Source organism: Streptomyces sp. NPDC046349 (assembly GCF_055587885.1).
This window is the reverse complement of record NZ_JBVJFK010000002.1, coordinates 365664-479398: the sequence shown is the minus strand read 5'-3', so window position 1 is coordinate 479398 and position 113735 is coordinate 365664. Positions and strand designations below refer to the sequence as shown.

General features: G+C 71.9%; 99 protein-coding genes, 2 tRNA genes and 3 pseudogenes (1 of these 104 only partly in view). 38 read left to right on the top strand and 66 right to left on the bottom strand.

Annotation, left to right across the window (positions count from 1 at the left end; all coding sequences use genetic code 11):
• The 3 genes from ACZ6JS_RS05800 to ACZ6JS_RS05790 form a co-directional block, all read left to right on the top strand.
• Positions 1–1288, top strand: partial view of an FGGY family carbohydrate kinase gene (locus ACZ6JS_RS05800; protein WP_469296031.1) — the 3' portion only. The gene continues 161 nt to the left of window position 1, outside the view; 1288 of the gene's 1449 nt are visible here — the last part of the coding sequence; its start codon lies beyond the left edge, outside the window; it ends in the stop codon at positions 1286–1288.
• 138 nt (positions 1289–1426) lie between these two features.
• Positions 1427–3160: an ABC transporter ATP-binding protein gene (locus tag ACZ6JS_RS05795; RefSeq protein WP_469296028.1), complete on the top strand. Its 1734-nt coding sequence runs from the start codon at positions 1427–1429 to the stop codon at positions 3158–3160.
• Entirely contained in the window at positions 3157–5079 is a 1923-nt protein-coding gene (locus ACZ6JS_RS05790) for an ABC transporter ATP-binding protein (RefSeq protein ID WP_469296027.1), read from the top strand. Before ACZ6JS_RS05795 ends, ACZ6JS_RS05790 begins: the two co-directional genes overlap by 4 nt.
• A 79-nt stretch (positions 5080–5158) precedes the next feature.
• On the opposite strand, the gene ACZ6JS_RS05785 is transcribed toward ACZ6JS_RS05790, so the two are convergent.
• Complete coding sequence (locus ACZ6JS_RS05785; RefSeq protein ID WP_469296417.1) at positions 5159–6196, bottom strand: RNA polymerase sigma factor; 1038 nt, start codon at positions 6194–6196, stop codon at positions 5159–5161.
• A 286-nt stretch (positions 6197–6482) separates the two neighbouring features.
• On the opposite strand from ACZ6JS_RS05785, the gene ACZ6JS_RS05780 reads away from it, so the two are divergent.
• From ACZ6JS_RS05780 to ACZ6JS_RS05770, 3 genes are read left to right on the top strand one after another with little or no spacing between them, the layout of a single operon-like run.
• Positions 6483–6926 carry a hypothetical protein gene (locus ACZ6JS_RS05780; protein WP_469296026.1) on the top strand — a complete coding sequence of 148 codons (444 nt, stop codon included), beginning with the start codon at positions 6483–6485 and terminating at the stop codon, positions 6924–6926.
• Positions 6926–8287 carry a hypothetical protein gene (locus tag ACZ6JS_RS05775; protein WP_469296025.1) on the top strand — a complete coding sequence of 454 codons (1362 nt, stop codon included), beginning with the start codon at positions 6926–6928 and terminating at the stop codon, positions 8285–8287. Before ACZ6JS_RS05780 ends, ACZ6JS_RS05775 begins: the two co-directional genes overlap by 1 nt.
• 3 nt (positions 8288–8290) lie before the next feature.
• On the top strand, positions 8291–8755 hold the full coding sequence (locus ACZ6JS_RS05770; RefSeq protein ID WP_469296023.1) for a hypothetical protein: 465 nt from the start codon (positions 8291–8293) through the stop codon (positions 8753–8755).
• Positions 8756–8797: 42 nt separating this feature from the next.
• On the opposite strand, the gene ACZ6JS_RS05765 is transcribed toward ACZ6JS_RS05770, so the two are convergent.
• The 3 genes from ACZ6JS_RS05765 to ACZ6JS_RS05755 all read right to left on the bottom strand — a co-directional run bounded on the left by ACZ6JS_RS05765 (position 8798) and on the right by ACZ6JS_RS05755 (position 12096).
• A complete protein-coding gene (locus ACZ6JS_RS05765; RefSeq protein WP_469296022.1) occupies positions 8798–10891 on the bottom strand; it encodes a molybdopterin oxidoreductase family protein in 2094 nt (697 codons plus the stop codon).
• Positions 10892–10959: 68 nt separating this feature from the next.
• Positions 10960–11322: a hypothetical protein gene (locus ACZ6JS_RS05760; protein WP_469296021.1), complete on the bottom strand. Its 363-nt coding sequence runs from the start codon at positions 11320–11322 to the stop codon at positions 10960–10962.
• A gap of 159 nt (positions 11323–11481) precedes the next feature.
• Entirely contained in the window at positions 11482–12096 is a 615-nt protein-coding gene (locus tag ACZ6JS_RS05755; protein ID WP_469296415.1) for a SanA/YdcF family protein, read from the bottom strand.
• 327 nt (positions 12097–12423) lie between these two features.
• On the opposite strand from ACZ6JS_RS05755, the pseudogene ACZ6JS_RS05750 reads away from it, so the two are divergent.
• The 4 genes and pseudogenes from ACZ6JS_RS05750 (at position 12424) to dnaG (ending at position 17967) form a co-directional block, all read left to right on the top strand.
• Positions 12424–13298 (top strand): annotated as a pseudogene (locus ACZ6JS_RS05750) (sirohydrochlorin chelatase).
• A gap of 36 nt (positions 13299–13334) precedes the next feature.
• The gene (locus ACZ6JS_RS05745; RefSeq protein WP_469296020.1) at positions 13335–14660 is read left to right on the top strand and encodes a deoxyguanosinetriphosphate triphosphohydrolase; all 1326 of its coding nucleotides are present in this window, start codon (positions 13335–13337) and stop codon (positions 14658–14660) included.
• A gap of 93 nt (positions 14661–14753) precedes the next feature.
• A complete protein-coding gene (locus tag ACZ6JS_RS05740) occupies positions 14754–16028 on the top strand; it encodes an NAD(P)/FAD-dependent oxidoreductase (RefSeq protein ID WP_469296019.1) in 1275 nt (424 codons plus the stop codon).
• 34 nt (positions 16029–16062) lie between these two features.
• Positions 16063–17967: a DNA primase gene (gene dnaG, locus ACZ6JS_RS05735; protein ID WP_469296018.1), complete on the top strand. Its 1905-nt coding sequence runs from the start codon at positions 16063–16065 to the stop codon at positions 17965–17967.
• Here the strand turns inward: dnaG and ACZ6JS_RS05730 are convergent.
• The gene (locus ACZ6JS_RS05730) at positions 17964–18449 is read right to left on the bottom strand and encodes a gamma-glutamylcyclotransferase family protein (RefSeq protein WP_469296017.1); all 486 of its coding nucleotides are present in this window, start codon (positions 18447–18449) and stop codon (positions 17964–17966) included. The genes dnaG and ACZ6JS_RS05730 overlap by 4 nt on opposite strands.
• A gap of 513 nt (positions 18450–18962) precedes the next feature.
• Between ACZ6JS_RS05730 and ACZ6JS_RS05725 the strand changes: the two genes are divergently transcribed.
• Together ACZ6JS_RS05725 and ACZ6JS_RS05720 are read left to right on the top strand one after the other, a co-directional pair.
• Positions 18963–19505 (top strand): hypothetical protein, encoded by a 543-nt coding sequence (locus ACZ6JS_RS05725; protein ID WP_469296016.1) that lies wholly within the window; start codon positions 18963–18965, stop codon positions 19503–19505.
• Between the two features lie 129 nt (positions 19506–19634).
• On the top strand, positions 19635–20264 hold the full coding sequence (locus ACZ6JS_RS05720) for a class F sortase (protein ID WP_469296015.1): 630 nt from the start codon (positions 19635–19637) through the stop codon (positions 20262–20264).
• A 14-nt stretch (positions 20265–20278) separates the two neighbouring features.
• Here the strand turns inward: ACZ6JS_RS05720 and ACZ6JS_RS05715 are convergent, their stop codons facing one another.
• The 3 genes from ACZ6JS_RS05715 to ACZ6JS_RS05705 form a co-directional block, all read right to left on the bottom strand.
• Positions 20279–21055: a sulfite exporter TauE/SafE family protein gene (locus tag ACZ6JS_RS05715; RefSeq protein ID WP_469296013.1), complete on the bottom strand. Its 777-nt coding sequence runs from the start codon at positions 21053–21055 to the stop codon at positions 20279–20281.
• A gap of 36 nt (positions 21056–21091) precedes the next feature.
• Positions 21092–21373, bottom strand: a complete 282-nt coding sequence (locus ACZ6JS_RS05710; protein ID WP_469296012.1) for a hypothetical protein — start codon at positions 21371–21373, stop codon at positions 21092–21094.
• Positions 21374–21482: 109 nt separating this feature from the next.
• Positions 21483–22778: a ferredoxin reductase family protein gene (locus ACZ6JS_RS05705; RefSeq protein WP_469296010.1), complete on the bottom strand. Its 1296-nt coding sequence runs from the start codon at positions 22776–22778 to the stop codon at positions 21483–21485.
• A gap of 157 nt (positions 22779–22935) precedes the next feature.
• Here ACZ6JS_RS05705 and ACZ6JS_RS05700 point away from each other — a divergent pair, with 157 nt between their 5' ends.
• Genes ACZ6JS_RS05700 through nirD form a run of 3 tightly spaced genes read left to right on the top strand, consistent with a single transcriptional unit; the run spans position 22936 to position 27075 of the window.
• Positions 22936–24219: an NAD(P)/FAD-dependent oxidoreductase gene (locus tag ACZ6JS_RS05700; protein WP_469296009.1), complete on the top strand. Its 1284-nt coding sequence runs from the start codon at positions 22936–22938 to the stop codon at positions 24217–24219.
• Position 24220: 1 nt separating this feature from the next.
• Positions 24221–26746 (top strand): nitrite reductase large subunit NirB, encoded by a 2526-nt coding sequence (gene nirB, locus ACZ6JS_RS05695; RefSeq protein WP_469296007.1) that lies wholly within the window; start codon positions 24221–24223, stop codon positions 26744–26746.
• Entirely contained in the window at positions 26743–27075 is a 333-nt protein-coding gene (gene nirD, locus ACZ6JS_RS05690) for a nitrite reductase small subunit NirD (protein WP_469296005.1), read from the top strand. Before nirB ends, nirD begins: the two co-directional genes overlap by 4 nt.
• Positions 27076–27095: 20 nt before the next feature.
• On the opposite strand, the gene ACZ6JS_RS05685 is transcribed toward nirD, so the two are convergent.
• Positions 27096–27509 (bottom strand): VOC family protein, encoded by a 414-nt coding sequence (locus ACZ6JS_RS05685; RefSeq protein ID WP_469296003.1) that lies wholly within the window; start codon positions 27507–27509, stop codon positions 27096–27098.
• Positions 27510–27644: 135 nt separating this feature from the next.
• Entirely contained in the window at positions 27645–28100 is a 456-nt protein-coding gene (locus ACZ6JS_RS05680; protein ID WP_469296002.1) for a group III truncated hemoglobin, read from the bottom strand.
• A gap of 442 nt (positions 28101–28542) precedes the next feature.
• On the opposite strand from ACZ6JS_RS05680, the gene ACZ6JS_RS05675 reads away from it, so the two are divergent.
• Positions 28543–29703 (top strand): alkaline phosphatase PhoX, encoded by a 1161-nt coding sequence (locus tag ACZ6JS_RS05675; RefSeq protein WP_469296000.1) that lies wholly within the window; start codon positions 28543–28545, stop codon positions 29701–29703.
• 70 nt (positions 29704–29773) lie between these two features.
• On the opposite strand, the gene ACZ6JS_RS05670 is transcribed toward ACZ6JS_RS05675, so the two are convergent.
• The 3 genes from ACZ6JS_RS05670 to dusB all read right to left on the bottom strand — a co-directional run bounded on the left by ACZ6JS_RS05670 (position 29774) and on the right by dusB (position 35394).
• Positions 29774–30772: an ArsR/SmtB family transcription factor gene (locus ACZ6JS_RS05670; RefSeq protein WP_469295999.1), complete on the bottom strand. Its 999-nt coding sequence runs from the start codon at positions 30770–30772 to the stop codon at positions 29774–29776.
• Between the two features lie 388 nt (positions 30773–31160).
• The gene (ppdK, locus tag ACZ6JS_RS05665) at positions 31161–33869 is read right to left on the bottom strand and encodes a pyruvate, phosphate dikinase (protein ID WP_469295998.1); all 2709 of its coding nucleotides are present in this window, start codon (positions 33867–33869) and stop codon (positions 31161–31163) included.
• A gap of 364 nt (positions 33870–34233) precedes the next feature.
• On the bottom strand, positions 34234–35394 hold the full coding sequence (gene dusB / locus ACZ6JS_RS05660) for a tRNA dihydrouridine synthase DusB (RefSeq protein WP_469296414.1): 1161 nt from the start codon (positions 35392–35394) through the stop codon (positions 34234–34236).
• A 33-nt stretch (positions 35395–35427) separates the two neighbouring features.
• Here dusB and ACZ6JS_RS05655 point away from each other — a divergent pair, with 33 nt between their 5' ends.
• Complete coding sequence (locus ACZ6JS_RS05655; protein ID WP_469295997.1) at positions 35428–36876, top strand: MFS transporter; 1449 nt, start codon at positions 35428–35430, stop codon at positions 36874–36876.
• A gap of 36 nt (positions 36877–36912) precedes the next feature.
• On the opposite strand, the gene ACZ6JS_RS05650 is transcribed toward ACZ6JS_RS05655, so the two are convergent.
• Positions 36913–37368, bottom strand: coding sequence for a MarR family winged helix-turn-helix transcriptional regulator (locus tag ACZ6JS_RS05650; protein WP_469295995.1), 456 nt, complete (start codon positions 37366–37368; stop codon positions 36913–36915).
• Positions 37369–37459: 91 nt separating this feature from the next.
• Between ACZ6JS_RS05650 and ACZ6JS_RS05645 the strand changes: the two genes are divergently transcribed.
• The 3 genes from ACZ6JS_RS05645 to ACZ6JS_RS05635 are packed head-to-tail and all read left to right on the top strand — an operon-like array spanning position 37460 to position 39526.
• A complete protein-coding gene (locus ACZ6JS_RS05645) occupies positions 37460–37804 on the top strand; it encodes a DoxX family protein (protein ID WP_469295994.1) in 345 nt (114 codons plus the stop codon).
• Between the two features lie 54 nt (positions 37805–37858).
• Entirely contained in the window at positions 37859–38911 is a 1053-nt protein-coding gene (locus ACZ6JS_RS05640) for an aldo/keto reductase (RefSeq protein WP_469295992.1), read from the top strand.
• A 21-nt stretch (positions 38912–38932) separates the two neighbouring features.
• Complete coding sequence (locus ACZ6JS_RS05635; protein ID WP_469295991.1) at positions 38933–39526, top strand: TetR/AcrR family transcriptional regulator; 594 nt, start codon at positions 38933–38935, stop codon at positions 39524–39526.
• Between the two features lie 607 nt (positions 39527–40133).
• Here ACZ6JS_RS05635 and ACZ6JS_RS05630 read toward each other — a convergent pair.
• Positions 40134–41516 (bottom strand): glycine--tRNA ligase, encoded by a 1383-nt coding sequence (locus ACZ6JS_RS05630; protein WP_469295990.1) that lies wholly within the window; start codon positions 41514–41516, stop codon positions 40134–40136.
• A gap of 155 nt (positions 41517–41671) precedes the next feature.
• Here ACZ6JS_RS05630 and ACZ6JS_RS05625 point away from each other — a divergent pair, with 155 nt between their 5' ends.
• From ACZ6JS_RS05625 to ACZ6JS_RS05610, 4 genes are read left to right on the top strand one after another with little or no spacing between them, the layout of a single operon-like run.
• Positions 41672–42676 carry a metal ABC transporter substrate-binding protein gene (locus ACZ6JS_RS05625; protein ID WP_469295989.1) on the top strand — a complete coding sequence of 335 codons (1005 nt, stop codon included), beginning with the start codon at positions 41672–41674 and terminating at the stop codon, positions 42674–42676.
• Positions 42676–43494, top strand: coding sequence for a metal ABC transporter ATP-binding protein (locus ACZ6JS_RS05620; protein WP_469295987.1), 819 nt, complete (start codon positions 42676–42678; stop codon positions 43492–43494). Before ACZ6JS_RS05625 ends, ACZ6JS_RS05620 begins: the two co-directional genes overlap by 1 nt.
• On the top strand, positions 43494–44357 hold the full coding sequence (locus ACZ6JS_RS05615; protein WP_469295986.1) for a metal ABC transporter permease: 864 nt from the start codon (positions 43494–43496) through the stop codon (positions 44355–44357). Before ACZ6JS_RS05620 ends, ACZ6JS_RS05615 begins: the two co-directional genes overlap by 1 nt.
• A gap of 42 nt (positions 44358–44399) precedes the next feature.
• Positions 44400–44825 carry a Fur family transcriptional regulator gene (locus tag ACZ6JS_RS05610; RefSeq protein ID WP_469295984.1) on the top strand — a complete coding sequence of 142 codons (426 nt, stop codon included), beginning with the start codon at positions 44400–44402 and terminating at the stop codon, positions 44823–44825.
• A 165-nt stretch (positions 44826–44990) separates the two neighbouring features.
• Here the strand turns inward: ACZ6JS_RS05610 and ACZ6JS_RS05605 are convergent, their stop codons facing one another.
• The 5 genes from ACZ6JS_RS05605 to ACZ6JS_RS05585 form a co-directional block, all read right to left on the bottom strand.
• Complete coding sequence (locus tag ACZ6JS_RS05605) at positions 44991–45557, bottom strand: YcxB family protein (protein WP_469295982.1); 567 nt, start codon at positions 45555–45557, stop codon at positions 44991–44993.
• A gap of 24 nt (positions 45558–45581) precedes the next feature.
• Positions 45582–46409, bottom strand: coding sequence for an isoprenyl transferase (locus tag ACZ6JS_RS05600; protein ID WP_469295980.1), 828 nt, complete (start codon positions 46407–46409; stop codon positions 45582–45584).
• Between the two features lie 11 nt (positions 46410–46420).
• Positions 46421–47167, bottom strand: coding sequence for a DNA repair protein RecO (recO, locus tag ACZ6JS_RS05595; RefSeq protein ID WP_469295978.1), 747 nt, complete (start codon positions 47165–47167; stop codon positions 46421–46423).
• A gap of 199 nt (positions 47168–47366) precedes the next feature.
• Positions 47367–48908, bottom strand: a complete 1542-nt coding sequence (locus ACZ6JS_RS05590; protein ID WP_469295976.1) for a nucleobase:cation symporter-2 family protein — start codon at positions 48906–48908, stop codon at positions 47367–47369.
• A 540-nt stretch (positions 48909–49448) separates the two neighbouring features.
• Positions 49449–50144: a TerB family tellurite resistance protein gene (locus ACZ6JS_RS05585; protein WP_469295974.1), complete on the bottom strand. Its 696-nt coding sequence runs from the start codon at positions 50142–50144 to the stop codon at positions 49449–49451.
• A gap of 44 nt (positions 50145–50188) precedes the next feature.
• On the opposite strand from ACZ6JS_RS05585, the pseudogene ACZ6JS_RS05580 reads away from it, so the two are divergent.
• A pseudogene (locus tag ACZ6JS_RS05580) lies at positions 50189–50698 on the top strand (SDR family oxidoreductase); the annotation flags it as partial.
• Between the two features lie 257 nt (positions 50699–50955).
• Entirely contained in the window at positions 50956–51048 is a 93-nt protein-coding gene (locus ACZ6JS_RS05575) for an SDR family oxidoreductase (RefSeq protein ID WP_469295973.1), read from the top strand.
• A 77-nt stretch (positions 51049–51125) separates the two neighbouring features.
• On the opposite strand, the gene leuA is transcribed toward ACZ6JS_RS05575, so the two are convergent.
• Positions 51126–52889, bottom strand: a complete 1764-nt coding sequence (gene leuA, locus ACZ6JS_RS05570) for a 2-isopropylmalate synthase (RefSeq protein WP_469295971.1) — start codon at positions 52887–52889, stop codon at positions 51126–51128.
• A gap of 405 nt (positions 52890–53294) precedes the next feature.
• On the opposite strand from leuA, the gene ACZ6JS_RS05565 reads away from it, so the two are divergent.
• The 5 genes from ACZ6JS_RS05565 (at position 53295) to ACZ6JS_RS05545 (ending at position 56952) form a co-directional block, all read left to right on the top strand.
• A complete protein-coding gene (locus ACZ6JS_RS05565) occupies positions 53295–54368 on the top strand; it encodes a M4 family metallopeptidase (RefSeq protein WP_469295970.1) in 1074 nt (357 codons plus the stop codon).
• Between the two features lie 9 nt (positions 54369–54377).
• Positions 54378–54647 (top strand): protealysin inhibitor emfourin, encoded by a 270-nt coding sequence (locus tag ACZ6JS_RS05560; protein WP_030957654.1) that lies wholly within the window; start codon positions 54378–54380, stop codon positions 54645–54647.
• Positions 54648–54674: 27 nt separating this feature from the next.
• Entirely contained in the window at positions 54675–55505 is an 831-nt protein-coding gene (locus ACZ6JS_RS05555) for a GNAT family N-acetyltransferase (protein WP_469295968.1), read from the top strand.
• Positions 55502–56161 carry an SMI1/KNR4 family protein gene (locus ACZ6JS_RS05550; RefSeq protein ID WP_469295967.1) on the top strand — a complete coding sequence of 220 codons (660 nt, stop codon included), beginning with the start codon at positions 55502–55504 and terminating at the stop codon, positions 56159–56161. Before ACZ6JS_RS05555 ends, ACZ6JS_RS05550 begins: the two co-directional genes overlap by 4 nt.
• A gap of 104 nt (positions 56162–56265) precedes the next feature.
• Positions 56266–56952, top strand: a complete 687-nt coding sequence (locus ACZ6JS_RS05545) for a class I SAM-dependent methyltransferase (protein ID WP_469295966.1) — start codon at positions 56266–56268, stop codon at positions 56950–56952.
• A 34-nt stretch (positions 56953–56986) separates the two neighbouring features.
• Here ACZ6JS_RS05545 and era read toward each other — a convergent pair whose 3' ends face one another.
• The 14 genes from era to hrcA all read right to left on the bottom strand — a co-directional run bounded on the left by era (position 56987) and on the right by hrcA (position 69702).
• Positions 56987–57937 (bottom strand): GTPase Era, encoded by a 951-nt coding sequence (gene era, locus ACZ6JS_RS05540; RefSeq protein WP_168714643.1) that lies wholly within the window; start codon positions 57935–57937, stop codon positions 56987–56989.
• 385 nt (positions 57938–58322) lie between these two features.
• A complete protein-coding gene (locus ACZ6JS_RS05535) occupies positions 58323–58634 on the bottom strand; it encodes a hypothetical protein (protein ID WP_469295965.1) in 312 nt (103 codons plus the stop codon).
• A 523-nt stretch (positions 58635–59157) separates the two neighbouring features.
• Positions 59158–59514 (bottom strand): cytidine deaminase, encoded by a 357-nt coding sequence (locus tag ACZ6JS_RS05530; RefSeq protein ID WP_469295963.1) that lies wholly within the window; start codon positions 59512–59514, stop codon positions 59158–59160.
• A gap of 70 nt (positions 59515–59584) precedes the next feature.
• Positions 59585–59938 carry an MmcQ/YjbR family DNA-binding protein gene (locus ACZ6JS_RS05525; RefSeq protein ID WP_469295961.1) on the bottom strand — a complete coding sequence of 118 codons (354 nt, stop codon included), beginning with the start codon at positions 59936–59938 and terminating at the stop codon, positions 59585–59587.
• Positions 59935–61239 carry a hemolysin family protein gene (locus ACZ6JS_RS05520; RefSeq protein WP_469295959.1) on the bottom strand — a complete coding sequence of 435 codons (1305 nt, stop codon included), beginning with the start codon at positions 61237–61239 and terminating at the stop codon, positions 59935–59937. The genes ACZ6JS_RS05525 and ACZ6JS_RS05520 overlap by 4 nt, the downstream gene beginning before the upstream one ends.
• Positions 61236–61733 (bottom strand): rRNA maturation RNase YbeY, encoded by a 498-nt coding sequence (gene ybeY / locus ACZ6JS_RS05515; RefSeq protein ID WP_468896868.1) that lies wholly within the window; start codon positions 61731–61733, stop codon positions 61236–61238. The genes ACZ6JS_RS05520 and ybeY overlap by 4 nt, the downstream gene beginning before the upstream one ends.
• A 13-nt stretch (positions 61734–61746) precedes the next feature.
• A complete protein-coding gene (locus ACZ6JS_RS05510; protein WP_469295957.1) occupies positions 61747–62787 on the bottom strand; it encodes a PhoH family protein in 1041 nt (346 codons plus the stop codon).
• Positions 62788–62936: 149 nt separating this feature from the next.
• A complete protein-coding gene (locus ACZ6JS_RS05505; RefSeq protein ID WP_469295956.1) occupies positions 62937–64031 on the bottom strand; it encodes a carbohydrate kinase family protein in 1095 nt (364 codons plus the stop codon).
• 178 nt (positions 64032–64209) lie between these two features.
• On the bottom strand, positions 64210–65115 hold the full coding sequence (locus ACZ6JS_RS05500; RefSeq protein ID WP_469295954.1) for a ribonuclease Z: 906 nt from the start codon (positions 65113–65115) through the stop codon (positions 64210–64212).
• Positions 65116–65118: 3 nt separating this feature from the next.
• Positions 65119–65478, bottom strand: a complete 360-nt coding sequence (locus tag ACZ6JS_RS05495; protein WP_469295953.1) for a histidine triad nucleotide-binding protein — start codon at positions 65476–65478, stop codon at positions 65119–65121.
• Between the two features lie 79 nt (positions 65479–65557).
• Entirely contained in the window at positions 65558–66301 is a 744-nt protein-coding gene (locus tag ACZ6JS_RS05490) for a 16S rRNA (uracil(1498)-N(3))-methyltransferase (protein ID WP_469295952.1), read from the bottom strand.
• Positions 66298–67389, bottom strand: coding sequence for a nitronate monooxygenase (locus tag ACZ6JS_RS05485; RefSeq protein ID WP_469295950.1), 1092 nt, complete (start codon positions 67387–67389; stop codon positions 66298–66300). The genes ACZ6JS_RS05490 and ACZ6JS_RS05485 overlap by 4 nt, the downstream gene beginning before the upstream one ends.
• Before the next feature lie 156 nt (positions 67390–67545).
• The gene (gene dnaJ, locus ACZ6JS_RS05480) at positions 67546–68685 is read right to left on the bottom strand and encodes a molecular chaperone DnaJ (protein ID WP_030027782.1); all 1140 of its coding nucleotides are present in this window, start codon (positions 68683–68685) and stop codon (positions 67546–67548) included.
• Positions 68686–69702: a heat-inducible transcriptional repressor HrcA gene (gene hrcA / locus ACZ6JS_RS05475; protein WP_469295948.1), complete on the bottom strand. Its 1017-nt coding sequence runs from the start codon at positions 69700–69702 to the stop codon at positions 68686–68688.
• Between the two features lie 153 nt (positions 69703–69855).
• Here hrcA and ACZ6JS_RS05470 point away from each other — a divergent pair, with 153 nt between their 5' ends.
• Entirely contained in the window at positions 69856–70575 is a 720-nt protein-coding gene (locus tag ACZ6JS_RS05470) for an MBL fold metallo-hydrolase (protein ID WP_469295946.1), read from the top strand.
• Between the two features lie 34 nt (positions 70576–70609).
• Positions 70610–71419 carry a DUF3097 domain-containing protein gene (locus ACZ6JS_RS05465; RefSeq protein ID WP_469295945.1) on the top strand — a complete coding sequence of 270 codons (810 nt, stop codon included), beginning with the start codon at positions 70610–70612 and terminating at the stop codon, positions 71417–71419.
• A gap of 176 nt (positions 71420–71595) precedes the next feature.
• Here ACZ6JS_RS05465 and hemW read toward each other — a convergent pair whose 3' ends face one another.
• The 3 genes from hemW to lepA all read right to left on the bottom strand — a co-directional run bounded on the left by hemW (position 71596) and on the right by lepA (position 77014).
• Positions 71596–72828 carry a radical SAM family heme chaperone HemW gene (hemW, locus tag ACZ6JS_RS05460; protein WP_469295943.1) on the bottom strand — a complete coding sequence of 411 codons (1233 nt, stop codon included), beginning with the start codon at positions 72826–72828 and terminating at the stop codon, positions 71596–71598.
• 195 nt (positions 72829–73023) lie between these two features.
• The gene (locus ACZ6JS_RS05455; protein ID WP_469295941.1) at positions 73024–74916 is read right to left on the bottom strand and encodes an AMP-dependent synthetase/ligase; all 1893 of its coding nucleotides are present in this window, start codon (positions 74914–74916) and stop codon (positions 73024–73026) included.
• Between the two features lie 232 nt (positions 74917–75148).
• Entirely contained in the window at positions 75149–77014 is a 1866-nt protein-coding gene (lepA, locus tag ACZ6JS_RS05450) for a translation elongation factor 4 (RefSeq protein ID WP_469295939.1), read from the bottom strand.
• A gap of 256 nt (positions 77015–77270) precedes the next feature.
• On the opposite strand from lepA, the gene rpsT reads away from it, so the two are divergent.
• On the top strand, positions 77271–77531 hold the full coding sequence (gene rpsT / locus ACZ6JS_RS05445; RefSeq protein ID WP_030030523.1) for a 30S ribosomal protein S20: 261 nt from the start codon (positions 77271–77273) through the stop codon (positions 77529–77531).
• Positions 77532–77806: 275 nt separating this feature from the next.
• Here the strand turns inward: rpsT and holA are convergent, their stop codons facing one another.
• Complete coding sequence (gene holA / locus ACZ6JS_RS05440; protein WP_469295937.1) at positions 77807–78799, bottom strand: DNA polymerase III subunit delta; 993 nt, start codon at positions 78797–78799, stop codon at positions 77807–77809.
• Positions 78800–78875: 76 nt separating this feature from the next.
• Here holA and ACZ6JS_RS05435 point away from each other — a divergent pair, with 76 nt between their 5' ends.
• A complete protein-coding gene (locus tag ACZ6JS_RS05435; RefSeq protein WP_469295936.1) occupies positions 78876–79118 on the top strand; it encodes a hypothetical protein in 243 nt (80 codons plus the stop codon).
• Positions 79119–79131: 13 nt separating this feature from the next.
• On the opposite strand, the gene ACZ6JS_RS05430 is transcribed toward ACZ6JS_RS05435, so the two are convergent.
• The 14 genes and pseudogenes from ACZ6JS_RS05430 to ACZ6JS_RS05365 form a co-directional block, all read right to left on the bottom strand.
• Positions 79132–80013, bottom strand: coding sequence for a YceI family protein (locus ACZ6JS_RS05430; RefSeq protein WP_469295934.1), 882 nt, complete (start codon positions 80011–80013; stop codon positions 79132–79134).
• A 136-nt stretch (positions 80014–80149) separates the two neighbouring features.
• Positions 80150–82372 (bottom strand): annotated as a pseudogene (locus ACZ6JS_RS05425) (ComEC/Rec2 family competence protein); the annotation flags it as partial.
• Positions 82373–82518: 146 nt separating this feature from the next.
• On the bottom strand, positions 82519–83502 hold the full coding sequence (locus ACZ6JS_RS05420; RefSeq protein WP_469295932.1) for a ComEA family DNA-binding protein: 984 nt from the start codon (positions 83500–83502) through the stop codon (positions 82519–82521).
• 98 nt (positions 83503–83600) lie between these two features.
• On the bottom strand, positions 83601–84446 hold the full coding sequence (locus ACZ6JS_RS05415) for a DegV family protein (RefSeq protein ID WP_469295930.1): 846 nt from the start codon (positions 84444–84446) through the stop codon (positions 83601–83603).
• 262 nt (positions 84447–84708) lie between these two features.
• Positions 84709–85434 carry a hypothetical protein gene (locus ACZ6JS_RS05410; protein ID WP_469295929.1) on the bottom strand — a complete coding sequence of 242 codons (726 nt, stop codon included), beginning with the start codon at positions 85432–85434 and terminating at the stop codon, positions 84709–84711.
• A 134-nt stretch (positions 85435–85568) separates the two neighbouring features.
• Positions 85569–88433 carry a leucine--tRNA ligase gene (gene leuS, locus ACZ6JS_RS05405; RefSeq protein WP_469295927.1) on the bottom strand — a complete coding sequence of 955 codons (2865 nt, stop codon included), beginning with the start codon at positions 88431–88433 and terminating at the stop codon, positions 85569–85571.
• A 254-nt stretch (positions 88434–88687) separates the two neighbouring features.
• A tRNA-Ala gene (locus ACZ6JS_RS05400) sits at positions 88688–88760 on the bottom strand.
• Positions 88761–88891: 131 nt separating this feature from the next.
• Positions 88892–89065, bottom strand: a complete 174-nt coding sequence (locus ACZ6JS_RS05395) for a hypothetical protein (protein WP_157854762.1) — start codon at positions 89063–89065, stop codon at positions 88892–88894.
• Positions 89066–89268: 203 nt separating this feature from the next.
• Positions 89269–89341: transfer RNA gene (locus ACZ6JS_RS05390), tRNA-Ala, on the bottom strand.
• A gap of 124 nt (positions 89342–89465) precedes the next feature.
• Positions 89466–90131, bottom strand: coding sequence for a histidine phosphatase family protein (locus tag ACZ6JS_RS05385; protein ID WP_469296412.1), 666 nt, complete (start codon positions 90129–90131; stop codon positions 89466–89468).
• A complete protein-coding gene (gene rsfS / locus ACZ6JS_RS05380; protein ID WP_030027741.1) occupies positions 90128–90574 on the bottom strand; it encodes a ribosome silencing factor in 447 nt (148 codons plus the stop codon). The genes ACZ6JS_RS05385 and rsfS overlap by 4 nt, the downstream gene beginning before the upstream one ends.
• 120 nt (positions 90575–90694) lie before the next feature.
• The gene (locus tag ACZ6JS_RS05375) at positions 90695–92374 is read right to left on the bottom strand and encodes a LytR C-terminal domain-containing protein (RefSeq protein ID WP_469295925.1); all 1680 of its coding nucleotides are present in this window, start codon (positions 92372–92374) and stop codon (positions 90695–90697) included.
• A gap of 24 nt (positions 92375–92398) precedes the next feature.
• Complete coding sequence (nadD, locus tag ACZ6JS_RS05370; protein WP_030760999.1) at positions 92399–93016, bottom strand: nicotinate-nucleotide adenylyltransferase; 618 nt, start codon at positions 93014–93016, stop codon at positions 92399–92401.
• A 36-nt stretch (positions 93017–93052) separates the two neighbouring features.
• Positions 93053–93220, bottom strand: coding sequence for a hypothetical protein (locus ACZ6JS_RS05365; RefSeq protein ID WP_037661433.1), 168 nt, complete (start codon positions 93218–93220; stop codon positions 93053–93055).
• Between the two features lie 139 nt (positions 93221–93359).
• On the opposite strand from ACZ6JS_RS05365, the gene ACZ6JS_RS05360 reads away from it, so the two are divergent.
• Positions 93360–94454 (top strand): M48 family metallopeptidase, encoded by a 1095-nt coding sequence (locus ACZ6JS_RS05360; RefSeq protein WP_469295923.1) that lies wholly within the window; start codon positions 93360–93362, stop codon positions 94452–94454.
• Here ACZ6JS_RS05360 and ACZ6JS_RS05355 read toward each other — a convergent pair.
• The 7 genes from ACZ6JS_RS05355 to ACZ6JS_RS05325 all read right to left on the bottom strand — a co-directional run bounded on the left by ACZ6JS_RS05355 (position 94438) and on the right by ACZ6JS_RS05325 (position 100902).
• Positions 94438–95592, bottom strand: a complete 1155-nt coding sequence (locus tag ACZ6JS_RS05355; RefSeq protein WP_469295921.1) for an SCO2583 family membrane protein — start codon at positions 95590–95592, stop codon at positions 94438–94440. The two genes, ACZ6JS_RS05360 and ACZ6JS_RS05355, sit on opposite strands and share 17 nt — an antisense overlap.
• A 59-nt stretch (positions 95593–95651) precedes the next feature.
• Positions 95652–96218 carry an SCO2584 family spore wall biosynthesis protein gene (locus ACZ6JS_RS05350; protein WP_469295920.1) on the bottom strand — a complete coding sequence of 189 codons (567 nt, stop codon included), beginning with the start codon at positions 96216–96218 and terminating at the stop codon, positions 95652–95654.
• 77 nt (positions 96219–96295) lie between these two features.
• Positions 96296–97579 (bottom strand): glutamate-5-semialdehyde dehydrogenase, encoded by a 1284-nt coding sequence (locus ACZ6JS_RS05345; RefSeq protein WP_469295918.1) that lies wholly within the window; start codon positions 97577–97579, stop codon positions 96296–96298.
• Positions 97580–97757: 178 nt separating this feature from the next.
• The gene (locus ACZ6JS_RS05340) at positions 97758–98159 is read right to left on the bottom strand and encodes a hypothetical protein (RefSeq protein ID WP_469296410.1); all 402 of its coding nucleotides are present in this window, start codon (positions 98157–98159) and stop codon (positions 97758–97760) included.
• Positions 98160–98264: 105 nt separating this feature from the next.
• Positions 98265–99392 (bottom strand): glutamate 5-kinase, encoded by a 1128-nt coding sequence (gene proB / locus ACZ6JS_RS05335; protein WP_469295916.1) that lies wholly within the window; start codon positions 99390–99392, stop codon positions 98265–98267.
• 77 nt (positions 99393–99469) lie between these two features.
• Positions 99470–99910 carry a GtrA family protein gene (locus ACZ6JS_RS05330; protein ID WP_469295914.1) on the bottom strand — a complete coding sequence of 147 codons (441 nt, stop codon included), beginning with the start codon at positions 99908–99910 and terminating at the stop codon, positions 99470–99472.
• Complete coding sequence (locus ACZ6JS_RS05325; RefSeq protein WP_469295913.1) at positions 99907–100902, bottom strand: glycosyltransferase family 2 protein; 996 nt, start codon at positions 100900–100902, stop codon at positions 99907–99909. The genes ACZ6JS_RS05330 and ACZ6JS_RS05325 overlap by 4 nt, the downstream gene beginning before the upstream one ends.
• A 176-nt stretch (positions 100903–101078) precedes the next feature.
• On the opposite strand from ACZ6JS_RS05325, the gene ACZ6JS_RS05320 reads away from it, so the two are divergent.
• Both ACZ6JS_RS05320 and ACZ6JS_RS05315 read left to right on the top strand, forming a co-directional pair.
• On the top strand, positions 101079–103958 hold the full coding sequence (locus tag ACZ6JS_RS05320) for a bifunctional glycosyltransferase/CDP-glycerol:glycerophosphate glycerophosphotransferase (protein WP_469295912.1): 2880 nt from the start codon (positions 101079–101081) through the stop codon (positions 103956–103958).
• On the top strand, positions 103955–105103 hold the full coding sequence (locus ACZ6JS_RS05315; protein ID WP_469295910.1) for a glycosyltransferase: 1149 nt from the start codon (positions 103955–103957) through the stop codon (positions 105101–105103). The genes ACZ6JS_RS05320 and ACZ6JS_RS05315 overlap by 4 nt, the downstream gene beginning before the upstream one ends.
• Positions 105104–105194: 91 nt before the next feature.
• Here the strand turns inward: ACZ6JS_RS05315 and galE are convergent, their stop codons facing one another.
• The 6 genes from galE to ACZ6JS_RS05285 form a co-directional block, all read right to left on the bottom strand.
• Positions 105195–106208, bottom strand: a complete 1014-nt coding sequence (galE, locus tag ACZ6JS_RS05310; RefSeq protein ID WP_469295908.1) for a UDP-glucose 4-epimerase GalE — start codon at positions 106206–106208, stop codon at positions 105195–105197.
• Between the two features lie 59 nt (positions 106209–106267).
• The gene (locus ACZ6JS_RS05305; protein ID WP_469295906.1) at positions 106268–107884 is read right to left on the bottom strand and encodes a glycosyltransferase family 2 protein; all 1617 of its coding nucleotides are present in this window, start codon (positions 107882–107884) and stop codon (positions 106268–106270) included.
• Positions 107885–107954: 70 nt separating this feature from the next.
• Complete coding sequence (gene obgE / locus ACZ6JS_RS05300) at positions 107955–109400, bottom strand: GTPase ObgE (protein ID WP_469295905.1); 1446 nt, start codon at positions 109398–109400, stop codon at positions 107955–107957.
• A 178-nt stretch (positions 109401–109578) separates the two neighbouring features.
• Positions 109579–109833 (bottom strand): 50S ribosomal protein L27, encoded by a 255-nt coding sequence (gene rpmA, locus ACZ6JS_RS05295; protein WP_030027134.1) that lies wholly within the window; start codon positions 109831–109833, stop codon positions 109579–109581.
• Between the two features lie 13 nt (positions 109834–109846).
• A complete protein-coding gene (gene rplU / locus ACZ6JS_RS05290; protein ID WP_015033583.1) occupies positions 109847–110167 on the bottom strand; it encodes a 50S ribosomal protein L21 in 321 nt (106 codons plus the stop codon).
• A gap of 260 nt (positions 110168–110427) precedes the next feature.
• The coding region (locus ACZ6JS_RS05285; protein WP_469295903.1) for an Rne/Rng family ribonuclease at positions 110428–113735 on the bottom strand (3308 nt) is incomplete at its 5' end.

Below are 113735 nucleotides of genomic sequence, written 5' to 3'. Positions count from 1 at the left end.
GCTGCTCTCGCTCGGCGAGGCCGCCGGCGGCGGGATCCTGGAGGGGGTCCAGGCCATCGGCGTCTCCGCGCAGCAGCACGGCCTGCTGCCGCTCGACCCGCAGGGCGCGCTGGTGCGCCCGGCCCTCGTCGGCAACGACAAGCGCGGCCAGGTCGCGGCCGCCGACCTCACGGAGGCCCTCGGCGGGAGGCACGCCTGGGCCGAGGCGGTGGGCTCGGTCCCGCACTCCGCCCAGCCCGTTGCGAAGCTGGCCTGGCTGGCCCGCACCGAACCCGAGGCGGCCCGGCGGGTGGCCGTGCTGATGTCCCCGCACGACTGGCTGGTCTGGCAGCTGCTGGGCCGCCCGGCCCGCCGCACCACCGACCGCGGCGGGGCCTCCGGAACCGGCTACTGGTCGGCGGCCTCCGGAGCCTGGCGGCCCGACCTGGTCGAGCTGGCGCTCGGGCACCAGGCGCTGCTGCCCGAGGTGCTCGGCCCGGCCGACGCCGCCGGGACAACACCCGAGGGACTGCTGATTTCCGCCGGCACGGGCGAGACGATGGCCGCGGCCCTCGGCCTGGGGCTGGGCCCGGGCGACGCGGTGGTGTCGCTGGGCGCCTCCGGTTCGGTGATGGCGGTGCACCACGAGGCGCTCTCGGAGCCGGGCGGGCTGATCACCTCCCTGGCCGACGCCACCGGCATGCACCTTCCCGTGGTGAACACCTCGAACGCCGTACGGGCCCTGCGCGGCACCGCCGAGCTGCTCGGCACCGACCTGGAGGGGCTGTCCGAGCTCGCGCTGAAGTCGACGCCGGGCGCGCACGGCCTCGTACTCCTGCCGTACCTGGAGGGTGAGCGGACGCCCAACCTGCCGCACTCCGCCGGCACCCTCACCGGGCTGCGCCGGGACTCGATGAAGCCGGAGCACCTGGCCCGGGCGGCGTTCGAGGGCATGCTGTGCGGCCTGGTGGACGCCCTGGACGTGCTGCGCTCGCGCGGGGTCGAGATCCGCCGGGTGTTCCTGCTGGGCGCGGCCGCGGAGCTGCCCGCCGTGCAGGCCGCGGCCCCCGGGCTGTTCGGAACGCAGATCGTCGTGCCGGCGCCGGCGGACTACGCGGCGCTGGGCGCGGCCCGCCAGGCGGCGTGGGCCCTCGGCGTCGCGCGGGGCACGCTGGCCCCGCACACCCCGCCGGTCTGGCCGGCCCCCGCGGCGCAGGTCTTCGAGCCGGGCGAGGACTTCCCGGCGTGGCAGGGCGTGCGCCAGCAGTACGTCGCGACGCGGGAGCAGATCCACCCCGGGGCGTTCTGACCGGGCGCGGCGGGGGTCGTAGGACCCGCGCGGCGGGGCTGGTCCTTTTGACCGGCCTTTGCGAAATCCGGTGGGGTTCCGTGGGCCGATTGGCCGAAGATGGGTCGAACCCCCTCGATTGCCGACCGGAGCCTGCGCGTGCTCATACGACTTCTGCGGACCCACCTGGGTCCGTACCGGAAACCCATCGCGGCGCTGGTCCTGCTGCAACTGCTGCAGACCAGTGCCAGCCTCTACCTGCCCACCCTCAACGCCGACATCATCGACAACGGTGTCGTCAACGGCGACACCGGCTACATCCTGCGCTTCGGCGCGCTGATGCTCGGCGTCTCGCTCATCCAGCTCGTCTGCAACGTCGGGGCCGTCTACTACGGCGCCCGCACGGCCGCGGCCGTGGGCCGCGACGTCCGCGCCGCCGTCTTCGACCGCGTCCAGAGCTTCTCCGCGCGGGAGCTCGGCCAGTTCGGCGCACCGTCCCTGATCACCCGTACGACGAACGACGTCCAGCAGGTCCAGATGCTGGTGCTGATGACCTTCACCCTGATGGTGTCGGCGCCGATCATGTGCGTCGGCGGCATCGCCATGGCGCTCTCGCTGGACGTGAAGCTGTCGGGCGTCCTGCTGGCCGTGGTTCCCGTGCTCGGAATATCGGTCGGAGCCATCGTCTTCAGGACGCGGCCGCTGTTCCGCCAGATGCAGGAGCGCCTGGACACCGTGAACCGGGTGCTGCGCGAGCAGATCACCGGCAACCGGGTGATCCGCGCCTTCGTCCGCGACGACTACGAGAAGGACCGCTTCCGCGAGGCCAACGCGGACCTCACCGGTGTCTCGCTGGCCGCGGGCAAGCTGCTGGCCCTCATGTTCCCGACCGTGATCGTCGTCGTGAACATCTCCAGCGTCGCCGTCATCTGGTTCGGCGCGATGCGCGTCGACAGCGGCGGCATGGAGATCGGCCAGCTGACGGCCTTCCTCGCCTACCTCATGCAGATCGTCATGTCCGTGATGATGGCCACCTTCATGTTCATGATGGTGCCCCGCGCGGAGGTCTGCGCCGAACGCATCCAGGAGGTGCTGGACACCGAGTCCAGCGTGGTCCCGCCCCTCGACCCGGTGCGCGAACTCACCCGCAGCGGACTCCTGGAGCTGCGCGGCGCCGACTTCCGCTACCCGGGCGCCGAGGCCCCGGTCCTGCGCGGCGTGGACCTGGTGGCCCGCCCCGGCGAGACCACGGCGGTCATCGGCTCCACCGGCAGCGGCAAGTCCACGCTGCTGGGCCTGGTCCCGCGGCTGTTCGACGCGACCGGCGGCGAGGTGCTGGTCGACGGGGAGGACGTGCGCGGACTCGACCCCGAACTGCTGGCGAAGACGGTCGGCATGGTCCCGCAGAAGCCCTACCTGTTCTCCGGCACCATCGCCTCCAACCTGCGCTACGGGCGCCCGGACGCCACCGACGAGGAGCTGTGGCAGGCGCTGGAAGTGGCCCAGGCCAAGGAGTTCGTCCTGGCGATGGAGGGCGGCCTGGAGGCCCCCGTCACCCAGGGCGGCACCAACGTCTCCGGCGGCCAGCGCCAGCGTCTGGCCATCGCCCGCACGCTCGTGCAGCGCCCGGAGATCTACCTCTTCGACGACTCCTTCTCGGCCCTGGACTACGCGACGGACGCGGCGCTGCGCGCGGCGCTCGCCCGCGAGACCGAGGACGCGACCGTGGTCATCGTCGCCCAGCGGGTCGCCACCATCCGCGAGGCCGACCGGATCATCGTCCTGGACGAGGGGCAGGTCGTGGGCGAGGGGCGCCACCACGAGCTGATGGCCGGCAACGAGACCTACCGGGAGATCGTGCTCTCCCAGCTGACGGAGGCGGAGGCCGCATGAGCGGGCCCGGAGGACGCATGATGATGGGGCCGGCCCAGCGGTCCCTGGATTTCAGGGGATCGGGCAAGCGGCTGCTGGCCCAGCTCGCACAGGACCGGGCCAAGCTGTGGGGCATGGTCCTGGCCGTCGTCGGCAGTGTCGCCTGCGCGGTCGTCGGACCGAAGATCCTCGGTGAGGCGACCGACCTGGTCTTCGCGGGCATCGTCGGCCGGGAGATGCCGGCCGGTGTGACCAAGCAGCAGGCGCTGGACGGGATGCGCGCCCGGGGCGACGACGGCATGGCGGACATGCTGTCCGGCACCGACTTCACCCCGGGCCGGGGCATCGACTTCGGCGCGGTCGGGGTCGTGGCCGTCTGGGCTCTCGTGGTCTTCACCCTGGCGGGCCTGCTGATGCTGGTCGCGACCCGGCTGTCGAACCACGTCATGAACGGCACCCTGTACCGCATGCGCGAGGAGCTCCAGGCGAAGCTGTCGCGGCTGCCGCTGTCGTACTTCGACCAGCAGAAGCGCGGCGAGGTCCTGAGCCGGGCCACCAACGACATAGACAACATCGGCCAGACCCTCCAGCAGACGATGGGGCAGCTGCTGAACTCGCTGCTGACCATCGTCGGCGTGCTCGCGATGATGTTCTGGATCTCGCCGCTGCTGGCGCTGGTCGCGGTGGGGACCGTACCGGTCTCGGTCTACGTCGCCGCGAAGATCGGCAAGAAGTCGCAGCCGCAGTTCGTGGAGCAGTGGAGGACGACGGGCACGCTCAACGCCCACATCGAGGAGATGTACTCGGGGCACAACCTGGTCAAGGTCTTCGGCCGGCAGAAGGAGTCCGCTGCGGTCTTCGCCGAGCAGAACGAGGCGCTGTACCGGGCCTCGTTCAAGGCGCAGCTGGTCAGCGGCGTCATGCAACCGGTGATGTTCTTCATCTCGAACATCAACTACGTGCTGATCGCGGTGGTCGGCGGGCTGCGGGTGGCGTCCGGAACCCTGTCGATCGGTGACGTGCAGGCCTTCATCCAGTACTCGCGGCAGTTCTCGATGCCGCTGACGCAGGTCGCGTCGATGGCGAACCTCGTGCAGTCCGGTGTCGCCTCGGCGGAGCGGGTCTACGAGCTGCTGGACGCCCCGGAACAGGAGCGCGACGCCGACGTGCCGGAGCGTCCGCAGGAGCTGCGCGGCCGGGTCACCTTCGACAAGGTGGCCTTCCGCTACGAGCCGGACCGGCCGTTGATCGAGAACCTCTCGCTCTCGGTGGAGCCGGGCCACACGGTCGCGATCGTCGGCCCCACGGGCGCGGGCAAGACCACTCTGGTGAACCTGCTGATGCGGTTCTACGAGGTCACGGGCGGGGAGATCGCCCTGGACGGGGTGGACATCGCCAAAATGACCCGCGAGGAACTGCGCGGCGGCATCGGCATGGTGCTCCAGGACACCTGGCTGTTCGGCGGGAGCATCGCGGAGAACATCGCGTACGGCGCTTCACGCCCGGTCACGCGGGCCGAGATCGAGGCGGCGGCGCGGGCTGCGCACGCGGACCGGTTCATCCGGACGCTGCCGGACGGCTACGACACCGTGCTGGACGACGAGGGCTCCGGCGTGAGCGCGGGTGAGAAGCAGCTGATCACCATCGCCCGGGCGTTCCTGTCGGATCCGGTGATCCTGGTCCTCGACGAGGCGACGAGCTCGGTGGACACCCGTACCGAAGTGCTGATCCAGAAGGCGATGGCGCGGCTCGCACGCGGCCGCACGTCCTTCGTGATCGCGCACCGGCTCTCCACGATCCGCGACGCCGACCTGATCCTGGTGATGGAGAGGGGCTCGATCGTGGAGCAGGGCACGCACGAGGAGCTGCTGGCGTCGGGCGGTGCCTACGCCCGCCTGTACGCGGCGCAGTTCGCCCAGGCGGTCGCCGAGGTCGACTGACCGCGGTGCGGGCGGGGTGGGGGCGTCCTTCGGGGCGCCCCTTCCCGTTCCCGGTGCCTGGTGTTCCGGGGCGCCGCCCTCAGTCGAGGTATCCGCGCAGTTGGTCGGCGAAGGCATGGTCGCGCAGCTTGTTGAGGGTCTTGGACTCGATCTGGCGGATCCGTTCTCGCGTCACGCCGAAGATCCGGCCGATCTCCTCCAGGGTCCGCGGCCGTCCGTCGGCGAGCCCGTACCGCAACTGCACGACCTTGCGCTCGCGTTCGCCGAGCGTCGACAGGACCGCCTCGAGGTGCTCGCGCAGCAGGAAGAAGGCGGCCGACTCCACGGGGGAGGCGGCGTCGCCGTCCTCGATGAGGTCGCCGAGCGCGACGTCGTCCTCCTCGCCGACGGGGGCGTGCAGGGATACCGGCTCCTGGGCGAGGCGCAGCACTTCCAGGACCCGCTCGGGGGTCAGCTCCAGGTGGACGGCGACTTCTTCGGCGGTGGGCTCGTAGCCGCGCTCCTGCAGCATGCGGCGCTGTACGCGGACGACGCGGTTGATGAGCTCGACGACGTGTACGGGCACCCGGATGGTCCGGGCCTGGTCGGCGAGGGCCCGGGACATCGCCTGCCGGATCCACCAGGTGGCGTAGGTGGAGAACTTGTACCCGCGGGCGTAGTCGAACTTCTCGACGGCCCGGATCAGCCCGAGGTTCCCCTCCTGGACCAGGTCGAGCATGGTGAGCCCGCGGCCCACGTACCGCTTGGCAACGGAGACGACCAGCCGCAGGTTCGACTCGATGAGGCGGCGTTTGGCCATGCGTCCCATGACGACGAGCCGGTCGAGGTCGACGGCGAGCTGGGAGTCTAGGTCGGGGGTGGTGCCGAGCTTCTCCTCGGCGAACAGGCCGGCTTCGACGCGCCGCGCCAGGTCCACCTCCTCGGCGGCGGTGAGCAGCGGGATCCTGCCTATCTCGCGCAGGTACTGCCGGAACAGGTCGGCGGAGGGTCCCGCTCCGCCCCCGCTCCCGTCGCTGTCCCGGCTGCGCGGCACTGGCACCGGCTCGATCAGCTCCAGTACCTCGGGCTCTTCGTCCACGGCTTTGGCCTCCGAGGACTCGCTCGCGTTCACGGTCAGGGTCCGGGTCTGCACGGGGGCGACCTCCAGGGCTCCGAGGACGGGGGCACCGCATTCAGTGTGGGGTACGACACATCGCTGCCACGAGGGGCGTGCGAGCACTTTCTGAGTCCGGCGCGTGACCGATGGTTACCCCCTGCCGGGAACCCCGATGCGGATAGGACACATGTCCGAGCTGATCGGCTCCGTGCGTGAGCGCGAGACCCGCGCGGCCCTGGTACGCACGATTGACGCTCTGTCAAAAACTGCTTCGGCTGCGGGAATCGGGGTGTGCGAGGCTGGAGAGATGACGTTCGATTTCGAAGCGGAATGGACGCGGGCGAAGGGGGACGCGGCCATGCGTCTGGCCTCCGCCGGGCCGACGCCGTCGCCGACCCCGTCAGCGAGTCCCTCCGCGTCCCCCAGCCCTGCCGCAGGAGACCCCGACCTCGGTCTCGTCCACGGCCCCGTGCGCTCCAAGGCGTCCGGGATCCGCACGGCCAACGCCGAGGCCCGGGGCAAGTCCACCCTCGACGACGCCGAGGCCGTCGGCCGCAGCCACAGCGGGTGGGCGGCGGGGACGGCCAGCAACGACTGCGTGGCCGCCTGGCAGCGCAAACTCCGTGCTCTCGCCGACCTGGTCGACGACGCGGCCGACGCCCTGACCACGGGCACGAACGCCGTGAACGCCCAGGACCAGGCGATAGCCGATCGGCTGCGCGCGGCCGGCGGCGTGCTGGAGGACGCCTGATGGTTTCCGTACCCGAGTTGAAGCGGGCCGATCCGCAGAAGTGGCGCACCGCGGCCGACGACGCGGTGGCCGTGGCGAAACAGTGCGACGGCCTCGCCTCGTACGCGCGCCAGGACGTCGCCCGGACAGTCGACCGGTGCTGGGTCGGTGAGGCCGGACGCGCCGCCACGGAACGGTTCGTGAAGCACGCCGACGACTACGAGACGTCCGCGTTGGCCCTGCGCGCGCTGGCCAAGTCCTACGACGACCTGGCCGAGGCGATCACGGGGGCACAGCGGGACCTGAACAGCGCCCTTGACTACGCCCGCACCCGCGACCTCAAGGTCGACGACAGCGGCCGGGTCCAGCTGGCGAAGCCCGTCATGGTGCCGCAGGGCAGTACCGAGCACCTCGAGCCGGTCAACCACGCACAGGGAATCATCACCGAAGCCCTGCGGAAGGCCGGCCAGGCCGACGTGGACACGGCGCGCGCCCTGCGCACGATCGAGGGTCTGACCGCCGTATCCGACCCGAAGCTGGCCAAGGAGGCCCTGACGCCCGGGTCCCCGCTGGCGGTCGCCCTGGCCCTGGCGGGCGGTACGGACGGCCTCCACCCGATCAACGTCTCTCCGGCCCAGTTCGCCGCGGTGAACCGGGCCGCGGCCGAGACCGGCATCAGCCGCAAGCTGCTCCTGGCGATCCTGTGGCAGGAACAGCAGTGGTACCAGAACTTCAACCCCGGCCTGACCGGTCCGCTGGCCCAGGCGGGACGGATCTTCAACTGGACGCTGCAGCAGACCCTCAAGCCCGACAAGTCCCTCGGCATCACGCACATGAAGCCGGACACCGCGCGAGAGGTGATGGAGAGGAACCAGAGCGCGTTCACGCTCCCCGACGGCACCTACCTCGGGGACCTCGACGACGCCCGGCTCACCAAGTACATCGAGGAGAACCCCGACGAGAACATCCGCCTGAGCGCCTACCACCTCCGACGCCTGCAAGAAGAGCCCTACGGGGCGAAAACCGACAAACAGCTCTTCACCCTGTACGCGGCGGACACCCCAGGCGTGCGGGAGCTGAACGAGCAGTACGGCGACGAGTCGGGCAACCGGGCCAACGACATCAGGACGCGGGGCGAGAACTGGGACAGGCTGGAACCGCACCTGGACGACGCCATGGCCTGGCACGCACTCACCGATGAGCAGCGGGCCACCGCCGTGCGGCAGCTCGAGTCGCAGACCCCGGCCGGACACCACGTCTCCGTCGACCCGATCTACGATGAGGGCGGCGGGCCGCACACCGGAACGGGAACCGGTCCGGCCGAACCGGGGACTCCCTCCCCGAGCCCGGGGCCGGCGCCCACACCGCCGAGGAGCAACTGACCCATGCGCACACCGAAGTGTCTCCCCCTGCTGCTGGGAATGCTGCTGACGCTGAGCGCGTGCGGCCTGGTCGACAGCGACCGGGGACGCCCTCCACTGTCGCCGATGCCGGACAACGTGCCGACCGGTCCCGAGTACGCCTCGGTCGACGACGTGGTCACCGCCCTGGGGAAGGGGGGCTTCGACTGCAAGGTGACCCTGCGGAACGAGAACAAGTTCGGCTCCGACGCGGTCTGCGAGGTGCAGCACCGTGGAACGACGGTCTACAACGACATCTCCGTGCTGAGCACCGCCCGCTACAGCAGGGACGAGGTCGGCGACAGCATCGAGGTGGGGCGCCGGGCGTACGGGCACACCATCGTCGCCGCCGGCAACTGGTTCATCTGGGTCCGGCCGGGGGTCTACGCCTACGACATGGCCGCGGCACTGCCCGGAACGGTGGTCCTGGAACCGCTCCCGGCAAAGTAGGCGGGGGCGGGGGCGGGGGCGGGGGCGGGAGCACCGGACCGGTCAGGCCGGGCCGGGGGCCGGTTCGACGCGGACCGCGCAGACCTTGAACTCCGGCATCCGGGAGGTGGGGTCGAGCGCCGGGTTGGTGAGGGTGTTGGCGCGGCCCTCGCCGGGCCAGTGGAAGGGCATGAAGACCGTGTCCGCGCGGATGGCGTCGGTGATGCGTGCCGGTGCCACGGCGCGGCCGCGGCGGGAGGTGACGGCCAGCGGGCTGCCCTCGACCGCGCCTATGCGGGCGGCGAGGCGGGGGTGGAGTTCGACGAAGGGGCCGGGGGCGGCCTCGTTGAGCTCGTCCACCCGGCGGGTCTGGGCGCCGGACTGGTACTGGGCGACGACGCGGCCGGTGGTGAGCAGGAGCGGGTAGTCCGCGTCGGGGACCTCGGCGGCGTCGCGGTGGGCGACGGGCGCGAAGCGGGCCCGGCCGTCCTCGGTGGCGAAGCGGTCGAGGAAGAGCCGCTCGGTGCCGAAAGAGCCTTGGGGGCAGGGCCAGAAGACGCCCTGTTCGGACCGGATGCGGTCGTAGGTGATGCCCGAGTAGTCGGCCGGTCCGCCCGCCGAGGCGCGGCGCAGTTCGTCGAAAACCTCCTCGGGGGCGGTGGGGAAGCCCTTCTCGACGCCGAGGCGGGCAGCGAGCCCGTGCAGGACCTCCAGGTCGCTGCGCACCCCCGGGGGCGGGGTCAGGGCGCGGCGCCGCAGCAGGACGCGGCCCTCCAGGTTGGTGGTGGTGCCGGTCTCCTCCGCCCACTGGGTGACGGGGAGCACGACGTCGGCGAGGGCTGCCGTCTCGGAGAGGACGACGTCGGCCACGGCGAGGAAGTCCAGGGAGCGGATCCGGTCCTCGATGTGGGCGGCGCGCGGCGCCGAGACCACCGGGTTGGAGCCCATCAGGAGGAGCGACTTCACGTCGGAGCCGAGGGCGTCGAGGAGCTCGTAGGCGCTGCGGCCGGGTCCGGGGAGGCTGTCGGGATCGACGCCCCAGACCCCGGCGACGTGGGCGCGCGCGGCCGGATCGGTGAGCTTGCGGTAGCCGGGGAGCTGGTCGGCCTTCTGACCGTGCTCGCGGCCGCCCTGGCCGTTGCCCTGGCCGGTGAGGCAGCCGTAGCCGGAGAGGGGCCGGCCGGCCCGGCCGGTGGCCAGGCACAGGTTGATCCAGGCGCCGACGGTGTCGGTGCCCTTGGACTGCTGCTCCGGGCCGCGGGCGGTCAGGACCATCGCGGATTCGGGGGCGCAGAAGAGCCCGACCGCCTCCCGCAGGGCCGGGACGGGGACTCCGGTGATGCGTTCCACCAGCTCGGGCCAGTGGGCCATGGCGGCGGCCCGGGCCTCTTCCCAGCCGGTGGTGCGGGCGGCGATGAACTCCTCGTCGGTGCGGCCGTCGGCGACCACGAGGTGCAGCAGGCCGAGCGCGAGGGCGAGGTCGGTACCGGGGCGCGGTGCCAGGTGCAGGTCGGCCTGTTCGGCGGTGCGCGTGCGGCGCGGGTCGATGACGATGAGCGTGCCGCCGTTGGCCTTGAGCTCGGTGAGGTAGCGCAGGGCGGGCGGCATGGTCTCGGCCAGATTCGAGCCGACGAGGATCACACAGCCGGTGCGGGGGATGTCCTCCAGCGGGAAGGGCAGGCCCCGGTCGAGGCCGAAGGCCTTCTGGTGCGCGGCGGCGGCCGAGGACATGCAGAAGCGGCCGTTGTAGTCGATCTGGGAGGTGCGCAGGGCGACGCGGGCGAACTTGCCGAGCGCGTACGCCTTCTCGTTGGTGAGCCCGCCGCCGCCGAAGACGCCGACGGCGTCCGGTCCATGCGTGCGGGCCGTGCGGGCGAGGCCCGCGGCGACGGTGTCGAGGGCCTCCTCCCAGGTGGCGGGTTCGAGCCGCCCTGCGTGGGTGCGGACGAGCGGCTCGGTCAGGCGCACCCGGGAGGAGAGCACGGCCGGAGCGGTGCGGCCCTTGCCGCACAGCGCTCCCCGGTTGACCGGGAAGTCGGCGCGCTCCTCCACCGCCACGCCCGCGCCGCCCGGCTCGGGGCGCAGGTTCATCCCGCACTGCAGCGCGCAGTAGGGGCAGTGCGTGGCGGTGGCGGCAGCGGCTTCCGGGGTGTGCATGCGGTCCAGCGTGCGTCGGCGGTGTTACGCGCGCCGCCGCATCGCGTTACGGCTCGGGGTGCTCCACCTCAGCGCGGTGCGCCGCCCCCGGTGAGGGCCGCCGTGAGGGCCGGCCGCAGCTCGGGCCGGTCGAGGACCTCCACGAACACGATCCGGCCGTGGACGACGTCGAGGATCAGGTACCCCCGGGCCGGGAGCAGCGCCACGTTGCGGTGGCCCGGCCCGTAGGGCGTCCCCGGCCGGTGGGGCGCGGTGCGGAAGCTCTGGCAGAAGTCGTCGCCGCAGCCACAGTCGGCGAGGAGGCGGAGGTCGTGGGCGCAGAGGGCGAGCTCTCGCTCGCCCTCCTCCTCCAGCAGCCGCACGAGTTCGGCGCTCAGCCCGGGGAGCACGTCGCGCAGCAGGGGTGCGGTGGTGTCGTCGTCATGGTGCACAGGGCGGACCGTAGTCCGCCTCCCCCGTCGACGGCACACGATAAAACCGGGCAGGATGGACTGCCTTGCCCCTCGGATCCACTGCCGCCACCGTTCCACACCCCGGAAGCTCGTACCGACCGATCCGGCATATGCCTGTTCGGCCTATGTGGCGGTGCGTCAGTCCGCCAGGGCCGCCAGGGCCCGCGTCACCCCTTCCTCCTTCGGGCCCAGGAAACGCGGGGAGGGCTTGAGGACCGCGTCCAGCGCCGCCTTGCCCGATGCGAAGAACTCGCGGGTCTGGCCGTAGTACCAGGTGGCGTCGTGCACGTCGGCCACCCCGACCCCGTACGAGTCCAGGCCCGCCGCCTGGCACAGGGCGACGGCCCTGCGTATGTGGAAGCCCTGGGTGACCAGCACGGCCCGCTCGACCCCGAAGATCTCCTTGGCCCGCACGCAGGAGTCCCAGGTGTCGAAGCCGGCGTAGTCGCTGACGATCTGCGTGTCAGGGACCCCGTGCTCGGTCAGGTACCTGCGCATGGCGTCGGGCTCGTCGTACTCCTTGCGGCTGTTGTCCCCGGTGACCAGCACCACTCTGACCTTGCCCGTCCGGTACAGCTCGGCGGCCGCGTCGAGCCGGTCGGCGAGATAAGGGGTGGGCCGCCCCCGCCACAGCCCGGCCCCGAACACCACCGCCACGTCGGCGGCGGGCGCGTCGGCCGTCGTCCGCAGCCGGTCGGAGGCCGACGCGTGCGTCCACGCAGACGGGAGCAGCGCCAGCGCACAGGCTGCCATGACGGTCTGCACCGCCAGCCGTCTGCCCCGGGCCCCGCGCAGCCGCCGCGGCCGACGCTCCGCCACCACGCGCACCAGGGCCCCTGCCCTCGCCCGCACCGGCCTCGCCACCGCCCTCGCCCAGCCCCTGATCTCCATGACCGCCCCTCCCGCACACCGCCGCACGCACCGTTCGCGCACACCGTTCGCACACATTGACGATCACGGCCGGTCCCGGAGTTCCGCCCCGGCCCCCTTTCACCCGTACGAACGACCGAGTGAGCACCTCGCAAACACCCGTCACCCCGGCGCAACGCACCGGCAATCTGCAGCCCGCAGGATCGGTTCATGACGGAGCCGGTGCACCCTCCCGACAGCCTCTCCCTCCCCTCCCTCCCGTTCGGCAGCGCGGCCGAGCTGCTGACCAGGATCACCGCCCAACTCGGCACGCAGCTCAGCGGACTGCGACCGCCCCGCACCCGCCCCCTCGGAGACCTCCCATGCAGCAGCCCGCCCTCGTCGCCGTGGCCCACGGCAGCCGCGACCCACGCGCCCTGCACACCGCCCTCGCCCTCCTCGAGCGGGTCCGCGAGCTCCGCCCGCGGCTCGACGTCCGGCTCGGCCACATCGAACTGAACGAGCCGCTGCTCGACGACACCCTGCGCGCGACGTCCGGCGCGGCCGTGCTCGTCCCCCTGCTGCTCGGCCGCGGGTACCACGTCAAGCGCGACCTCCCCGCGGCCGCCGCCCGGGCCGCCCACCTGCGCACACGCGTCGCCGCCCCGCTGGGCCCGCACCCGCTGCTCGTCGAGGCCCTGTACGAACGGCTCGTGGAAGCCGGCTGGACCCCCGGCACCGCCGTGGTGCTCGCCGCCGCCGGTTCCCGCGACCCCGACGCTGCGGCCGACACCCGCCGCACCGCCGCGCTGCTCGCCGGCCGGCTCGGCGGTGTACCGGTGGTGCCCGGCTACGCCTCGGCGGCGACGCCCGGCGTCCCCGACGCCGTCCGCGCCCTGGCCGCCCGAGGCCACCACCGGACGGCTGTGGCCTCGTACTTCGCCGCTCCCGGCCGCTTCGCCACCCAGACCGCCGCGGCCTCGCCCGGCCCCGCGGCCGCCCCCCTGGGCGACCACCCGGCCCTGGCCCGCCTGTTGCTGCGCCGCTACGACGAGGCACTGGCCCGCCCCGCCGGGCTGCCCCGGCCGGAACTCGTCTCCGCCTGATCCCGGTTTGTCAGTCGTTGCGGTTACCGTCTTGTCATGGAAGGCACCGCGCACGCCCCCGCAGACGACCTCTACCCGCCCTACGACCCGGCCGACACCGAGCGCTGGGCGGCCGAGCCCGACAAGCGCCCCGGCCGCACCGCCTTCCAGCGCGACCGCGCCCGCGTGCTGCACTCCGCCGCGCTGCGCCGCCTCGCCGGGAAGACCCAGGTGGTCACGCCCGGCACCCGCTCCTACGACTGGGACGCCAGCCCCCGTACCCGCCTCACGCACTCCCTGGAGTGCGCCCAGGTCGGACGGGAGCTCGGCGCCGCGCTCGGCTGCGACCCGGACCTCGTCGAAGCCGCCTGCCTCTCGCACGACATGGGCCATCCGCCCTTCGGCCACAACGGCGAGGAAGCACTCAACGAGTTCGCCAAGGACTGCGGCGGCTTCGAGGGCAACGCCCAGTCGCTGCGCCTGCTGACCCGGCTGGAGCCGAAGCGGTTCGTGCCCGACCCGGCGAGCGGGCAGCCGGTCAGTGTCGGCCTCAACCTCACCCGGGCCTGCCTGGACGCCGCCACCAAATACCCGTGGGCCCGCGGCGGCCACCCGACCGACCCCGACTCGGTCAAGTTCGGGGCGTACGAGGACGACCTGCCGGTCTTCGAGTGGCTGCGCCTCGGCGCGCCCGCCGACCGCAAGTGCTTCGAGGCCCAGGTCATGGACTGGGCGGACGACGTCGCATACTCCGTCCACGACTTCGAGGACGGCCTGCACGCCGGGCACCTCGACCCGAACCTCCTCTTCGCCGAGCCCGAGCGGGCGGCGATCTGGCAGGTCGCCATCGGCCGGTACGTCCCCGCCGGCACCTCCCCCGACGAGCTGCGGGCCGCCCTCGACCGGCTGATGGAGCAGGAGTGGTGGCCCCACGGGTACGACGGTTCCGCCGTCGCCCAGGCCCGCCTGAAGGACGCCACCAGCCAGCTCATCGGCCGGTTCTGCCTGGCCGCCGAAGGGGCCACCCGGGAGGCGTACGGATCGGGCCGCCTCACCCGGTACGGCGCCGAACTGGTGGTCCCCCGCGACGCGCGCAACGAGTGCGCGGTCCTGAAGGCGGTCGCCGACCTGTACGTGATGCAGCGAGACGAGCAGGAGCGCCTCCGCGCCGACCAGCGCATCGTCCTGGCCGAACTGGCCGAGGCGCTCAGCGCCCGCGCCCCAGAGGGTTTGGAGCCCCAGTTCCGGGCCATCTTCGACGCCGCCGCGGACGACAAGGCCAGGAAGAGGGCCGTCATCGATCAGATCGCGTGTCTCACCGACGCTTCCGCGCGTTCCCTGCACGCACGCCTCACCCGGCGCACCCGACGCGCCGAAGGGTGAGCTGATCGAGCCACTCCCCCTTCACGCGGCAGGCTCAGTGCGGGACGCTCGCATGTGGTCGCATGTGGCGTAGAGGTTATGAGGAGGCATCAGGTGGTCGACGCACACCGCACATTCGTCATCGTCGGCGCGGGGCTCGCCGGGGCGAAGGCGGCCGAAACGCTGAGGTCGGAGGGGTTCACCGGGCGGGTGATCCTGATCGGCGACGAGCGTGACCATCCGTACGAGCGTCCCCCGCTGTCCAAGGGCTACCTCACGGGCAAGGAGGAGCGCGAGAGCGTCTTCGTCCACGAGCCGTCCTGGTACGCGGCCTCCGACATCGAGCTGCACCTCGGCCAGCCGGCCGTCCACCTCGACCGTGAGGCCAAGAGGGTGGTCCTCGGGGACGGCACGGTCGTCCACTACGACAAGCTGCTGCTCGCCACCGGCGCCGAGCCGCGCCGTCTGGACATCCCCGGCACCGGGCTGGCCGGCGTGCACCACCTGCGCCGGCTCGCGCACGCCGAGCGGCTGCGGCACGTCCTGGCGGGCCTCGGCCGGGACAACGGCCACCTGCTCATCGCGGGCGCCGGGTGGATCGGCCTGGAGGTCGCCGCCGCGGCCCGCGGGTACGGCGCCGAGGTGACCGTCGTCGAACCGGAGGCCACCGCGCTGCACGCCGTGCTCGGCCCCGAGATCGGCCGGCTCTTCGGCGACCTGCACGCCGATCACGGGGTGCGCTTCCACTTCGGCGCCCGGCTGACCGAGATCGTCGGCCAGGACGGCATGGTGCTGGCCGCCCGTACCGACGACGGGGAGGAGCACCCCGCACACGCGGTGCTCGCCGCGATCGGGGCCGCGCCGCGGACGGCTCTCGCCGAGACCTCCGGGCTGGCCCTGGTCGACCGGGAGCACGGCGGCGGGATCGCCGTGGACGCCTCCCTGTGCACCTCCGACCCTGACATCTACGCGGTCGGCGACGTGGCGGCAGCCCACCACCCGGCGCTCGGCACGCGGCTGCGGGTCGAGCACTGGGCCAACGCGCTGAACGGCGGCCCGGCCGCCGCGCGGGCGATGCTGGGGCACGAGGTCGCCTACGACCGGGTGCCGTACTTCTTCTCGGACCAGTACGACGTGGGCCTGGAGTACTCGGGATACGCCCCGCCCGGCGGCTACGACCAGGTGCTGATCCGCGGCGATGCCGGCAAGCGGGAGTTCATCGCCTTCTGGCTCTCCGAGGGGCGCGTCCTCGCCGGAATGAACGTGAACGTGTGGGACGTCACCGAGCACATCCAGGCCCTGATCAGGTCAAAGGCACCCGTGGATCGCGAGGCCCTTTCGGACCCGTCGGTTCCGCTTGCCTCGCTGATCCCTGCGGAGGGGGCCTGACGGGTTTGTCCGCGCCCGGCCGTAGACTTCACGGGTGGCAGGACGGATCAATGACGACGACGTGAAGGCGGTACGGGACGCGGTCCCGATCGACGCCGTGGTCTCCGACTACCTCCAGCTGCGCAACGCGGGCGGAGGCAACCTCAAGGGCCTGTGCCCCTTCCACGACGAGAAGTCCCCCTCCTTCCAGGTCAGCCCCAGCAAAGGCCTCTACCACTGCTTCGGCTGCCAGGCGGGCGGGGACACCCTCGACTTCGTCATGAAGATCGACCACCTCTCCTTCTCCGAGGCGGTCGAGCGACTGGCCGGCCTGGCCGGGATCACCCTGCGCTACGAGGAGGGCGGCTACACCGCCGGCACCAGCGGCCGCGGCGAGCGCATCCGGCTGGTCGAGGCGCACCGGGAAGCCGCCCGGTTCTACGCCGACCAGCTGGACGGCCCCGAGGCCGAGATCGGCCGCAAGTTCCTGGCGGAGCGGGGGTTCGACCAGGCCGCGGCCGCCCACTTCGGCGTCGGCTACAGCCCGGCCGGATGGGACCACCTGACCCGCTTCCTGCGCGGCAAGGGCTTCACCGACAAGGAGCTGATCACCTCCGGGCTCGCCCAGGACAGCCGCAGCGGCAAGCCGATCGACCGCTTCCGCGGCCGGCTGATGTGGCCCATCCGCGACACCAGCGGCGAGGTGGTCGGCTTCGGCGCGCGCAAACTGCGCGACGACGACAACGGGCCGAAGTACCTGAACACCCCCGAGACGGCGATCTACAGGAAGTCCCAGGTCCTGTACGGCATCGACCTGGCCAAGAAGGAGATCGCCAAGACCTCCCGGGCCGTGGTCGTCGAGGGCTACACCGACGTGATGGCCTGCCACCTTGCCGGTGTCACCACCGCCATCGCGACCTGCGGCACCGCGTTCGGCGGGGACCACATCAAGATCCTCCGACGCCTGCTGATGGACAACGCCACCGCCGAGGTCATCTTCACCTTCGACGGCGACGCGGCCGGACAGAAGGCGGCCCTGCGGGCCTTCGAGGACGACCAGAAGTTCGCGGCAGAAACCTCGATCACCATCGCCCCCGGCGGGATGGACCCCTGCGACCTGCGCCTCGCCCAGGGGGACGCGGCCGTCGCCGACCTGGTGGAGGCCCGCACCCCGCTGTTCGAGTTCGCACTGCGCCACATCGTCTCCCGGCACAACCTGGAGAACCCGGCGGGGCGGGCGGCAGCGCTGGCCGAGGCCGCTCCGGTCGTGGCAAGCATCAAGGACCTCTCGATCCAGCACGAGTCGGCGGTCCAGCTGGCGGGGATGCTGGGCATCCTCGACGAGCAGTTCGTCGTCAAGCGGGTGGCACAGCTCGCCCGATGGGCGCGCGAGCGCGGCAACCAGCCTCAGCAGCAGGGACGGGGCCGCGCCCAGCAGCCGACCCCCGAGCCGCCGCCACCGCCGGCCGGTGGCGGCGGCCCCGCCCTCAACCTGCGCAGCCCCGCACACCGCACCGAGCGCGAGCTGCTCAAGCTGGCGCTGCAGCGCCCCGCCCTGGTCTCCCCCGCGTTCGACGCGTACGGGACCGACGAGTTCACCGCTCCGCCCTACGCCGCGGTCCGCCGGGCCATCCAGGACGCGGGCGGCACCTCGCAGGCCGACGACGGCTACCTGGCCCGCGTACGCGACGCCGCCCCGAACGACACCGTCCGCGCGATGGTCACGGAGCTGGCGGTGGAAGCCATCCACGCCAAGACGGTGGACGAGGTCTACGCCGGGGTCCAGCTCGTCCAGGTCCGTCTGCGTGCCGTCGACCGACGGGTACTGGAGATCCAGAGCGCCATGACCCGCCTGAGTCCGCAGGCCCCGCCGGAGCAGCACGCCGCCGTCCAGGAGGAGCTGTGGGTGCTCCAGCAGTACGGGCAGCGCCTGCGCAACCGCGGCGCCGAAGGACTCTAGGGGGCGCCTTCCGGGCCGTGTCCGAACGGCTTGGCAGAGCGGTTGAACCAGTCGCCCCCGGGTATCTCCGTCCCCCTCTCCCGCAGGTCGCGGGCGACCAGCGGGGACGCCAGGTAGACCCAGGCGCGCACCGTGGTGCCGTCCGGGCGCAGGGCCTCGCGGGCGAATCGGTCGTAGACGTTGCCGGGCCGCCCCGGGCCTTCGTACTCCTCCAGCCGGTCGAGCTCGGCCAGCAGCCGCCGGTACGCGGCGGGCTCCGCGGTGATCAGCTCCCCGACGACGGCGGCGCCCGGCCGGTGGACCGCGAACGGATAGCCGGGGCCGTCGTAGAGGACCGCGTCCGGCAGGGTGGCGGGCTCCTCCGAAGCCGTGCGGCCGCGCAGGAACAGGTCGTGGTTGACCTCGCCGGGGCGCAGGGTCCCGTACACGAAGAACGGGAGCGCGACGGTGGTCGTTTCCCGCGGCCGTTCGACCGATGTCACGGAGCCCTCCCTCGGTATGGCGCAGCACTCCGCGGCCGGGCCGAAAGTCCCGACTTCGCTGCGTCCCACCACCGTACGCACCGCTGTTGCACCCCTTCCAAGTGCCCGCGACCCGGGCCGCCCGGTGTCGGATCACACCCCCTCCGACCTCGCGGTTCCACGTCTGACGCCTTCGTGCCGCCGCTTCGCCGCCGGCCGGCGGGGGCTCGCTGTGGGTATGCCCGCGCCCAAGACGGTGGTTCCCGTGTACTGGACGTACGCGGGCGACCCGACAACGCGGCGAGGCGCGATGCGGGCGGCGCGGGCCCGGCCGCCGTCGGCGCCGGCGGCCGTCCGGGTCATCCGGTCACCCGGACGGCGTGGGCGGCCCGGATGGCTCCACACACATCGTGACCTGCGAGAACGAACTGCGGCTGGCCGCGGCGGGGCATTCCTGACGGGACATCAGCAGGCGCGCGACGGGCGGGCCGGGTTTCCTCGGAGACACGAGCCCGTGTCTTCAGGGAGAGTCCCATGCGCCGACGTACCGCACACGTGCTGACCGCGACCGCGTTGACCGCCGTCGCGTTCACCGGCCCGGTCGCGGGCGCGGTCGCCGCCGCGGACCTCGGCATGGCGGGCTTCGCACCCGGGGACTTCGCCGCGCTGGAGGTGTGGCCGAAATCGGCCGCGCCCGGCACGACCGTCACCGTCAACACCACCGCATGCGGCCCTGGAAGCCACGCGGACGGCGATGCCACCACGGTCGGCGGCGGCCGCTTCAAGCTGGTCCCGGGCACCCACAAGGAGGTGGTCGTGGGGCAGTTCCAGGTGGCCCGCGGCACCCGGCCCGGCACCTACGGCATCGGCGCGACGTGCGCGAACGGCAAATTCGCGACGGGCGACCTGGTCGTCACCGAACGCGGCCCGCAGGGGCACGTCAACTCCGGGGTGGGCGGTGGCACGACCACCACGACCGACCCCGCCAAGATCGCGGCGGGAGTGGCCGTACTGGCCGCGACCGCCGTCGGCGGTACCTGGCTCCTGCGTCGCCGGGCGAGCGGCACGCGGAGCTGACGGACGCCCACCGCGGCTGCGACCGCGGTCCGACCGGTACCGTCCCCCGTCGCCCGCCCCGCGAGGTCCCCCCGTTCGCGGGGCCGGGCGACGGCCAGTCACCTCGGACGAGAGGCGGAGGGGTACTTCATGGCCGGCGACTTCCGCCCGACCGCCCGCCACGGGGGACTCGTCGCGCTCGCCGCCTGCATCGGCATCTGGCTCGTGACCAGCGGCTCCCGGGAACCGCTGGGACCACCGCTGCCCTCCCCAGCCGAAGCCCTGACCGCCGCCGGCACCGTCGGCCCCGGCATCGCCCCGCTTCCCGGCTCACCGCCCGGCCGGATCCGGATCCCCACCATCCGGGTGGATGCCCCGCTGATCGGGCTCGGTCTGGACCGGGGTGGCCACCTCGAAGTGCCTCCGCCCGACCGGCGGGGCCTCGCCGGCTGGTACCGCGAGGGCACCACCCCGGGCGCCACCGGCACCGCCGTGATCGCCGGGCACGTGGACGACGCCGCCGGGCCGGGGGTCTTCTACCACCTGGGCGCACTGCGCCGCGGGGACGCGATCGAGGTCCCGCGCGCGGACGGGCGTACGGCCGTGTTCACGGTCCACGCCGTCGAGGTCCACGACGCCAAGGCCTTCCCCGACACCCGCGTGTACGGCCCTTCGCCGCGCGCCGAGCTACGGGTGATCACCTGTGGCGGCGGTTTCTCACCGCGCACGGGTTACCGCGGCAACGTGGTCGTCTTCGCCCATCTCACCGGGACGTACTGAGCGGCTCAGGCCGGTCAGCCCCATTGCTCCAGGCCGAGCTTGACCACCAGGGCGCCGACCACGGTCAGCAGCACCCCGCGGACGAAGCCGCTGCCCTTCTTCAGCGCCATCCGGGCGCCGATCATGCCCCCGGCCAGGTTGAACACCGCCATCAGCGCGGCCAGCTGCCACAGCACCATGCCCTGGTAGGCGAACATCGCGAGTGCCCCCGCGTTGGTGCAGCAGTTGACGATCTTGGCGGTGGCGGAGGCGGTGACCAGGTCGAGGTGGAGCAGGGCCGTGAGGGCGAGAACCAGGAAGGTGCCGGTGCCCGGCCCGATGAGGCCGTCGTAGAAGCCGATGCCGAGGCCGGCGAGCCCGATGGCGAGCAGCACCCGGGCACGGCTGACGGGCGAGCCGGAGGGGGCGGTGCCGAAGCCGGGCCGGAAGAGCACGAACCCGGCGACGATCACGAGCACCACCATGATCATCGGGCGGAGCGCGTCCTTGCTGATGCCGCCCGCGAGTGCGGCGCCGCCCATCGATCCGGCGAGCGCCGCCAGGCCGATGCGGACGGCGAGCTTCACGTCGACCGGGGCCTTGCGGACGTACGTCACGGCCGCTCCGGCGGTGCCGACGATGGCCACCGCCTTGTTGGTGCCGAGGACGGTGGCGGGGTGGGCGTTGGGCAGGCCCAGCAGGAGTGCGGGCAGGAGCAGCAGGCCGCCGCCGCCCACCACCGCGTCGATCCATCCCGCCGCCGCGGCCGCGACGCACAGCACAATGATCATGGTCGTTGATATGTCAGGCACGAACCGACCCTATGGAGCTGTCGGGTGCAGTGACCATCAATCCCCGGAAAGTTGCGCAAAGGTTGAGCTTTGCCGGGCCGGGACCCGGTCCGGCGCCACCGGAGCGGCCGGGTCCACGACCGCCGTGAGCAGGGTGGCGGCCATGACGCCGACCGCCCCCAGCCCCGCCGCGAGCCGCCCCGCCGGGGGTACGAGGGCCAGCGCGGCCAGCGCGGTCCGCACCGGCGAGGGTCTGCGCGGCTTGCGGTGCCGGGCGGCCGTCGCACGGGCCGGCACCCCGACGGGTACGGAAAGGGCGACGTGCAGGGGGTGGCGCATGGGGCGGGAACTCCTCGGGAACTCGGGGCGGCAGGGCGGTGGGAGCGGTGGGCGATGCCGACGAACGGCGTCGGACGGCGGTACGCGGACCGGGAGCATCCGGCCCGGCTCAGAAGCTGAAGCACTCCGAGTGGATCCTCCCGGCCGGCACCCCGGCCCGCAGCAGCGCCGCCCGGGTCGCCTCCGCCATCCCCGGCGGCCCGCAGAGGTAGACGTCGTGCTCGGCCAGGTCGGGCACCAGCGCGGCCAGCGCCTGCGGGGCCAGCGGGTCGTAGGCGGCGCCCGACGGCCCGAGCAGGTAGTGCAGCCCGGCCCGCCGCCCGGCGGCGATGGCCTCCAGCTCGGCGCGCAGCACCAGGTGCTCCTCGGCGCCGGCCCGGTAGAGCAGGGTGATGTCCCCGGGGCCGCCCGGCAGCGTCTCGAACAGGGCCCGCATCGGGGTGATCCCGACCCCGCCCGCGATCAGCAGCACTTTCGGCCGGGTCCGCCGGGCCGCGGTCAGCGCCCCGAACGGGCCGGTGGCGAGGACCCGCGTCCCGGGGCGCAGCCGGCGGATGCGGCGGGAGTGGCCGCCGAGCCCCTTCACGGTGATCCGCAGCGTGTTCCCGCGGACCGGCGCGGACAGCGAGAAGGGCAGCGCGGTCGGCCACAGCCCCCGCTGCAGGAACCGCCAGCGCAGGAACTGGCCCGGCTCCGCCCGCAGCTCCGCCAGGTGCTCGCCCCGCACAACGACGGAGACGACCCCGGGGCCCTCGAAGCGGAGCTCCGCGACCCGCAGCGCGTGCCGCAGGGCCTGGCGTACGGGCACCACGGCGCGGTACCAGACCAGCAGCACGCCGACCAGGGTGTGTGCGAGCGCCCAGAACCAGGCCGCGGCGGCGAGGTCGGGCCCGGCGAGCTGGTGTCCGAAGCCGAGGGCGGCGGCGAGGTATACGAGCAGGTGCACGCCGCGCCAGGTTTCGTACGGCATCCGGCGGCGTACGGCCCGGGCGGAGGTCGCACCGACCGCGGCCAGGAGGACGGTCCCGGCCGCGGCGGCGGCTATGGCGGGGTAGCCGAGCAGCTCCCGGACGGCGCGGTCCAGATCGGCCCCCGTGTGCACGGCGTACCCCAGCAGGGCGAAGAGTCCGTGCCCGAAGCAGAGGAGCAGGACGTGGCGTCCGCCGAACGCGTGCCAGCGGGCGAGCCGGTCGGCGCCGACCCCGTGCTCCACCGCGGGCACCCGGGCCATCAGGAAGAGCAGCACCAGCACCCCGTAACCGGCGAGCAGACCGGTCAGGTGCGCGGCGGTGGCGAAGAGCGCGTCGGGCCGCGCCGAAGGCCGGACCTGCACCGCCCAGAGCAGGACCACCACCCCCGCCCCGCCCAGGATCCCGCCCCTGACCCGCACCGCCGCATCTCGCATGCGGATCACGCTAAGGGCCCCGGCAGCGGCCCCGACGACCTTTAAGGCGGCCTTGAGGAAGGCCTCACCGACCCTTAAACCCGACGCTGAGGTCGGCGTTCCGTCCGGGTAACAGGAGCGATGCGGCGGGGAAACAGCGGCCGCGCACCCTCATGGCATGACCTCGGAAAAGCGTGTGGTGGTGATCGGCGGTGGCCTCGCGGGCCTGCGGCTCGCGGACCGGCTGGGCCCGGCCGCGGCGGTGACCGTCCTCGGCGAGGAATCCCACGTCCCGTACAACAGGGTCCTGCTCGCCGAGGTCCTCGCGGGCCGGTACGCGCCGGAGGTGACCGCCCTCCCGGCTCCCGGCCCGGCGCTGCGGCGCGGGGTCCGGGCGGTACGCGTCGACCGGGCGGAACGGGCCGTGCACTGCGACGACGGCACGGTGGCCCCTTACGACACGCTGGTACTGGCCACCGGCTCGAACGCGGTGCTCCCGCCGCTGCGCGGGCTGTTCGAGCCCGAAGGGCGCGATCTCCCGGACGGGGTCCACGCGTTCCGCACGATGGACGACTGCCTGGCCCTCTCGGCGGCCGTACGCCCAGGGGTGCGGGCGGTCGTCATCGGCGGGGGCCTGCTCGGGGTCTCGGCAGCCCGGGCGCTCGCCGCGCGCGGAGCGGTGGTGGTCCTGGCCCAGCAGGGCGAACGCCTGATGGAACGCCACCTGGACGCCGAGGCCTCGGCCTTGCTGGCGACGCACCTGACCGAGCTCGGCGTGGAGCTCCACACCGAGTGCCGGGTCCGCGGCGTGACGACAACCCCTTCGGCCCCGCCGACGGGTGAGGCGCCGGGCTCCGGGGGCACAGCCCCCGGCAACGGCGCCGGTCAGGGGCAGCGGCGGGTCACCGGGGTCGAGCTCGCCGACGGCTACCGGCTGGAGGCCGACGTCGTCGTCCTCGCCTGCGGCGTACGCCCCCGCACCGGCCTCGCCAAGGCGGCCGGCCTGGACGTCCGCACCGGCATCGTGGTCGACGACCACCTGCGCACCAGCGACCCCCGCATCCACGCCATCGGCGACTGCGCCGAGCACGCCGGGCAGGTGTACGGCCTGGCCGGCGCCGCCCTGGAGCAGGCCGACGCCCTCGCCGCCGTCCTCAGCGGGGCTCCCGTCCCGTACACCGGCACCCGGGCCCTGACGCGCCTCACCCTCGGCGGAGCCGGGAACGGCTCCCTGGACCTCGCCGCCTTCGGCGAGACCACCCCCCGCCCGGGCGACGACGTGGTCCGCCTCGCAGACGCCACCCGGCGGACCTACCGCAAGGTCGTCCTGCGCGGCGACCTCCTCGTCGGCGGGGTGCTGCTCGGCGAGCTCTCCACGGTGGGCGCCCTCGCCCGCACCTGGGAGGGCGGGGAACCGCCGCACGACCTGTTTCACCTGCTCACCGACGACGGAGGCCACTGACATGACCGAGCCCTCGCCCACGATCGTGCTCATCGGGCACGGCATGGTCGGCCAGCGCTACCTCGAAGCGCTCGCCGAGCGCGGGATCACCGCCACGCACCGGGTCACCGTGCTCTGCGAGGAGCCCCGGCCCGCCTACGACCGTGTGCACCTGACCTCGTACTTCTCCGGCAGCACTCCCGAGGACCTGTCCATGACGCCCGCCGGGTTCATGGAGCAGCACGGCATCGCCCTCCACCTCGACGACCCGGCCGAGCACATCGACCGGGCCGCCCGCACCGTCACCTCCCGCTCGGGGCGGGTGTTCCCGTACGACGTGCTGGTGCTCGCGACCGGCAGCTACCCCTTCGTGCCTCCCGTCCCCGGCAAGGACGCCCCCGGCTGCTTCGTCTACCGCACCATCGAGGACCTCCTCGCCATCGAGGAGTACGCGAAGGACAAGACCACCGGCGCCGTCGTCGGCGGCGGACTGCTCGGGCTGGAGGCCGCCGGCGCCCTCCAGGGTCTCGGCCTCGCCGCCCGCATCGTCGAGTTCGCCCCGCGCCTGATGCCCGTCCAGGTCGACGAGGGCGGCGGCGCCGCCCTGCTGCGCACCATCGAGTCCATGGGCCTCACCGTCCACACCGGTGTCGGCACCCAGGAGGTGGTGACCGGCGAGGACGGCCGCGTCAGCGGAATGCGGCTCTCCGACGGCTCGACCGTCGACACCGAGCTCGTCGTCTTCTCCGCCGGCGTCCGCCCCCGCGACCAGCTGGCCCGCGACGCCGGGCTGGACGTCGGCGAGCGCGGCGGTGTCGCGGTCGACGCCCGCTGCCTGACCTCCGACCCGCACGTCTACGCCATCGGCGAGTGCGCCCTGGCCGTCGACGGCCGCGTCTACGGCCTGGTCGCCCCCGGCTACGAGATGGCCGAGACCGCCGCCGACGACCTGCTGGGCCGTGCGAAGGAGTTCACCGGAGCCGACCTCTCCACCAAGCTGAAGCTGCTCGGCGTGGACGTGGCCTCCTTCGGCGACGCCCACGGCGCCACCCCCGACAGCCTCGACGTCGTCTGGTCCGACTCCCGCACGGGGGTCTACAAGAAGCTGGTGGTCTCCCCCGACGGCGTGCTCCTCGGCGGCGTCCTGGTCGGCGACGCCGACGCCTACGGCCTGCTGCGCCCGCTCACCGGCAGTGTCCCGCCCGTCGCACCGGAGCAACTGGTCCTGCCCGCCGGCGTCGGCGCACCCGTCGCGCTCGGCCCGTCCGCCCTCCCCGACCACGCGGTGATCTGCTCCTGCCACAACGTCACGAAGAAGGCCATCACCGCCTGCGCCACCCTCCCCGAGGTCAAGAAGTGCACCAAGGCGGGCACCGGCTGCGGCAGCTGCGTCAAGGTGATCGGGCAACTGCTCCCGGCCGCCGCCGACAAGGGGCTGTGCGGCTGCTTCCCGTACACCCGCGCCGAGCTCTACGAGATCGTCCGCACCCGCCGGCTGACCTCGTACGAGGAGATCCTCGACGGCCACGGCCGTCCCGAGGCCCGCGGCGGCGACGGCTGCGAGGTCTGCAAGCCGGCCGTCGGCTCGATCATCGCCTCGCTCGCGGCGACCCTCGGCGCGAGCGGCTACGTCCTGGACGGCGAGCAGGCCGCCCTGCAGGACACCAACGACCACTTCCTCGCGAACATGCAGCGCAACGGCTCGTACTCGGTCGTGCCGCGGATCCCCGGCGGTGAGATCACCCCCGACAAGCTGATCGTGATCGGCGAGGTGGCCCGCGACTTCGGCCTCTACACGAAGATCACCGGGGGGCAGCGGATCGACCTGTTCGGCGCGCGCGTGGACCAGCTCCCCCGGATCTGGGCGCGGCTCGTCGACGCGGGCTTCGAGTCCGGGCACGCCTACGGGAAGGCCCTGCGGACGGTGAAGTCCTGCGTGGGGCAGACCTGGTGCCGCTACGGCGTCCAGGACAGCGTGCGGATGGCCATCGACCTGGAGCTGCGCTACCGGGGGCTGCGCGCCCCGCACAAGCTCAAGTCGGCGGTGTCCGGCTGCGCCCGCGAGTGCGCGGAGGCTCAGAGCAAGGACTTCGGGGTCATCGCCACGGCGAGCGGCTGGAACCTGTACGTGGGCGGCAACGGCGGCGCCACTCCGCGCCACGCGGACCTCCTCGCCCAGGACCTGTCGGACGCGGAACTGATCCGGCTGATCGACCGGTTCCTGATGTTCTACATCCGCACCGCCGACCGGCTGGAGCGGACCTCCACCTGGCTGGAGCGGCTGGAGGGCGGGCTGGACCACCTGCGGGACGTGGTGGTGCACGACTCGCTGGGGCTGTGCGCGGAGCTGGAGTCACTGATGGCCGACCACGTGGCGCACTACCGGGACGAATGGGCCGAGACGCTCCAGGACCCCGAGCGGCTGCGCAGGTTCGTGTCCTTCGTGAACGCGCCCGGCGCTCCCGACCCGACCGTGAAGTTCGTCCCCGAGCGCGACCAGGTCAAGCCCGACCTGGCCGTCCTGACCATAGGAGGTGCCGTCCGATGACCGTGGAACTGCAAGTGGCGCAGGGCTGGCTGACGGTGTGCGAGCTGTCGGCGCTCACCCCCGGGCGCGGGGTGGCGGCGCTGCTGCCCGACGGGAGCCAGGCGGCGGTGTTCGTCGACCGCGCGGGGCGGGCGTACGCCATCGGCAACCAGGACCCCTTCACCGGCGCGCAGGTGCTCTCGCGCGGCCTGGTGGGGGCGGCGGCGGGCCGGCCCTTCGTGGCCTCTCCGCTGCTCAAGCAGCGCTTCGACCTGGAGACGGGGCGCTGCCTGGACGACGAGGAGGTGGCGGTCCGCACCTACCCGGTGCGGACCGCCGCGACGTCCTGACCGCACGGGTGGCCCGTCGGTCAGTCCTGCTTCCGGACCACGGCCGGGTCCATCCACATGATCTCCCAGGTGTGGCCGTCGAGGTCGTCGAAGGCGCGGCCGTACATGACGCCGTGGTCCTGGGCCGGACGGGGTTCGGTGGCGCCGGCCGCCAGGGCCCCGTCCACCAGCTCGTCGACGGCGGTGCGGCTCTCGGCGCTCAGACACAGGAGGACCTCGGACGTCTTCGTGGCGTCGGCGATCTCCTTGTGGGTGAAGTCCTTGTAGCGGGCCTCGGTCAGAAGCATCGCGACGATGGTGTCGCTGATGACCATCGAAGCGCAGTTCTCGTCGGTGAACTGGGCGTTGAAGGAGTAGCCCAGCTTGCCCCAGAAGGCCTTGCTGGCGTCCAGGTCCTTGACGGGCAGGTTGACGAAGATCATGGTCGCGGACATCGAGGTCCCTCTCTCCTGCTGTTCGGTGCTGGTGCTCGGTCGGTGTTTTCGAGAGGTAGACCGCGGGGCCGCGCGAAACTCATCGCTGCTCGCGCCTTTTTCTGAGATTTCTTTCCGAACGGGCGAACCTCCAGGTCAGGCCGCTGAGCGGAGCTCGAGTGCCGCGAGGGGGACGAAGCCTGTGGTGCCTTCGCCGCGCAGGTCGGCGTCCGGTCCGGCGAGGCGCCGGTGGAGGGTCAGCGCGATCCGCTCGCCCTGGGCCTTGGCCCGTTCGGCGTTCGGCCCGCTGTGCAGCCCGTCGATCGTCGCGTGCCACAGCTGCACCCAGCGGCCGAAGTCGGCGGCGGTCAGTGCGCGCACCGAGTGCAGCGCGGCGTGCGGGGCGAAGGCGTTGCGCCGGTACGGGGCGGTGCGGAACAGGGCCCGCTCCCAGAAGTCGGCGATCCGGGGCAGGTGGACGTCCAGGTCCGTGCCAGCGACGCGGGTGAAGAACGGACCGATCCCCGGATCGGCGAAGGCGGCCGTGTAGAAGCGGCGCAGCACGACCTCGAGGTCGGCCCGGCCCGAGATGTCGGCGGCGGAGCGGTTCATGCCTCCACGGTCCTCCTCCGCCCGGCGCCTTCCCAGGGCCCAAGGTCCCGCCATCGGCCCATTCTCGCCACGGCGCGCGGACACCTCCTAAACCCCGGCGGCCGAGACAGGCCGGAACTCATCGGTGCGATGCGCCGGGCGGGCGGCGGCGCGGGCGCCGGCCGTCCGGAGTCTTCGCGGACGCGGCGCTGTGCGAACGCCGCCCGCCGTGGGCGGACCCGGCCCGCGGCAATCCGGCCGCGACGACGCCGGCGAGGTCCGCGAGGCCCTCGGCAAAGAATGCGCGGGCGTCCCGGAAATCCCCGCCGAAGGATTGAACGCCGACCGGTCGCTCGGGCGTAATGAGGATTTGGCGCCACGTCAACTGGCGTCTCCTATGTTCCTCGACGCGTGCGACCCCGCGTCCGACCGGCCGCGGGGCCTTCCTCCCACAGGAGTGACCGTGGAACGTCGTACCTTCCTGCGCGGCGCAGTGATCGGTTCGTCGGCCGCCGCCTTCGGCGGCACGTTGATGCACGGGGCGGCCTACGCGGCTCCCGCCCAGCCGGGGGCGGGTCCCTACGGGGCTCTCGGCGCCGCCGACGCCAACGGCATCATGCTCCCGAGCGGTTTCACCAGCCGGGTCATCGCCCGCTCGGGCCAGACCGTCAGCGGTACCTCGTACACCTGGCACAGCGCCCCCGACGGCGGTGCCTGTTACGCCGACGGCTCGGGCTGGATCTACGTGTCCAACTCGGAGATCAACCCCTCCGGCGGTGCGAGCGCGGTGAAGTTCAACTCCTCGGGCACCGTCACCGGGGCCTACCGGATCCTGTCGAACACCCGGCAGAACTGCGCGGGCGGCAAGACCCCGTGGAACACCTGGCTGTCCTGCGAGGAGGTCGACCGCGGCTTCGTCTACGAGGCCGACCCGTACGGCGTGAACGCGGCGGTCCAGCGCCCGGCGATGGGCCGCTTCAAGCACGAGGCCGCCGCCGCCGACCCGGTCCGGCAGGTGATCTACCTGACGGAGGACGAGTCGAGCGGCTGCTTCTACCGCTTCATCCCCACGACCTGGGGCAACCTGTCCTCCGGCACCCTTCAGGTCCTCAAGGCCGGAACGTCCACCTCCGGCTCCTTCACCTGGCAGAACGTCCCCGACCCGGACGGCTCCCCGACGGCGACCCGCAGCCAGGTCTCCGGCTCCAAGAAGTTCAACGGCGGCGAGGGCTGCCACTACGCCAACGACACCGTCTGGTTCACCACCAAGGGCGACAACCGGGTCTGGCAGCTCAACCTCACGAACAACACCTACGAGCTGGCCTACGACGACTCGCTCGTGCCCGGCGGCGCGGCCCCTCTGACGGGTGTCGACAACGTCACCGGCTCCTCGTACGGCGACCTGTACGTCGCGGAGGACGGCAGCAACATGGAGATCTGTGTGATCACCCCGGACGACGTGGTGGCGCCCTTCCTGCGGATCACCGGGCAGTCCTCCTCGGAGATCACCGGCCCGGCCTTCTCGCCCGCCGGGAACCGGCTCTACTTCTCCAGCCAGCGCGGTACGAGCGGCAGCTCCTCCGGCGGCATCACCTACGAGGTGACGGGCCCGTTCCGCACCTGACGGACGTTTCCCGGCGGCCCCGGCCCCGGCCCCCGGCCCCGGGCCGGGCCGAGCCGGGGCCGCCCGCGTCTCAGGAGGCCACGGCCCCGCCCTTGAGCAGCGCGGCCCCCAGCGGGGTCACGGTGTGCAGGACCGCGTTGCCGCGGCGCAGGGTGGTGACCAGGCCCGCCTCGCGCATCACGCAGGCGTGCTGGCTCGCGGAAGCCAGCGAGACCCCGGCCCGGCGGGCCAGTTCGCTGGTGGTCGCACCGTCCCCTATGGCCCGCAGGACGACCGAGCGGGTGTGCCCGACGAGCTTGCCCAAAGTGCGCTGGCGCTGCTCCTCCATGGGCCGGGCGGCCTCGCCGCTGCCCGGCGCGGAGGCCAGCTGCGCGGCGGCCGGGTAGACCAGCACGGGCGGCAGCTCGGGGTCGTGCAGGGTCACCGCGGTGCGCCGGCAGAAGAAGGACGGCTGGAGCAGCAGCCCGCGGCCCCGCAGCCGCACGTCGCGGTCCACGGGGTAGTCGCACTCCAGCACCGGGGCCCGCCAGCGCAGCATGGGCGGCAGCGAGGCCAGCAGCTCGTCGGCGCCGCCGTCGAGCAACGCGCGGCCGCGTGCTGCCCGTTCGGCTTCTATCTGGGCCTGTATGTGGGTCCAGTACGGCTCCACGGCGGCCCGGTGGTACGCGCGCAGCTCGCCCATCAGCCTGGGGAGCTGCTGGGTGCCGGCCTCCATGAAGTCCCGCAGCCGCGGTGGCACGGGCGCGCCGGCGCCCAGCAGCTGGAGCTCGCGGCGCATGCGCTCGGGACGGATCCCGCGCAGCGCGTCGAGGCCCACGTCCCACCCGTACTGCCCCTCCACAGGGGTCAAAAAATCGGGGAAATAACCGCGACTCGGTATGAGCATACCGAGCGTGCGTGTTTCACTATTCAACCTGCTCCGGGTTTCCGTACGCCATTCACCGAACAACCGGGCATCGCGCCGGTCTCTTAAGCGGTGAAAGCTGAGAATCGTTTCCCACAACGCATCGGGACGCCCTGCCATCCGTACGCGTGCCAGGTCCACTCCAGTGAAATGGATACGCAGCACCGAACCCCCACCTGTGCAACCGCAATCCCCCCGCCCCATGAGTATGCACGCAGTCACACGTGGTCACCACGCCCTTTCGGCCACAGTTGAAACCCCTTTCGGCAGGGGCGTGACAACCGAAATCCTGTACTCCGCCGGGCACACTCCGGTGCGACCGAAACGCTCCGCGAAGGCCGTGGGGGGCTTTGCGGGGCCTGGCGGTCGGTCGCACTGGGAAGCGCCGACGTGCCCGGCAGAATGACAGCGGCGGTGGACGGGTGGGGATCCGTCCACCGCCTGCTGGCGTAAAGACTTGTTGAACAGAGAAATTGAGGCGCGCCCGCCCCCGGGCAGTCAGGGAACCCGGGGACAGGCGCGGTCTGTGGGGCCCCTGTGCGGGGCCGGCGGGTCAGCGGCTGTCGCTGCCCTTCGCCTCGGCGGCCGCACGACCGGCCTCCAGGCGCGCCACCGGAATCCGGAAGGGCGAGCAGGAGACGTAGTCGAGGCCGACCTCGTGGAAGAAGTGGACGGACTCGGGGTCGCCGCCGTGTTCGCCGCAGACGCCGAGCTTGAGGTCGGGACGGGTGGCCCGGCCCTGCTCGACCGCGTGGCGCACGAGGGAGCCGACGCCGTCCTTGTCGATGGTCTCGAAGGGCGAGACCCCGAAGATGCCCTTCTCCAGGTACGCGGTGAAGAAGCTGGCCTCGACGTCGTCGCGGGAGAAGCCCCACACCGTCTGGGTCAGGTCGTTCGTACCGAAGGAGAAGAACTGCGCCGCCTCGGCGATCTGGGCGGCCGTCAGGGCGGCGCGGGGCAACTCGATCATGGTGCCGATGGAGAGCTTGAGGGTGGTGCCGGTGGCGGCCTCGACCTCGGCGATGACCGAGTCGGCCTCCTCGCGGACGATCTCCAGCTCCTGGACGGTGCCCACGAGCGGGATCATGATCTCTACCCGGGGGTCGCCCTTGGCGTTCTTGCGCTCGGCCGCGGCCTCGGCGATCGCCCGGACCTGCATCGCGAACAGGCCGGGGATGACCAGGCCCAGGCGGACACCGCGCAGACCCAGCATCGGGTTCTGCTCGTGCAGCTTGTGGACGGCCTGGAGCAGGCGCAGGTCGTTCTCGTTGGCGTCCTTGCGGGACTCGGCGAGGGCGACGCGCACCGACAGCTCGGTGATGTCGGGCAGGAACTCGTGCAGCGGCGGGTCGAGCAGGCGGACGGTGACGGGCAGGCCGTCCATCGCCTCGAACAGCTCGATGAAGTCCTTCTTCTGCAGCGGCAGCAGGGCACTGAGTGCCTGGTCGCGCTCGTCGTCGGTGTCGGCGAGGATCAGGCGCTCGACCATCTCGCGGCGCTCACCGAGGAACATGTGCTCGGTGCGGCACAGGCCGATGCCCTGGGCGCCGAAGCGGCGGGCGCGCAGCGCGTCCTCGGCGTTGTCGGCGTTGGCGCGCACCCGCAGGCGGCGGACGCGGTCCGCGTAGGCCATGATCCGGTGCACGGCGGCGACGAGCTCGTCGGCGTCGTCGGCGCCGGCGTGCATGCGGCCCTCGAAGTACTCCACGACCGGGGACGGTACGACGGGTACCTCGCCGAGGTAGACCTTGCCGGTGGAGCCGTCGATGGAGACGACGTCGCCCTCTTCGATGACCGTGTCGCCGACCGTCATGCGGCGGCGCTTGGTGTCGACGTCGAGCTCCTCGGCGCCGCAGACACAGGTCTTGCCCATGCCGCGTGCGACGACGGCCGCGTGGGAGGTCTTGCCGCCGCGGGAGGTCAGGATGCCTTCGGAGGCGATCATGCCGTCCAGGTCGTCGGGGTTGGTCTCGCGGCGGATCAGGATGACCTTCTCGCCGGACCGGGACCACTTGACGGCCGTGTAGGAGTCGAAGACGGCCTTGCCGACCGCCGCGCCCGGGGAGGCGGCGATGCCGCGGCCGAGCAGGGTGGTCTTGGCACCCTCGTCGAAGCGCGGGAACATCAGCTGCGCGAGCTGGTGGCCGCTGACGCGCTGGAGCGCCTCGGCCTCGTCGATCAGGCCCTGGTCCACGAGCTGGGTGGCGATGCGGAAGGCGGCGCCGGCGGTGCGCTTGCCGACACGGGTCTGGAGCATCCACAGCTGGCCGCGCTCGATGGTGAACTCGATGTCGCAGAGGTCCTTGTAGTGGGTCTCCAGCGTCGTCATGATCGTCATGAGCTGGTCGTACGAGGCCTTGTCGATGGCCTCCAGGTCCGCGAGCGGCACGGTGTTGCGGATGCCCGCGACGACGTCCTCGCCCTGGGCGTTCTGGAGGTAGTCGCCGTAGACGCCCGCGTGGCCGCTGGCGGGGTCGCGGGTGAAGGCGACGCCGGTGCCGGAGTCGGGGCCCAGGTTGCCGAAGACCATGGAGCAGACGTTGACCGCGGTGCCCAGGTCGCTCGGGATGCGCTCCTGGCGGCGGTACAGCTTGGCACGGTCGGTGTTCCACGAGTTGAAGACGGCCTCCACGGCGAGGTCCATCTGCTCGCGGGCGTCCTGCGGGAACTCGCGGCCGGCCTCCTTCGCCACGATCTTCTTGAAGACCTTGACGAGCTTCTTCAGGTCGGCGGCGTCGAGGTCGGTGTCGACGGTGACCTTCTTGGCGGCCTTGGCCTCGTCGAGGGCGTCCTCGAAGAGTTCGCCCTCGACGCCGAGGACGGTCTTGCCGAACATCTGGATCAGGCGGCGGTACGAGTCCCACGCGAAGCGCTCGTCACCGGCCTGGGAGGCGAGGCCGGTGACCGACTCGTCGGAGAGGCCGATGTTCAGGACGGTGTCCATCATGCCGGGCATCGAGAACTTGGCGCCGGAACGCACGGAGACCAGCAGCGGGTCGTCCGACTGCCCGAGCTTCTTGCCCATCTTCGACTCGAGGGCGGCAAGGTGGGCGCTGACCTCGTCGCGCAGCGCGGCCGGGGCCGAGCCGCTCTCGAGGTAGACCTTGCAGGCCTCGGTGGTGATGGTGAAGCCGGGAGGGACCGGCAGACCCAGGTTGGTCATCTCGGCGAGGTTGGCGCCCTTGCCGCCGAGAAGGTCCTTGAGGTCGCGGTTGCCCTCGGTGAAGTCGTAGACGAACTTCTGATCTTTGTTTTCCGACACGGGTCTCGACTCCTCGAGGCTCGGTGGCTGCCCTGACGGCCAGGAACATACCCAGATCGAAGGCTTCTGGGTACGTCCACTTGGCCGTCATACGGCTGTAACCACCCGTGCGCCAGCAGATCGAAAGTAACTCAGGGGTAACCAGAAAGGGCGAAGAGCGTTCAGGTCCCGAAGGATGAGGGGGCTCCTGAGGCTTGTTCACGCTCGGATGAGCGATCATCGATACATTTGCGTTCAAGTCTTGAATGCACAAAGGGTGGCACCCAGTGCCACCCTTTGAAAGTCTTACCCGTGACTTACCTGCTCATCTGAGCGAAACCTCTCCCATGCGTGGCGTATATCACGCACCACGGAGGGCGATTTGTCAGCCTCCGGAGGTGTCCAGTTCCGCGTCCTCGCTCACACCCGCGCAGTCGTACGGGTCCTTCAGCCAGCCGTCCGGCAGGACAACTCGGTTGTTTCCGGACGTCCGGCCGCGCGGACCATCGGCGCTCTCCGGCCATGCTTGATCCAGATCAAGCTCGCTCAGATGAGCATCCAGCTCGGCCAGCGAAGAGGTCACCGCGAGCTTCTTGCGCATCTCGGAGCCGACCGAGAAACCCTTCAGGTACCAGGCGACGTGCTTACGGAAGTCGATCACGCCGCGCGTCTCGTCGCCGATCCACTCCCCCAGCAGCCGGGCGTGCCGGTGCATGGTTTGCGCGACCTCGCGCAGGCTGGGCCTGTGGAAGTCCTCGGGACGTCCCTCGAAGGCCGCCACCAGGTCGTTGAACAGCCACGGGCGGCCGAGGCAGCCGCGTCCCACGACCACGCCGTCGCAGCCGGTCTCGCGGACCATGCGCAGCGCGTCCTCGGCGCACCAGATGTCGCCGTTGCCGAGTACCGGTATCTCCGGCACGTGCTCCTTGAGCCGCGCGATGGCGTCCCAGTCGGCGGTACCGCCGTAGTGCTGCGCGGTGGTCCGCCCGTGCAGGGCGATGGCGGTGACCCCCTCTTCGACGGCGATCCGGCCGGCGTCGAGGTAGGTGAGGTGGTCGTCGTCGATGCCCTTGCGCATCTTCATCGTCACCGGCAGGTCACCGGCGCCGGCGACCGCCTCGCGCAGGATCGCGCGCAGCAGGTTGCGCTTGTACGGCAGCGCCGAGCCGCCACCCTTGCGGGTGACCTTGGGAACCGGGCAGCCGAAGTTGAGGTCGATGTGGTCGGCGCGGTCCTCCTCGACGATCATGCGGACGGCCTTGCCCACCGTCACCGGGTCGACCCCGTACAGCTGAATCGACCGGGGCTTCTCGGTCTCGTCGAAGTGGATCAGCTGCATGGTCTTCTCGTTGCGCTCGACCAGGGCGCGGGTCGTGATCATCTCGCTCACGAACAGCCCCTTGCCGTCCGAGAACTCCCGGCAGAGGGTACGGAACGGGGCATTGGTGATGCCGGCCATGGGCGCGAGCACCACGGGGGGCTGCACGGTGTGCGGGCCGATCGCGAGAGGCGGGGGGAGCGTGGTCATCCGCCCATTGTCCCGCATGCCGAGGGGGTCGTGCGGACGTAGCATCGGCGCATGATCGAGCCGAGTCACCGGCAGCGCATGATCGTCCTGTCGATCTGCTGCATGAGCCTGCTCATCGTCAGCCTCGACAACACCGTGCTCAACGTCGCTCTCCCGTCGATGCGCCGCGAGCTCGACGCCTCGGTCGCGGGGCTCCAGTGGACCATCGACGCGTACACGCTCGTCCTGGCCTCGCTGCTGATGCTCGCGGGATCCACGGCCGACCGGATCGGCCGCCGCAAGGTGTTCGTCGCCGGTCTGCTGACCTTCGGTCTGGGCTCCCTGCTCTGCTCGCTCGCGCCGAGCCTCGACTGGCTCATCGTCTTCCGGATGGTGCAGGCGGTCGGCGGCGCGATGCTCAACCCGGTCGCGATGTCGATCATCACCAACACCTTCACGGATCCGGCCGAACGGGCCCGGGCCATCGGCGTGTGGGGCGCGGTCGGCGGCATCTCCATGGCGGCGGGCCCGCTGATCGGCGGGGTGCTGGTGGACTCGGTGGGCTGGCGCTCGATCTTCCTGATCAACGTGCCGATCGGCCTGGCGGCACTCGCGCTGACCCTGCGCCACGTCCCGGAGTCCCGGGCGGCCCGTCCGCGCCGCCCGGACCCGCTGGGTCAGGTGCTGGTCATCGCGCTGCTCGGCAGCCTGACGTACGGGATCATCGAGGCGCCCGCCGCCGGCTGGCGCTCCCCGTTGATCATGGGCTGCGCGGTGGTGGCCGTCGCCTCCTTCGCCGGACTGCTGATGCACGAACCCAGGTGCGCGGAGCCGTTGATCGACCTCCGGTTCTTCCGGAGCGCGCCGTTCAGCGGTTCGACGGTCATCGCGATCAGTGCCTTCGCCGGGCTGGCCGGATTCCTCTTCCTGAACACCCTCTACCTCCAGGACGTGCGGGGGCTCAGCGCCCTGCACGCCGGGCTGTACATGCTGCCGATGGCCGGGCTGACGGTGCTGTTCGCGCCGCTGGCGGGGCGGCTGGTGGGCAGCCGGGGGCCGCGGATCTGCCTGCTGATCGCAGGGGTGGCGATGGCTGCGAGCGGGCTGCTGTTCGCCCTGTTCGAGGCGGAGACGTCCAACCCGCTCCTGTTCACCGGGTACGTGCTGTTCGGGCTCGGCTTCGGCATGGTGAACGCGCCGATCACCAACACGGCCGTCTCCGGGATGCCGCGCTCCCAGGCGGGTGTCGCGGCCGCCATCGCCTCCACCAGCCGGCAGACCGGGGGCACTCTGGGCGTCGCCGTCATCGGCTCGGTCCTGGCGGCCGGGCTGGCACGCGGCGCCGACTTCTCCGGCGCGGCCCAGCCGGCCTGGTGGATCATCACGCTGTGCGGGCTGCTCGTCCTGGTCGTGGGAGCGGCGACGAGCGGCAGCTGGGCCCGCGGAACGGCGGAACGCACGGCCCGCAGGCTGGAGGCGTCCAGCGGGCCCGCCGCGGCCGTGGGGTCTCCGCGCACCTAGGCCGTCGGAACGGGCGGGGCGCCGGCGGAGGGGCCGCTACTCGCCGCAGTCGAAGTCCTCGGCCGAGGTGTTGACCCGGTCGAGGAGAGCACGCAGGTGGTCGCGCTCCGGGGCCGACAGGCTCGCGAACATGCCGTCCTCGACCTCGTCGAGGGCGGCGTTCGTCTTCGCCAGGGCGGCTTGCCCGGCGGGGGTGATGCCCACGTTGTGCCGTCGCCGGTCGGCGGGGTCGCGGCGGCGTTCGGCGAGCCCTTCGCCCTCGAGGTCGTTCAGGACCCCGACGAGCACGCTCGGGTCGACCTCCAGCCGGTCGGCGAGCGCCCGCTGGCTGATGGGTCCGCCCTCCAGGTGCATCAGCGTCATCGCGTGTCGCGGGGTCAGCCCGGCCGCGCCGAGGGCGTACTTCATGCGGGTCTGGGTGACCGCTCCGTGCCAGGCCAGCAGCAGGCCCAGTCGCTGCGGAGGGTGCGAGCGGTCCTGGTCTGCCGTCATGGTCCACATCGTAGCGCCTGAGAAATGATTGCGGTGAACATATCGTTGATGCTATTCAATGATCTGACATCACCGATCGTTGGAGCTCTTCATGTTCATCGCCTACGCCGTCGTCGGCGGCCTGCTCGCCCTCGTCCTGACCGCCTCCGCCACCTTCACCCTGCAGCGCAACGACCAGATCGTCGCCAGCATGCAGAAGGTCCGGGTCCCCGACTCCTGGCTGCCGCGACTGGCCGCCCTCAAGGCCGCCGGCGCGATCGGCCTGACAGCGGGCCTGTGGATCACTCCACTCGGCGTGGCTGCCGCGATCGGCGTGACGCTCTATTTCGTCGGCGCGGTCGTCAGCCACCTACGGGTCAAGGACTACGAGCTCGCACCTGCGGCCGTTCTCGCACTGGTCGCGGCGGCGGCACTGGCCCTGCGCATCCTCGCCTGACCACGACGGGTGACAGATATTGAAATCTGTCACCCGTCATGCCATTCTCGTTGCATGACGAAGAACGAGAGCACCGACACGACCGCCACCGCCACTCATCGCCGCCTCGGCAGCACCGGGCCCTCCGTCTTCCCGCTCGGCCTGGGCTGTATGGGAATGTCAGCCCTCTACGGGGAGGCCGACCGCTCCGAGTCCCTCGCGACCGTCCACGCGTACCTGGACTCCGTCCCCGAGGGCGCGCACCCGCTGCTCGACACCGGCGACTTCTACGGCATGGGCCACAACGAGCTACTGATCAACGAAGCACTGCGCACGGCTCCCGCCGCGGCCCGCGACCGGGCGCTGACCAGCGTCAAGTTCGGCGCGCTGCGCACGGTCGAGGGCGGCTTCGCCGGCTACGACGGCCGCCCCGAAGCCGTCAGGAACTTCCTCGCCTACTCCCTCCAGCGGCTCGGCCGGGACCACATCGACGTCTACCGGATCGCCCGTGTGGACCCGGACGTGCCGATCGAGGAGACAGTCGGGGCCATCGCCGAAGCGGTCCAGGCCGGGCACGTGCGCCACATAGGCCTCTCGGAGGTCGGCGCCGACACCCTGCGCCGGGCCGCCGCGGTGGCCCCGATCTCCGACCTGCAGATCGAGTACTCACTGATCTCCCGCGGGATCGAGGAGGAGATCCTGCCGACCGCCCGCGAGCTCGGCATCGGCATCACGGCGTACGGGGTGCTGTCCCGCGGCCTGATCAGCGGCCACTTCACGCGTGACCGCGCGCTGGCCCCGGACGACTTCCGCGGGATGAGCCCCCGATTCCAGGGCGAGAACCTCGACCGGAACCTGGACCTCGTCGAGGCCCTGCGCAAGGTCGCCGACGACAAGGGCGTGAGCGTCGCCCAGACCGCCATCGCCTGGGTGCTCTCGCGCGGTGAGGACATCGTGCCGCTGGTGGGCGCCCGGCGCCGGGACCGCCTCTCCGAGGCACTGGGTGCCATGGACATCACCCTCGGCCCGGCGGACCTGGCCGCCATCGAGGAGGCCGTGCCGGCCGGTGCGGCGTCGGGCGACCGGTATCCGGCGGCGCAGATGGCCCACCTCGACAGCGAGCACTGAGCTGGCGGTACGGTCGTACCCATGCCACCCGCTGCTGCCGAGCCCCTCACCCCCGAGCGCATCCTCGAGACCACCGAGGAAGTGCTGCGCCGCTTCGGCCCCACCAAGGCGACCGTGGTGGACGTGGCGCGCGCCCTGGGCGTCAGCCACGGCAGCGTCTACCGGCACTTCCCGTCGAAGGCCGCGCTGCGCGAGGCGGTCACGGACCGCTGGCTCGCCAAGAGCGTCGTGATGCTGGAGCAGATCGCCTCGGCTCCCGCCGAGAGCGCGCCCTCCAAGCTGGAGGCCTGGCTGGAGGCACTGTTCGAGGCCAAGCGCCACAAGGCCGGCGACGATCCCGAACTGTTCGCGACGTACACGGTGCTCCTCGCCGAGAACAGCGGGACGGTGGAGCAGCATCTGACCGAGCTGATCGACCAGTTGGCCCGGATCATCGCCCAGGGAGTGGCCGACGGTTCCCTCGCGGCAGCCGACGTACCGGCCGCGGCCCGTGCGGTCTTCGACGCCACCGGCCGGTTCCACGACCCGCAGTACGCGGCGGAGTGGTTCTCACCCACCATCGTCGCGGAGTTCGAGGCGGTCACCGCCCTGGTGATCCGCGGTCTGCGCGCCTGACGCACACCCGCTCGGCCCGACGGGCTGCCCGGCACGGCTGCGTGATCATGCCGCGTCCGACAGCGCGGTCGGTCCCGCCCGGCACCACAAGCCCGACGAGTTCGCCGTCGTCACGGTCTTCCTGGTGGCCACCGCGGCGGTCTCGCTGATCGGCGCCCACTCGGCCCCTGCCGCTGCCCGCTGATCGCTGATCGCTGATCGCGGCTGCCGCCCGACCGGGCTGTCCGGCCGCTCTGCTCCGCCACACCGCTCGCGCCCCGGCCGCTGATGTACCGCTTCCGGCACGTTCGCCCCCGACGGCACCGCGGCGGGCACGCGGGCGATCAGCGTGCGGCGGAAGGCCTGTGGGCAGTACGAGGGCGACCTGCGCGGGGGCTGGTGTACCGCGCCGAGGCGGCGGTGCGGGTCGCCCTGGCCTGGTGGTGGACACCGACACGATGGTCATGGCCGGCCGCCCGGGCATGACGTAGGCGGTCCTCGGCCGCCCGGGCATGGGACCCGCGGTGCACGGCGAGCGCTCGCAGGCGAGGGCGAGAGGCGGGTCGCCGAGCCGCGGCGGAAACCGGGGCCTCGGCGTCCCAACCGCGGCCGTCGTCTGCGGCGCTCGTCAGCAGCCGAGCAGGCGGCTGCCGAGGTAGGTCTGGATCTGGTCCAGGGAGACGCGCTCCTGCTTCATGGTGTCGCGCTCGCGCACGGTCACCGCGTTGTCGTCCAGGGTGTCGAAGTCGACGGTGACGCAGAACGGCGTGCCGATCTCGTCCTGGCGGCGGTAGCGGCGGCCGATGGCGCCGGCGTCGTCGAACTCGATGTTCCAGAACTTGCGCAGGTCGGCGGCGAGGCCCTTGGCCTTCGGCGACAGCTGCGCGTTGCGGGACAGCGGCAGGACGGCGACCTTGATCGGGGCCAGGCGCGGGTCGAGGCGCATCACGGTGCGCTTCTCCATGACGCCCTTGGCGTTGGGGGCCTCGTCCTCGTTGTACGCGTCGAGCATGAAGGCGAGCATGGCGCGGTTCACACCGGCCGCCGGCTCGATGACGTACGGGGTGTAGTGCTCCTTGGACTCCTGGTCGAAGTAGCGGAGGTCCTGGCCGGAGGCCGCGGAGTGCGCCTTGAGGTCGTAGTCGGTGCGGTTGGCGACGCCCTCGAGCTCCGAGAACTCGCTACCGCCGAAGTTGAAGCGGTACTCGATGTCGGCGGTGCGCTTCGAGTAGTGCGACAGCTTCTCCTTCGGGTGCTCGTACCAGCGGATGTTCTCCTCGCGGATGCCGAGGTCGCGGTACCAGTTCCACCGCTCCTGCATCCAGTACTCCTGCCACTGCTCGTCCTCGCCCGGCTTGACGAAGAACTCCATCTCCATCTGCTCGAACTCGCGGGTGCGGAAGATGAAGTTGCCCGGCGTGATCTCGTTGCGGAAGGACTTGCCCATCTGCGCGATGCCGAAGGGCGGCTTCTTGCGCGAGGTGACCTGGACCTGGGCGAACTGCGTGAAGATGCCCTGGGCGGTCTCGGGGCGCAGGTACGCCTTGGAGCCGGTGTCCTGGGTCGGGCCGAGGTGGGTCTCCAGCATGCCGGAGAACTGCTTGGGCTCGGTGAACTGGCCCTTCACACCGCAGTTGGGGCAGTTGATGTCGGCCAGGCCGTTCGCGGGAAGGCGGCCGTGCTTGGCCTCGTACGCCTCTTCGAGGTGGTCGGCGCGGTGGCGCTTGTGGCAGGAGGTGCACTCGGTCAGCGGGTCCGAGAAAGTGGCGACGTGGCCGGAGGCCACCCAGACCTCGGGGGCCAGGATCACGGACGAGTCGAGACCGACGACGTCCTCGCGCCCGGTGACCATCGCCTTCCACCACTGGCGCTTGATGTTCTCCTTGAGCTCGACACCCAGCGGGCCGTAATCCCAGGCGGCCTTGGAGCCGCCGTAGATCTCACTGCACGGGAAAACGAAGCCACGGCGCTTGCTCAGGCTGACGATGGTGTCGATCTTGTCGGCGGCCACGGTGCTCTCTTCATTACGAGGACGAACGGCGAAGTCCTTAGATTACCGGCGCCCGCACCCCCCCTTTCAAATCGGTTCCCCTTCCAGGCCCGGCCACCTGTCCCTCCCACCTGGGTTTTTGACAACCGTTTCCATCTTTGATGAAAATGGATGTCATGAACGTACGACGCCTCATACCCACCGCCGCCCTCGCCGGCGCCGTCGCCCTCGGCGCCACGGCCCTGACCGCCTGCTCCGGAGCGGGCGCCGCCGGCAGCAAGGACGGCACGCTCGCCGTGACGGCGTCGTTCTACCCGCTCCAGTTCGTCGCCGAGCAGATCGGCGGGGAGCACGTGAAGGTCGACGGCCTGACCAAGCCCGGCGTCGAGCCGCACGACCTGGAGATCACCCCCAAGCAGACCGCGCAGCTCGGTGAGGCCGACGTGGTCCTCTACCTCAAGAACCTGCAGCCCGCCGTCGACAAGGCCGTCGCCCAGTCCGGCGTGAAGAACGTCGTCGACGCCGCCACCCTCACCGAGCTGGAGGCCCACGGGGCCGAGCCGGGCCACGGCGAGGAGGGCCACGCGCACCAGGAGGGCGACGAGCACTCCGGGGAGCACGCCGGGGAGCACGAGGGCCACGACCACGACGGTGGAAGCGGCACCGACCCCCACGTCTGGCTCGATCCGGTCAAGTACGCGGAGATCGCCAAGGGCGTCGGCGCCGCGCTGGAGAAGGCCGACCCCGGCCACGCGGCGGACTACAAGAAGAACACCGACGAACTGGTCGGCAAGCTGGGCGCGTTGGACACCGAATTCAAGGACGGCCTGAAGAACACCGCGTCCCGGACCTTCATCACCACCCACTCCGCCTTCGGCTACCTCGCCGAGCGCTACGGCCTCGACCAGGAGGGCATCGCCGGCGTCGACCCCGAGTCCGAGCCGAGCCCGGCCCGGATGAAGGATCTTCAGGCGGTCGCGAAGAAGGACAATGTCACCACCGTGTTCTTCGAGACGCTGGCCAGCGACAAGACGGCCAGGACCCTCGCGACGGACACCGGCCTGAAGACCGACGTCCTCGACCCGATCGAGGGCATCACCGACAAGTCCCAGGGCGCCGACTACTTCGAGGTCATGCGGTCCAACCTGAAGAACCTCCAGAAGGCACTCGGAGCCAAGTGATGACAGCAGCAACGGAGGCGCGAGCCATGCAGTCCCCGCCCCGGCCGGCCGACGACCGGCCCGTCATATCCCTGCGCGGGGCCAAGGCCTCGCTCGGCTCGCGCCCCGTGCTGCGCGGAATCGACCTCACGGTCCACCGCGGCGAGGTCGTCGCCCTGCTCGGAGCCAACGGCTCCGGCAAGTCCACGGCGGTTCGCGCCGTGGTCGGCCAGGTACCGCTGACCGACGGCTCCCTCAGCCTCTTCGGCGCCGACTTCAAGCGTTTCCGCGACTGGTCGCGCGTCGGGTACGTCCCGCAGCGCACCACCGCCGCCGGCGGCGTCCCGGCCACCGTCCGCGAGGTGGTCTCCTCCGGCCGGCTCGCCCGCACCCGCTTCGGGCTGCTGCGCAGGACCGACAAGGCCGCGATAGAGCAGGCCCTGGCCCTGGTCGGCATGGAGGCGCACGCCGACGTCTCGGTGGACGCCCTCTCCGGCGGGCAGCACCAGCGCGTCCTCATAGCCCGGGCACTCGCGGTGGAACCCGAACTGCTGATCATGGACGAGCCGATGGCAGGCGTGGACCTCGCCAACCAGGAGGTCCTGGCGAACGCCCTGCGCGCGCAGGTCGCGGCCGGCTCCACCGTCCTGCTCGTCCTGCACGAGCTGGGCCCGCTGGAGCCCCTGATCGACCGCGCCGTCGTCCTGCGCGACGGCTGTGTCGTCCACGACGGCCCGCCCCCGGAGGCCGTGGGCCAGCACGCCCTGCCCGGCCACGACCACGTACACCCCCACGCGGCGCACGACGCCGAGCCCCTGCGGACGGGACTGCTGAGCTGATGGACATCCTCGACTACGCCTTCATGCAGCGAGCGCTGATCGCGGCCGCCCTGGTCGGCATCACGGCCCCCGCCATCGGCACGTACCTCGTCCAGCGCCGTCAGGCGCTCATGGGCGACGGCCTCGGCCATGTCGCCATGACCGGTGTCGCCCTCGGCTTCGTGCTCCAGACCAGCCCGGTCTGGATGGCCACCCTCGTCGCCGTGGTCGGCGCCGTCGGCATGGAGCTGATCCGCGCCCGCGGCAGGACCAGCGGGGACGTCGCCCTCGCCATGCTCTTCTACGGCGGCCTCGCCGGCGGCGTCATGATCATCAACCTGGGCGGCGGGCAGACCGCCAGCCTCCTGGGCTCCATGTTCGGCTCGATCACCACGGTCGCCGCCGAGGACGTGACCGCGATGGCAATCCTCGCCGCCTTCGTCCTCGCCGTCGCCGTCGGCCTGCGCAGGCAGCTCTTCGCCGTGTGCCAGGACGAGGAGTTCGCCCGGGTGACCGGACTGCCGGTGCGCGCGCTGAACCTGTTGATCGCGGTCACCGCCGCGGTCACCGTCACCGTCGCCATGCGCATCGTCGGCCTGTTGCTGGTCAGCGCGATGCTGGTGATCCCGGTCGCCGCCGCCCAGCGGCTCACCCGCAGCTTCGCCACCACGCTGGGCCTGGCCATGGCCATCAGCGTGACCGTCTCCCTGACCGGCACGGCGGCCACCTACTACATCAACGTGCCCTCGGGTGCGACGATCGTGTTGCTCGCGATCGGCGTCTTCATGGTGCTGACCGCCCTCTCCTCTCCCCTGGCCCGCCGTCGGGCCAGGGCCGCGCTGGCGACCGAAGAGGTCTGCACGCGCGACGATGTGAAGGTCTAGCGGACTGGCACAATGGCCGCAGGCCTATACGAGGAGGAACCGGTGGCGACTGCGCCTGGCGAGATGAATACCGCGCCAGTACGAGGACGATCCACCCGCCAGCGGGCCGCAGTGGCGGCGGCGCTGGACGAGGTGGACGAGTTCCGCAGCGCCCAGGAACTCCACGACATGCTCAAGCACCGTGGCGACTCCGTGGGCCTGACCACCGTCTACCGCACCCTGCAGTCCCTGGCGGACGCGGGCGAGGTGGACGTCCTGCGCACCAGCGACGGCGAGTCCGTCTACCGCCGCTGCTCCACCGGCGATCACCATCACCACCTGGTCTGCCGCAAGTGCGGCAAGGCGGTCGAGGTGGAGGGCCCGGCCGTGGAGAAGTGGGCGGAGTCCATCGCCGCCGAACACGGCTACGTGAACGTCGCCCACACGGTGGAGATCTTCGGCACCTGCGCCGACTGCGCCAAGGGCTAGAGCCCGCAACGCAGCGAGGCGCGGTGCCGGATCCCGCGAGCCGGGCAGATCCGGAGGAGAGGTCCCGGGCCGGAACGTATCCGGGCCCGGGCCGACAGACGGGCCCGGGCCGACAGACGGGCCCGGGCCGACAGACGGGCCCGGGCCGACCCGTCGCGGGCCGACCTAGATCCGCTCCAGCTTTGCGTCCAGGAGCGCCCGCAGCACGTCCTGCTCCCCGGGGTCCGCGAGGCCGCGCTTGGGGAGCAGAGCCCCGCCGAGCACCCGCTTGTCGCCGGAGAAGGCCATGAAGGTCGCAGGGGTCTCCGCGTAGCACGACAGTGCGCTCCAGCGCAGGTGGACGGAGCCCTGGGCGGAATCGACGGTGACGCCCTCCCCGTCGACGACCGCCCGGCATTCCCCCGCCGCCGCCAGCAGCCCGCGGGTCGTACGGGCCATGATCCGGTGGCCGAACAGGACGAAGGCCCAGCCGAACAGGCCGACCACGGTCAGCGCCGCGGCCGATCCCGCCGATTCGCCGTCCCCCGCAACGAGCACGGCGGCGTACAACGGCCCCACCAGGCCGATGAGGACGACCGGCAGTCGCTGACGGCGCCCCGCCTTCGACCGACCGTGGGCCCGCAGGCCTTCCGCCATGTCGGCGACGGTCGGCGCGTAGTGGAGCTCGACCGCCCGTCCCGCCGATGCCGCCTCGTGTATCCGGTACAGCGGATCCCCGCCCGTGATGTCCATGAGCGGGGATCTTAGGTGAGGGTGTCAGCCGGCCGCGCCCGGGGCTTCGGGCTGGTTGGGGACCGCGCCGCCGAAGCGGCGGTCGCGCTGGGCGTACTCCAGGCACGCAGCCCAGAGGTTGCGCCGGTCGAAGTCGGGCCACAGCACGTCCTGGAAGACCATCTCGGCGTACGCGCTCTGCCAGAGCAGGTAGTTGGACGTGCGCTGCTCGCCGCTCGGGCGCAGGAACAGGTCCACGTCCGGCATGTCCGGGTAGTAGATGTACTTGGCGAAGGTCTTCTCGTTGACCTTCGACGGGTCCAGCTTGCCCGCGGCCACGTCGCGCGCGATGGCCTGCGCCGCGTCGGCGATCTCCGCGCGGCCGCCGTAGTTCACGCAGAAGTACAGGGTCATGGCGTCGTTGTCGACGGTCTGCTCCTGCGCGACCTGAAGCTCCTGGACGACCGACTTCCACATCTTCGGCATGCGGCCGACCCAGCGGATGCGGATGCCCAGCTCGTTCATCTCGTCGCGGCGGCGCCGGATGACGTCGCGGTTGAAGTTCATCAGGAAGCGGACCTCGTCGGGCGAGCGCTTCCAGTTCTCCGTCGAGAAGGCGTACAGGGAGAGGTTCTTGACGCCCATCTCCAGGCAGCCCTTGAGCACGTCGAGCACGACGCCCTCGCCGACCTTGTGCCCCTCGGTGCGCGGCAGACCGCGCTCCTTGGCCCAGCGGCCGTTGCCGTCCATGACGACCGCGACGTGGTTCGGGACCAGCTCGCCGGGGATCTTCGGCGGGACCGCACCGGAGGGGTGCGGCTCGGGAACCTTGTACTCCCGGCGAGAGCGTCCCAGAATCCCGCGTCGTGCCATGTGCCCAGCTCCTATTTCTCGACGTATCGCAGGGAGCGTAGCCCGCGCTCCAGATGCCAGTGCAAATAGGCGGAGACCAGCCCGCTGCCCTCCCGCACGTGACGCGCCTCACACGCGTCGGCATGCCCCCAGTCGCCCGTCAGCAGGGCGCTGAGCAGGGCGATGGCCTCCGACGAGGGTACGACGCTGCCGGGCACCCGGCAGTCCCCGCATATGACCCCGCCCGCGGCGACGGAGAAGTGCCGGTTGGGGCCGTGGATCCCGCACTTCGCGCAGTCCTCGAAGCTGGGCGCGTAACCGTTGACGGCGAGCGAGCGCAGCAGGAAGGCGTCCAGGATGAGGTTTGGTTCGTGTTCGCCGCGCGAGAGGGTGCGCAGGGCTCCCACCAGCAGCAGGTACTGCTGTACGGAGGGCTCGCCCTCGTTCTCGGTGAACCGCTCGGCGGTCTCCAGCATCGCGGTGCCGGCGGTGTAGCGGCCGTAGTCGGTGACGATCCCGTTGCCGTACGGGGCGATGATCTCGGTCTGGGTGCAGAGCGGGAGGCTGCGGCCGATCAGGTCGCTGCCGCGCGCGAAGAACTGGACGTCGGCATGGGAGAAAGGTTCCAGCCCGGCGCCGAACTTCGACTTGGTGCGGCGTACGCCGCGGGCGACGGCCCGCACCCTGCCGTGGCCGCGGGTCAGCAGCGTGATGATGCGGTCCGCCTCACCCAGCTTCTGGGTGCGCAGCACGATGCCGTCGTCGCGGAACAGACTCATGCGCTCATTGTCCCGCACCGGGGGCGGGACAATGGTGCCGGCCTTCTTCCGTCCTCCGGGCCGGGCCTACCGGAAAGGGGACCGTGAGCGGCTGCCGACAGGCGGCGCTGGCGGCCTATGCACAGTTGATCAAGGCGGACAGCGATGACCCCTCGCCCGGGCCGGGGTCCGGGCGAGGGGTCGGCACCCCTTGGGAGGATCAGGGAGCGGACGGGGACGGCGAGGGATCGGCGTCGTCCGCCTTCTCGGCTGCGGGGGCGGGGGCGGCGGCCTGGGCCGGCACCGCGGCGGGTGTCTCGGTGGCCGTGGCGCCGGTGCCGGGCGCCGTGTCGACCTCGGCCTCGGCGAGGGCCTGGGCTCCTGCCGCCGGGGCGTCGTGCGCGTTGTCCTTCGCCGGGCCGTTGAGGATGAGGTTGAGCACGATGGCGGCCGTGGCGCCGAGGGTGACGCCACTGTTGAGCAGCGAGGACAGGTCCGCGTCCATGTGCTTGGTGAAGAAGACCGGGACGGTCGCCGGGAGCAGGGCGAAGGCGAGGGAGACGCCGACGATCAGCGCGTTCTTCTCCTCCTTGAGGTCCACCTTCCCCAGGGTCTGGATACCGGCCAGGGCGACCATGGCGAACATGACGGTCGCGGCGCCGCCGAGGACTCCGTGCGGGACGGCGGCGACGATCGCGGCGGCCTTGGGCAGCAGACCGAGGACGATCATGAAGACACCCGCGGCGACGACCACGAACCTGCTCTTCACCTTCGTCATCCGCACCAGGCCGACGTTCTCGGCGAAGGCTACGTACGGGAAGGAGTTGAGGACGCCGCCGAGGGCGGTGGCGGCGCCGTCGGCACGCAGGGCGCGGGCCACGGTCTCGCTGTCGACCTCCTTGCCGACGATGTCGCCGACGGCGTAGGTGTCACCGGTCGTCTCGACCATGGTGATCAGCATGACGATGAGCATCAGGACGATCGGGAACCACTCGAACTTCGGGACGCCGAAGTGGAAGGGGGTGGTGATGCCGATCCAGTCGGACTTGCCCACGTCGCCGAACTTCGCGTCGCCGAGGAGGAAGGCGACCCCGGTGCCGACGACCAGTCCGAGGAGGATCGCGATGCTGGACAGGAAGGGCCTGCCGAGTTTCATCAGGATCAGGATGAAGAGCATCGTGCCGCCGGCGTAGGCGAAGTTCTTCGGCTCGCCGAAGTCGGGGCTGCCGAGGCCGCCGGCCGCGTCGTTGAGGCCGACCGGGATCAGGACGATGCCCAGGACGGTGATCACCGTGCCGGTGACGACGGGCGGGAAGAGCCGCATCACCATTCGGAATGCCTTGGCGGGCAGCCACGCGAAGGCGAAGGTGGCGATGCCGGCGGTGATGACCGCGCCGTAGATGACCAGCAGGGCGGCCGTTCCGCCGCCCGCGCCGAGGCCGATGGCGATCATCGGGGACACCGCGGTGAAGGTCACGCCCTGGATCAGCGGCAGTCGCGCGCCGATCCGGCCGATGCCCCAGGCCTGGAGGATCGACGCGATACCGCAGGTGAAGAGGTCTGCGTTGATCAGGTAGACCAGCTGCTCAGGGCTCAGCTTGAGTGCGCTGCCCACGATGATCGGGACGATCACCGCGCCGGCGTAGAAGGCGAGTACGTGCTGGAAGCCGTACAGCGCCAGCTTGGGAACGGGGAGCACCTCGTCGACCGGGTGCGTGCTCTGCTTTCCTTCGGTGGAAAGCCGGGCGGCGACACGTGCCATCTCAGCCTTGCCCTTCAAGGTAGGTAAGTGAGAGGAGATCTGGTTATCCCTGAGCGAAGTGGGTCGTTAACCCGTTGGTTCGCCAGGGTTTTCAGTACGTTCACGTGGGTCGAAGTCCCGCTGTGCGGGGCGGCGGCTTCTCGGCGTGTGACCGGAATTGAACGCCTGTGGGAGGCCTCACAGATATCGTCGACTTCTACAAACTGTTGACTCTGTTCGCCGTCAGATCTGTAGATTTCTCCAGTGGTGGAGGATTCGCCGCAGGGGTATGGGGCCAGGCCTTCCGGCCGGGTGCGTTCGGTCCACGCGAACGCGAAGCACACTGGCCCTGAGCTGCCACGACGCACTGTGCAGCGCTTCGGTGGCGCAAAAAGAAGGGCCCGTTCCGCCACCCTCGCAGGCAGCTCCGAACGGGCCCGGAGTCGTCGACTCCGCTGTTCACAAAGTGTTCACCAGGCGAGATTTCGGCCTCCGCGAGGCCGGATCGTTACGTCGGGACCGAGGCGTTCCGGACGGTTCCGGCCCCGCGAAGGCCTCCCCTCAGGGCGCGCGCACCGCCGACAGCAGCCGCGCCACCTCGTCCGCGCCGATCCGCAGCGCCGATCCGACCGTCGCGAGCACCTCGCGCTCGGCCGGGATGTACGGGCCGTCCGCGAGGGCGATCCGGGCGCCCTGGAGCAGAATCGATGCGCGACCCGGGCCGGCCAGGTGCGGGGCGAGCGGCTCCAGGGCCTCGTGGAGCTCTATCGACAGCGCCGCCCCGCAGCACTCGGGGATGTCGTACAGCCCGAGCCGGCCCTCGTCCGAGGACAGCGCCTCCACGAGGGACTCCAGCTGCTCCTCGGTGCAGTCCTGGAAGCCGGCGGCCCGTACGGCGCACACGGCGGCCTCCAGCGCGCTGCGTGAGGCCGTACCGCCCGCCGTGAGCACCGCCAGCGCGACGGTGTGCACGGCGTCCCGCAGGAGCGCCGTGAACCGGGTGGTGGTGAGGTGGTCGAGGACGTCGGTGCCGAACCGCCGGCGGCAGCCCTGGCACTCGACGACGGGTCCCGCCTGCCCGCGCGGCAGCAGCGGCACCCCGAGGACGGTGAACCGCCGGCGGCCGGTGCGCCTGCGGTAGTTGCGGTCCCCACCGCAGTCCGGGCAGAAGAACTCCCCGTCACCCACGGTGCTCCAGGTGGTACGGATGCCCCAGACCGTCAGCCTCCGGCCGTCCCCACCCCGAACTGGCAGCACGTCGCACCTCCGTGGTCGTCCGGCAGCATCGCCGGGTTGGCGTGATGTTAGCCACATCGGTGAGGATGCGTCAGTCGTGCGACAAGACAACATGTCCCGCGCGCGGGACTTGGCCGATCTGCATCCCCGGTTCCGCTCAGGGTCTGCCGCATGGACGAGAAGTCGTGTCCGGTGACCGGGGCCGCGAGCGGGATCGGCCGGGTCACCGCCGTGCTGCTCGCCCGCTCCGGAGCCCGGGTGACCGCGGCCGATATCGATGGCCCCGGGGCGAGGCGCTGCGTACGGATCTGGCCGCCGAGGGCCGTCCGATCACCGTGGCGGGCGGTGACGTCTCCGACCCTGACGACAACCGGGCGATGGTCGCCGCCGCGGGGGAGGCCTACGGGCGCCTCGACGTGCCCGTGGCCAACGCCGGGGTGATCCCTCTTTCGGACGTACGCGGGACCACCGCACAGGACTGGGACCGCGTCATGGCGGTCGACGGCCGCGACATGTTCCTGACCTGCAAGTACGCCGTCGAGGCGATGACCGCGCAGCCGCGGCCCGGCGCGGCGCTGGTCTGCGTGTCCTCGATCTCGGGCGTGGCCGGGCAGGCCCGCCGGGCGGCCTACGGACCCGAAGTTCGTGGCGGCGGGGCTGACCGAGCACCTCGCGGTCGAGTGGGCGGCGCACGGGATCCGCGTCGACGCGGTGGCTCCCGGAACGATCCGAACGGAGCGGGTGATCGCGCTGGACGACGAGCCGGGCGGGCCGGATTACCTGGCAGAGGTCAGGGGGCGCACCCGATGGGCGGCTCGGCGAGCCGGAGGAGGTGGCGCGGGTCGTCGCCTTCCTCGCCTCGGACGCGGCTTCGTTCGTGACGGGTGTGGTCCTTCCGGTGGACGGCGGCTACCTGGCCCGCTGACGCCCCCGTGGCACGGAGCCCCGGTACGACGGAACCCCGCCCCTCCGGGAGGAGGAGCGGGGTTCACGAGCGAGGGGTCAGCGGCCCGCGCGGTTGACGGCGGAGATGACCGCCTTCAGGGAGGCGCGGGTGGTGTTGGCGTCGATGCCGATGCCCCACAGGACCCGGCCGTCGATCGCGCACTCGATGTAGGAGGCCGCCACGGCGGACGCGCCCTCGCTCATGGTGTGCTCGGTGTAGTCGAGCAGGCGGGCGTCGACGCCGATGCCGGCCAGCGCGTCGAAGAAGGCCGAGATCGGGCCGTTGCCGGTGCCGTTCAGGACCGTCTCCACGCCGTCCACGACCGCCTCGACGGTCAGCGTGTCCGTGCCGTCCTTGTCGGTGGCCGTCGAACCGGAGCGCAGCTGGATGCGGCCCCACGGGTTCTCCGGGTTCGGCAGGTACTCGTCGGAGAAGACGTCCCAGATCGCCTTCGGGGTGACCTCGCCGCCCTCGGCGTCGGTCTTGGCCTGGATGATCCGCGAGAACTCGATCTGCATGCGGCGCGGCAGGTCCAGCTTGTGGTCGTTCTTCAGGACGTACGCGATGCCGCCCTTGCCGGACTGCGAGTTGACCCGGATGACCGCCTCGTAGGAGCGGCCGACGTCCTTGGGGTCGATGGGCAGGTAGGGGACCGCCCACTCGATGTCGTCGACGGTCTTGCCCCGGGCGGCCGCGTCGGCCTCCATGGCGTCGAAGCCCTTCTTGATGGCGTCCTGGTGGGAGCCGGAGAAGGCGGTGTAGACCAGGTCGCCCGCGTAGGGGTGGCGCGGGTGGACCTCCATCTGGTTGCAGTACTCGCTGGTGCGGCGGATCTCGTCGATATGCGAGAAGTCGATCTGCGGGTCGATGCCCTGGGAGAACAGGTTCATGCCCAGCGTGATCAGGTCGACGTTGCCGGTGCGCTCGCCCTGCCCGAACAGGCAGCCCTCGATGCGGTCGGCGCCGGCCATCAGGGCCAGCTCGGCGGCGGCGACGGCGGTGCCGCGGTCGTTGTGCGGGTGCACGGAGATGCAGATGTGCTCGCGGCGGGTCAGGTTGCGGGCCATCCACTCGAAGCGGTCCGCGTGGGTGGACGGCGTCGAGCGCTCCACGGTGGCGGGCAGGTTCAGGATGATCTCGCGGCCCTCGGACGGCTGCCAGACGTCGCAGACGGCCTCGCAGACCTCCAGGGCGAAGTCCAGCTCGGTGTCGGTGAAGATCTCCGGGCTGTACTGGTAGCCGAAGGTGGTGTCCGGGCCCAGCAGCTTCTCGGCGTACTCCATGACCAGGCGGGTGCCGTCGACGGCGATCTGCTTGATCTGCTCCTTGGATCCGCGGAAGACGACGCGGCGGAAGGTCGGCGCGGTGGCGTTGTACAGGTGCACGGTGGCGCGCTTGGCGCCGACCAGGGACTCGACGGTCCGCTCGATCAGGTCCTCACGGGCCTGGGTCAGTACGGAGATCGTGACGTCGTCCGGGATCGCGCCCTCTTCGATGATGGAGCGCACGAAGGCGAAGTCGGTCTCGCCGGAGGACGGGAAGCCGACCTCGATCTCCTTGTATCCCATGCGCACCAGCAGGTCGAACATCTCGCGCTTGCGGGCCGGGGTCATGGGGTCGATCAGCGACTGATTGCCGTCCCGCAGGTCGGTGGACAGCCAGCGGGGGGCCTTGGTGACGCGGGCATCGGGCCAGGTGCGGTCCGGGATGTCCACCTGCTCGTACTGTCCGTACTTGTGGATCGGCATCCCGGAGGGCTGCTGGGTGTGGGTCGCGTTCGTGATGGGCGTGGGGCGACCGACAAAAGGCTGCTGGCTCATGGCGTTGGGCTCCTCGCGTGTCCGCGGTAGTTCGCTGGGACGGCCGACGGCGGTCGTGAAACCGCAACACCAAACTCCGCGGGGAGGGGGCCGGCCTACGACTACAGACCCTCGCCGCGGCAGCTAAGGAGAAGCAGCCCGAAACGCATGATGGGCCGAGCCTAGCCGAGCCGCGCCGTAACGCGAGGACCTGTTTCAGTATGCAAGACCCACGTGCCCGATTTGCACCAAATGTGAGCCAAACCTCGTTCCTGCCGTCCAGGTCGGGACCATCCCCCGAAGGCTCCGCGATCCTGCCGTGCGATAACACCAGGCACGTTTCTGCAGCAGGGCGGGGTGACACAACCGAATGAATCATGGTTGCAGCTAGTGACATGCAGGTGACTCGGTGCCACATTGCCGGGCATGGATGCCTCCCACACTCACCGCCACCCCGTCTTCTGCACGGTCGTGCCCCCGCACCTCCTCGACAAGGCCGCCCTGTCCGGGGACGCCCGCCGCGCCGACCTCGCCCAGCGCACCCTCGAACGGGACTCCCTGCTGCGCACCCGGCGCCGGGTCACCGCCGTGCGCGGGATCGTGCCCGCGCTCGCCGCGCCGGCGGGCGACGACCCCCGGCGGACGGTCTTCGACGCCCGGCAGGGTACGCAGCTGCCGGGGACGAAGGTCCGCGAGGAGGGCGACCCGCCGAGCAAGGACGCCACGGTGAACCGTGCCTACGCGGGACTCGGGGCGACGTACGAACTGTTCCTGAAGGGCTTCGGGCGCCGCTCGATCGACGATTCCGGACTCCCGCTGGACGCCACCGTCCACTACGGCGAGGACTACAACAACGCCTTCTGGGACGGCCGGCAGATGGTCTTCGGCGACGGCGACGGCGACCTCTTCCTCGACTTCACCGTGTCGGTGGACGTGATCGGCCACGAGCTGACCCACGGCGTCACCCAGTACACGGCGAACCTGCGCTACCGCGGCCAGTCGGGCGCCCTGAACGAGTCGATGTCCGACGTCTTCGGCTCCCTGATCAAGCAGTACTCGATGGAGCAGACCGCCGACCAGGCCGACTGGCTGATCGGGGCCGGCCTGCTCGGCCCCAACGTGACCGGGGTCGCGCTGCGCTCGATGAAGGCGCCGGGCACCGCGTACGACGACGACGAGCTCGGCAAGGACCCGCAGCCGGCCACCATGGACGACTACGTGAACACCCACAGCGACAACGGCGGTGTCCACATCAACTCCGGCATCCCCAACCACGCCTTCTACATCGCGGCGACCGAGCTCGGCGGCAAGGCCTGGGAGCGGGCCGGGCAGATCTGGTACGACACCCTGACCGGCGGGGACCTCACCCCGAAGGCCGACTTCGCGGACTTCGCCCGGCTCTCCACGGCGGCCGCCGCCACCCGGTACGGGGAAGGCGGGGCGGAGCACCAGGCACTCCAGAAGGCATGGTCGGCCGTGGGCGTCCCGTTCGCGGGGTAGAGCGCTCCCATGCGGATTCTGGTGGTGCGGACGGGCGGCTTCGCGGGCATCGAGCGACGGGCCGAGGTGGACACCTCGGGCCTGCCGGACGAGGACGAGTGGCAGGCCCTGGCCCAGCTCGCGCTGCGGCCCGGTCCGCCGGGCGACCCGGCGGACCGGGTACGGGACGGCTTCTCGTACCGGATCACGGTGGACGGGCGGACGGTCTCCTGTGCCGAGCCGCGCCTGTCGGAGGCCCAGCGGGCGCTGATCTCCCGCGTCCTGAAAGAAGGTGCCTGAGCACCGGCCCTTTGCTTGGATGACCGGATGACCAATCGCATGATCGATTCGATGCTGTCCGAGCTGGAGCGGTACTACGACACGGTGCCGCGGGTGGGCGGCGCCAGGGCAGAGGACTTCGGTCCGCTGACCCTGTTCGTCCAGGAGGGCGCGGGCTGGCCGTACTACGCACGGCCCGCGCTCGGCGGATCCGCCGCGAGCGCCGCCGACGTGGAGCGGGTGCTCGCCCGCCAGCGCGAGCTGGGCGTGCCCGAGGCCTTCGAGTGGGTCGCCGAGACCAGCCCCGCGCTGCGCGCCGCGGTGGAGGAAGCGGGGCTCCACGTCCACGCGCACCCCCTGATGGTGCTGGAGGCCGCCGAGGAGCTGCCCCCGCACCCGGAGGTACGGCTGCTCGACGCCGAGGACCCACTGCTGGCTGCTGCACTGACGGTGCCGGCGCTGGCCTTCGCCGACCCGGGGACCGCGGTGGGCGAGGCCGGGCCGGCGGAACTCGCGGCCGCGCTGGCCGACCCGTCGTCGCAGACCAGCCGGGCGAGCGTCTCGGCGAAGATCGCGGCGGGCACCTCGGGCATGGCCGCGGCCGTGCGCGACGGCGTGGTGCTGTGCTCGGGCATGTTCAACCCGGTCGGGGACGTCGCCGAGATCGTGGGCGTCGGCACCCTGCCGTCCGCCCGCCGCCAGGGCCTGGCCCTCGGGGTCACCGCGGCCCTCGTCGCGCAGGCCCGCGCGCACGGCGCCCGTACGGTCTTCCTCTCGGCGGGAGACGAGGATGTGGCCCGGATCTACGGCCGCGCCGGCTTCCACCGGGTGGGCACGGCCCTGATCGCGGAGCCGCCGGCGGCGGAGCCCGGGGCGTGACCGGGCGGCTCCGGCTGCTGTGGCGCCGCGTCCGCGCCGACCGGCAGGAGGGACCGAGCGCCACGGCCCCGGATTCGGCGCCTCCGCTGTCCGAAGCCGAAGTGGCCGAGGCCGAGCGGGAGCTGGGAATCCGCTTCCCGGCCGGGTACCGCACGTACCTGCGGCAGGAGAGCGCCGGGGGCGGATGCGTACGCCGGCTCCGGCGCGGGCCGGAGGGCTGGTGGTGGGACGCGAACCACGAGACCCGGCGCGACCTGCTGCCCCTGCCGTTCCCCCATCCCGACTCCTACGAGGCCGAGGACGACGAGCAGTGGGCCCGGGAGCCGCAGTCGGCGGACTTCGCGGACGACCGGGCCTACGCCGAGGCCTGGGCGCGCTGGGACGACGAGGGCGAGGAGTGGGAGGACCGCAAGACGGCGGGGGCCGTCGTGCTGCAGGAGAACGGCTGCGGCTTCCGCACCTTGCTGGTGATCACCGGGCCGCTGGCCGACACGGTGTGGTGGGACGGCCGCGCCACCTGCGACCGGATCGTGCCGCTGTCCTTCGACCACCCGGGCGGCGCACCGCCGCTGACCTTCCGGGAATGGCGCGAGATGGGCCTGACGGACCCCTCGCACCTGCTGGGGCCTGACTGGGGCCGGCCGGCGACCCTCTGACCCCGGACGTACCGCCATTTGCCGGGTCGGCAACATTGTTTGCCGACGGGCGCGGGTCGGGCACAGCATCGGGTGCACGAAGACCCCGAGCGGAAGAGGCTCCCATGCCGAAGCACGAGCACGCGCACGACCACGCGCACGAGAACCCGCACACGAACGAGGACGGCCCCGTCGCCGGCGGCGCGGAGTTCTGGGACGGGCGCTACAGCGAGAGCACGCGCATCTGGAGCGGCAAGCCGAACGCCCTGCTGGTCCGCGAAGCCGAGGACCTCGCCCCCGGCCGAGCCCTCGACCTCGGCTGCGGCGAGGGCGCCGACACCGTCTGGCTGGCCCGGCGCGGATGGCGGGTCACCGCCACCGACATCTCGAAGGTGGCCCTCGGCCGGGCGGCCGAGCACGCTGCCGAGGCCGGGGTCGGCGAGCTCGTCGACTGGCAGCAGCACGACTTCTCGCAGTCGTTCCCCGAGGGGGAGTTCGACCTCGTCTCGGCGTGCTTCCTGCACAGCTACGGCGACTTCCCCCGCGAGCGGATCCTGCGCCGGGCCGCCGCCGCGGTGGCACCGGGCGGGACCCTCCTCGTGGTGGGCCACGCCGGAGGGCCGTCGTGGAACCCGGAGGCCCTCGCGGACATCCACTTCCCCACCCCGCAGGAGGTCCTCGCGCAGCTGGAGTTGCCGGAGGGCGGCTGGAAGGTCCTGACCGCGGCGGAGCACGTCCAGCCCATGACCGACTCCGAGGGCCGGCCCGGGACGCGCCCCGACAATGTCCTGAAGGTCCGGCGCCTCGCCTGACGGAGGCCGCCCGGGGGCGTGCCCGGGCGGCCGGTCAGAAGCCGAGCTTGCGCAGCTGCTTGGGGTCCCGCTGCCAGTCCTTGGCGACCTTCACATGGAGGTCGAGGAAGACGGGGGTCCCGAGCAGCGCCTCGATGTGCTTGCGCGACTTCATCCCGACCTCCTTCAGGCGGGAGCCCTTCGGGCCGATGATGATGCCCTTCTGGCTCGGCCGCTCGATGTAGACGTTGGCGTGGATGTCGAGCAGCGGGCGGTCCGCCGGACGGTTCTCGCGCGGGATCATCTCCTCGACGACCACGGCGATGGAGTGCGGGAGCTCGTCGCGGACGCCTTCCAGCGCCGCCTCCCGGATCAGCTCCGCGACCATGACCATCTCGGGCTCGTCGGTGAGGTCGCCCTCCGGGTACAGCGGCGGGGACTCCGGCAGCAGCGGCGCGATCAGGTCGGCCAGCAGCTGGACCTGGCTGTCGCCGACCGCCGATACGGGGACGATCTCGGCCCACTCGAAGCCCAGCTCCTCGGCGAGCCGGTGGACGGCGATGAGCTGCTCGCCCACCACCTTCGACTCGACGAGGTCGGTCTTGGTGATGATGGCGATCTTGGGGGTTTTCTTGATCCCCGCGAGCTCCTTGGCGATGAACTTGTCGCCGGGGCCGAGCTTCTGGTCGGCCGGCAGGCAGAAGCCGATGACGTCGACCTCGGCCCAGGTGGTGCGCACGACGTCGTTGAGGCGTTCGCCGAGCAGGGTGCGCGGCTTGTGCAGACCGGGCGTGTCGACGAGGACGAGCTGCGCGTCGGGGCGGTGCACGATGCCGCGGACGGTGTGGCGGGTGGTCTGCGGCCGGTTGGAAGTGATCGCGACCTTGGTGCCCACGAGTGCGTTGGTGAGGGTCGACTTCCCGGCGTTGGGACGGCCGACGAAGCAGGCGAAGCCCGCACGGTGCGGGGCGGTGGACTCGGGGGAACGATCGCTCATACGGGCCATTCTCCCCGATGCGGCTCCCAGCGCCGACCAGACCGGGGCGGTGGCGGCGAGCACAGCCGTGAGCGGCGGGTGCGCGGCATGGGCGGCACGGCCCTGAGCTGTGGTTCCGTCGGACCGCACGCGCACCGTCACCCGCGCCCATTCCGCGGCGGGCGGGCCGTCCGGGGGGCCGCAGGCGCACTTCCTGACCCGGCGGCAGTTCGGCGGGCAGCCCGGTGGGCCCGCGGTCGCGCACGCCCGCGGTCGCGCACGCAGGCGGCCGAGCGCGCCGGTGGCCGAGCGCGCCGGTGACGGTGAGGCCGACGCCGTCCCGGCGGCCGGCAGGGTGGCCGGCCGGCCCCCGCGCCTCCGGCGCCGGCGGGGCTGGATCGCGGTCACGACAGGGTCAGCGTGAGGACCGCCCTATAGGCGCCCGGCGGGGGTACGGCGGCACGTGCAGGGTGACGGCGGCGTCGATCGTGAAGGTGCCGCCGACCAGCGGGGCGTCCGGGACGGAGGCCAGGAGGGCGCCCTCCGGGCCGACGACGCCCGCGCTGCCCGCCGTACACCGGCTCTGGCTGCCGGGGGCCGCCGCGCACGACGGGGTCCAGGACAGGGACGCGCCCGGGATGCGGATCCCGCCCGGTCCGGTGAAGTCGGTGACCTTTCCCGTCAGGGACCAGCCGGCCGGGCCGCCGCGGGCGTCGGTGACGGTCACGGTGCCGATCCGGCCGGGAGCGGCGCCGCCGTCGCCGTACGCGACCGCACCGAGGGTGATGTCCTTGCCCGCTGCCCCGTCGACAGCTCCGTCCGCTCCGGCGGCCGCCGGGCGGCTCCACCCGCCGGCCGGTGATCCACGGGCGCGAGCCGATGCCCGCCTCCTCGCGGCAGCTGCGCGTGGAGGTCCGTACCGTCATGGCCTCCTACCGGGCCGTGCCGGTGAGCCGGAGCGGCTCGTGCGGCCGCAGCGGTGTGCAGCCGGTCGGGCACCCAGGCCCGGGCCGCCGTGGTGGCGGCGAGCCGCTGCTCCGGCACCGGGCGGCCGACGCGCTGCGCCGGCCGGCCGGTCCGGGGTGGCTCCAGGACGCAACCCGGTGTCCGGCGGAGCCGGGCCTTCGGGGTTCCGCCGTGGCTCCAAGACCTCGGACGCCGGCGAGGCCGGAGGGGGGCCCGGTCACGGCCGAACTCGGTCTTGCCCCGCGAGGGCGAGGCCGGAACGGCCGGGCGCCGGTGCCCTGCGGCTACGACCCGGCCGGGGTCGTGGACTTCAGGGTGCCGTCCGGGGCGGCCAGGAGGACCGGGGTGTCCGGGCCGCCGAGGTCGCGGACCGCCGCGCGGTCGGCCGCGGCCGGGGCCTCGGCCGCGCTCACGACGGCGGCGGCCTCCAGGGACCGTGCCCCGCTGGCCACGGCCATCGCGACCGCTGTCTGCAGCGCACTCAGCTTCAGGGAGTCGAGCTCCACCGTGCCCGCGACGTACGTACGTCCCGTCTCGTCCCGCACCGCCGCCCCCTCGGGCACCCCGTTGCGGGCCCGGGCGCTGCGCGCCAGCGTGATGATCTTGCTGTCCTCGGGGTCGATCCCGGTGCTCTCCGTCATGGTCGAAAGCATAGGGAGCGCCGCTGCCCGGCCGTGCAACGACCCCGCCGCGGCCCGGCCACGGCCCGGCTCACGGCCGGTCGAGCTTCAGGCGCTCCGCCCGCGGCAGCCCCGCCACCACCAGGTCGTAGGAGTCCTCGACGAGCTCGCGCAGCATCGCGTCGGGGACCCCGCCCACGGTCACCGTGTTCCAGTGCCGCTTGTTCATGTGATAGCCCGGCGCGATCGCCTCGTGCTCCTCGCGCAGCCGTACCGCCAGCTCCGGCTCGCACTTGAGGTTGACCTTCAGCGGCTCGGCGTCCAGCGCGCTGAGCGCGAACATCTTGCCCTTCACCTTGAACACCGAGGTCTCCGGGGTGAAGGGGAACTCCTCCACCGCCGCGTTGAAGCCCAGGCAGAACTCCCGCAGCTGCGCCGGGGTCATTCCCCCTCCTCCCCCGCGGCCTCCGCCGCGGCCACCGGTTCGACCAGCACCGTCACGATCTTGTTGCGCCTGCCGGCCGGCGACTCGGCCGTCAGTCGCAGCGGACGCCCGTCGGGCAGTTCCACCACCGCAGAGGCGCCCGCGATCGGCACCCGGCCCAGCGCCTTCGCCAGCAGACCGCCGACCGTCTCGACGTCCTCGTCGTCGAAGGCCTCGACCTTGAACAGCTCGCCGAGGTCGGTGATGTCCAGCCGCGCCGTGACCCGGTAGCGGTCCTCACCCAGGTCCTCGACCGGCGGGAGCTCCCGGTCGTACTCGTCCGTGATCTCGCCGACGATCTCCTCGAGGATGTCCTCGATGGTGACGATGCCGGCCGTGCCGCCGTACTCGTCGATGACGACGGCCACGTGGTTGCGCACCTGCTGCATCTCGCGCAGCAGATCGCCCGCGTTCTTGGTGTCCGGCACGAAGACGGCCGGCCGCATCGCCGTCGACACCAGGTCCGCCTCGGCTTCCCGGTTGATGTGCGTCTTGCGGACCAGGTCCTTCAGATAGACGATCCCGACGATGTCGTCCTCGTTCTCCCCCGTGACCGGGATGCGCGAGAAACCGGACCGGAGGGCGAGCGTGGTCGCCTGACGGACCGTCTTGTAGCGCTCGATGCACACCAGGTCGGTGCGCGGCACCATCACCTCGCGCACGAGGGTGTCGCCGAGTTCGAAGACCTGGTGCACCATGCGGCGCTCGTCGTCCTCGATGAGCGATTCCTTCTCGGCGAGGTCGACCATCGCCCTCAGCTCGGCCTCGGACGCGAAGGGCCCCTTGCGGAAGCCCTTCCCGGGAGTGAGCGCGTTGCCGATGAGGATCAGCAGCTGCGGGATCGGCCCCATGATCCTGGCGAGCGGTACGAGGACGTACGCGGCCGCAGTCGCCGTGTTCAGCGGGTGCTGGCGGCCGATCGTACGCGGGGAGACGCCCACGGCGACGTAGGAGACGAGCACCATCACGGCGATGGCCACCAGCAGCGCGGTCCAGTTCTCGCCGAACTCGTCGAGGCAGACATAGGTGACGAGGACCCCGGCGGCCATCTCGCACGTGACCCGGACCAGCAGTGCCACGTTGAGGTAGCGGGTGGGGTCGCCGGCGACCTGCGCGAGCTTCTCACTGCCGCGCCTGCCCTCCCGTACGGCCTGCTCGGCGCGGAAGATCGAGATGCGGGCGATGCCGGACTCCGCGCACGCCGCGAACCAGGCCACGACCACCAGCAGCACCGCGCCGGTGATCAGTTGCGGGGCGCTCACGAGACGGTGGGAGCCGGGGACGGGCCGGTCAGCCCGCGCTCACCGCGCCATCCGTCCACGATGGCCGCCTGGAGGCCGAACATCTCGGCCTTCTCGTCCGGCTCCTCGTGGTCGTATCCGAGCAGGTGCAGCACCCCGTGGACGGTCAGGAGCTGGAGCTCCTCGTCCATGGAGTGCTGCGTCGGGGCTTCCTCGCCCTGCCTCTTCGCGACCTCGGGGCACAGCACGATGTCGCCGAGGAGCCCCTGCGGGGGCTCCTCCTCGTCCTTGGACGGCGGACGCAGCTCGTCCATCGGGAAGGACATGACGTCGGTCGGGCCCGGCAGGTCCATCCACTGGATGTGGAGCTGCTCCATCGCGTCCTCGTCGATGACGATGACGGAGAGCTCCGAGAGCGGGTGGATCCGCATCCGGGTGAGCGCATAGCGGGCGATGTCGAGGATCGCCTGCTCGTCGACCTCGGTTCCGGACTCGTTGTTGACGTCGATCGACATGGTGCGCTGGGTTCTACTTCCGCTGGTAGCCGTTGGCGGCCTGCTGGCCGTCGTCGTACTTCTCGTACGCGTCGACGATACGGCCGACCAGCTTGTGCCGGACGACATCCTCGGAGGTGAGCCTCGAGAAGTGGATGTCCGGTACCCCGTCGAGGATTTCCTGGACCTGGCGCAGACCGCTCCTGGCCCCGCCGGGCAGGTCGATCTGGGTGACGTCACCGGTGATCACGATCTTCGAGTCGAAGCCGAGCCGGGTCAGGAACATCTTCATCTGCTCGGTGGTCGTGTTCTGGGCCTCGTCGAGGACCACGAACGCGTCGTTGAGCGTCCGGCCGCGCATGTAGGCCAGCGGCGCGACCTCGATCGTGCCCGCCGCCATCAGCCGCGGGATCGAGTCGGGGTCGAGCATGTCGTGCAGCGCGTCGTACAGCGGGCGCAGGTACGGGTCGATCTTGTCGAACAGGGTGCCGGGCAGGAAGCCGAGCCGCTCACCCGCCTCGACGGCGGGCCGGGTCAGGATGATCCGGCTGACCTGCTTGGACTGGAGGGCCTGGACCGCCTTGGCCATGGCGAGGTAGGTCTTTCCGGTACCGGCGGGGCCGATGCCGAAGACGATCGTGTTCTTGTCGATCGCGTCGACGTACCGCTTCTGGTTGAGGGTCTTGGGGCGGATGGTGCGGCCACGGCTGGAAAGGATGTTCTGGGTGAGCACCTCGGCTGGCGTCTCGGGGCCGTCTCCGTTGCCGTTCGCGCTCGCCTTGAGCATGGCGATCGAGCGTTCCACTGCGTCCTCCGTCATCGGCTGCCCGGTGCGGAGCACCAGCATCATCTCGTCGAACAGTCGCTGGATCAGGGCGACTTCCGCCGCCTCTCCGATCGCGCTGACCTGATTGCCCCGAACATGGATGTCGGCCTTCGGGAAGGCCTTCTCGATCACGCGCAACAGGGCGTCGCCCGAGCCGAGCACCGTCACCATCGGGTGCGTCGCCGGTACGGTGAAGTGTGCTCGCGCCTGCCCCGGCGCGGGGATGTGGGCTGTCGATGTCTGAGTCATGGGCCGGCACTGTGGCCTGCGCATACCTCCTGCTGAGGGGCCGCGCCGATCGACGACCTCCGGACTACCAAGCGTACGTCGCCGCCGCCGCTTCCCCGAGAGGTTTTCACCGCCCTCCCCCGCCCGCGGCGGGCTCCGCGGTCCCCCGGCTACGCGGAGTGCCGGAAGCCGATCGTCGGTACGGCCCTGCGCCGGGCGGCGGGAGTCGCGGCCGGCGGGATCAGCTCGTCCAGGAAGCCGTAGCGGCCGCGCAGCGCGTGCGGGGCCGCCCGCCACCAGTGGGCCACCTCGGGCCAGCCGGGGGCCGACAGGGAGCCGCCGAACTCCTGGACCGACAGGGCCGCGGTCAGCCCGGCGAAGGCCAGCCGGTCCGCCAGCGGCCAGCCCGCCAGGGTGCCGGTGACGAAGCCCGCCACGTAGACGTCCCCCGCCCCCGTCGGGTCCAGCGCCTCCACGGCGATCCCGGGGACGTGCGCGGTCTCCCCGGTGCGCCCGTCGACCGCGTACGAGCCCTCCGCGCCCATGGTCACCACCGCGATGGGGACCTTCTCGGCCAGTGCGCGTGCCGCCGCCCGCGGACAGTCGGTGTGCGTGTACCGCATCGCCTCGCCCGCGTTCGGCAGGAAGGCCTCGCAGTGCTCCAGGTCGGCCAGCGCCCCCAGGTCCCACCGCCCGCTCTCGTCCCAGCCCACGTCGGCGAAGACCCGCGAGCCGCCCCGGGCCGCCTCGCCGACCCACTCCTCGCCGCGGCCGGGGTCCAGGGAGGCCACGGCCGCGCGGGCTCTCGGCGGGCGCTGCGGCGAGGGTCCGGGGTCCGCCGGCGGCGGCGCCTCGTGGCCGTGCGAGACCATCGTGCGCTCGCCCTCGTAGGCCATCGAGACCGTGACGGGGCTGTGCCAGCCGGGGACGATCCGCGACATGGACAGGTCGATGCCCTCGCCCTGTTCGAGGGCGTCCCAGCAGTACTCCCCGTAGTGGTCGTCGCCGAAGGCGGCGGCCAGCGAGGTGCGCAGGCCGAGCCGGGCCAGGGCGGTGGCCATGTTGGCGACGCCGCCGGGGCTGGAGCCCATGCCGCGCGCCCAGGACTCCGTACCGCGCACCGGCGCCGAGTCGAGGCCGGTGAAGATGATGTCGAGGAAGACCGTCCCGGTCAGGAAGACGTCGCAGCCCGGTTCCTCCGGGTCGCGCAGCGGACCGAGCGGGTCCACGGCTGCGGTGCGGCTGTCGAGGTCCCGACTGGTCACGGTGGTCTCCCCGGTTGATCTCGAAGGGCCGTTTCTTCGGTGAAAGCTGCCAGGTCTGCCCACCAGGGGCGGGATCAAAACCCAGTGTGGCGCAGGTCACCCACAACATGCCCGGCGACCCGATCACCGGAACCCGCGGGGCGGGCCCGGGACGCCGCGCGCCCCGGGCCCGCCCGCGTCAGCCCCGCTTCGGCAACGGCACCCTCGTCAGGTCCGCGGCCACGGTGAGCTCCCCCTCGAAGCCCGCCGCCCGCGCCTGGCGCTCGAACTCGGCCGGGTCGGTGTACCTCTGCGAGAAGTGCGTCAGCACGAGGTGCCGTACGCCCGCCGCCCGCGCCACCCGCCCCGCCTGGCCGGCGGTGAGGTGCCCGTGGTCGGCGGCCAGCCGTTCGTCCTCGTCGAGGAAGGTCGACTCGATCACCAGCATGTCGCAGCCCTCGGCGAGCTCGTCCACGCCGGTGCAGAGCCGGGTGTCCATGACGAAGGCGAAGCGCTGCCCGGGCCTGGGCTCGCTGACCTCCTCCAGCGTGACCCCGCCGAGGCGCCCGTCCCGCTGGATCCGACCCACGTCGGGCCCCTTGATCCCGTGCCGGGCGAGCAGTTCGGGCACCATCCGGCGCCCGTCGGGCTCGGTGATCCGGTAGCCGAAGGACTCCACCGGGTGCGAGAGCCGCCGGGTCTCCAGGACGTACGAGGCCCCGCGCGCCACGACCGCGTCCTCGGCCACCGGCTCCTCGAGGATCGGCACCGTCTCCCGGTAGGCCGTGGCGTACCGGAGCCGGTCGAAGAACTTCTGCCCCGACGCCGGGTAGTGCGCGGCGACGGGGTGCGGGACCTGGTCGAGGTTGATCCGCTGGATCACCCCGGCGAGGCCGAGGCTGTGGTCACCGTGGAAATGGGTGATGCAGATGCGGTTGATGTCGTGCGCGGCGACCCCGGCGCGCAGCATCTGCCGCTGCGTGCCCTCGCCCGGGTCGAAGAGGATGCCCTCGCCGTCCCAGCGCAGCAGGTAGCCGTTGTGGTTGCGGTGGCGGGTGGGCACCTGGCTGGCGGTGCCCAGCACCACGAACTCTCTGACGGACACGTGCTATCCCGGCGGCCACTGGAGGCCGCGGCCGCCCAGGATGTGCGCGTGGGCGTGCCAGACGGTCTGGCCGGCCCCGGAGCCGGTGTTGAAGACGATCCGGTAGCCGTGGTCGTCGATCTTCTCGTCGGCCGCGACCTGTGCGGCCTCACGCAGTATGTCGGCGGCCACGCCCGGCTCGGCGGCCGCGAGGGACGCGGCGTCGGGGTAGTGCACCTTGGGGATGACGAGCACGTGCGTGGGCGCCTGCGGGTTGATGTCCCGGAAGGCGACGGTGGTCTCGGTCTCCCGGACCACGGTCGCCGGGACGGCACCCTCGACGATCTTGCAGAACAGGCAGTCGGCCTGCGGTTCCCCGGCCATTGCGAACCCTCCCGTAACGTTGATCGGTCCGGGCATCGTATCCAGCCGGGGACCCGTCGCGGGTGTGCGTTTCGGCCGGTCAGGCCCAGCGTCCGGTACGGGCCAGCAGGACCGCGGCGGCAGCGGTGCCGGCGGTGGAGGTCCGCAGGACGGAACGGCCCAGGCGGTGGGGGTGCGCCCCCGCCGCGGCGAAGACCTCCAGCTCCTCCGGGGAGACGCCGCCCTCCGGCCCGACCACCAGGACGACGGAGCCGGTGGCGGGCAGCTCGGCCGTGGCCAGGGCCTGCGAGGGGGCGTCGCGGTCCTCGTGCAGGACCATCGCCAGGTCGGCGCCGGCCAGCAGCGCCGCGACCTGCTTGGTGGACATGGCCTCGGCCACCTCCGGGAAGCGGACCCGGCGTGACTGCTTGCCCGCCTCGCGGGCCGTGGCCCGCCACTTGGCCAGGGACTTGGCGCCGCGGTCGCCGCGCCACTGCGTGATGCAGCGCGAGGCCTGCCAGGGCACGATCGCGTCCACGCCGGTCTCGGTCATGGTCTCGACGGCCAGTTCGCCCCGGTCGCCCTTGGGCAGGGCCTGGACCACGGTGATGCGGACCGCCGGCTCCTCCTCCTGCCCGGCGGCACAGACCGCCACGACGAGCCGGTCCTTGCCCTCGGCCGCCTTGACGACCCCCTCCGCCCAGCCGCCGCGACCGTCCGTCAGGACCACCTGCTCGCCCGGGTTCAGCCGCTTCACGGACACCGCGTGCCGGCCCTCCGGGCCGTCCAGGACGAACTCCGCCCCTGCGGGGACCTCTTCGACCACGAACACCGGGGCCGTCATGACGCACTCCTCATCTGCATTTCCTTCAACATCCTCTGGGCCTGCGCCAGTTCGGCCGCCAGCACCTCCACCAGCTCCGCCGCCGGCAGCGCCCGCGCAAGCCGGTGCCCCTGGCCCGCCCACAGGGCCATGCCCTGGGCGTCGCCGGCCGCGGCGGCCGCCTTGCGCAGCCCCGAGGTCAGGTGGTGGACCTGGGGGTAGGCGGCCGGGGCGTAGGGGCCGTGTTCGCGCATGAAGCGGTTGACCAGCCCGCGCGCCGGCCGCCCGGAGAAGGCCCGGGTCAGCTCCGTCCGGACGAAGAGCGGATCGGTCAGCGCCTTCTTGTGCACGGGGTCCGCACCCGATTCGGGACACACCAGGAAGGCCGTCCCGAGCTGCGCCGCGGCCGCGCCGGCCGCGAGCAGCGCGGCGATCTGGGCACCCCGCATGACCCCGCCCGCGGCGATGATCGGCAGGGCCACGGCCTCCCGCACCTGTGCCACCAGCGCGAGCAGTCCGTGCGCCGCCGTGCCGTCGACCTGCGGGTCGTCCCGGTGGGTGCCCTGGTGGCCGCCCGCCTCGACACCCTGGACGCAGACGGCGTCCGCTCCCGCCTGCTGGGCGCTGCGGGCCTCCTCGACGGAGGTCACCGTGACGACGGTGTACGTACCGGCTTTGCGCAGGGCGGCCAGGGCCGCGGGGGCGGGACAGCCGAAGGTGAACGACACGACCGGGACCGGGTCCTCGAGGAGGATGGCGAGCTTGGCGTCGTAGCCGTCGTCGCTGGTGCCGATGATGTCCTCCTCGGCGAGCGAGATCTCGTACCAGCTGGCCTCGCCGGCCAGCTGCCCGCGGTACGCCTCCACCGCGGCCGGGTCGACGTGGCCGGTCTGCGGCATGAAGAGGTTGACGCCGAAGCGGTGCCGGGTGAGCGCCCGCACCTGTTTGATCTCCTGGTACATCCCGTCGGCGGTCTTGTAGCCGCCGGCCAGGAAGCCCAGGGCGCCGGCCTCGCACACGGCGGCGACGAGCGGCGGGCAGGAAGCGCCGCCCGCCATGGGAGCCTGCACGATCGGGTGGGGGGAGAGACCGTTCGCGGCGGTGGACATGGCTGCATCGTGCCACGTCCGGCCCAGGGCGCCGAATCACCGCATTCGCCTGGCATAGTCCCCCTCCAGGCGGGCGGACGGGCGGCCTCCGCCGGAACGCGAGAGCCCGGCCGGGGTCTCCCCGGGCCGGGCTCGAAGCGGTTGCCCGCCGTGCGGTCAGCGACCGTTGAAGGCGTCCTTCAGGCGGCTGAAGAGCCCCTGCTGGCCCGGCGCGAACTGGCCCATGGGCCGCTCCTCGCCCCGCAGCTTCGCCAGCTGGCGCAGCAGTTCCTCCTGCTGGGCGTCCAGTTTGGTCGGGGTGGTGACCTCGACGTGGACGATCAGGTCTCCGCGCCCGCCGCCGCGCAGGTGCGTGACGCCGCGCCCGTGCAGCGGGATCGCCTGGCCGGATCCGGTTCCGGGCCGGATGTCGATCTCCTCCAGGCCGTCCAGCGTCTCCAGCGGGCACTTGGTGCCGAGCGCGGCCGCCGTCATCGGGATGGTGACCGTGCAGTGCAGGTCGTCCCCGCGCCGCTGGAAGGTCGGGTGCGCCAGCTCGTGGATCTCCACGTACAGGTCGCCGGCGGGGCCGCCGCCGGGGCCGACCTCGCCCTCGCCCGCGAGCTGGATCCGGGTGCCGTTCTCGACGCCGGCGGGGATCTTGACCGTGAGGCTGCGACGGGAGCGGACCCGTCCGTCGCCCGCGCACTCGTGGCACGGGGTCGGGACGACGGTGCCGAAGCCCTGGCACTGGGGGCAGGGGCGCGAGGTCATGACCTGGCCCAGGAAGGACCGGGTGACCTGCGAGACCTCACCGCGGCCGCGGCACATGTCACACGTCTGCGCCGAGGTGCCGGGGGCGGCGCCCTCGCCGGAGCAGGTGGTGCAGACGACGGCCGTGTCGACCTGGATGTCCTTGGTCGTCCCGAAGGCCGCCTCGTCCAGCTCCAGGTCGAGGCGGATCATGGCGTCCTGGCCCCGGCGGGTCCGCGAGCGCGGGCCGCGCTGCGAGGCCTGGCCGAAGAAGGCGTCCATGATGTCGGAGAAGTTGCCGAAGCCGCCCGCCCCGAAGCCGCCGGCGCCGCCGCCACCGCCCGAGGAGGACAGCGGGTCGCCGCCGAGGTCGTAGACCTGCTTCTTCTGCGGGTCCGACAGCACCTCGTAGGCCGCGTTGATCTCCTTGAAGCGCTCCTGCGTCTTCGGGTCCGGATTCACGTCCGGGTGGAGTTCACGCGCGAGGCGCCGGAAGGCCTTCTTGATCTCGTCCTGCGATGCGTCGCGGCGCACGCCGAGAACGGCGTAGTAGTCCGTGGCCACTTACGACTCCGCCAGGATCTGTCCGACGTAACGTGCCACTGCGCGTACCGCTCCCATCGTTCCGGGGTAGTCCATGCGGGTCGGTCCGACCACGCCGAGTTTGGCGACCGTTTCGCCGCCCGAACCGTAACCGACCGAGACGACCGACGTGGAGTTGAGCCCCTCGTAGGCGTTCTCGTGCCCGATCCTTACGGCCATTCCCGACTCGTTGGCCTCGCCGAGCAGCTTGAGGAGCACGACCTGCTCCTCCAGCGCCTCGAGCACCGGCCTGATCGTCAGGGGGAAATCGTGTCCGAAGCGGGTGAGATTGGCGGTACCGCCGATCATCAGCCGCTCCTCCGCCTCCTCGACCAGGGTTTCGAGGAGCGTCGAGAGCACGGTGGAGACGGTGCCCCGGTCGTCGGCCTCGAAGGACTCCGGGAGGTCCTGGACGAGCGGGGGCACATCGGTGAAGCGCCTGCCGACGACCCGGCTGTTGAGCCGGGCCCGCAGGTCGGCGAGCGGGGCCTCGCCGAAGGGGCTGGGGCAGTCGACGAGCCGCTGCTCGACCCGGCCGGTGTCCGTGATCAGTACGAGCATCAGGCGCGCGGGGGCGAGCGAGAGCAGCTCCACGTGCCGGACGGTCGACCGGGTCAGGCTCGGGTACTGGACGACCGCGACCTGACGCGTGAGCTGCGCGAGCAGCCGCACCGTACGGCCGACGACGTCGTCGAGATCCACGGCCCCGTCGAGGAAGTTCTGGATGGCCCGTCGCTCGGGCGTCGACAGCGGCTTGACCCCCGCGAGCTTGTCGACGAAGAGGCGGTAGCCCTTGTCGGTGGGGATCCGGCCGGCGCTGGTGTGGGGCTGGGCGATGTAGCCCTCTTCCTCCAGCACCGCCATGTCGTTGCGCACGGTGGCGGGCGAGACGCCGAGCCGGTGCCGCTCGGTGAGCGCCTTGGAGCCGACCGGCTCCTCCGTCCCGACGTAGTCCTGGACGATGGCGCGCAGCACTTCGAGTCTGCGTTCGCTGAGCATCGCGCACACCTCCAGCGTGATCCGTTGCCGTGTTCTGCCGTGTTCTGGCGTTCGTTGGCACTCTGCGCGTTCGAGTGCCAGAGAGCCCCCGCTCAGTGTACGGCCGGGTAGTAAGACCCTGGCAAGGGAGGCCCGCCAGGGTAGCGTCGCGGCATGGACGTGCGTTGGGAAGAGGCGGGCTGGGAACGACTCACCGGAAGGGCCGGCCGGCGGCGTCTGCCGGTGTGGGACTGCACGGTGGGGCTGGTGGTGGGCGACGATTCCGTCCTCCTGATCGACCCCGGGTCGTGCGTGCGCGAGGGCGCCGAGGTGCGGGCCGAGGCGGAGCTGCTGACGGGCAGGAGCGTGACCCATATCGCATTCACGCACGGCCATTTCGATCACGTGCTGGGCGCGGCCGCCTTTCCCGGGGCCGAGGTCTTCGGGGCGGTCGGGCTGACCGCGCTGCTGGACTCGGGCCGCGAGGAGCTGCGCGGGGACGCGGTGCGGCACGGGCTGGTGGAGGCGGAGGCGGCCGAGGCGGTGGACCTGCTCGTGCTGCCGGGCCACCAGGTGTCGGGCGAGTGGACCCTGGACCTGGGCGGGGTGCAGGTGCTGCTGGCCAACGTCGGGCCCGGGCACACAGGTCACGATCTGGCGGTCTTCGTCCCGGGCGAGCGCGAGACGGTGTTCTGCGGCGACCTGGTCGAGGAGTCGGGCGAGCCGTCGGCGGGCCCGGACGCCATGCCCCGCCAGTGGCCCGCCGCCCTGGACCGGCTGCTGTCGCTGGGCGGCGAGGACGCGCTGTACGTGCCGGGTCACGGAGCGGTGGTCACCGCGGGGTTCGTGCGTGCGCAACGCGCCACACTCGCGGCCCGTTCCGGCGTGTCGTAGGCGGGTGGCGCGCGGCTCTCCTAATGTCGGCCGGATGCGCGAGTACTCCCCCGACCTGACCCCGCAGTGGAAGCGACCCAAGGCAGCCCCGGAGGTCGCCGCGGAACCGGACCTGGTGGTCGAGGTGGCGGGTACGGACTTCTGCGGCGCGGTGGTGGCCTGCGAAGCGGGCACGGTGACCCTGGAGGACCGCTTCGGCAAGCGCCGGGTGTTCCCGATGGAGCCGCGGGCCTTCCTGCTGGACGGCGCGGCCGTCACCCTGGTCCGCCCGTCCCGGGGCCCGTCGGCGCCGGCCCGTACGGCGTCGGGGTCGATCGCCGTCCCCGGCGCCCGGGCGCGGGTGGCCCGGGCGGGCCGGATCTACGTCGAGGGCCGGCACGACGCGGAGCTGGTGGAACGGGTGTGGGGCGACGACCTGCGCATCGAGGGCGTGGTGGTCGAATACCTGGAGGGCGTCGACGACCTGCCCGCGGTGGTCGCGGAGTTCGGCCCGGCGCCGGACGCGCGGCTGGGGGTGCTGGTGGACCACCTGGTGCCGGGCTCGAAGGAGTCCCGTATCGCGGCGTCGGTGACCTCTGAGCACGTCCTGGTCGTGGGCCACCCCTACGTGGACGTCTGGCAGGCGGTGAAGCCGTCCGCGCTGGGCATCGCCGCGTGGCCGGCGGTCCCCCGCGGCCAGGACTGGAAGACGGGCGTCTGCCGGGCCCTGGGCTGGCCGGAGAACACCGGAGCCGCCTGGCGGCACATCCTGTCCCGGGTGGGCTCCTACAAGGACCTGGAGCCGACCCTGCTGGGCCGCGTGGAGGAGCTGATCGACTTCGTCACGGGTGACGGCGGGGCCTGACGCCCTCGAAGGTGCGAAGCCGCTCGAGTCCAGCTCGCTGCCGAGCGGTTCCAGCGGCAGGGGCTCGCCGAACCTCACGACCCGCTGGGAGCGGTGATCGGCGTCGTCACCCGCTTCCCGCCGGTGGCGAGCGCAGGCAGTCCGGACGAGGATCCGGGGTTCACCCCACCGGGTGATCAGTCCACCAGGTCCCGGACCACCGCGTCGGCCAGCAGGCGCCCGCGCAGGGTCAGCACGGCCCGCCCGGCCTCGTAGGGCCCCGGCTCCAGGAGCCCGTCGGCGAGGGCCCTGCGGGACGCCGCGAGGCCGGCCGGGGCGAGCAGGGACAGCGGGGCGCCGTCCACGAGGCGCAGCTCCAGCAGGATCCGCTCCACGCGGCGGTCCTCCTGCGAGAGCAGCTCGCGCCCCGCACCCGGGGACCGTCCCTCCGCGAGGGCGGCGGCGTAGGCACCGGGGTGCTTGACGTTCCACCAGCGCACCCCGCCCACGTGCGAGTGCGCGCCCGGCCCGGCGCCCCACCAGTCGGCGCCGCGCCAGTACAGCTCGTTGTGGAGGCAGCGCCCGGCCTCCGAGGTGGCCCAGTTCGACACCTCGTACCAGGAGTACCCGGCCTGGGCCATGACCTCGTCGGCGATCAGGTAGCGGTCGGCGTGGACGTCGTCGTCGGTCATGGGGACCTCGCCGCGCCGGATCCGGCGGGCCAGCTGCGTGCCCTCCTCGACGATCAGCGCGTAGGCGCTGACGTGGTCCGGGCCGGCCCCGAGGGCGGCGGCGAGGGAGTCGCGCCAGTCCTGGTCCGTCTCGCCCGGCGTGCCGTAGATCAGGTCGAGGTTGACGTGCTCGAAGCCCGCCGCCCGGGCCTCCGCCACGCACGCCTCGGGACGCCCGGGCGTGTGGGTGCGGTCCAGGACCTTCAGGACGTGCTGCTTGGCGCTCTGCATGCCGAAAGAGATCCGGTTGAAGCCGCCGGCGCGCAGCTCGGCCAGGTACGCGGGGTCCACGGACTCCGGGTTGGCCTCCGTCGTGATCTCGGCGTCGTCGGCCAGGCCGAACTCGTCCCGGATCGCCGCGAGCATCCGTACGAGGTCCCCTGCGGGCAGCAGCGTCGGCGTGCCGCCGCCGACGAAGACGGTGCGGACGGCCCTCGGGTCGTCGCCGAGCACCTTCCGCGCGAGCCGGACCTCGTCGATCAGGGTGTCGGCGTAGTTCTCCCGGGACGCGAGAACGCCTGCCGTGCCCCGCAGCTCGGTGGCCGTGTAGGTGTTGAAGTCGCAGTAGCCGCACCGCGTGGCGCAGTACGGAACGTGCAGGTAGAACCCGAGCGGCCGCTCCCCGGCGCCGGCCAGGGCGTGCGACGGCAGCGAGCCGTCTTCGGGCATGGGTTCACCGTCGGGGAGTGCGGAAGGCATACCCCCATCATCCCGCACCCGGTGCGCCGTCCCGCCCGCGCGGGCTGCGGGCCCCCGCGCAGCGTCCGGCCCCCGTCCCCCGCGGCGGGCCGGGGGGTCCGGGGGCGGCGCCCCCGGCAGAAGCCCGCGCGAGGGCGTTCCGCCGGTGCGGGCGGGGCGGACCACCGCCCCGCCCCGCCCGGCCCGCGGCAGGCCTCAGGCCTCGCGGGCCCCCTCGTACATCTCTTCGATCAGGTGCTTGAACTCACGCTCGACCACCGGACGCTTCAGCTTCAGGCTGGGCGTGAGGTCGCCGTGCTCGACGTCCAGGTCACGCGGCAGGATCCGGAACTTCTTGACCGTCTGCCACCGCTGGAGGCCCTCGTTCAGGGTCTGGACATAGGTCTCGATCAGCCGGTTGGTCTCCGGCGCCGCCAGGACCTCCTTGTACGTCCGGCCCTCCAGCCCGTTGTCGGCCGCCCAGCCCAGGATCGACGGCTCGTCGAGCGCGATCAGCGCCGAGCAGAAGTTCCGGTCGGCACCGTGCACGACGATGGTCGACACATACGGGCAGATCGCCTTGAACTGGCCCTCGATCTCCGCCGGGGCGACGTACTTGCCGCCCGAGGTCTTGATCAGGTCCTTCTTGCGGTCGGTGATGCGCAGGTAGCCGTCGGGCGAGAGCTCGCCGATGTCGCCCGTGTGCAGCCAGCCGTCGGACTCCAGGACCTCGGCGGTCTTGTCCGGCTGCCTGTGGTAGCCCTGCATGATGCCGGGGCCGCGCAGCAGGACCTCGCCGTCGTCGGCGATGCGGACCTCCGTGCCGGGGAGCGGCTTGCCGACCGTGCCGGTGCGGTAGGCCTCGCCGGGGTTGACGAACGAGGCCGCGCTGGACTCCGTCAGGCCGTAGCCCTCGAGGATGTGGATGCCCGCGCCGGAGAAGAAGAAGCCGATGTCGGGGGCCAGGGCGGAGGCGCCGGAGACGGCGGCGCGCAGCTTCCCGCCGAAGGCGTCGCGGAGCTTGGAGTAGACGAGCGCGTCGGCGATCTTGTGCTTGGTGGTGAGGCCGAAGGGGGCGGTCGCCCGCCCGGTACGGCGGTAGTTGTCCTGCGTGACCTTGGCGTACTCGCGGGCGACGCCGGCGGACCACTGGAAGATCTTGTACTTGGCGCCGCCGGCTGCCCGGGCCTTGGCGGCCACGCCGTTGTAGACCTTCTCGAAGATGCGCGGGACGGCGGCCATGTACGTCGGCTGCACGACCGGCAGGTTTTCGATGATCTTGTCGATACGCCCGTCGACGGCCGTCACGTGACCGGCCTCGATCTGGCCGGAGGTCAGCACCTTGCCGAAGACGTGGGCCAGCGGCAGCCAGAGGTACTGGACGTCCTCCTTGCCGATCAGGCCGGTGGCGACCATGGCCTTGGCCAGGTAGGACCAGTTGTCGTGCAGCAGTCGCACGCCCTTGGGGCGGCCGGTGGTGCCGGAGGTGTAGATGAGGGTGGCGAGCTGCTGCGAGGTGATGGACGCGATCCGCTCGTCGACGGCCTCAGGGTGCTTGGCGAGGTGCTCCCTGCCTCTCGCCTCCAGGTCGGCCAGGGAGAGCACCCAGCCCTCCGGGTCGCCCTCGGCGGCGACCGCGTCGTCGGCCTCAAGGACCACGACGTGGCGCAGTCCCGGCAGGTCGGCGCGGCGCTCACGCGCCTTCGCCAGCTGCTTCGCGTCCTCGGCGATGAGCACCCGGCTCTCGGAGTCCGCGAGGATGAACGCCGACTCGTCCGCGTTGGTGCTGGGGTAGATCGTGGTGACCGCGCCGCCGGCGCACATCACGCCGAGGTCGCAGAGGATCCACTCGACCCGGGTGTTGGAGGCGAGGGCGACGCGCTGTTCCGTTTCGAGGCCGAGGGAGATCAGTCCGGCCGCGATGGCGAACACGCGCTCGGCGGCCTGGCTCCAGCTCAGCGACTTCCACTCGTCCGGAGCGCCCTGGCCGCCGGCTGCGGGCACCGGATACCGGTAGGCCTCGTCATTCGGCGTCGCTGCGACGCGCTCGCGGAAGAGCACCGCCACCGTGGGCGGGCGGTTCTCGAGATAGGTCTGTGTGTCGCTCACGACATCCTCCGGACCGATCCACGCGGCAGCGTGGGCGTGGGGCGCTGGGGGCGCTTGGGACTGGCGGGTTTGCAGCCGTTGACTTCTTAAACTGGCGAGTAACCGTCGAGCAGTGATCAGACTAGAGCGCGTCCGGCGTGCGCGTAAGAGCCAGTGAGCGGCCGGTTCATAACGAAACAGGCCCCCGCGCCGATGCGCGGGGGCCTGTGTACGCCGGGTGACGGAGGGGTGGCTACTTCTTCTTGCTGCCGGACTCGTCACTGGAGAGGACGGCGATGAAGGCCTCCTGCGGGACCTCCACGGAGCCGACCATCTTCATGCGCTTCTTGCCTTCCTTCTGCTTCTCCAGCAGCTTCCGCTTACGGGAGATGTCACCGCCGTAGCACTTGGCGAGAACGTCCTTGCGGATGGCGCGGATGGTCTCGCGGGCGATGACGCGGGAGCCGATCGCGGCCTGGACCGGCACCTCGAAGGCCTGCCGCGGGATCAGCTCGCGCAGCTTGGCGACGAGGCGCACGCCGTAGGCGTACGCGGCGTCCTTGTGGCAGACGGCGGAGAAGGCGTCGACCTTGTCGCCGTGCAGCAGGATGTCGACCTTGACCAGGCTGGAGGCCTGCTCGCCGGTGGGCTCGTAGTCGAGCGAGGCGTAGCCGCGCGTCTTGGACTTCAGCTGGTCGAAGAAGTCGAAGACGATCTCGGCGAGCGGGAGGGTGTAGCGGATCTCGACGCGGTCCTCGGAGAGGTAGTCCATGCCGAGGAGGGTGCCGCGGCGCTGCTGGCACAGCTCCATGATCGCGCCGATGAACTCGGTCGGGGCGAGCACGGTGGCCCGGACGACCGGCTCGAAGACGTCCTTGATCTTGCCTTCGGGAAACTCGCTCGGGTTGGTGACGGTGACTTCCTTGCCGTCCTCCAGGACCACCCGGTAGACCACGTTCGGCGCGGTGGCGATCAGGTCGAGGCCGAACTCGCGCTCGAGGCGCTCACGGACCACGTCGAGGTGGAGCAGGCCGAGGAAGCCGACGCGGAAGCCGAAGCCGAGCGCCGCGGAGGTCTCGGGTTCGTAGACCAGCGCGGCGTCGTTGAGCTGGAGCTTGTCCAGGGCCTCGCGCAGGTCCGGGTAGTCGGAGCCGTCGAGCGGGTAGAGGCCCGAGAACACCATCGGCTTCGGGTCCTTGTACCCGCCGAGGGCCTCGGTCGCGCCGTTGTGCAGGCTGGTGATGGTGTCACCGACCTTGGACTGACGCACGTCCTTGACGCCGGTGATGATGTAGCCCACCTCGCCGACGCCGATCCCGTCGGCCGGGGTCATCTCCGGGGAGGAGACACCGATCTCCAGCAGCTCGTGGGTGGCGCCGGTGGACATCATCTTGATGCGCTCGCGCTTGTTGAGCTGGCCGTCGACCACACGGACGTACGTCACGACGCCGCGGTACGAGTCGTAGACCGAGTCGAAGATCATCGCGCGGGCGGGGGCGTTCTTGACGCCGACCGGGGCGGGGACGGTGGCGACGACCTTGTCCAGCAGGGCGTCGACGCCCATGCCGGTCTTGGCCGAGACGCGCAGCACGTCGTCGGGGTCGCAGCCGACCAGGTTCGCGAGTTCCTCGGCGAACTTCTCCGGCTGGGCGGCCGGCAGGTCGATCTTGTTGAGGACCGGGACGATCGCGAGGTCGTTCTCCATCGCCAGGTACAGGTTGGCGAGGGTCTGCGCCTCGATGCCCTGGGCGGCGTCCACCAGCAGGATCGTGCCCTCGCACGCGGCGAGCGAGCGCGAGACCTCGTAGGTGAAGTCGACGTGCCCGGGGGTGTCGATCATGTTGAGGATGTGGGTGCTGCCCTGGCCCTCGCCCGTAGTGGGCGCCCAGGGCAGTCGCACCGCCTGGGACTTGATCGTGATGCCGCGCTCACGCTCGATGTCCATGCGGTCGAGGTACTGGGCGCGCATCTGCCGCTGATCGACGACACCGGTGAGCTGGAGCATCCGGTCGGCAAGGGTCGACTTGCCGTGGTCGATGTGCGCGATGATGCAGAAGTTGCGGATCAGCGCCGGGTCGGTACGGCTCGGCTCGGGCACGTGGCTGGGGATCGCGGGCACGCAGTGTCCTGATTCTCGGGTCGCAGTCGGAAGCGTTTTCGGAGCGTCGGTCGCAGCGGACAGTCCGGCTCCGGTCGCTCTCGGCGGCGCGATGTCGGTCCATACGCAGGCTCCCATGGTCCCATGGACGGGGCAGTGCGCTCGGTTTGGGCCGCCAGGAGCGCGCCTGGTAGCCTGGGCAGCTGTGTCTCGTATGCCCTCTCAGCTGTCGGGACACAATCCGAAGATCAAACTCTGAACCTGAAAAGGCTCTTTCGTGGCGAACATCAAGTCCCAGATCAAGCGGAACAAGACCAACGAGAAGGCTCGCCTTCGCAACAAGTCGGTCAAGTCCGAGCTGCGCACCTTCATCCGCAAGGCCAACGAGGCCATCCTCGCCGGCGACGCGGAGAAGGCCACCGCCGCGGCCCGCCTGGCTTCCAAGAAGCTGGACAAGGCCGTCTCGAAGGGTGTCATCCACAAGAACGCCGCCGCCAACAAGAAGTCGGCGCTGGCCTCCAAGGTTGCCGCCATCTGAGTTCCGCACTCGATGTGAACGCCGGAAGGGACCCAGCGGGCCCTCTCTCCCGCTCCTGACCGGCACCCCGCTCCGCACACGAAGCGTTCGCCACGCGGGTGCGGAGCAACACGAGCAGTAAACGAAGGCCCCGGTCGTCCCCCTTCCCCAGGGTGACGACCGGGGCCTTCGCGCTGCCCCGCGCCGACGTCGCGCCGCTCCGGGCCGACGGGCCTTCGGGGCACGCATCGGACGGGCCTTCGGGGCACGCATCGGACGGGCCTTCGGGGCACGGATCAGCGGCGCTGGGGGCGGGCCGCGCGGGCCACCGCGACGACCGCCTTCTCCAGGGCGTACTCGGGATCGTCGCCGCCGCCCTTGACGCCCGCGTCGGCGGCGGCCACGGCGCGCAGCGCGTCCGCGACGCCGTCCGCCGACCAGCCCCGCATCTGCTGGCGTACCCGGTCGATCTTCCACGGCGGCATGCCGAGGTCGCGGGCGAGGTCCCCGGGCCGGGCCCCGCGCGGGGCCGAGGCGAGTTTGCCGATCGCGCGGACCGCCTGGGCGAGCGCACTGGTGATCAGGACCGGGGCCACACCGGTGGCCAGGGACCAGCGAAGGGCCTCCAGGGCCTCGGCCGCGCGGCCCTCGACCGCCCGGTCGGCGACCGTGAAGCTGGAGGCCTCGGCGCGGCCCGTGTAGTAACGGCCGACGACGGCCTCGTCGATGGTTCCCTCGACGTCCGCGCACAGCTGGGCCGCGGCGCTCGCCAGCTCCCGAAGGTCGCTGCCGATCGCGTCCACCAGCGTCTGGCACGCCTCCGGGGTGGCCGACCGGCCCAGCGTGCGGAACTCGCCCCGCACGAACGCGAGCCGGTCCGCCGCCTTCGTCATCTTCGGGCAGGCGATCTCCCGGGCGCCCGCCTTGCGCGCCGCGTCCAGCAGTCCCTTGCCCTTGACCCCGCCCGCGTGGAGGAGCACCAGCGCGATCTCCTCGTAGGGCGCGGCGAGATAGGCCTTGACCTCCTTGATCGTGTCGGCGGACAGGTCCTGGGCGTTGCGCACGACCAGGACCTTGCGCTCGGAGAAGAGCGAGGGGCTCGCCAGCTCGGCCAGCGTGCCGGGCTGGAGCTGGTCGGAGGTGAGGTCGCGGACGTCGGTGTCGGCGTCGGCGGCACGGGCGGCCGCCACCACCTCCCGCACGGCGCGGTCGAGCAGCAGCTCCTCCTGCCCCACCGCAAGGGTGATCGGGGCGAGGGGATCGTCGGTGGAGTTCTTCCTGGTGGCCATCGCCTCCAGCATCCCACGCCCCACCGACAGCCCCCCGCGCCCCGGCCCCCTCCACCGGGTGTCCGACAATGGCCGGGTGAACGTGCGACATGTACTCGTCCTGCCCGACCGCGACGCCGCCGAGGAGGTGGCTCAGGAGGCCGTCGACCGCTTCGGCCTGCCGGAGGAGCCGCAGTTGGTCCGCGACGCCCTGGCCGGCGAGGACGACGCCGAGGACGCCCAGTGGCTGGTCGTCGTCGAGGATCCGCGGAAACTGCTCGACGCCACCGCTCTGGACGACCTCGCCGCCGAGTACGAAGGCTGGCTGGAGGCTCCCTGAGCCCCCTGCGGGGTCAGGCCTTGTGCACGATCTGAACGTCCAGCGTGACATCCACGCCGGAACCGATCGCCGCGATCCCGTGCGCCAGCATCGACTGCCAGTTGAGGGTGAAGTCCTCGCGGTGCAGTTCGGCGGTGGCCCGGCAGGCCGCCCGCACCTCGCCCTCCATGCCCGTCCCGAGGCCCAGGTACTGGGTGTCCAGGGTCACCGACCGGCTCACTCCGTGAAGGGTGAGGGCGCCCGCGACGGCCCAGCGGCTGCCGCTGCGGTGGATGAACCGTTCGCTGTAGAACTCCACCGTGGGGTGGCGGGCCGCGTCCAGGAAGTCGCCCGACCGCAGGTGGTCGTCGCGCAGCCGCACCCCGGTGTCGATGCTCGCCGCATCGATGATCACGTGCATGGAGGAGTCCTCCATGCGGTCGGCTATCCGCACCGCCCCGGCGAACGTGTTGAACCGTCCGTTGATCCGGGCCAGGCCGATGTGCCGGGCCGTGAATCCGATGGACGAGTGCGTCGGGTCGAGTTCCCAGTGGCCGGGCTGCGGCAAGATCGGCGGCTCCACCGCGTCGAGGATGATCTCCCCCGTGCCGGGCTGCGCCGGGTCTCCCACGAGCGTGACCCCGTGGAACGGGGTGTACCCCTCGGCGGTGACGGAGAGCCGGTACTCCCCTTCCGCCACGGCGGCCGTGAAGCCGCCGAACGGGTCGGTCTCGCCGCTGACGATCCGGCGGCCGATCGGATCCGTCACCTCGAACGCGGCCTGCCGGATGGGCCGGTGGACCGTGTCGAGGACGCGGCAGCTGAGCAGACGCGCCGTCGGCGGCAGCGTGAGTGTCGCGGATGTCTGCGGGCTGGAACTTCCGGCCGACTCCATCCCCCGTCGGCGACCGAACATGACGTGTGCACCCCCGTGCTGTGTGGACTTGGACCGTTCTGGCGAAGACGCATTCGATCATGCTGTCGGGTTGGGGGCAAACAGAACACTCGCGCCCGGTATGCCCGCGTCGATCACGCCGTCTCCTGGCTGGAAACGCACGCAGCCGAACGCCGGTTCCGCTGACGGCGATCGAGCCGTCGATGTCGGTGCGGAGCACCGTCGCCCCCACGGACCGCAGGCGGGCGAGCGTACCGGGCGCGGGATGCCCGTACCGGTTTTTTGTGCCGACGGGAACAATCGCGAGCCGCGGCCGGACCCGTTCGTGCAGCCCGGGATCCTGGTGCGCGGAGCCGTGGTGGGCGACCTTGAGGACGTCGACCGGCCCCAGCTGCGGATGCTCTCTCAGGAGGGCCTGCTGCGCGATGGGTTCGAGGTCGCCGAGCAGCAGCAGTGTCAGCCCCGGACCTCGCACCAGCAGGACGACGCTCGCGTCGTTGGGCCCTTCGAAGGGAGACCCGGCCGACGGCGGCCACAGCACCTGCCATTCGAGCGGGCCTGCCCGGCGCCGCTCCCCCTGCACGGCGCGTGCGACCGGCACGCCCGCGGCCGCCGCGGTCCGGCGGACGAACTCGGCCTGCCCGTGCGGCTCTTCCAGCACACTGGCCTGGATCACTCCCACGGAGCGGCCGCGCAGGACGCCCTGCAGGCCGCCCACGTGGTCGGCGTGAAAGTGCGTCAGCAGCAGCATCGGCACCCGGCGCACGCCCAGCTCGCGCAGACACTCGTCCACCGGCCCGGGCTCCGCGCCCGCATCCACCACCACCGCCTCCCCCGGGCCGACGGCGAGGACGGCGGCGTCCCCCTGCCCCACGGCGCACTGGACGTAGCTCCAGTCGGGCGGGGGCCAGCCGGTGAGCGTACGGGTGAGCTGCGGCGGCCGCAGTACCGCGAGGAGCAGCAGCACCGCCAGCGCGGAGCACATCCATCGCCGTGGCCCCCATCGGCCGCCGAGTACGACGGCGGCCAGGGTCGCGGCGGCCAGCAGCATGCCGCCGGTGAGCCCGCCCGGCCAGGACAGCTCCGCGCCGGGAAACCCCGCCCCGGCCCGCGCGACGCCCGCGATCCATCCCGCGGGCACCCCGGCGCACCGGGCGAGCACCTCCGCGGCGGACATCGAGAGCGGGGCCGCCGCCAGCGCGGCGAAGCCGAGGACCGTCGCCGGACCGGCCGCCAGCTCGGCCAGCAGGTTGCACGGCACCGCCACCAGGCTGACCCGGCCGGCGAACATGGCGACGACGGGCGCGCACACCGCCTGGGCGGCAGCGGCGGCGCCCAGCGCGTCGGCGAGCCGGGGCCCCGTCCCCCGCCGCCGCAGGGCCGCGCTCCACCGGGGGGCGAGGGTCAGCAGCGCCCCGGTGGCCAGGACCGAGAGCAGGAAGCCGTGACTGCGGGCCAGCCACGGGTCGTAGAGGACCAGCAACAGCACCGCGGCGCCCAGGGCGGGAATGAGGGACCGGCGCCGGCCGGTGGCGATGGCCAGCAGGGTGACCGCCCCGCACGCGGCCGCCCGCAGCACGCTCGGCTCCGGCCGGCACACCACCACGAAGGCCAGCGTCAGCGCCGATCCGCACAGGGCGGTCGTCCGCAGCGAGAGTCCCAGACGTGGTGCCAGCCCGCGCCGTTCGGCCTGCTGCGCGCGCCCCGGGGGACCGATGAGCAGGAACAGCACCACGGTCAGGTTCGACCCGGAGACGGCCAGCAGGTGGAGCAGGTCGGTTGCCCTGAACGCCTCGTGCAGGTCGGGCGGAACCCTGGAGGTGTCCCCCACGACCAGCCCCGGCAGCAGTGCCCGCGCATCCGGTGCGAGCCCCTCGCTGGCCTCGCGGAGCCCGGCCCGCAGCCGCCCCGCCACCCGCTGGGCGGCGTCCGGGCCGCCGGTCGCCGCGGGCGGCGTGTCACCGGCCGGGCGCAGCAGCGCCACCGCCCGCTCGCCGTCCCGGGCCGGGGCCAGCCGGGCGACCACAGCCACCCGGGTGGAGGGCAGGAGCCGGGCCCATCCGGCGTGCCCGGCCAGGACCCGCACCGGGGTCTCGACGCGGGTGCTCGCCCCGTCGGGCCCCGTCACCCGGGTCACCACCGCGTCCAGCACCACCACCGGCGGCCCGCTCCCGCTCCGTGCGGTCACGGGGTCGGAGCCGACGGTCAGCTCCGCCATGACCCGGGCGTGCCCACGCGCCAGCCCGGCGACCGGCCCGGCCCGCGCCTCGGCCAACTGGAGGCCCGCGACCCCGGCTCCGGCGGCCCCCGCCAGCAGGGCCGCCGCCAGGGCCGGGGCGACCCTCCACAGTGCCCCCGGACGCCTTCCCTGGGCCGACATCAGCAGCCCTGCGCCAACCACCGCCACGCAGACCGCGAGGGCGGTCCGCCCCACGGGCGCGTCGAGCGCGAGGGCGGCTGCCGCCCAGGCTGCCGCGGCCGGCGCCGCGAGCCGCAGATCCGCCGGGCGGGCCGCCTCCGCGCGGTTCACGGCCGCACCAGCTTGCGCAGGTCGGCGAAGCGCCGCTCGCCGATGCCGTTGACCTGGCGGAGCTCCTCCACGGAACGGAAGCCGCCGCGAGCAGTGCGGAAGTCCACGATGTGCCGGGCCAGGACCGGCCCCACCCCCGGCAGAGCGTCCAACTGCTCGACGGTGGCCGAGCCCAGACTGAGCGGCCCGGCGGCCGGCCCGGCCGCGGCCCCGCCCGGCGGTGGCTGCGCAGTCGCACCCACCAGCACCTGCTCGCCGTCCACCAGCACCCGGGCCCGGTTCAGCCCGGTGGTGTCCGTACCCGGACGCACCCCCCCGGCGGCGGCCAGGGCGTCCTCCACCCGGGAACCGGCCGGCAGCCGCCGCACTCCCGGATCCCGGACCTTGCCGCCGACGTCGACGACGATCCGCGCGGGCCCCCCGCCGTCCCCTGCCGGGGCAGAGGGCCCGGCCGACGCCGCGGCCCCCGCCGGCACCACCGCCGGGGCGACCGGCGCCGGTGCGGACACCCCCTGCGGCCGTGCCGACCAGTACTGCTGGCCGGCGAAGCCCACGGCCGCGACCAGTACCACCCCAACTGCGGCCACTGTGCGCGGCTCCACCGCGCAGCGCGCCTGCAGCCACACCGGAAGCCGCTCCCGCACCGCCAGCCTGCGCGCGGTGGCGGCGGGCAGGACATCGGCGGATCCGTCGGGCGGCGGTGCCGCAGGATCCTCTCCGGCCGCCGACGGCGGCGGCGATGCCGGTGCCTGCGGCGGGCTGGCGCCCCCGAGCAGGGCTTCGGCCCTCCGCCGCACCGGGTCCGGACCCGGGTCGGGATGCGGGCGCAGGTGCGGGCGGGAACGGGCGGGCGTGCCGCGGAGGCCGTGGCTGCGCCGGCCTCGGCCGGCGCCGAGCCGCAGGCGGCTCTCGGAGAGACGGGAACGGCCCGGGCCGGTGGTGGGGCCCGACGGATACGGAGTACGCGCTCGAAGAGTCATGCCACGACGGTAGGGGCAGATCCCGACCGCCGTTCGGTGCCGTCAATTCCGGTGGATGACAGCCTCGTTGTGGATAACCGGGCCACTCGTTCCGGTGATCAGCGGGGCGAGACGACCGCCGCCAGCAGGCCCGGTCCGGTGTGCGCGCCGATCACCGCGCCGACCTCGCTGACGTGCAGCTCGACCAGGCCGGGGATCCGCTCGCGCAGCCGCTCGGCGAGCTTCTCGGCCCGTTCCGGTGCCGCGAGGTGATGCACCGCCACGTCCACGTCGGCGGAGCCGGCGCGCTCGACGGCCAGCTCCTCCAGGCGGGCGATGGCCTTGGAAGCGGTACGCACCTTCTCCAGCATCTCGATGCGACCGCCGTCCAGCGTCAGCAGCGGCTTCACCGCCAGGGCCGAGCCGAGCAGGGCCTGCGCGGCCCCGATCCGGCCGCCGCGGCGCAGGTAGTCGAGGGTGTCGACGTAGAAGTACGCGGCCATGTCCGCCGCCCGCTTCTCGGCGGACGCGACGGCCTCGTCCACCGAGCCGCCCGCTTCGGCGACCTCGGCAGCGGCCAGCGCACAGAATCCGAGGGCCATCGCGACCATGCCGGTGTCCACGACGCGTACGGGCACGGGCGCAGTCCTGGCGGCCACCACGGCGGCATCGTAGGTCCCGGAGAACTCGGCGGACAGGTGCAGGCTGACGATGCCGCTCGCCCCGGCGTCCGCGGCCGCCTGATAGGCCCGCACGAACTCCTCCGGGCTGGGGCGGGAGGTGGTGACCGAGCGGCGCTTCTGCAGGGCGAGGGCCAGGCTGCGCGCCGAGATCTCGGTGCCTTCTTCGAGCGCCTCGCCGCCGAGCACCACGGTGAGCGGGACGGAGGTGATTCCGTGCCGCGCCATGGCCGGTGGGGGCAGGTAGGCCGTGGAATCGGTGACGATGGCGACATGGCGGGACATGAGGCGGAGGTTACCGCTCGTGGGGGCGGGACGGCAGCCGGGGCCCCCGGTCCGTTGCGGGGGCGGGGCGTGTCCGGCCCCCGCCGTGGGGTGCGCAGAGCCTGCGGAGCGCGCGGCGGACAGCTGCCGCCGGGGCCCCTGCGTGCCTCTCCCGCACCGGAGCCATCCCAAGACGTCGGCCCCGTCACGGCGCTCGCCCCGCTCTCGTGGAGGCTTTACCCCGACCCGCGCCCCTGGGGGTCCGGCGTGGGCAGGGCGCGGTTCAGCCGGCGCTTTCCGGGCGGGGGGCCTTCTGCCACGGATACTGCATCGTCGGCGTCGGCGGGTTCAGGGCCGCCGGCGGGGGCGCGGGGGTCGTCTTCGGAGCCGGCGTCGGGGTCGGCTTCGGCTCGGCCTGGGCCGCGTCCCATTCGGCGGCGGCCGCCGCCAGGTCGTCCACCGGTTCACGGGACCAGTCGCGCAGTGCGCCCGACTCCATCTCGATCTCCTCCGACAGCAGGGACAGCTCGTCCTCCGCGAAGCGCCGGGCCCGGTCGCGTGCGGCCCACCGGAGGGAGTCCGCCGCCTGGATGATCTTGGACGCTCGCTCGCGCAGATCCGGCAGGAGATCGGCGGTGCGCTGCCGGTCGGGCTCCTGCTCCAGCCGCTTCAGCTCCCCGTCGAGCTCGTGCCCGTGGGCGCTCAGCCGCTCGAACAACCCGAGGGACTCCCGCAGCGAGGCGTCCACCTGGGCCCCCTCGGCCAGCGCCTGCTGGGTGGCGCGCATCGATGTGCGCAGGTCCAGCCGCAGCTGCGCCAGCGCCCCCGCCACTCCGACCTGCCCGAAACTCTTGGCGCGCAGCGTGGTGTCCTCCACGCTGCGCCGCGCCTGCGCGACGGTGCGCTCCACACCCCGCTTGGCCGCGCCCACCGCCTTGACCGTGAGGTACGCGCCGAGGCCGACAACGGTCAGCAACATCAGCGCGAAGATGATCAACGCGGCCTCCATGACGGGCCCCTTTCCCCAGGCGTCAGCTCTTCCTTCAACGGTAAACGCCACGGGCAGGCCAGGGGTTCCATTCGAACCCCCAACCTGCCCGTACGGGATCTCCCCGATGCAGGGGTGGCGCGCCTTCCGGCGGCTCAGATGACGATGTTCACCAGCTTCGGCGCGCGCACGATCACCTTGCGGATGTCGGCGCCGCCCAGCGCCGCCACGACACCGGCGTCGTTCACGGCCAGCTGCTCCAGCTCGGCGTCCGTGATCGTCGGCGGCACCTCCAGCCGCGCCTTGACCTTGCCCTTGACCTGCACGACGCACGTCACGCTCTCGTCCACGACGTACGCCGGGTCCGCGACCGGGAAGTCCTGGTGGACCACGGAGTCGCTGTGGCCCAGCCGGTGCCACAGCTCCTCCGCGATGTGCGGGGCCAGCGGGGCGACCAGCAGCACCAGCCGCTCGGCGACCGAGCGCTCCAGCGGGCGTCCCGCCTTCGTCAGCGCGTTGTTCAGCTCGGTGATCTTGGCGATGGCCGTGTTGAACCGCAGGCCGGCCATGTCCGAGCCGACGCCGTCGATGGCCTTGTGCAGCGCACGCAGGGTGTCCTCGGCGGGCTCGCCGTCCACGACGGTGACCGCGCCGGTCTCCTCGTCCACGATGTTGCGCCACAGGCGCTGCAGCAGCCGGTACTGGCCGACCACCGCGCGGGTGTCCCACGGACGGGAGACGTCCAGCGGGCCCATCGCCATCTCGTACAGGCGCAGCGTGTCGGCGCCGTACTCCTCGCAGATCTCGTCCGGCGTGACGGCGTTCTTCAGGGACTTGCCCATCTTGCCGTGCTCGCGCTTGACCTGCTTGCCCTCGTAGAAGTACGCGCCGTCGCGCTCCTCGACGTCGGCCGCCGGGACGTACACCCCGCGCTCGTCGGTGTAGGCGTACGCCTGGATCATGCCCTGGTTGAACAGCTTGTGGAACGGCTCGACCGACGACACGTGGCCCAGGTCGAACAGCACCTTCGACCAGAAGCGGGCGTACAGCAGGTGCAGCACGGCGTGCTCGGCGCCGCCCACGTACAGGTCGACACCTCCGTGCGGTGCGCCCTCACGGGGGCCCATCCAGTACTGCTCGATCTCCGGGTCGACCAGCGCGGAGGAGTTGCGCGGGTCCAGGTAGCGCAGCTCGTACCAGCAGGAGCCGGCCCAGTTGGGCATGGTGTTGGTCTCGCGCCGGTAGGACTTCACGCCGTCGCCGAGGTCCAGCTCGACCTCGACCCAGTCGGCCCTGCGCGACAGCGGGGTCTCCGGCTTCGAGTCGGCGTCGTCCGGCTCGAAGGTGCGCGGCGAGTAGTCCTCGACCTCCGGCAGCTCCAGCGGCAGCATCGACTCCGGCAGGGAGTGCGCGACGCCGTCCTCGTCGTAGACGATCGGGAAGGGCTCGCCCCAGTACCGCTGGCGGCTGAACAGCCAGTCGCGCAGGCGGAAGTTGACGGTCCCCTCCCCGATGCCGCGTTCGGCCAGCCATTCGGTGATCGCGGCCTTAGCCTCGACGACGCCCAGGCCGTCCAGCGAGATGCCCTCGCCGGTGGAGTTGACCAGCTTCGCGTCGTACGAGGCGAAGGCGTCGTCCCACTCGGCCGGGTCGGTGCCGCGGCCGTCCGACGGCTGGACGACGCAGCGCATCGGCAGCTCGAAGGCGCGCGCGAACTCGAAGTCCCGGCTGTCGTGCGCCGGAACGGCCATGATCGCGCCGGTGCCGTAGCCCATCAGGACGTAGTCGGCGATGAAGACCGGGACCTTGTCGCCGCTGACCGGGTTGATCGCGTACTCGCCGGTGAAGACGCCGGTCTTGTCCTTGGCCTCGGCCTGGCGCTCGACGTCCGACTTCGAGGCGGCCTGCTTGCGGTAGGCGGTGACGGCCTCGGCCGGCGTGGCGTGCCCGCCGGTCCACACCTCGTGGGTGCCCTCGGGCCAGGCGGCCGGGATGAACTTCTCGACCAGCGGGTGCTCGGGCGCCAGCACCATGTAGGTGGCGCCGAACAGGGTGTCCGGGCGGGTGGTGAAGACGGTGATGGCCTCGTCGCCCAGCGCGAAGTCGACGCGCGCCCCCTCGCTGCGGCCGATCCAGTTGCGCTGCTGCAGCTTGATGGCCTCGGGCCAGTCCAGCGCGTCCAGGTCGTCCAGCAGCCGGTCGGCGTACGCGGTGATACGCATGTTCCACTGGCTCAGCTTGGACTTGAAGACCGGGAAGTTGCCGCGCTCGGAACGGCCGTCGGCGGTGACCTCCTCGTTGGCCAGTACGGTGCCCAGGCCGGGGCACCAGTTGACGGGCGCGTCGGAGGAGTACGCCAGCCGGAAGCCGTTCAGCACGTCGGCCCGCTCGGCCGCGGTCAGCTCGGCCCAGGCGCGGCCGCCCGGAACCTCACGGGAGCCGTCCTCGAAGGCGGCGACCAGCTCGGCGATCGGCCGGGCCTTCTTCGCGTCGGCGTCGTACCAGGAGTTGTAGATCTGCAGGAAGATCCACTGGGTCCACTTGTAGTAGTCCGGGTCGATCGTGGCGAACGAGCGGCGCTTGTCGTGGCCCAGGCCCAGCCGGCGCAGCTGGAGCTTCATGTTCTCGATGTTCGCCTCGGTCGACACGCGCGGGTGCGTGCCGGTCTGCACGGCGTACTGCTCGGCCGGCAGGCCGAAGGCGTCGAATCCCAGGGTGTGCAGGACGTTGTGGCCGGTCATCCGCTGGTGGCGGGCGTAGACGTCGGTGGCGATGTACCCGAGCGGGTGACCGACGTGCAGGCCCGCACCGGACGGGTACGGGAACATGTCCATGATGAACTTCTTGGGCCGCGCGACGACCGCCGGGTCCCCGGCCAGGTCACCGGTCGGGTTCGGGGCCTCGTACGTACCCTGCGCGTCCCATACGTCCTGCCAGCGTGCCTCGATGTCGGCGGCCATGGCAGCCGTGTAACGGTGCGCCTCGGCCGCCTCGGGGGCCGGGGTGTTCGTCTCGCTCATGATTTCTGAAGCTCCATCGATCGTCTCTGCCGTCTCTGCCTGCCCAAACGAAAAAACCCCTCGCACAGGAGGGGGCGCCGCGCCGAGGCCGACCGTTTCGAAGGTCGGTGCTGTTCAGCGCGGCTCGGTAAGCAGGAGGCGTACGGCACGCATGGCGTCAGGGTACCGCAGCAGCCCCCGCCGACGCTCGGCCGTTCCACCGCCGACACAACGAGAAGCGGGCCACCCGATCCGGGTGACCCGCTTCTTCACTGTGGAGCTAAGGAGAATTGAACTCCTGACCTCCTGCATGCCATGCAGGCGCTCTACCAACTGAGCTATAGCCCCTTGCCGTGCCTGCCGCTTCGGTTTCCCTTGCCGGTTCCCCTTGGCGACGTCCCAAACATTACACGGTCATGGCCCTGGTCCAAAAATCGGTTTCCGCGGACCGCGGGCCATGTCCGATTTGCCGCTATCTGTCACGCTCTCGCGAACTGATAGAAGCGTTTGAGCGTGCAGTGCTCATCGAGCAGCCGACCGTAGATCGGCTCCCCTTCCAGCTCGCGGTACGTCTCGATCGGGTCGCCTTTTATGATCAGCGCCCGCGCGCATTCCTCGCACCAGTACTGGTAGTCGGGGTTGACCGGGTCCATGTCCCGCACGATCGGCGTCCCGTTGTTGCACCAGTCGCACCGGCGCCGGTGTGCACCCATCCGTTCGCGACTCCCTCCCGCGTCGGGCCGTCGACTCCCCCTCCGGCCGTCCGATTCTGCCACGCCGGTGCGGGCCAGGTCAGCAAACGCAAAGGGTACAAAAACAAGGATCCCGCCCCCACTTGGGGACGGGATCCTGATTGTGGAGCTAAGGAGAATTGAACTCCTGACCTCCTGCATGCCATGCAGGCGCTCTACCAACTGAGCTATAGCCCCGCTCTCCGCCGCGCTTCCCCCGTCTCCGGTGTTCTTCGCTGCGAACAAGAAGAACTCTAGCCTGGGACCGGCCGGAAAGTGAAATCCGGGTCGGAGCCCCGGTGGGAAGCGGCAGGGAGCCCCCTCAGTCGTCGTCGCCGAGCACCGGTTCCGGCAGGGTGCCGGCGTTGTGCTCCAGCAGACGCCAGCCGCGCGCGCCCTCGCCGAGGACGGACCAGCAGCAGTTGGAGAGACCGCCCAAACTCTCCCAGGAGTGCGCCTCGAGGCCCAGCAGGCGGCCGATGGTCGTGCGGATGGTGCCGCCGTGGCTGACCACGACGAGCGTGCCGTTCACGGGCAGCCGGTCGGTGTGGTCCAGCACCACGGGAGCGGCGCGGTCGGCCACCTCGGTCTCCAGCTCACCGCCGCCCCGGCGAACCGGCTCGCCGCGCTTCCACGCCGCGTACTGATCGCCGTACTTCTCGACGATCTCTTCGTGCGTCAGGCCCTGCCACTCGCCGGCGTACGTCTCGCGCAGCGCCTCGGTGTGCGCCACGGGCAGGCCCGTGACGGCGGCCAGCTCGGCCGCGGTGGCCGCGGCACGCTTGAGGTCGGACGCGACGATGGCGTCCGGCTTCAGCGAGGCGAGCAGCCGCGCCGAGCGGCGCGCCTGCGCCAGTCCCGTCTCGGTCAGCTCGATGTCCGTGGAGCCCTGGAAGCGCCGCTCCAGGTTCCACGAGGTCTGGCCGTGCCGCCAGAGGACGATCTTCCTGCCGGACCTGGCCGAGGCGGCCGCGTGCGTCGCGCTCAGAACAGATCACCGTCCAGGTCGTCGTCTCCCGCCGCCTCCCGCAGCTTGGCGTGCTCCTCGGCCTTGCCGATGGTGAGCTTGGCGTCCTCGGGGAGCTCGATCTCGGGGCAGTCCTTCCACAGGCGCTCCAGCGCGTAGAAGACACGCTCCTCGCTGTGCTGGACGTGGACGACGATGTCGACGTAGTCGAGCAGGATCCAGCGGGCGTCGCGGTCGCCCTCACGGCGCACCGGCTTGGCGCCGAGTTCCTTCTGCAGGCGCTCCTCGATCTCGTCGACGATCGACTTGACCTGACGGTCGTTGGGCGCCGAGGCGAGCAGGAAGGCGTCGGTGATCGACAGCACGTCGCTGACGTCGTACGCGATGATGTCGTGCGCGAGCCGGTCGGCCGCTGCCTGGGCAGCGGTGGTGATGAGCTCGATGGAGCGGTCCGTGGCGGTCACTGGCCATGCTTTCGGGTTGGCGGGCAGATCCTTACAAGGGTCTCATGTACCGCCGACAGAGCCCGCGCGGAACGTTCCGCGCGGGCGCGAGTGCCCTCGCCCGGCCGGGCCGCCACCCGGTCAGGACGGCTTGTAGTCCTTGCCCAGGATCACCACGACCTCGGCGTTCACGACGTTCTCGGCCTTCTTGACGACCGTCTCCGGCAGCCCCAGCGTCTTGGCGACCTCGATCGCGCGGTCGCGCTGGGCGTCGTCCTGGTAGGTGATCTGCGAGGCGGCCGCGGTCTTGTCGGCCTTGCCTCCGTCCACGAAGGTGTAGCCGCCGTTCATCAGCGCCGCCTTGGCCGCGACCTGCACCTTCTCGTCGCCGGTGGCGTCCTTGAGACCGACGCGCGGGGTGGCGCCGGGCTGCGCGGCGTCGGCGGAGCCGCCGAGGACCTCCTTGACCACCTTCTTGTTGGCCTCGTCCGTGAGCGTCCCGTCCGCCTTCACCGCGACGACGTCGGTGCGGTACGCGCCCACCTTGGCGTGGGCGCCGAGCTTGGACAGCAGGGCTCCGAGGGTCTTGGCGTCCAGGGCGGGATCGAGGATCTGGCCGACGCTCTCGACGGTGACCGCCGCGGCCTTCGGGTCGCTCGGGAACTTGCGCAGGACGCCGTGGAGCACCTTGCCCGTGCGCTCCAGCTGCTTGGCCTCCGTCTCGCCCTGGGCGCGGTACGTGGCGTACGCGACGGCCATCGGCCCGCTCAGGCTCTGCTTCTGGCCCTGGGCCACGGCCGGCGTTCTGGCCGCGTCATCGGCCGGGACGGCCGCGTCGGTGTCGACCTCGATGCCGCCGACCAGCTCGACCAGGTTCTCCAGGAAGGGGGTGTCCAGGCGCCAGGTGCCGCCGATGTGGGTGCCGAGCACGGAGTCGAGGGCCTCGCGGGTGCCGAGGGCGCCTTCCTCGACCGCCTTGCCGAGTGCCGTGGCGGTGCCGTCCTGGTTGGTGACGGCGAGGGCGTTCGGCAGCAGGACGGTGGCGCCCTGCTTGGTGGTGACGTTGTCGACGAGCAGCGCCGAGGAGGTACCGCCCTTCTTGGTGTTGTGCAGGTGCACGACGATCATGTCGCGCTTCTGCGCAGCGGCGTCCGCGGTCGCGGCGGTCTTCTTGTCGCCGAAGCCGTCGAGGAAGGGCAGCTTGCCCGCGTACCAGAGGTAGCCCAGGCCCGCGACGACGAACACGGCGAGGACGACGATCAGCGCGACCACGCGGTTGCGCCCGCGGCGGCGGGCCTCCTCGCGGCGTTCGGTGCGGCTCTCGGTGAACTTGAGCCAGTCGATGACGTCCTCGGAGTCCTCGTCCGGCTGGTCGATGAAGGCGAACATCTCGGTGCGGTAGTCCCGGCCCGCCTCGGGGCCGTCCTCGGGCCGGCGGGGCTCGGGTACCTGGGCGGCCGGGCGCTCCGCCGGGGCGGGGGGCTGCTCGGCGGGCGGGGGTTCGGGCGCCGTCTGCTGCGGGATCCACTGCCGGGTCTGCTGCTGAGCCTGCTGCGGGGCCTGCTGCTCGTCGTACCGGTAGGAGGGCGCCTGCGTGTACTCCTGCTGCCCGTACTCCTGGGCCGGCTGCTGCTGCGGGTAGTACTGCTGCTGCGGGTAGCCCTGGTAGTCGTAGCCGTACTGCTGCCCGTACTGCTGTGGGGGCTGCTGGGCGGGCTGCGCGGGCGCCTGGCCGTACACCGGCCGCCCGTACGCGTCGTAGCCGATGAGCTGCTGCTCATGGGCGGCATACGGGTCGTACGGATCCTGTCGGTCGTTCACCGCGGGGCCCCTCTCTCCGGAAGCTCAGGCTCCCCGGTACAGCTCACGCTTGTCGATGTAGCGCACCACGCCGTCCGGCACCAGGTACCAGACGGGATCCCCTTGGGCGACGCGCGCGCGGCAGTCCGTGGACGAGATCGCCAGTGCGGGGACCTCGACCAGGGAGACTCCGCCTTCGGGGAGTCCGTCGTCGGTGAGCACGTGGCCCGGCCGGGTCACTCCGATGAAGTGGGCGAGCGAGAAGAGCTCGTCGGCGTTCCGCCAGGTCAGGATCTGGGCGAGCGCGTCGGCACCCGTGATGAAGAACAGGTCGGCGTCGTCGTTCAGCGCCTTCAGGTCCCGGAGGGTGTCGATCGTGTAGGTCGGCCCGCCGCGGTCGATGTCGATGCGGCTCACCGAGAACTGAGGGTTCGAGGCTGTGGCGATGACCGTCATCAGGTAGCGGTCCTCGGCGGGCGAGACGGCCCGCTGGGACTTCTGCCACGGCTCGCCCGTCGGCACGAACACCACCTCGTCGAGGTGGAAAAGGGCGGCCACCTCGCTGGCGGCCACCAGGTGTCCGTGGTGGATCGGGTCGAATGTCCCGCCCATCACGCCGAGCCGGCGCTTGACCGGACCGGTAGGCGTCTCCTGCTCTCCCATGAGCGCAGAGCCTACTGGCCCGGCGGACCGGTCCGACTAGCGGTCGCGGTTCAGGCGCGTGGTGACCCAGAGCATCAGCATCAGGATGATGAAGGCGGCGCCGCCGGTCACGTAGGGGTTGAGGCTGTCGTGGTTGCCGCCGTGCTGTTCGGCCCCCTCCGAGGCGAGGACGACCAGGTTGTGGGCGGTGGAGGAGAGGCTCATCAGGCAGGTACCTATCGAGTCGGGGAGCGGTCGGAGACTTCGCTCACATCGTATGCGGGCGCCCGGGGCACGCTCGCGCCGACTCAGGCGTTGGAGAGGATAGACGCATGGTCGAGCAGTTCCATCAGGGGAGGGCGCAATGACGGAGACGGGTTTCGAGAAGGCACCGGCGCGGGACCGCAGGAGGTTCCCCGGTATCTCCTCGCGTGCGTACGAGCATCCGGCGGACCGCTCGGCACTGGTGGCGCTGCGCAAGCTGAGCGGCTTCGACACGGTCTTCAAGGCCCTCAGCGGGCTGCTCCCGGAGCGGAGCCTGCGGCTGCTGTTCCTGTCGGACTCGGTGCGGGTGGGCGAGACGCAGTTCCCGCACCTGTACGCGATGCTCCGCGACGCCTGTTACATCCTGGACCTGGAGAAGGTCCCGCAGATGTACGTGCAGCAGGACCCGCGGCCCAACGCCATGTGCATCGGGCTGGACGAGCCGATCATCGTGGTGACCACGAGCCTCGTCGAGCTGCTGGACGAGGAGGAGATGCGGGCGGTGGTCGGCCACGAGGTGGGCCACGCGCTGTCCGGACACTCGGTGTACCGCACGATCCTGCTGTTCCTGACGAACCTGGCGCTGAAGGTCGCGTGGATCCCGCTGGGCAATGTGGCGATCATGACCATCGTGACCGCGCTGCGGGAGTGGTTCCGCAAGTCGGAGCTCTCGGCCGACCGGGCGGGGCTGCTGGTGGGACAGGACGTCACGGCCTCGATGCGCGGGCTGATGAAGCTGGCGGGCGGCAACCACCTGCACGAGATGAACGTGGACGCCTTCCTGGAGCAGGCCGACGAGTACGAGAAGGGCGGCGACCTGCGGGATTCCGTGCTGAAGATCCTCAACATGCTGCCGCGCACGCACCCCTTCACCACGGTCCGGGCGGCCGAGCTGAAGAAGTGGTCGGAGAGCCGGGACTACCAGCGGATCATGGACGGCCACTACCCGCGCCGCGAGGAGGACAAGGACACCTCGGTCACGGACTCCTTCCGGGAGTCTGCCGCGCACTACGCCGACTCGGTGCGCACCAGCAAGGACCCGCTGTTCAAGCTGGTGGGTGACATCGCGGGCGGCGCGGCCGACATGGGCGGCAGGCTGCGGGACAAGTTCACCGGCGCCGGCGCCGGCGCCGCGGGCGGCTCGGGTGCCGACACCGGCTCCGACGGCGGGGGCGCAGCTACGGGACGGGGCTGACCGGGGCGCCGGACGTCGCGGAGGGCGCCAGTACGCCGCACAGCCCGGCCGAGCGCCTCGGGTGGCCGCTGGCGTACGGGTCGCTCGCGGCCGGTCCCACGGTGGTGGGGCCGGCCCCGGCCAGGAGCGGGCGGAACCCTCCGGCCGGGTCGGCAGAGCAGTCCTGCGGTCCGGCCATCACGTAGGCCGATGCCAGCTCCAGCCGGCGGGCGCTCAGGTCGTCCCGGTCGAAGCGCAGCCGCAGCTCGCGCCGGACGGTGTAGAGCGACGCGCCGTCGGCCGCGGCCGGAGCTCCGCCGGACGGCCGTACGGCGTACACGAAGGTGTGATCGGTGGTGACCTCCAGTACGTCCTGGGCCACCTCCTCGAAGGCCAGGGTGCCGCTGGCCCGGACCCGGGAGTCGGCCAGGACGGCGGTGGCCGGGTCGATGCGGACCAGCCAGCCGGTGGTCGCGTGCCGGCCGTCGCCGGAGGGCGAGGTCATGCTGCGGTCGAACTGCGCCAGCTGGTCGGGGTCGAGCAGGACGCGCACCGGCCGGGTCGCGGTCCCGGCCAGGACCTCGGGGTCCAGCGAGGACTGCACCAGGTAGTCCTTGGCGATGGACAGCGCGGTGACGACCTGGACGTCGGTGAAGTGGTGCGTGCGGCGCGCCGCGGGCAGGGTGATCCCTGCCGCCCCCACCCGGTAGCCGGCGGCGGGGCTCTTCGCGAACAGCTCGGGCGGCAGTCCGCCGGGCACGGCGGTGGTCGGCGCGAGCGGGACGACGGTGCTGGTGAGCGGCTGGGCGGTGCCCGCGCTCGGGGGCACGTAGGGGTTGCGCAGTCCCATGTAGACGGCGACGGCGAAAGCCGTGGCGATGAGGAGCACGAGCAGCATGCCCTGCCGGGCGCCGCGGCCGGGGGTGCTGGTCCGGGGTGTGGTACCGCCGGACCAGATGGACCGGCTGCGGACGGCCCGGGCGTGCTCGCCCATGCGTTCCTGGGCGGAGTACTCCTGGAGCCGGGCAGCACGGACGAAGTCCTCGTCGAACACCACGGACCGGTACTCGTCCGACCGGAACTCGTCCGACCGGAACTCGTCGTCGCCCCCGCCGGTGCCGTCGGGGGTGCCGTTGGGTGGATCTCCTGGCACGGCCATCGCTTCTCCCCGCTTCAGAGAAGCCCCCGGCTCCGGCGAACGCGGGCGGGGTCGTACCTTCAGGGTTGGCGTACTGAAGGGTACGTAAACGCGCCGACGCCGGTGACTTCACGCCTGGGGGTGCTGGCGGGCGCCGGAGCGGGGTCCGCTTCGCCCGAGGCACTGCGGTAGACGGCGCTGAACGCGAGCGCGACCATGCCGAGGCCCATCACGAAGGCGAGCACCCAGGCGACCGGTCGCAGCCACGGGGCGCGGCCGCGGTAGGGGCGCAGGCTGCCGCCGTAGGCCCCGTACGGGCCGTCGGGGTGGCCGCGGCCCCGATCGTGGTCGCCGCCGTGCTCCCAGCCGTACTCGTCGGCGTCGTACCCGTCGCGATGGCCGTAGCCGTAGCCGTCGTGGTCGTCGTCGCCCGTCCAGCCGCCGGCGACGGCCCGGGCGGCTTCCGCCTCGGCGCGCGCCCGGTCGGCCGCCCGCTGGCGCTCGGCGGCGCTCGGTTCATGGATCTCGGCGTTCCGGACGAAGTCCTCGTCGAACACCACGGAGGCGAAGTACTCTTCCGCGCCTCCGCGGTCGTCGTCGGGCTCCCCGTCGTCCGGGAACGGCTTGCCCCCCACGTCGTCCGGCACGGGAACAGCGTAGACCTGGGGGGAGCCTTTGGGCAGGGTGTGCGCCGAATTCCGGCCACACCGAGTCGGCGGTGCGACTACCGAACGTGACCGTCGCCGGTGACGATGTACTTGGTCGAGGTGAGCTCGGGAAGCCCCATCGGGCCGCGGGCGTGCAGCTTCTGCGTGGAGATGCCGATCTCGGCGCCGAAACCGAACTGGCCACCGTCGGTGAACCGGGTGGATGCATTTACGGCGACGGTGGTGGAGTCGACCAGCTGGGTGAAGCGGCGCGCGGCGGCCTGCGAGGTGGTGACGATCGCCTCGGTGTGCCCGGAGGTCCAGCGGCGGATGTGGGTGACGGCGTCGTCGAGGGAGTCCACGACCGCCGCGGCGATGTCGTAGGAGAGGTATTCGGCGGCCCAGTCCTCGTCCGTGGCGGGCAGTGCGGTGGCCTTGGTGCCCTCGGCGGCGGCGAGGACGGCCTGGTCGCCGTGGACGGTGACGCCGGCGTCGGCGAGCGCGTCGAGGGCCCGCGGCAGGAAGGCGCCCGCGATGTCGCGGTGGACGAGGAGGGTCTCGGCGGCGTTGCAGACGGAGGGCCGCTGGGCCTTGGAGTTGACGAGGATGTCCACGGCCATGTCGAGGTCGGCCTGGGCGTCGACGTAGACGTGGCAGTTGCCGGTACCGGTCTCGATGACCGGGACGGTGGACTCCTCGACCACGGTCTTGATGAGGGAGGCGCCGCCGCGCGGGATGAGCACGTCGACGAGTCCGCGGGCTCGCATGAGCTCGCGGACGGAGTCGCGGGACTCGCCGGGGACGAGCTGGATCGCGTCGGCGGGCAGGCCGACGCTCAGGGCGGCGTCGCGGAGGATGGCGACGAGCGCGGTGTTGGAGGCGTAGGCCGAGGAGCTGCCGCGCAGGAGGACGGCGTTGCCGGACTTGAGGCAGAGGGCGGCGGCGTCGACGGTGACGTTGGGGCGGGCCTCGTAGATGATGCCGACGACGCCGAGGGGGACGCGGATCTGCCGGAGGTCGATGCCGTTGGGCAGGGTGCTGCCGCGGACGACCTCGCCGACGGGGTCGGGCAGGGCGGCGACGTCGCGTACGTCGGAGGCGATGGCCGCGATCCGCTCCGGGGTCAGGGTGAGCCGGTCGATGACGGTCTCGCTGGTACCGGCGGCGCGGGCCTTGTCCGTGTCCACGGCGTTGGCCGCGATGATCTCGGCGGTACGGGCCTGGAGCGCGTCCGCGATCGCCAGCAGCGCCGCGTCCTTGGCGGACCGCGGGAGTGGGGCGATGGCCGCTGCGGCGGTCCGGGCGCGGTGCGCGGTGGCGAGGACGGGCGAGGTGGCGGTGGCGGCATCGAGCGAGGTCATGCCGCCAGGGTAAGCCCACGCCGGTACCCGGCAGGCGGGGCTTCCAACGCGCGAGACGGCCCCGTGCGGTCGCCGCTGCACGGAGCCTTCGCCCCGCACCGCCCCCTCGCCGTTCCCGGGGCGCCCCGGGCCCCGCTCCTCGAACGCCGGAGGGGCTGAAAGAGCGGGGACTGCGACGTCAGTAGGGGTGGACGCCGACCGGGTGGGCCGGGGGTGGTCCGTAGCCCTCCGCGACGCGCAGGTGGTAGGTGGCGCGGTCGATGACCTCCAGGCCTACGATCTCCCAGGGCGGCAGCTGCGCCGAGGAGCGGTGCTCGCCCCACAGGCGCAGGGCCACGGCCGCCGCGTCGTGGAGGTCACGGGCCTCTTCCCAGTAGCGGATCTCCGCGTGGTCGTCGGCGTACCGGCTGGTCAGGAGGAAGGGGTGGTCGTGGGCCAGTTGTTCCAGCCCCCGCCGGACCTCCGACAGCGGGGCCGGCTTGCCGGAGACGCTCAGGGTCACGTGCCACAGGCGCGAGGCCTGGTCCTGGTCCTGCTCGTACCCGGCGCCGTCACCGTCCCCCGGACCGACGCTGGTCAGCGCTCGTCTCACCAGCCGCCTCCTGTCTCCGCTACGCGTGTCCGCCTGCTCCGCCCCTCACAGTTGACCAGTCCCCGGGCGGCCGCGCTGCGGTTTTGCCGAACCTCAGCCCTGGAGCAGGACCAGATCGTCACGGTGGACGACCTCCCGCTCGTACGCGGGTCCGAGTTCCCGCGCGAGCTCGCGAGTGGAGCGGCCGAGGAGCTGGGGAAGTTCCTTGGCGTCGAAGTTGACGAGTCCCCGGGCCACGGCACGGCCGTCGGCCGCGCGCAGCTCCACCGGGTCCCCGGCCACGAAGTCTCCCTCGACCGCTGCGATGCCCGCGGGCAGCAGCGAGCTGCCGCGCTGGGTGACGGCCCTGACCGCCCCGTCGTCGAGGACCAGGTGGCCCTGCGGGGTCGAGGCGTGCTGGAGCCAGAGCAGCCGGTCGGCGGAGCGGCGCCCGGTGGCGTGGAAGAACGTGCCGGTCCCCCGTCCCGCCAGGGCGTCGGCGGCGTGGCTGGCGGAGGTGAGCACCACCGGGATGCCGGCGGCGGCCGCGATCCGGGCCGCCTCGACCTTGGTGACCATGCCGCCGGTGCCCACGCCCGCCTTGCCGGCGCTGCCGATGGAGACGTGGGCGATGTCCTCGGGCCCGCGGACCTCGTCGATGCGGGTGGTGCCGGGCTGGGACGGGTCGCCGTCGTAGAGGCCGTCGACGTCGGAGAGGAGGACGAGGAGGTCCGCGCGGACGAGGTGGGCGACGAGGGCGGCGAGCCGGTCGTTGTCGCCGAAGCGGATCTCGTCCGTGGCAACCGTGTCGTTCTCGTTGACGACCGGGAGGGCGCCCATGGCCAGCAGCTGGTCGAGGGTGCGGTACGCGTTGCGGTAGTGGGCGCGGCGGCTGGTGTCGTCGGTGGTGAGCAGCACCTGGCCGACCCGGAGGCCGTAGCGCGCGAAGGAGGCGGTGTAGCGGGCGACGAGGAGGCCCTGGCCGACGCTGGCGGCGGCCTGCTGGCGGGCCAGGTCCTTGGGGCGGCGGCGCAGGCCGAGCGGGGAGAGCCCGGCGGCGATGGCTCCGCTGGAGACGAGGACGATCTCCTTCTCACCGCCGCTGCGGGCCTTGGCCAGGACGTCGACGAGCGCGTCCACCCGGTCGGCGTCGAGACCGCCCGCCGCGGTGGTCAGGGAGGAGGAACCGACCTTGACCACGATCCTGCGGGCGTCCACGACACCTTGCCTAGCCGCTGACACGTTCGTCCCCTTGCCCCTTGCCTTCAATGCCTGCCACCTCAATCTACGGGGTGGCCGACGGGGGCCGCTCGGGGGTTTCAGACCGTGGACGAGCTCCTGGCCCGCCCCTGGCGCTCTTCCTGCTCGGCGGCGGCCCGGGCCGCGCCCGGAACAAGGATCTTGCGCGAGAGCAGGAAGGTGAACGGGATGGCCACGACCGCCGCGACCAGCGGGGCGATCCGGGTGTCCATCCCGGCCCAGGTGACCAGGACGTAGAGGCCGGCGGACTGGATGACGTAGTTGGTCACGTTGGTCAGCGGGAAGAGGAGGAACTTCTTCCAGGTCGGCCGGGTCCGGTAGGTGAAGTAGGTGTTCATGAAGAACGAGCCGACCATCGCCAGCACGAAGGCGAGCGAGTAGGCGGCGAAGTAAGGCATCCACGGGTGCAGCAGGAGGTAGATGCCGAAGAACGTGCCGGTGTTGACCCCGCCCACGAGGGCGAAGCGGAATACCTGGCCGAGCTGCTCCTTGCGGGTCATCGGCCGCTGCGCTCCACGATCGTCGGCTCCTCGGCCGGGGTGGTCCCCGCGGTCCTCGGGAGGGGTTCGCAGCCGTGCGACTCCTTCACCAGGAAGTGCGGCCGGCGCTTGGTCTCGTAGTAGATGCGGCCGATGTACTCGCCGACGAGGCCCAGCATGATCAGCTGGACGCCGCCCAGCCCCGTGATGATGGCCACAAGGGTGACGTAGCCCGGGGCGTCCACGCCGTTCGTGATCGCCATGACGGTGATCCACAGCGCGTAGAGGCCGGTCAGGGCGACCAGCGACACGCCGAACCAGATGCCGATCCGCAGCGGCCGGTTGTTGAAGGAGATCAGGCCGTCCATGCCGTAGTTCAGCAGGGCGCCGAACTTCCACTTGGTCTCGCCGGCCTCTCGCTGTGCGTTGCGGTAGTCGAAGTGGACGGTGTCGAAGCCGATCCAGGAGAAGAGGCCCTTGGAGAAGCGGTTGTACTCCGGCAGGGACAGCAGGGCGTCCACGGCCGGGCGCGAGAGCATCCGGAAGTCGCCCACGCCGTCGGTGAGTTCGACGTCGACCCACCGGTTGACGCCCCGGTAGTAGAGGCGGCTGAGCGCGGAGCGGACCTTCTTGTCCCCCTCGCGGGTGCGGCGGGCGATGATCTGGTCGTGGCCCTGCCGGTAGTACTCGAGCATGGTCGCGATCAGCTCAGGCGGGTGCTGGAGGTCGGCGTCCATGATCACGACGGCGTCGCCGGTGGCCTCGCGCAGCCCGGCGAGCATGCCGGCCTCTTTGCCGAAGTTGCGGCTGAAGGAGACGTAGCGCGTCTGTTCACCGTGTTCCGCGGCGATCTTCCGGAGCTTGTCGAGGGTCCCGTCGCGGCTTCCGTCGTCGACGTAGCAGACCTCGTACTCGACGGGGAGGGCGTCCAGGACCTTCCGGATCTCGGCGTCGAAGCTGTCGATGACGGCTTCTTCGTTGTAGCAGGGGACAACTACGGACAGCTTGGTCATGAACACTTCCTGCTGGATCCGAACGGGTGATTGTGGCGACCGGACCCGCCTCTCACCTCTTCCTCAGAAGTATGCACGGCGAGGGCGGCCGAGAGTCGCCCTGCCTGAGCCGAGGGCGGCACACGGTAGCTTTGACGGGATAAGCGGAATGAGCGGAACGAAACGAAGGGATCGAGGTGCACGTGCCCGACGTCTCCGTGGTCGTCATCGTCTACAACGACGCAGAGCGTCTGTCGACAGCAGTCCAGTCGGTTCTCGACCAGACCCTCCAGAGTGTCGAGGTCGTGATCGTCGACGACTGCAGCCAGGACCGCTCCTTCGCGGTCGCCCAGGAACTCGAGTCCGCGCACCCGGGGAGGGTGCGCGCCTTCCAGCTCCCGCAGAACAGCGGCGGCTGCGGTGCGCCGCGCAACCACGGCATCCAGCAGGCCACCGGAACGTACGTGATGTTCCTCGACAGCGACGACGTGCTGGAGCGCAACGCCTGCCGGAACATGCTGGCCGCCGCCGAGCGGACCGGCTCCGACCTGGTCTCGGGCATGTGCGTACGCGTGCACCTCGACAACCGGTGGGGCAAGACCACCGAGTGGTACCCCTGGATCTACTCGCGTACCCGCACGCTGGAGTCGATCACCGAGTTCCCGGACCTGCTGGTCTACGACACGCTCTCCACGAACAAGTGCTACCGGCGCGCGTTCCTGCTGGAGCAGGGCCTGGAGTTCCCGGTCGGCATCCACTACGAGGACCTGCTGTTCTCCGCGCAGGCGTACGTGGCGGCCCGTCGCATCACGCTGATCCCCAATCACGTCTACTTCTGGAACGTGGTCGAGAAGGCCGCGGCCAAGTCGATCAGCAACCGGCGCCACGAGATCGCGAACTTCGTCCACCGGATGGAGATCCACCGGCGCGTCGACGAGCTGCTGGCGGCCAAGGGCCACACGGACATCAAGTCCGCGAAGGACGCCAAGTTCCTCAAGCACGACCTGGTCCTGCACCTGCGCGACCTGCCGCTGCTGAGCGACGAGTACCGCCAGGAGTTCGCGGGCCTCGCCAACGGATACCTCGCCGGCATCGATCCGGAGGCGTACGAGCACGTCACCCACCTCCAGGCGATCTGCGCGTACCTGCTGGGCAAGGAGGACTGGGACAACCTGCTCCCGGCCGCCGACGCCATGATCAACAAGGGTCGGCTGACCTCTGCGCTCGCCGAGCGCGACGGCCGCGTCTACTGGTGCGCGCAGCACATCGACGGCCCCGACGCCGCCGAGGCCCGCCGGATACTGGACGTCACCGAGCAGGGCTTCCACACCACCCCGCTCCCCTCACTCACCCTGGGCAACCGCCTCACCTCCTACGAGGACGACGGCCGCGGTACCGTCACGCTGGCCGGCACCGTCGTGAACCCGCTGGGCCGCATCGACGCCGACGCGGAGCTGAAGGCCACCCTGGAGCTGCGGGCCCGCCGACAGGTCGGCGTGCGCTCCTTCAGCTTCCCGGTGGCAACTGTGCGCCACGCCGGTGACACGATCGAGTGGCACACCACGGCCGACATCGGCCGCACCGTGCGCCCCCTGGGCATCATCGACGCCGTCTGGGACGTCCGCCTCAAGCTGACCGCCGGGGGCGAGCGGATCACCACCCGCGTCTCGGTCGGCGGCCTCGACCTGGACTCGGCGGCCCCGTTGCGCGTACGGCCGCGGCTGACCCGCCTGGTCTCCGACCGCTTCACGGCGGAGATGACCAAGAAGGGCAACCTGTCCTACGTCCTGACCGCGGAGGGCGCCGCCGCCGTCCGCACCCAGTCGCTGATCAACAACGCCATACAGGGCAAGGCGGCGGGCGTGGTCAAGCGGGGTCTGCGCAAGGCCCTGCGGGCCCGCCGGAACATGGGCTCCGGCGAGCAGAAGGTGAAGATCTACCACGAGGTCTTCTCCAAGCTGCCCGTCAAGAAGGGCACGGTCGTCTTCGAGAGCCACATGGGCAAGCAGTACAGCGACAGCCCGAAGGCCATCTACGAGGAGATGGTCCGCCAGGGCGTGCCCTTCGAGGCGGTCTGGTCGTACGCGGGCGCCAGGCCCACCGGCTTCCCGAAGGAGGCCACCCTGGTCAAGCGCTGGAGCTGGCAGTACCTGCGCGCCCTGGCCCAGGCCGAGTACTGGGTCGACAACCAGGGCTTCCCGCTGGCCCTCGCCAAGCGCCCCGGCACCACGTACATCCAGACCTGGCACGGCTCCGCGCTCAAGCGGATGGGCTTCCACGAGCCACGCACCAAGGCGCAGGGACGCGCCGGCCAGGCCCGCTTCCAGGCGGCCGTCGACCGCTTCGACCACTTCCTGATCCGCTCCGAGCACGACGCGCGCACCCTCGCCAAGGGCTTCCGGCTGCGTGACGAGGTGCTGCTGCGCACGGGCTACCCGCGCAACGACGCCCTCGTCGAGGCGCACCGGGCCGAGGCGGACAGCGGTGAGCGGGTCCGTGGGGCCCTCGCCGCCGAACTCGGCCTCGACCCGGACAAGAAGGTGCTGCTGTACGCGCCGACCTTCCGGGCGGGCGCGGACGGCGCGGTGGAGGGCTTCACCTTCCCCTTCGACGTGGAGGAGTTCGCGGACCGGCTCGGCGACCGCTTCACGCTGCTGGTGCGGACGCACTACCTCAACAGCGTCTCGCTGCCGCCGTCGGTCGCCGGCCGGGTCGTCGACGTGTCACGGCACCACGACATCACCCCGCTGCTGGCCCTCGCCGACGGGCTGATCACCGACTACTCGTCCGTGATGTTCGACTACGCGGTCCTGGACCGGCCGATGGTGTTCTTCGCGTACGACTACGAGAAGTACGCCACCGACATCCGCGGCACGTACTTCGACCTGAAGGAGAAGGCCCCGGGCCCGGTGGTGGCCACCGCGGACGAACTCCTGCAGGCGCTGGCGGCCTTCGAGGAGGCGGACGCCAAGTACGCGGAGGCGCGGCAGCGTTTCCTCACCGAGTTCGGCGAGTACGACCGCGGGGACGCGGCCCGCCAGATCGTCGAGAAGTTCTTCACCGGGAGCGGCAAGTGAGCCGGGACATCTTCATCGTCTCCAACAGCGTCGACGAGATCGGCGGGGTGACCACCTGGTCGCACCAGATGGCCCGGCAGTTCACCGACCGCGGCCACAAGGTCCACATCGTCGGCATCGCGCCGGTCGCCGAGGAGATCCGCCAGAAGCTGCCGCAGGACCTGCCGTACGAGACCACCACGCTGTACGAGGCCCACCCGCCGTCGGCACGCCGGCTGCGCGGCATCAAGGGCAGGCTGAACGCGCCCGAGCGGCGCCGCCAGGCGGCCCGGCGGGCACAGATGCGGGTCAAGGCGGACCGGCTGAGCGAGCTGCTGCGCGGAGCCCGTCCGGGCGGGGTCGTCATCGTCACCCAGGTCTGGGCGATGGAGTGGGTGGCTCTCGCCGACACCAAGGGGCTGTCCGTCGTCGGCATGAGCCACGAGTCGTTCGAGGCCAGCCAGAAGTCCACCCGCGGCGAACGGGTGCGCCGGTACTACTCCGAGGTCGACCGGCTGCTGGTGCTGACCCCCGAGGACGCGGACCTGTGGATCCGGGCGGGCATGGAGAACGTCGGCAGCATGCCGAACCCGATCCCGTTCATGCCGGACACCCCTGCCCCGCGCACCGGGAAGGTCGTGGCCAGCGTCGGCCGCCTCGCCTTCGAGAAGGGCGTCGACCTGCTGCTCGACGCGTGGGCCGATGCGGCCCCGCACCACCCCGACTGGGTCCTGCGGATCTACGGCGCGGGCGTGGAGGAGGAGGCGCTGCGGGCGCACTGCACCGCGCTCGGCCTCGACGACTCCGTCGAATGGATGGGCAGCACCGACGACGTGCTGGGCGCGCTGCGGGAGGCCTCGGTCTTCGCGCAGGCCTCGCGCGCCGAGGGCTTCCCGATCACGCTGCTGGAGGCGATGGCGGCGGGCGTGGCTCCGGCCGCCTTCGACTGCGCGCCGGGCGTGCGGGAGATCGTCGAGCACGGCGAGGACGGGCTGCTGGCCCGGCTGGGCAACACGATGGAGCTCGCCGGTCACCTGGACGCGCTGATGGCCGACCGCGAGCTGCGCGACCGGCTCGGCGACAGCGCCTTCCGTTCGGTGAAGCGCTACTCCGGCGCCGAGATCACCGACCGGTGGGAGGAGCTGTTCGCCTTCCTGGAGCGCTGAGGCACAGTCGCACGGGGCACGGGAAAGCCGCCCGCCCCGGACACCTCCGGGGCGGGCGGCTTTCCCGTGCGGCCGGGAGCCGGCCGACGGGTCAGGCCTTGTGGACGTCGCGGTGCGCGTCCTTGCGGGCCAGCTTGTTGGCCTCCCAGCCCGCCCAGGCGGAGGTGACCATCTCGCTGACGTCGTGGCGGGCCGCCCAGCCGAGCACCGTGTTGATCCTCTCGGCGGACGCCACGACCTTCGCCGGGTCGCCGGGGCGGCGCGGGCTGATCACCGGGGCGTAGTCGTGCCCGGTGCCCTTGTTCAGGAGCTCGACCATCTCGGCGACCGACACGCCCTCACCGCGCCCGATGTTGACGGTGAGGTCCTTGTAGTCCTCGGCCGCGGCCCACTCGGCCAACTTGCGGGCTGCCGCCACGTGGGCCTCCGCCAGGTCCTCGACGTGGATGTAGTCGCGGATGCAGGTGCCGTCCGGCGTCGGGTAGTCGTCACCGAAGATCTTGGCGCCCTGGCCGGCGTCGTAGCGCTCGAAGACCATCGGGACCAGGTTGAAGACGCCGGTGTCCGCGAGCTCCGGGGACGCGGCGCCCGCCACGTTGAAGTAGCGCAGGCAGGCGGTGGAGATGCCGTGCGCCCTGCCCGCGGCGCGGACCAGCCACTCGCCGGCCAGCTTGGTCTCGCCGTACGGGCTCAGCGGTGCGCACGGGGTGTCCTCGGTGACCAGGTCCACGTCGGGCATGCCGTACACGGAGGCGGAGGAGGAGAAGAGGAAGTTGCGCACGCCCGCGTCGGCCACGGCCTGGAGCAGGACCGTCAGGCCCTGGACGTTCTCGTGGTAGTAGTACAGCGGCTTCTCGACGGATTCGCCGACCTGCTTCTTGCCCGCGAGGTGCACCACGCCCGTGATCTTGTGCTCGCGGAGGGTCTTCTCCAGCACCAGCCGGTCCAGGACGGAGCCGACCACCAGCGGGACGCCCTCCGGAACGCGGTCCTCGTTGCCCGTGGACAGGTCGTCGAGGACGACGACCCTCTCCCCCGCGAGCAGCATCGCGCGGACGACGTGCGCGCCGATGTAACCGGCGCCACCGGTGATCAGAAACGTCATGTGTATCTCCTTGGTCCTGTCCGACTTCGGTGGGGAAAGCGCAGCGGAGTGCACGGGGTTCAGCCCGCCCCCCGGGCCGCCCGGGCCCGGTGGAGGCGGTTGCGTACGAGGTAGAGGGCTCCCTCGGCGCCCGGCGCGAGGCGCAGGGCGAGGGCGCCGGTCCCCGTCCGGTAGGGCTGCGCCAGCAGAACACCGTACCGGCTGCTGGGCAGCGCCCGACGGCGCAGCAGCCGCCCCCGGGGGCGCAGGGAGGTGAACACCGAGCTCCCGTCGGCACACTGCACGCCCACCCCGACGTTCCAGGCCTGCATCCTGCGCAGTCCCTGGCGGCGGCCGGTGACGGCCAGATCGGCGAGGCGGAACGGCAGCACGGCCGTCCAGCCGCCGCCCCGCTCGGGCAGCAGGTCGACGGGGCGCGCGAGGACGGGCTCGCCTCCCGCGCGGGGCATGAAGCTCAGGCGGGCGGTCTGGGGGCCGGCCTCGGCGAGGCGTCCGTAGAGGTCGTGCACCCGGATCCGGACGGCGCCGCGGCCTGCCGGTTCGGCGTCGACGGTGACGGGAAGCTCCTCGACCGGCAGTGTCGCCAGGCCGTCCAGCTCGACGGGGAGTTCCTCGCTCCACACCGGCTCGCCGGAGGCGCCGACCGCGTACGGGGGCAGCAGGCGCGGCGGCTGCGCGGCCAGGCGGGTGAGCCGCTCGACGTCGGCGGGCGGCGTCGCGGTGGCGCGCAGCACGCGGACGACCCAGCGGGCGTGCGCCGTGGCGGCCTCGACGTCCGCCTCGGCGAAGGTGTCGACGTACTCGCGGGTGAGGGTCCACCAGGCCGCCCGGTACTCGGGATCGCCGCCGAGCTCGCGCAGGTACATGCGCAGGTCGTACTCGAGGAACTTCACGTGGCAGGCACTGCCCAGAGCCGGGGAGGCGGCGGCCAGCGTCCGGGCGGCCGTGCGGTGGGCCTCGATGCGCGAGCGCCAGTTCCCGACGTCCTTGCGGTCCAGGGAGATGGACACCTGGGCGGCGCTGCGGCGCACGTGCCAGACGTAGACGAGGTCGCCGGTGACGGCGATGCGGGGGGCCGAGGCCAGCACGCGCGCGGTGAAGACGAAGTCCTCGTAGATGAACCGGCCGTCGGGGAAGCGCAGGCCGTGCTCCTCCAGGAAGGCGCGGTCGTACAGCTTGTTGACGCACAGGGTGTCGCGGACGAGCTCGGGCCGGTCCGCCGGCCGCTCGATGACGTCGCCGGGGGTGTAGAGGCCGGGCATCCACGGCACGTCGTGGTGCTGGGGCAGCTCGCGCCGCACGGCCGCGCCGACGGTGACCGGGGCGCGGTGCCGCTCGGCGGTGCTCACCAGGGCGTCCGCCGCGCCCGGTGGCAGGATGTCGTCGCTGTCGAGGAAGAGCACGTACCGGCCGGACGCCGCTGCGATCCCGTCGTTGCGCGGGGTGCCGCATCCGCCGCTGTTCTCCGTCCGGTGCACGACCTTGAGGCGGGGGTGGGCGGAGGCCAGTTCGTCCAGCACCCGCGCAGTGCCGTCGGACGAGGCGTCGTTCACCGCGATGACCTCGGTGACCACCGGGCCCTGGGCGAGGGCCGAGGAGACGGCCTCGCCCACGAGCCCGGCGTCGTTGTACGCGATGACCACGACGGAGACCGTGGGGAGGTTGCTGCTGTTCACCCGAAGGATCCTAGGCGACCCGCATAAAGACGCCTTCAAACCCTCCGGCGCGGATTCCCTCGGGAGGGGACTAGAACGGCCGGAATTCGTCGTACTCCTTCTGCGCCGAGTCCCCGCGCTTGGCTTCCTTCTCCTTGCGGCGCTGGGTGGCCGGGCGCGGCGCCTCCATGCGGTGGTCCTCACCTCGGCGGCCCAGCATCTCGGCACCGGCCATCATGGTCGGCTCCCAGTCGAACACGACCGCGTTCTCGTCGGAGCCGATGGCGACGCCGTCGCCGGCACGCGCGCCGGCCTTCTTGAGCGCTTCCTCGACACCGAGGCGGTTGAGCCGGTCGGCCAGGTAGCCGACGGCCTCGTCGTTGTTGAAGTCGGTCTGGCGGACCCAGCGCTCCGGCTTCTCGCCGCGCACCACGTACACGTCCTCGGCCTCGTCGTAGGCGACGGTGAAGCCGGCGTCGTCCACGGCCTTCGGGCGGATGACGATGCGGGTCGCCTCCTCCTTCGGCTTGCGGGCGCGGGCCTTGGCGATGACCTCGGCGAGGAAGTAGGAGAGCTCCTTCAGGCCCGTACGGGCGACCGCGGAGACCTCGAAGACCTTGTAGCCGCGCGCCTCCAGGTCGGGGCGCACCATGTCGGCGAGCTCCTGGCCGTCCGGGATGTCGACCTTGTTGAGGACGACGAGGCGCGGGCGCTTCTCCAGGCCGCCGCCGTAGAGCTTGAGCTCCTCCTCGATGACGTCGAGGTCGGCGATCGGGTCGCGGTCGGTCTCCAGGGTGGCCGTGTCCAGGACGTGCACGAGCACCGAGCAGCGCTCGACGTGGCGCAGGAACTCCAGGCCCAGGCCCCTGCCCTGGCTGGCGCCCGGGATCAGGCCCGGGACGTCGGCGATCGTGTAGACGGTCGAGCCGGCGGTGACGACGCCCAGGTTCGGGACGAGGGTGGTGAAGGGGTAGTCCGCGATCTTCGGCTTGGCGGAGGAGAGCACCGAGATCAGCGAGGACTTGCCGGCGCTCGGGAAGCCGACCAGCGCAACATCGGCGACGGTCTTGAGTTCCAGGACGATGTCGCCGGTGGTGCCGGGGACGCCGAGGAGCGCGAAGCCGGGGGCCTTGCGGCGGGCGGAGGCGAGCGCGGCGTTGCCGAGGCCGCCGCGGCCGCCCTCGGCGGCCACGTAGGTGGTGCCCTGGCCGACGAGGTCGGCGAGGACGTTGCCCTGCTTGTCGAGGACGACGGTGCCGTCCGGGACGGGCAGGATCAGGTCCTGGCCGTCCTTGCCGGAACGGTTGCCGCCCTCGCCGGGCTTGCCGTTGGTCGCCTTGCGGTGCGGGCTGTGGTGGTAGTCCAGCAGGGTGGTGATCGCCTGCTCCACCACCAGGATGACGTCGCCGCCACGGCCGCCGTTGCCGCCGTCGGGGCCGCCGAGCGGCTTGAACTTCTCCCGGTGAACGGAGGCGCAGCCGTGGCCTCCGTTACCCGCGGCGACGTGCAGCTCGACGCGGTCCACGAAGGTGGTCATGGTTGTTCCTCCAGATACAGCGGGGATAGTCCGGAAAATTCCGGTGGCAGGCCTTGCTGCCCATTAAACGTGCCTATGTGACAACGCGCCGAGGGCGGACCTCTCTTCCCGGCCTGAGCCGGGAAGAGGTGAGATCCGCCCTCGGGAAGTTACGAACGCTCGATCAGCCGAAGCTGGATCAGGCGGCCGGAACGATGTTGACGACCTTGCGGCCACGGTGCGTGCCGAACTGCACGGCACCGGCCTGCAGCGCGAACAGCGTGTCGTCGCCACCACGACCGACACCCGAGCCCGGGTGGAAGTGGGTGCCGCGCTGGCGGACGAGGATCTCGCCGGCGGAGACGACCTGACCGCCGAAGCGCTTCACGCCGAGCCGCTGGGCATTGGAGTCGCGCCCGTTCCGGGTGGACGATGCGCCCTTCTTGTGTGCCATGTCTCAGTCCCTCTTACTTCGCAGCCGCGGGGATACCGGTGACCTTGATCGCCGTGTACTGCTGGCGGTGACCCTGGCGACGGCGGTAGCCGGTCTTGTTCTTGTAGCGCAGGATGTCGATCTTGGCGCCCTTGTGGTGGTCCACGACCTCGGCCGTGACCTTGATACCGGCCAGGACCCACGGGTCGCTGGTCACGGCGTCGCCGTCGACAACGAGCAGGGTCGAGAGCTCGACCGTGTCGCCAACCTTGGCAGTGGAAATCTTGTCAACCTCAACGATGTCGCCGACAGCAACCTTGTGCTGGCGACCACCGCTGCGCACGATGGCGTACACGCGGATCTCTCTCTCACTCGGGACGGATGCTCCTGAAGCCAGCCGCTCAGGCGGGCCGGGGCCCACGCTGATCCGGAATGGACGAGCGGCCTCTCCCGTACAGCGCTTGCGCGCGGGAAGCGGGAGGAAGGTGCTCAGGAGCGCGGCGCGTACAGGACACGCCGACGGTCTAGGTTACGGGGCCGGTTCCGGAGGGTCAAACCGGGCCCCGCACGGCCGTGGGCCCCGCCCTTCGGCGGGGCCCACGGCCACGTGACGGATCAGACTTCGGTCGGAGCCGAGACGGACGGGGCAGCCTGCTGCTCCGCCGCCGCGGTCTTCTTCGTCGCCCGCTTCGCCGCGGTCTTCTTGGTCGTGGCCGTCTTCTTGGCCGCGGTCTTCTTGGCGGCCGCCGCCTTCTTGGCCGGGGCCTTCTTCGCCGCGGCCGCCTTCTTGGCCGGAGCCTTGCGGGCGGCCTTCTTGGCCGGCGCGGGCTCCTCGGCGGGCGCGGCTTCCTCGGCCGGCGCCGCAGGCTCGGTCACGGGGGCCTCGACGACCACCACGGCGGCCTCCGCGGCGCCCGCCGGGGAACCGGCGGGTGCGGTGGCCTTGCGGGTGGCACGGCGGCGCGGACGGGCCGGCGCGGCCTCAGCCGCCGGGGCCTCCTCGGCCGCGGCGACGGGCTCGGGCTGGGCGACAGGCGCGGGCTCGGCGGCCACGACCGGCTCCGGGGCCGGCTCGGGCTCCGGCTCCGGCTCCGCCTCCGCCACCGGCTCCGGGGCCGGCTCGGCGGCGACCGTCGGCGCGGTGGCCTTGCGGGTGGCACGGCGACGGGTACGGCCCTTCGGCGCGGCCTCTTCGACCGGGGCGACCGCGGCGGCCTCGACCGACTCCGCGGCCTCGACGGCCTCGGCGACGACCTCGGCGACCGGCTCCAGGACTGTGTCGGCCGGCTCGGTCACCGGCTCGGCGACGACCTCGGCCACGGGGGCCGGGGTCTGCACCGCGGCGGCCTCGCCCCGCGGGGCACCCGCCGGAGCGGTGGCCTTGCGGGTGGCACGGCGTCGGTTGCGGCGTCCGCTCAGGCCCGCCGCGGCCTCCGCCTCGGCCGGGGAGCTGTAGAGCTCCTCGCCCGCGACGAACTCCGGCTCGGGCAGCGCCTTCGGCGCGGCGACCTCGGCGGCCACCTCGGCCTCGGACTCGAAGGCCTCCGAGTCGGCGGTCTCGACGGTCTCGACGTCGTGGTCGTGCTGGTCGAACTCGGTGCGGCCGCCACGGCGCTTGGAGCGCTTGCCGTTGCCCCCGCCGCCGATCGTCGCCGGCGTCTCCATGTGGACGATGACACCGCGGCCGTTGCAGTGGACGCAGGTCTCGGAGAAGGACTCCAGCAGACCCTGGCCGACCCGCTTGCGGGTCATCTGGACCAGGCCGAGCGAGGTGACCTCGGCGACCTGGTGCTTCGTACGGTCGCGGCCCAGGCACTCCAGCATGCGGCGCAGGACCAGGTCGCGGTTGGACTCCAGGACCATGTCGATGAAGTCGATGACGACGATGCCGCCGAGGTCGCGCAGCCGCAGCTGGCGCACGATCTCCTCGGCCGCCTCCAGGTTGTTCCTGGTGACGGTCTCCTCGAGGTTGCCGCCCTGACCGGTGAACTTGCCGGTGTTGACGTCGATGACGATCATCGCCTCGGTCTTGTCGATCACAAGCGAGCCGCCCGAGGGCAGCCACACCTTGCGGTCGAGCGCCTTGGCGAGCTGCTCGTCGATCCGGTACGTCGCGAAGACGTCGACCTCGGAGGTCCAGCGCTGGAGCCGGTCGGCCAGGTCCGGGGCCACGTGCGAGACGTAGCCGTGGATGGTCTCCCAGGCGCCGTCGCCGCTGACGATGACCTTCGAGAAGTCCTCGTTGAAGATGTCGCGCACGACGCGCACGGTCATGTCCGGCTCGCCGTACAGCAGGGACGGCGAAGAGGTCGTGATCTGCTTCGACTTCTTCTGGATGTCCTCCCACTGGGCCTGCAGACGCTCGACGTCGCGGCGCAGCTCGTCCTCGCTCGCGCCCTCGGCGGCGGTGCGCACGATGACGCCCGCGTCCTCGGGGACGATCTTCTTGAGGATGGTCTTCAGGCGCGCGCGCTCGGTGTCGGGCAGCTTGCGGCTGATGCCGGTCATCGAGCCCTCGGGCACGTAGACCAGGTAGCGGCCGGGCAGCGAGACCTGGCTGGTCAGGCGGGCGCCCTTGTGGCCGATCGGGTCCTTGGTGACCTGTACGAGGACCGACTGGCCGGACTTGAGGGCGGACTCGATGCGGCGCGGCCCGTTGGCCATGCCGAGCGCCTCGAAGTTGACCTCACCGGCGTACAGGACGGCGTTGCGGCCCTTGCCGATGTCGATGAAGGCGGCCTCCATCGACGGCAGCACGTTCTGGACCTTGCCCAGGTAGACGTTGCCGACGTAGGAGGTGGCCTCTTCCTTGTTGACGTAGTGCTCGACGAGCACGTTGTCCTCGAGGACGCCGATCTGGGTGCGCTCGCCGCTCTGGCGGACGACCATGACGCGCTCGACGGCCTCGCGGCGGGCCAGGAACTCGGCCTCGGTGATGATCGGCACACGGCGGCGGCCCTGCTCGCGGCCCTCGCGGCGGCGCTGCTTCTTCGCCTCGAGGCGGGTCGATCCCTTGATGGACTGGACCTCGTCGGAGGGCTCGGCCTTCTCGCGCGCCGGGCGGGGTTCGCGGACCTTGACCACGGTGCGGACACCGTCCTCGTCGCCCGCGGACTCGCCGGTGACGTCGGCGGGCTCGCCGCTGCGGCGACGGCGACGGCGGCGACGGCGGCTGGAGGTGGAACCGAGAGCCTCTTCGGTCTCCTCCTCCTCTTCCTCATCGGCGTCCTGCTCGGCGGCTTCGGCCTCGGTCTCCTCCTCGGCGGACTCGTCGAGGTCGGCGGCCTCACCGCGACGGCGGCGGCGGCCACCGCGACGGCGGCGGCGCGAGGGGCGCTCGCCCGACTCGTCGCCCTCCTCGTACTCCGCGGCCTCGGCGGAGTCCTCGTCGAGCGCGGCGGCCTCGGCCTCGGGCTCCTCCTCCGCGAGCACCTCGGGCAGGGAGACGGGCGCGCTCTCGGCGGCACCGCGGCCACGACGACGGCGACGGCCGGCGGGCTGCACGGGCTCGGCCGGAGCGGCGGCCTCGGCCTCCTCCTCCTCGGCCTCCTCGGCCTCGATCGCGGCTGCGGCGGCAGCGGCGGCCATGGCGGCGGTCTCGGGGGTCTGGAACATCGGCTCGGTGAAGACCGGCGCCTGGAAGACGGCGACGGCGGGACGCACCGCGCGGCGGGGCCGGGCCGGAGCGGCGGGCGCCTCGGCGGCGGCCTCGGGCTCGGCGGCCGGCTGCTGCGGGGCGGCGGCCGTGGTGGTGGAACGGGTGGCGCGGCGGCGGCCGCGCTTGGGGGCGTCCACGGCGTCGGCGACGGTCACGGCGCGGGCGGCCTTGGGGGCCTCCTCCGCGGCGGGCTCGGCGACGGTCTCCGCGGCCGGAGCCTCGGCGGCCGGGGCGGCCACGGCGCGGGTCGCCCGGCGACGGGCAC

Bases quoted from the DNA above. Each gene is read 5' to 3' on its own strand.
- dusB (WP_469296414.1), bottom strand. From the start codon at position 35,394: ATGCGGGACAATGGGCGGATGACCACGCTCCCCCCGCCTCTCGCGATC.
- ACZ6JS_RS05360 (WP_469295923.1), top strand. From the start codon at position 93,360: ATGACGGAGACGGGTTTCGAGAAGGCACCGGCGCGGGACCGCAGGAGG.
- ACZ6JS_RS05330 (WP_469295914.1), bottom strand. From the start codon at position 99,910: ATGACCCGCAAGGAGCAGCTCGGCCAGGTATTCCGCTTCGCCCTCGTG.
- ACZ6JS_RS05565 (WP_469295970.1), top strand. From the start codon at position 53,295: ATGGATGCCTCCCACACTCACCGCCACCCCGTCTTCTGCACGGTCGTG.
- obgE (WP_469295905.1), bottom strand. From the start codon at position 109,400: ATGACCACCTTCGTGGACCGCGTCGAGCTGCACGTCGCCGCGGGTAAC.
- ACZ6JS_RS05625 (WP_469295989.1), top strand. From the start codon at position 41,672: ATGAACGTACGACGCCTCATACCCACCGCCGCCCTCGCCGGCGCCGTC.
- ACZ6JS_RS05650 (WP_469295995.1), bottom strand. From the start codon at position 37,368: ATGACGGCAGACCAGGACCGCTCGCACCCTCCGCAGCGACTGGGCCTG.
- ACZ6JS_RS05790 (WP_469296027.1), top strand. From the start codon at position 3,157: ATGAGCGGGCCCGGAGGACGCATGATGATGGGGCCGGCCCAGCGGTCC.
- ACZ6JS_RS05710 (WP_469296012.1), bottom strand. From the start codon at position 21,373: ATGCGCCACCCCCTGCACGTCGCCCTTTCCGTACCCGTCGGGGTGCCG.
- ACZ6JS_RS05420 (WP_469295932.1), bottom strand. From the start codon at position 83,502: ATGACTCTTCGAGCGCGTACTCCGTATCCGTCGGGCCCCACCACCGGC.
- ACZ6JS_RS05495 (WP_469295953.1), bottom strand. From the start codon at position 65,478: ATGGCCGGGGAACCGCAGGCCGACTGCCTGTTCTGCAAGATCGTCGAG.
- ACZ6JS_RS05680 (WP_469296002.1), bottom strand. From the start codon at position 28,100: ATGAACCGCTCCGCCGCCGACATCTCGGGCCGGGCCGACCTCGAGGTC.
- ACZ6JS_RS05780 (WP_469296026.1), top strand. From the start codon at position 6,483: ATGACGTTCGATTTCGAAGCGGAATGGACGCGGGCGAAGGGGGACGCG.
- ACZ6JS_RS05485 (WP_469295950.1), bottom strand. From the start codon at position 67,389: ATGTCCACCGCCGCGAACGGTCTCTCCCCCCACCCGATCGTGCAGGCT.
- ACZ6JS_RS05415 (WP_469295930.1), bottom strand. From the start codon at position 84,446: ATGTCCCGCCATGTCGCCATCGTCACCGATTCCACGGCCTACCTGCCC.
- ACZ6JS_RS05355 (WP_469295921.1), bottom strand. From the start codon at position 95,592: ATGGCCGTGCCAGGAGATCCACCCAACGGCACCCCCGACGGCACCGGC.
- ACZ6JS_RS05560 (WP_030957654.1), top strand. From the start codon at position 54,378: ATGCGGATTCTGGTGGTGCGGACGGGCGGCTTCGCGGGCATCGAGCGA.
- ACZ6JS_RS05590 (WP_469295976.1), bottom strand. From the start codon at position 48,908: ATGGCACGTGTCGCCGCCCGGCTTTCCACCGAAGGAAAGCAGAGCACG.
- holA (WP_469295937.1), bottom strand. From the start codon at position 78,799: ATGGCCACCAGGAAGAACTCCACCGACGATCCCCTCGCCCCGATCACC.
- era (WP_168714643.1), bottom strand. From the start codon at position 57,937: ATGGCCCGTATGAGCGATCGTTCCCCCGAGTCCACCGCCCCGCACCGT.
- ACZ6JS_RS05600 (WP_469295980.1), bottom strand. From the start codon at position 46,409: ATGGCACGACGCGGGATTCTGGGACGCTCTCGCCGGGAGTACAAGGTT.
- galE (WP_469295908.1), bottom strand. From the start codon at position 106,208: ATGACGTTTCTGATCACCGGTGGCGCCGGTTACATCGGCGCGCACGTC.
- ACZ6JS_RS05615 (WP_469295986.1), top strand. From the start codon at position 43,494: ATGGACATCCTCGACTACGCCTTCATGCAGCGAGCGCTGATCGCGGCC.
- ACZ6JS_RS05720 (WP_469296015.1), top strand. From the start codon at position 19,635: ATGGCCGGCGACTTCCGCCCGACCGCCCGCCACGGGGGACTCGTCGCG.
- ACZ6JS_RS05705 (WP_469296010.1), bottom strand. From the start codon at position 22,778: ATGCGAGATGCGGCGGTGCGGGTCAGGGGCGGGATCCTGGGCGGGGCG.
- hemW (WP_469295943.1), bottom strand. From the start codon at position 72,828: ATGCCTTCCGCACTCCCCGACGGTGAACCCATGCCCGAAGACGGCTCG.
- ACZ6JS_RS05685 (WP_469296003.1), bottom strand. From the start codon at position 27,509: ATGTCCGCGACCATGATCTTCGTCAACCTGCCCGTCAAGGACCTGGAC.
- ACZ6JS_RS05555 (WP_469295968.1), top strand. From the start codon at position 54,675: ATGACCAATCGCATGATCGATTCGATGCTGTCCGAGCTGGAGCGGTAC.
- ACZ6JS_RS05725 (WP_469296016.1), top strand. From the start codon at position 18,963: ATGCGCCGACGTACCGCACACGTGCTGACCGCGACCGCGTTGACCGCC.
- ACZ6JS_RS05365 (WP_037661433.1), bottom strand. From the start codon at position 93,220: ATGAGCCTCTCCTCCACCGCCCACAACCTGGTCGTCCTCGCCTCGGAG.
- ACZ6JS_RS05605 (WP_469295982.1), bottom strand. From the start codon at position 45,557: ATGGACATCACGGGCGGGGATCCGCTGTACCGGATACACGAGGCGGCA.
- ACZ6JS_RS05530 (WP_469295963.1), bottom strand. From the start codon at position 59,514: ATGACGGAGAGCACCGGGATCGACCCCGAGGACAGCAAGATCATCACG.
- ACZ6JS_RS05770 (WP_469296023.1), top strand. From the start codon at position 8,291: ATGCGCACACCGAAGTGTCTCCCCCTGCTGCTGGGAATGCTGCTGACG.
- hrcA (WP_469295948.1), bottom strand. From the start codon at position 69,702: ATGCTCAGCGAACGCAGACTCGAAGTGCTGCGCGCCATCGTCCAGGAC.
- nirB (WP_469296007.1), top strand. From the start codon at position 24,221: ATGACCGAGCCCTCGCCCACGATCGTGCTCATCGGGCACGGCATGGTC.
- nadD (WP_030760999.1), bottom strand. From the start codon at position 93,016: ATGGGAGAGCAGGAGACGCCTACCGGTCCGGTCAAGCGCCGGCTCGGC.
- recO (WP_469295978.1), bottom strand. From the start codon at position 47,167: ATGAGTCTGTTCCGCGACGACGGCATCGTGCTGCGCACCCAGAAGCTG.
- ACZ6JS_RS05700 (WP_469296009.1), top strand. From the start codon at position 22,936: ATGACCTCGGAAAAGCGTGTGGTGGTGATCGGCGGTGGCCTCGCGGGC.
- leuA (WP_469295971.1), bottom strand. From the start codon at position 52,889: ATGAGCCAGCAGCCTTTTGTCGGTCGCCCCACGCCCATCACGAACGCG.
- ACZ6JS_RS05765 (WP_469296022.1), bottom strand. From the start codon at position 10,891: ATGCACACCCCGGAAGCCGCTGCCGCCACCGCCACGCACTGCCCCTAC.
- ACZ6JS_RS05470 (WP_469295946.1), top strand. From the start codon at position 69,856: ATGGACGTGCGTTGGGAAGAGGCGGGCTGGGAACGACTCACCGGAAGG.
- ACZ6JS_RS05745 (WP_469296020.1), top strand. From the start codon at position 13,335: ATGGAAGGCACCGCGCACGCCCCCGCAGACGACCTCTACCCGCCCTAC.
- ACZ6JS_RS05325 (WP_469295913.1), bottom strand. From the start codon at position 100,902: ATGACCAAGCTGTCCGTAGTTGTCCCCTGCTACAACGAAGAAGCCGTC.
- ACZ6JS_RS05755 (WP_469296415.1), bottom strand. From the start codon at position 12,096: ATGGCAGCCTGTGCGCTGGCGCTGCTCCCGTCTGCGTGGACGCACGCG.
- ACZ6JS_RS05525 (WP_469295961.1), bottom strand. From the start codon at position 59,938: ATGACCCCGGCGCAGCTGCGGGAGTTCTGCCTGGGCTTCAACGCGGCG.
- ACZ6JS_RS05775 (WP_469296025.1), top strand. From the start codon at position 6,926: ATGGTTTCCGTACCCGAGTTGAAGCGGGCCGATCCGCAGAAGTGGCGC.
- ACZ6JS_RS05620 (WP_469295987.1), top strand. From the start codon at position 42,676: ATGACAGCAGCAACGGAGGCGCGAGCCATGCAGTCCCCGCCCCGGCCG.
- ACZ6JS_RS05510 (WP_469295957.1), bottom strand. From the start codon at position 62,787: ATGACTCAGACATCGACAGCCCACATCCCCGCGCCGGGGCAGGCGCGA.
- ybeY (WP_468896868.1), bottom strand. From the start codon at position 61,733: ATGTCGATCGACGTCAACAACGAGTCCGGAACCGAGGTCGACGAGCAG.
- ACZ6JS_RS05490 (WP_469295952.1), bottom strand. From the start codon at position 66,301: ATGACGGCCCCGGTGTTCGTGGTCGAAGAGGTCCCCGCAGGGGCGGAG.
- ACZ6JS_RS05635 (WP_469295991.1), top strand. From the start codon at position 38,933: ATGCCACCCGCTGCTGCCGAGCCCCTCACCCCCGAGCGCATCCTCGAG.
- ACZ6JS_RS05410 (WP_469295929.1), bottom strand. From the start codon at position 85,434: ATGGAGGCCGCGTTGATCATCTTCGCGCTGATGTTGCTGACCGTTGTC.
- ACZ6JS_RS05395 (WP_157854762.1), bottom strand. From the start codon at position 89,065: ATGGACCCGGTCAACCCCGACTACCAGTACTGGTGCGAGGAATGCGCG.
- leuS (WP_469295927.1), bottom strand. From the start codon at position 88,433: ATGAGCGAGACGAACACCCCGGCCCCCGAGGCGGCCGAGGCGCACCGT.
- ACZ6JS_RS05640 (WP_469295992.1), top strand. From the start codon at position 37,859: ATGACGAAGAACGAGAGCACCGACACGACCGCCACCGCCACTCATCGC.
- rpmA (WP_030027134.1), bottom strand. From the start codon at position 109,833: ATGGCACACAAGAAGGGCGCATCGTCCACCCGGAACGGGCGCGACTCC.
- ACZ6JS_RS05645 (WP_469295994.1), top strand. From the start codon at position 37,460: ATGTTCATCGCCTACGCCGTCGTCGGCGGCCTGCTCGCCCTCGTCCTG.
- ACZ6JS_RS05545 (WP_469295966.1), top strand. From the start codon at position 56,266: ATGCCGAAGCACGAGCACGCGCACGACCACGCGCACGAGAACCCGCAC.
- ACZ6JS_RS05430 (WP_469295934.1), bottom strand. From the start codon at position 80,013: ATGTTCGGTCGCCGACGGGGGATGGAGTCGGCCGGAAGTTCCAGCCCG.
- ACZ6JS_RS05345 (WP_469295918.1), bottom strand. From the start codon at position 97,579: ATGACCTCGCTCGATGCCGCCACCGCCACCTCGCCCGTCCTCGCCACC.
- ACZ6JS_RS05655 (WP_469295997.1), top strand. From the start codon at position 35,428: ATGATCGAGCCGAGTCACCGGCAGCGCATGATCGTCCTGTCGATCTGC.
- ACZ6JS_RS05465 (WP_469295945.1), top strand. From the start codon at position 70,610: ATGCGCGAGTACTCCCCCGACCTGACCCCGCAGTGGAAGCGACCCAAG.
- nirD (WP_469296005.1), top strand. From the start codon at position 26,743: ATGACCGTGGAACTGCAAGTGGCGCAGGGCTGGCTGACGGTGTGCGAG.